The 112,861-nt window shown below is 62.8% G+C and carries 108 protein-coding genes, 1 tRNA gene and 1 other RNA gene (2 of these 110 running past the window's edge); 61 read left to right on the plus strand and 49 right to left on the minus strand.

The features are described 5' to 3' along the window. Positions 1-324, minus strand: partial view of an ABC transporter transmembrane domain-containing protein gene (locus IB262_RS18605; RefSeq protein ID WP_112976706.1) — the 5' end (the start) only. It extends 1,479 nt beyond the left edge of the window; the window shows 324 of its 1,803 coding nt (coding positions 1-324); it begins with the start codon at positions 322-324; the stop codon falls past the left edge of the window. A 206-nt stretch (positions 325-530) separates the two neighbouring features. Here IB262_RS18605 and rpmE point away from each other — a divergent pair, with 206 nt between their 5' ends. Next, positions 531-752 (plus strand): 50S ribosomal protein L31, encoded by a 222-nt coding sequence (rpmE, locus tag IB262_RS18610; RefSeq protein WP_034806140.1) that lies wholly within the window; start codon positions 531-533, stop codon positions 750-752. 420 nt (positions 753-1,172) lie between these two features. Here the strand turns inward: rpmE and IB262_RS18615 are convergent, their stop codons facing one another. The 4 genes from IB262_RS18615 to IB262_RS18630 form a co-directional block, all read right to left on the minus strand. Then, the gene (locus tag IB262_RS18615; RefSeq protein ID WP_034806141.1) at positions 1,173-1,691 is read right to left on the minus strand and encodes a DUF1465 family protein; all 519 of its coding nucleotides are present in this window, start codon (positions 1,689-1,691) and stop codon (positions 1,173-1,175) included. Positions 1,692-2,045: 354 nt separating this feature from the next. Then, complete coding sequence (locus IB262_RS18620; RefSeq protein ID WP_034806142.1) at positions 2,046-2,234, minus strand: DUF1192 domain-containing protein; 189 nt, start codon at positions 2,232-2,234, stop codon at positions 2,046-2,048. Continuing rightward, complete coding sequence (locus IB262_RS18625) at positions 2,221-3,522, minus strand: MFS transporter (protein WP_034806144.1); 1,302 nt, start codon at positions 3,520-3,522, stop codon at positions 2,221-2,223. The genes IB262_RS18620 and IB262_RS18625 overlap by 14 nt, the downstream gene beginning before the upstream one ends. Continuing rightward, a complete protein-coding gene (locus IB262_RS18630; protein ID WP_162728844.1) occupies positions 3,522-3,668 on the minus strand; it encodes a hypothetical protein in 147 nt (48 codons plus the stop codon). Before IB262_RS18630 ends, IB262_RS18625 begins: the two co-directional genes overlap by 1 nt. A gap of 147 nt (positions 3,669-3,815) precedes the next feature. Here IB262_RS18630 and IB262_RS18635 point away from each other — a divergent pair, with 147 nt between their 5' ends. Both IB262_RS18635 and IB262_RS18640 read left to right on the plus strand, forming a co-directional pair. After that, positions 3,816-3,971 carry a hypothetical protein gene (locus tag IB262_RS18635; protein ID WP_090299729.1) on the plus strand — a complete coding sequence of 52 codons (156 nt, stop codon included), beginning with the start codon at positions 3,816-3,818 and terminating at the stop codon, positions 3,969-3,971. Between the two features lie 168 nt (positions 3,972-4,139). Next, a complete protein-coding gene (locus tag IB262_RS18640) occupies positions 4,140-6,020 on the plus strand; it encodes a tetratricopeptide repeat protein (RefSeq protein ID WP_060581212.1) in 1,881 nt (626 codons plus the stop codon). Between the two features lie 42 nt (positions 6,021-6,062). Here the strand turns inward: IB262_RS18640 and IB262_RS18645 are convergent, their stop codons facing one another. Next, on the minus strand, positions 6,063-7,577 hold the full coding sequence (locus tag IB262_RS18645) for an MFS transporter (protein WP_112976704.1): 1,515 nt from the start codon (positions 7,575-7,577) through the stop codon (positions 6,063-6,065). A gap of 106 nt (positions 7,578-7,683) precedes the next feature. Between IB262_RS18645 and IB262_RS18650 the strand changes: the two genes are divergently transcribed. Beyond that, positions 7,684-8,235 (plus strand): TetR/AcrR family transcriptional regulator, encoded by a 552-nt coding sequence (locus IB262_RS18650; protein WP_034806147.1) that lies wholly within the window; start codon positions 7,684-7,686, stop codon positions 8,233-8,235. An 18-nt stretch (positions 8,236-8,253) separates the two neighbouring features. On the opposite strand, the gene IB262_RS18655 is transcribed toward IB262_RS18650, so the two are convergent. The 6 genes from IB262_RS18655 to tkt all read right to left on the minus strand — a co-directional run bounded on the left by IB262_RS18655 (position 8,254) and on the right by tkt (position 15,532). Next, positions 8,254-9,189, minus strand: a complete 936-nt coding sequence (locus tag IB262_RS18655; RefSeq protein ID WP_112976720.1) for a PhzF family phenazine biosynthesis protein — start codon at positions 9,187-9,189, stop codon at positions 8,254-8,256. Positions 9,190-9,401: 212 nt separating this feature from the next. Next, the gene (locus IB262_RS18660; RefSeq protein WP_034806152.1) at positions 9,402-10,427 is read right to left on the minus strand and encodes a class I fructose-bisphosphate aldolase; all 1,026 of its coding nucleotides are present in this window, start codon (positions 10,425-10,427) and stop codon (positions 9,402-9,404) included. 246 nt (positions 10,428-10,673) lie between these two features. Continuing rightward, complete coding sequence (locus IB262_RS18665; RefSeq protein ID WP_034806155.1) at positions 10,674-11,870, minus strand: phosphoglycerate kinase; 1,197 nt, start codon at positions 11,868-11,870, stop codon at positions 10,674-10,676. Continuing rightward, positions 11,870-12,460 (minus strand): putative glycolipid-binding domain-containing protein, encoded by a 591-nt coding sequence (locus IB262_RS18670; protein WP_060605923.1) that lies wholly within the window; start codon positions 12,458-12,460, stop codon positions 11,870-11,872. The genes IB262_RS18665 and IB262_RS18670 overlap by 1 nt, the downstream gene beginning before the upstream one ends. Positions 12,461-12,465: 5 nt before the next feature. Then, positions 12,466-13,476 carry a type I glyceraldehyde-3-phosphate dehydrogenase gene (gene gap, locus IB262_RS18675; protein WP_034806178.1) on the minus strand — a complete coding sequence of 337 codons (1,011 nt, stop codon included), beginning with the start codon at positions 13,474-13,476 and terminating at the stop codon, positions 12,466-12,468. Between the two features lie 73 nt (positions 13,477-13,549). Continuing rightward, complete coding sequence (gene tkt, locus IB262_RS18680) at positions 13,550-15,532, minus strand: transketolase (protein WP_060605920.1); 1,983 nt, start codon at positions 15,530-15,532, stop codon at positions 13,550-13,552. A 350-nt stretch (positions 15,533-15,882) separates the two neighbouring features. Here tkt and IB262_RS18685 point away from each other — a divergent pair, with 350 nt between their 5' ends. The 3 genes from IB262_RS18685 (at position 15,883) to ssrS (ending at position 16,755) form a co-directional block, all read left to right on the plus strand. Beyond that, positions 15,883-16,152: a DUF4164 domain-containing protein gene (locus tag IB262_RS18685; protein ID WP_034806184.1), complete on the plus strand. Its 270-nt coding sequence runs from the start codon at positions 15,883-15,885 to the stop codon at positions 16,150-16,152. Between the two features lie 11 nt (positions 16,153-16,163). Then, positions 16,164-16,541: a cell division protein ZapA gene (locus IB262_RS18690; protein WP_034806187.1), complete on the plus strand. Its 378-nt coding sequence runs from the start codon at positions 16,164-16,166 to the stop codon at positions 16,539-16,541. Between the two features lie 56 nt (positions 16,542-16,597). After that, positions 16,598-16,755: non-coding RNA, 6S RNA (gene ssrS / locus IB262_RS18695), on the plus strand. A gap of 23 nt (positions 16,756-16,778) precedes the next feature. Here ssrS and IB262_RS18700 read toward each other — a convergent pair. Further along, complete coding sequence (locus IB262_RS18700) at positions 16,779-17,660, minus strand: LysR family transcriptional regulator (RefSeq protein ID WP_234798711.1); 882 nt, start codon at positions 17,658-17,660, stop codon at positions 16,779-16,781. A 100-nt stretch (positions 17,661-17,760) separates the two neighbouring features. Here IB262_RS18700 and IB262_RS18705 point away from each other — a divergent pair, with 100 nt between their 5' ends. Next, entirely contained in the window at positions 17,761-17,979 is a 219-nt protein-coding gene (locus IB262_RS18705) for a hypothetical protein (protein WP_112976703.1), read from the plus strand. 19 nt (positions 17,980-17,998) lie between these two features. Here the strand turns inward: IB262_RS18705 and IB262_RS18710 are convergent, their stop codons facing one another. Continuing rightward, positions 17,999-18,196, minus strand: coding sequence for a transcriptional regulator (locus IB262_RS18710; RefSeq protein WP_234798710.1), 198 nt, complete (start codon positions 18,194-18,196; stop codon positions 17,999-18,001). 362 nt (positions 18,197-18,558) lie between these two features. On the opposite strand from IB262_RS18710, the gene IB262_RS18715 reads away from it, so the two are divergent. The 8 genes from IB262_RS18715 to IB262_RS18750 all read left to right on the plus strand — a co-directional run bounded on the left by IB262_RS18715 (position 18,559) and on the right by IB262_RS18750 (position 28,132). Further along, positions 18,559-19,131 carry a 5-formyltetrahydrofolate cyclo-ligase gene (locus tag IB262_RS18715; protein ID WP_034806194.1) on the plus strand — a complete coding sequence of 191 codons (573 nt, stop codon included), beginning with the start codon at positions 18,559-18,561 and terminating at the stop codon, positions 19,129-19,131. A gap of 212 nt (positions 19,132-19,343) precedes the next feature. After that, entirely contained in the window at positions 19,344-20,168 is an 825-nt protein-coding gene (locus IB262_RS18720; protein ID WP_034806196.1) for a YmdB family metallophosphoesterase, read from the plus strand. 482 nt (positions 20,169-20,650) lie between these two features. Further along, on the plus strand, positions 20,651-21,805 hold the full coding sequence (locus IB262_RS18725) for an efflux RND transporter periplasmic adaptor subunit (RefSeq protein ID WP_034806198.1): 1,155 nt from the start codon (positions 20,651-20,653) through the stop codon (positions 21,803-21,805). Further along, positions 21,802-24,978 carry a multidrug efflux RND transporter permease subunit gene (locus tag IB262_RS18730; RefSeq protein ID WP_112976702.1) on the plus strand — a complete coding sequence of 1,059 codons (3,177 nt, stop codon included), beginning with the start codon at positions 21,802-21,804 and terminating at the stop codon, positions 24,976-24,978. Before IB262_RS18725 ends, IB262_RS18730 begins: the two co-directional genes overlap by 4 nt. 283 nt (positions 24,979-25,261) lie before the next feature. Next, positions 25,262-26,098 (plus strand): MBL fold metallo-hydrolase, encoded by an 837-nt coding sequence (locus IB262_RS18735; protein WP_112976701.1) that lies wholly within the window; start codon positions 25,262-25,264, stop codon positions 26,096-26,098. 18 nt (positions 26,099-26,116) lie between these two features. After that, a complete protein-coding gene (locus IB262_RS18740; protein WP_112976700.1) occupies positions 26,117-26,599 on the plus strand; it encodes a hypothetical protein in 483 nt (160 codons plus the stop codon). An 85-nt stretch (positions 26,600-26,684) separates the two neighbouring features. Continuing rightward, entirely contained in the window at positions 26,685-27,431 is a 747-nt protein-coding gene (locus tag IB262_RS18745) for a YebC/PmpR family DNA-binding transcriptional regulator (RefSeq protein WP_043625539.1), read from the plus strand. A 71-nt stretch (positions 27,432-27,502) separates the two neighbouring features. After that, complete coding sequence (locus tag IB262_RS18750) at positions 27,503-28,132, plus strand: HAD hydrolase-like protein (protein ID WP_034806206.1); 630 nt, start codon at positions 27,503-27,505, stop codon at positions 28,130-28,132. A 10-nt stretch (positions 28,133-28,142) separates the two neighbouring features. On the opposite strand, the gene IB262_RS18755 is transcribed toward IB262_RS18750, so the two are convergent. Then, positions 28,143-29,144, minus strand: a complete 1,002-nt coding sequence (locus tag IB262_RS18755) for an LLM class flavin-dependent oxidoreductase (RefSeq protein ID WP_060518594.1) — start codon at positions 29,142-29,144, stop codon at positions 28,143-28,145. A 170-nt stretch (positions 29,145-29,314) separates the two neighbouring features. On the opposite strand from IB262_RS18755, the gene ruvC reads away from it, so the two are divergent. The 4 genes from ruvC to IB262_RS18775 all read left to right on the plus strand — a co-directional run bounded on the left by ruvC (position 29,315) and on the right by IB262_RS18775 (position 32,554). Then, positions 29,315-29,827: a crossover junction endodeoxyribonuclease RuvC gene (ruvC, locus tag IB262_RS18760; protein WP_034806209.1), complete on the plus strand. Its 513-nt coding sequence runs from the start codon at positions 29,315-29,317 to the stop codon at positions 29,825-29,827. A 66-nt stretch (positions 29,828-29,893) separates the two neighbouring features. After that, entirely contained in the window at positions 29,894-30,511 is a 618-nt protein-coding gene (ruvA, locus tag IB262_RS18765; protein ID WP_034806211.1) for a Holliday junction branch migration protein RuvA, read from the plus strand. Between the two features lie 96 nt (positions 30,512-30,607). Beyond that, the gene (ruvB, locus tag IB262_RS18770; protein ID WP_112976699.1) at positions 30,608-31,651 is read left to right on the plus strand and encodes a Holliday junction branch migration DNA helicase RuvB; all 1,044 of its coding nucleotides are present in this window, start codon (positions 30,608-30,610) and stop codon (positions 31,649-31,651) included. Continuing rightward, positions 31,652-32,554, plus strand: a complete 903-nt coding sequence (locus IB262_RS18775) for a metallophosphoesterase (RefSeq protein ID WP_034806217.1) — start codon at positions 31,652-31,654, stop codon at positions 32,552-32,554. A gap of 125 nt (positions 32,555-32,679) precedes the next feature. Here IB262_RS18775 and IB262_RS18780 read toward each other — a convergent pair whose 3' ends face one another. From IB262_RS18780 to IB262_RS18795, 4 genes are all read right to left on the minus strand, one after another. Then, positions 32,680-33,888: a hypothetical protein gene (locus tag IB262_RS18780; RefSeq protein WP_112976698.1), complete on the minus strand. Its 1,209-nt coding sequence runs from the start codon at positions 33,886-33,888 to the stop codon at positions 32,680-32,682. A 179-nt stretch (positions 33,889-34,067) separates the two neighbouring features. Beyond that, complete coding sequence (locus IB262_RS18785) at positions 34,068-34,958, minus strand: NAD(P)-dependent oxidoreductase (protein WP_112976697.1); 891 nt, start codon at positions 34,956-34,958, stop codon at positions 34,068-34,070. Further along, positions 34,955-35,815 (minus strand): glycosyltransferase, encoded by an 861-nt coding sequence (locus IB262_RS18790; RefSeq protein WP_112976696.1) that lies wholly within the window; start codon positions 35,813-35,815, stop codon positions 34,955-34,957. The genes IB262_RS18785 and IB262_RS18790 overlap by 4 nt, the downstream gene beginning before the upstream one ends. Continuing rightward, positions 35,812-37,032, minus strand: coding sequence for an NAD-dependent epimerase/dehydratase family protein (locus IB262_RS18795; protein WP_112976695.1), 1,221 nt, complete (start codon positions 37,030-37,032; stop codon positions 35,812-35,814). The genes IB262_RS18790 and IB262_RS18795 overlap by 4 nt, the downstream gene beginning before the upstream one ends. A 124-nt stretch (positions 37,033-37,156) precedes the next feature. Here IB262_RS18795 and ybgC point away from each other — a divergent pair, with 124 nt between their 5' ends. The 3 genes from ybgC to IB262_RS18810 all read left to right on the plus strand — a co-directional run bounded on the left by ybgC (position 37,157) and on the right by IB262_RS18810 (position 39,221). After that, positions 37,157-37,612, plus strand: a complete 456-nt coding sequence (gene ybgC / locus IB262_RS18800; protein ID WP_034806232.1) for a tol-pal system-associated acyl-CoA thioesterase — start codon at positions 37,157-37,159, stop codon at positions 37,610-37,612. Between the two features lie 126 nt (positions 37,613-37,738). Then, on the plus strand, positions 37,739-38,335 hold the full coding sequence (locus IB262_RS18805) for a TetR/AcrR family transcriptional regulator (protein ID WP_034806234.1): 597 nt from the start codon (positions 37,739-37,741) through the stop codon (positions 38,333-38,335). Beyond that, positions 38,328-39,221 (plus strand): haloalkane dehalogenase, encoded by an 894-nt coding sequence (locus tag IB262_RS18810; RefSeq protein WP_162728842.1) that lies wholly within the window; start codon positions 38,328-38,330, stop codon positions 39,219-39,221. Before IB262_RS18805 ends, IB262_RS18810 begins: the two co-directional genes overlap by 8 nt. On the opposite strand, the gene ligD is transcribed toward IB262_RS18810, so the two are convergent. Both ligD and IB262_RS18820 read right to left on the minus strand, forming a co-directional pair. Further along, on the minus strand, positions 39,218-40,843 hold the full coding sequence (ligD, locus tag IB262_RS18815) for a non-homologous end-joining DNA ligase (RefSeq protein WP_112976693.1): 1,626 nt from the start codon (positions 40,841-40,843) through the stop codon (positions 39,218-39,220). The genes IB262_RS18810 and ligD overlap by 4 nt on opposite strands. Continuing rightward, the gene (locus tag IB262_RS18820) at positions 40,843-41,154 is read right to left on the minus strand and encodes a hypothetical protein (RefSeq protein WP_112976692.1); all 312 of its coding nucleotides are present in this window, start codon (positions 41,152-41,154) and stop codon (positions 40,843-40,845) included. The genes ligD and IB262_RS18820 overlap by 1 nt, the downstream gene beginning before the upstream one ends. Before the next feature lie 294 nt (positions 41,155-41,448). Here IB262_RS18820 and tolQ point away from each other — a divergent pair, with 294 nt between their 5' ends. The 14 genes from tolQ (at position 41,449) to IB262_RS18890 (ending at position 58,309) form a co-directional block, all read left to right on the plus strand. Beyond that, positions 41,449-42,171, plus strand: a complete 723-nt coding sequence (tolQ, locus tag IB262_RS18825) for a protein TolQ (protein ID WP_034806243.1) — start codon at positions 41,449-41,451, stop codon at positions 42,169-42,171. A gap of 27 nt (positions 42,172-42,198) precedes the next feature. Further along, entirely contained in the window at positions 42,199-42,651 is a 453-nt protein-coding gene (gene tolR, locus IB262_RS18830; protein ID WP_034806246.1) for a protein TolR, read from the plus strand. Between the two features lie 9 nt (positions 42,652-42,660). Beyond that, a complete protein-coding gene (locus IB262_RS18835) occupies positions 42,661-43,740 on the plus strand; it encodes a hypothetical protein (RefSeq protein ID WP_034806249.1) in 1,080 nt (359 codons plus the stop codon). Between the two features lie 79 nt (positions 43,741-43,819). Then, positions 43,820-45,133 (plus strand): Tol-Pal system beta propeller repeat protein TolB, encoded by a 1,314-nt coding sequence (gene tolB, locus IB262_RS18840; RefSeq protein ID WP_034806253.1) that lies wholly within the window; start codon positions 43,820-43,822, stop codon positions 45,131-45,133. Positions 45,134-45,430: 297 nt separating this feature from the next. After that, positions 45,431-45,964 (plus strand): peptidoglycan-associated lipoprotein Pal, encoded by a 534-nt coding sequence (pal, locus tag IB262_RS18845; RefSeq protein ID WP_034806256.1) that lies wholly within the window; start codon positions 45,431-45,433, stop codon positions 45,962-45,964. A 263-nt stretch (positions 45,965-46,227) separates the two neighbouring features. After that, positions 46,228-47,256, plus strand: a complete 1,029-nt coding sequence (gene ybgF / locus IB262_RS18850; protein ID WP_112976691.1) for a tol-pal system protein YbgF — start codon at positions 46,228-46,230, stop codon at positions 47,254-47,256. Between the two features lie 64 nt (positions 47,257-47,320). Then, the gene (gene tilS / locus IB262_RS18855; protein ID WP_112976690.1) at positions 47,321-48,586 is read left to right on the plus strand and encodes a tRNA lysidine(34) synthetase TilS; all 1,266 of its coding nucleotides are present in this window, start codon (positions 47,321-47,323) and stop codon (positions 48,584-48,586) included. A 100-nt stretch (positions 48,587-48,686) separates the two neighbouring features. Next, the gene (gene ftsH, locus IB262_RS18860) at positions 48,687-50,627 is read left to right on the plus strand and encodes an ATP-dependent zinc metalloprotease FtsH (protein ID WP_034806263.1); all 1,941 of its coding nucleotides are present in this window, start codon (positions 48,687-48,689) and stop codon (positions 50,625-50,627) included. Between the two features lie 316 nt (positions 50,628-50,943). Further along, positions 50,944-52,296, plus strand: coding sequence for a phosphoglucosamine mutase (glmM, locus tag IB262_RS18865; RefSeq protein WP_060518576.1), 1,353 nt, complete (start codon positions 50,944-50,946; stop codon positions 52,294-52,296). A 380-nt stretch (positions 52,297-52,676) separates the two neighbouring features. Then, a complete protein-coding gene (locus IB262_RS18870; protein WP_060581121.1) occupies positions 52,677-53,501 on the plus strand; it encodes an outer membrane protein in 825 nt (274 codons plus the stop codon). A 188-nt stretch (positions 53,502-53,689) separates the two neighbouring features. Further along, on the plus strand, positions 53,690-54,523 hold the full coding sequence (locus IB262_RS18875; RefSeq protein ID WP_112976719.1) for an outer membrane protein: 834 nt from the start codon (positions 53,690-53,692) through the stop codon (positions 54,521-54,523). A gap of 252 nt (positions 54,524-54,775) precedes the next feature. Further along, a complete protein-coding gene (locus IB262_RS18880; protein WP_060518572.1) occupies positions 54,776-55,954 on the plus strand; it encodes a phosphoserine transaminase in 1,179 nt (392 codons plus the stop codon). A gap of 132 nt (positions 55,955-56,086) precedes the next feature. Beyond that, the gene (gene serA, locus IB262_RS18885; protein ID WP_112976688.1) at positions 56,087-57,682 is read left to right on the plus strand and encodes a phosphoglycerate dehydrogenase; all 1,596 of its coding nucleotides are present in this window, start codon (positions 56,087-56,089) and stop codon (positions 57,680-57,682) included. Between the two features lie 120 nt (positions 57,683-57,802). Then, positions 57,803-58,309 carry a GNAT family N-acetyltransferase gene (locus tag IB262_RS18890; protein ID WP_060581186.1) on the plus strand — a complete coding sequence of 169 codons (507 nt, stop codon included), beginning with the start codon at positions 57,803-57,805 and terminating at the stop codon, positions 58,307-58,309. 43 nt (positions 58,310-58,352) lie between these two features. On the opposite strand, the gene IB262_RS18895 is transcribed toward IB262_RS18890, so the two are convergent. Both IB262_RS18895 and IB262_RS18900 read right to left on the minus strand, forming a co-directional pair. Further along, complete coding sequence (locus IB262_RS18895; protein WP_034806432.1) at positions 58,353-60,167, minus strand: methyl-accepting chemotaxis protein; 1,815 nt, start codon at positions 60,165-60,167, stop codon at positions 58,353-58,355. 125 nt (positions 60,168-60,292) lie between these two features. Beyond that, positions 60,293-61,174, minus strand: coding sequence for a DMT family transporter (locus IB262_RS18900; protein WP_112976718.1), 882 nt, complete (start codon positions 61,172-61,174; stop codon positions 60,293-60,295). A 204-nt stretch (positions 61,175-61,378) separates the two neighbouring features. On the opposite strand from IB262_RS18900, the gene IB262_RS18905 reads away from it, so the two are divergent. Further along, positions 61,379-62,677 (plus strand): adenylosuccinate synthase, encoded by a 1,299-nt coding sequence (locus IB262_RS18905; protein ID WP_034806437.1) that lies wholly within the window; start codon positions 61,379-61,381, stop codon positions 62,675-62,677. 63 nt (positions 62,678-62,740) lie between these two features. Then, the gene (locus IB262_RS18910; protein WP_192493734.1) at positions 62,741-65,086 is read left to right on the plus strand and encodes a hypothetical protein; all 2,346 of its coding nucleotides are present in this window, start codon (positions 62,741-62,743) and stop codon (positions 65,084-65,086) included. 109 nt (positions 65,087-65,195) lie between these two features. On the opposite strand, the gene rpoH is transcribed toward IB262_RS18910, so the two are convergent. Both rpoH and IB262_RS18920 read right to left on the minus strand, forming a co-directional pair. Continuing rightward, positions 65,196-66,101 (minus strand): RNA polymerase sigma factor RpoH, encoded by a 906-nt coding sequence (gene rpoH, locus IB262_RS18915; RefSeq protein ID WP_034806441.1) that lies wholly within the window; start codon positions 66,099-66,101, stop codon positions 65,196-65,198. A 210-nt stretch (positions 66,102-66,311) separates the two neighbouring features. After that, complete coding sequence (locus IB262_RS18920; RefSeq protein WP_060518558.1) at positions 66,312-67,340, minus strand: RluA family pseudouridine synthase; 1,029 nt, start codon at positions 67,338-67,340, stop codon at positions 66,312-66,314. Between the two features lie 29 nt (positions 67,341-67,369). Here IB262_RS18920 and IB262_RS18925 point away from each other — a divergent pair, with 29 nt between their 5' ends. Both IB262_RS18925 and IB262_RS18930 read left to right on the plus strand, forming a co-directional pair. Further along, positions 67,370-67,753, plus strand: coding sequence for a hypothetical protein (locus IB262_RS18925; RefSeq protein ID WP_034806447.1), 384 nt, complete (start codon positions 67,370-67,372; stop codon positions 67,751-67,753). A 4-nt stretch (positions 67,754-67,757) separates the two neighbouring features. Continuing rightward, positions 67,758-68,594 carry an RNA methyltransferase gene (locus IB262_RS18930; protein ID WP_112976686.1) on the plus strand — a complete coding sequence of 279 codons (837 nt, stop codon included), beginning with the start codon at positions 67,758-67,760 and terminating at the stop codon, positions 68,592-68,594. 46 nt (positions 68,595-68,640) lie between these two features. Here IB262_RS18930 and IB262_RS18935 read toward each other — a convergent pair whose 3' ends face one another. Beyond that, the gene (locus tag IB262_RS18935; protein WP_112976685.1) at positions 68,641-69,804 is read right to left on the minus strand and encodes a hypothetical protein; all 1,164 of its coding nucleotides are present in this window, start codon (positions 69,802-69,804) and stop codon (positions 68,641-68,643) included. Positions 69,805-69,965: 161 nt separating this feature from the next. Next, positions 69,966-70,559, minus strand: coding sequence for an EipA family protein (locus IB262_RS18940; protein WP_082572792.1), 594 nt, complete (start codon positions 70,557-70,559; stop codon positions 69,966-69,968). A gap of 274 nt (positions 70,560-70,833) precedes the next feature. On the opposite strand from IB262_RS18940, the gene IB262_RS18945 reads away from it, so the two are divergent. Both IB262_RS18945 and IB262_RS18950 read left to right on the plus strand, forming a co-directional pair. Further along, complete coding sequence (locus tag IB262_RS18945) at positions 70,834-71,484, plus strand: histidine phosphotransferase family protein (protein WP_034806457.1); 651 nt, start codon at positions 70,834-70,836, stop codon at positions 71,482-71,484. A gap of 253 nt (positions 71,485-71,737) precedes the next feature. After that, on the plus strand, positions 71,738-72,100 hold the full coding sequence (locus tag IB262_RS18950) for a response regulator (RefSeq protein WP_034806707.1): 363 nt from the start codon (positions 71,738-71,740) through the stop codon (positions 72,098-72,100). A 275-nt stretch (positions 72,101-72,375) separates the two neighbouring features. Here the strand turns inward: IB262_RS18950 and ctrA are convergent, their stop codons facing one another. Next, a complete protein-coding gene (gene ctrA, locus IB262_RS18955) occupies positions 72,376-73,077 on the minus strand; it encodes a cell cycle two-component system response regulator CtrA (RefSeq protein WP_025424706.1) in 702 nt (233 codons plus the stop codon). Between the two features lie 441 nt (positions 73,078-73,518). On the opposite strand from ctrA, the gene IB262_RS18960 reads away from it, so the two are divergent. Continuing rightward, positions 73,519-73,869 (plus strand): flagellar export protein FliJ, encoded by a 351-nt coding sequence (locus IB262_RS18960; protein WP_034806460.1) that lies wholly within the window; start codon positions 73,519-73,521, stop codon positions 73,867-73,869. A 327-nt stretch (positions 73,870-74,196) separates the two neighbouring features. Here the strand turns inward: IB262_RS18960 and IB262_RS18965 are convergent, their stop codons facing one another. Both IB262_RS18965 and IB262_RS18970 read right to left on the minus strand, forming a co-directional pair. Next, positions 74,197-74,478, minus strand: coding sequence for a GNAT family N-acetyltransferase (locus tag IB262_RS18965; RefSeq protein ID WP_060581188.1), 282 nt, complete (start codon positions 74,476-74,478; stop codon positions 74,197-74,199). A gap of 206 nt (positions 74,479-74,684) precedes the next feature. Next, positions 74,685-74,960: a DUF1153 domain-containing protein gene (locus IB262_RS18970; RefSeq protein ID WP_003527546.1), complete on the minus strand. Its 276-nt coding sequence runs from the start codon at positions 74,958-74,960 to the stop codon at positions 74,685-74,687. A 478-nt stretch (positions 74,961-75,438) separates the two neighbouring features. Between IB262_RS18970 and IB262_RS18975 the strand changes: the two genes are divergently transcribed. The 4 genes from IB262_RS18975 to IB262_RS18990 all read left to right on the plus strand — a co-directional run bounded on the left by IB262_RS18975 (position 75,439) and on the right by IB262_RS18990 (position 78,657). Next, positions 75,439-76,188 carry a LuxR C-terminal-related transcriptional regulator gene (locus tag IB262_RS18975; RefSeq protein WP_034806462.1) on the plus strand — a complete coding sequence of 250 codons (750 nt, stop codon included), beginning with the start codon at positions 75,439-75,441 and terminating at the stop codon, positions 76,186-76,188. A 167-nt stretch (positions 76,189-76,355) separates the two neighbouring features. After that, positions 76,356-77,609: a tRNA 2-thiouridine(34) synthase MnmA gene (mnmA, locus tag IB262_RS18980; protein ID WP_162728841.1), complete on the plus strand. Its 1,254-nt coding sequence runs from the start codon at positions 76,356-76,358 to the stop codon at positions 77,607-77,609. Between the two features lie 135 nt (positions 77,610-77,744). Next, positions 77,745-77,821: transfer RNA gene (locus tag IB262_RS18985), tRNA-Met, on the plus strand. 335 nt (positions 77,822-78,156) lie between these two features. Continuing rightward, positions 78,157-78,657 (plus strand): hypothetical protein, encoded by a 501-nt coding sequence (locus IB262_RS18990; RefSeq protein ID WP_192493735.1) that lies wholly within the window; start codon positions 78,157-78,159, stop codon positions 78,655-78,657. A gap of 205 nt (positions 78,658-78,862) precedes the next feature. On the opposite strand, the gene IB262_RS18995 is transcribed toward IB262_RS18990, so the two are convergent. Then, positions 78,863-79,228, minus strand: coding sequence for a hypothetical protein (locus tag IB262_RS18995; RefSeq protein WP_034806483.1), 366 nt, complete (start codon positions 79,226-79,228; stop codon positions 78,863-78,865). Positions 79,229-79,444: 216 nt separating this feature from the next. Then, positions 79,445-79,603, minus strand: a complete 159-nt coding sequence (locus IB262_RS19000) for a hypothetical protein (RefSeq protein ID WP_156133954.1) — start codon at positions 79,601-79,603, stop codon at positions 79,445-79,447. 311 nt (positions 79,604-79,914) lie between these two features. Here IB262_RS19000 and IB262_RS19005 point away from each other — a divergent pair, with 311 nt between their 5' ends. After that, entirely contained in the window at positions 79,915-80,355 is a 441-nt protein-coding gene (locus IB262_RS19005; RefSeq protein WP_034806719.1) for an acetyltransferase, read from the plus strand. 21 nt (positions 80,356-80,376) lie between these two features. On the opposite strand, the gene IB262_RS19010 is transcribed toward IB262_RS19005, so the two are convergent. From IB262_RS19010 to hutF, 6 genes are all read right to left on the minus strand, one after another. Then, positions 80,377-80,958 carry a HutD family protein gene (locus IB262_RS19010; RefSeq protein ID WP_112976683.1) on the minus strand — a complete coding sequence of 194 codons (582 nt, stop codon included), beginning with the start codon at positions 80,956-80,958 and terminating at the stop codon, positions 80,377-80,379. Then, entirely contained in the window at positions 80,955-82,436 is a 1,482-nt protein-coding gene (gene hutH / locus IB262_RS19015) for a histidine ammonia-lyase (protein ID WP_112976682.1), read from the minus strand. Before hutH ends, IB262_RS19010 begins: the two co-directional genes overlap by 4 nt. Then, positions 82,429-83,256, minus strand: a complete 828-nt coding sequence (locus IB262_RS19020) for a betaine/proline/choline family ABC transporter ATP-binding protein (RefSeq protein WP_060518545.1) — start codon at positions 83,254-83,256, stop codon at positions 82,429-82,431. The genes hutH and IB262_RS19020 overlap by 8 nt, the downstream gene beginning before the upstream one ends. Further along, positions 83,249-84,106 carry a proline/glycine betaine ABC transporter permease gene (locus IB262_RS19025; protein ID WP_034806492.1) on the minus strand — a complete coding sequence of 286 codons (858 nt, stop codon included), beginning with the start codon at positions 84,104-84,106 and terminating at the stop codon, positions 83,249-83,251. Before IB262_RS19025 ends, IB262_RS19020 begins: the two co-directional genes overlap by 8 nt. A 143-nt stretch (positions 84,107-84,249) precedes the next feature. Next, complete coding sequence (locus IB262_RS19030) at positions 84,250-85,284, minus strand: ABC transporter substrate-binding protein (RefSeq protein WP_034806494.1); 1,035 nt, start codon at positions 85,282-85,284, stop codon at positions 84,250-84,252. Positions 85,285-85,320: 36 nt separating this feature from the next. After that, complete coding sequence (hutF, locus tag IB262_RS19035; RefSeq protein ID WP_112976680.1) at positions 85,321-86,697, minus strand: formimidoylglutamate deiminase; 1,377 nt, start codon at positions 86,695-86,697, stop codon at positions 85,321-85,323. 136 nt (positions 86,698-86,833) lie between these two features. Between hutF and hutC the strand changes: the two genes are divergently transcribed. After that, entirely contained in the window at positions 86,834-87,577 is a 744-nt protein-coding gene (gene hutC / locus IB262_RS19040; protein WP_192493736.1) for a histidine utilization repressor, read from the plus strand. A gap of 115 nt (positions 87,578-87,692) precedes the next feature. Continuing rightward, positions 87,693-90,617 carry an aminotransferase gene (locus IB262_RS19045; RefSeq protein WP_112976679.1) on the plus strand — a complete coding sequence of 975 codons (2,925 nt, stop codon included), beginning with the start codon at positions 87,693-87,695 and terminating at the stop codon, positions 90,615-90,617. Positions 90,618-90,716: 99 nt separating this feature from the next. On the opposite strand, the gene IB262_RS19050 is transcribed toward IB262_RS19045, so the two are convergent. Both IB262_RS19050 and IB262_RS19055 read right to left on the minus strand, forming a co-directional pair. Continuing rightward, positions 90,717-91,727 (minus strand): amino acid ABC transporter substrate-binding protein, encoded by a 1,011-nt coding sequence (locus IB262_RS19050; protein WP_082566314.1) that lies wholly within the window; start codon positions 91,725-91,727, stop codon positions 90,717-90,719. Between the two features lie 118 nt (positions 91,728-91,845). Then, positions 91,846-94,902 carry an aminotransferase class III-fold pyridoxal phosphate-dependent enzyme gene (locus IB262_RS19055; protein ID WP_192357159.1) on the minus strand — a complete coding sequence of 1,019 codons (3,057 nt, stop codon included), beginning with the start codon at positions 94,900-94,902 and terminating at the stop codon, positions 91,846-91,848. A 126-nt stretch (positions 94,903-95,028) separates the two neighbouring features. Between IB262_RS19055 and IB262_RS19060 the strand changes: the two genes are divergently transcribed. Beyond that, positions 95,029-95,463, plus strand: a complete 435-nt coding sequence (locus IB262_RS19060) for an Lrp/AsnC family transcriptional regulator (protein WP_043617453.1) — start codon at positions 95,029-95,031, stop codon at positions 95,461-95,463. Between the two features lie 30 nt (positions 95,464-95,493). Here IB262_RS19060 and IB262_RS19065 read toward each other — a convergent pair whose 3' ends face one another. Further along, positions 95,494-96,432, minus strand: coding sequence for an AraC family transcriptional regulator (locus IB262_RS19065; RefSeq protein WP_112977371.1), 939 nt, complete (start codon positions 96,430-96,432; stop codon positions 95,494-95,496). A gap of 217 nt (positions 96,433-96,649) precedes the next feature. Between IB262_RS19065 and IB262_RS19070 the strand changes: the two genes are divergently transcribed. Then, complete coding sequence (locus IB262_RS19070; protein ID WP_060518530.1) at positions 96,650-97,702, plus strand: NAD(P)-dependent alcohol dehydrogenase; 1,053 nt, start codon at positions 96,650-96,652, stop codon at positions 97,700-97,702. A 68-nt stretch (positions 97,703-97,770) separates the two neighbouring features. On the opposite strand, the gene IB262_RS19075 is transcribed toward IB262_RS19070, so the two are convergent. After that, positions 97,771-98,235: an Lrp/AsnC ligand binding domain-containing protein gene (locus IB262_RS19075; protein ID WP_034806518.1), complete on the minus strand. Its 465-nt coding sequence runs from the start codon at positions 98,233-98,235 to the stop codon at positions 97,771-97,773. A gap of 19 nt (positions 98,236-98,254) precedes the next feature. Continuing rightward, entirely contained in the window at positions 98,255-99,418 is a 1,164-nt protein-coding gene (locus tag IB262_RS19080) for a M20 aminoacylase family protein (RefSeq protein ID WP_034806520.1), read from the minus strand. 186 nt (positions 99,419-99,604) lie between these two features. Between IB262_RS19080 and IB262_RS19085 the strand changes: the two genes are divergently transcribed. After that, positions 99,605-100,690 (plus strand): D-alanyl-D-alanine carboxypeptidase family protein, encoded by a 1,086-nt coding sequence (locus tag IB262_RS19085; RefSeq protein WP_089044556.1) that lies wholly within the window; start codon positions 99,605-99,607, stop codon positions 100,688-100,690. 12 nt (positions 100,691-100,702) lie between these two features. Beyond that, positions 100,703-101,860, plus strand: a complete 1,158-nt coding sequence (locus IB262_RS19090; protein WP_112977372.1) for a GTP-binding protein — start codon at positions 100,703-100,705, stop codon at positions 101,858-101,860. 45 nt (positions 101,861-101,905) lie between these two features. Here the strand turns inward: IB262_RS19090 and IB262_RS19095 are convergent, their stop codons facing one another. The 5 genes from IB262_RS19095 to IB262_RS19115 form a co-directional block, all read right to left on the minus strand. Beyond that, positions 101,906-102,142, minus strand: coding sequence for a sulfurtransferase TusA family protein (locus IB262_RS19095; RefSeq protein WP_034806524.1), 237 nt, complete (start codon positions 102,140-102,142; stop codon positions 101,906-101,908). Further along, positions 102,142-103,584: a murein L,D-transpeptidase family protein gene (locus tag IB262_RS19100; RefSeq protein ID WP_192493737.1), complete on the minus strand. Its 1,443-nt coding sequence runs from the start codon at positions 103,582-103,584 to the stop codon at positions 102,142-102,144. The genes IB262_RS19095 and IB262_RS19100 overlap by 1 nt, the downstream gene beginning before the upstream one ends. Before the next feature lie 280 nt (positions 103,585-103,864). Next, a complete protein-coding gene (locus tag IB262_RS19105; protein ID WP_034806530.1) occupies positions 103,865-104,818 on the minus strand; it encodes an acetyl-CoA carboxylase carboxyltransferase subunit alpha in 954 nt (317 codons plus the stop codon). Between the two features lie 64 nt (positions 104,819-104,882). After that, a complete protein-coding gene (gene xerD / locus IB262_RS19110; RefSeq protein WP_060518526.1) occupies positions 104,883-105,839 on the minus strand; it encodes a site-specific tyrosine recombinase XerD in 957 nt (318 codons plus the stop codon). Beyond that, positions 105,836-105,985 carry a hypothetical protein gene (locus IB262_RS19115; protein ID WP_034806731.1) on the minus strand — a complete coding sequence of 50 codons (150 nt, stop codon included), beginning with the start codon at positions 105,983-105,985 and terminating at the stop codon, positions 105,836-105,838. Before IB262_RS19115 ends, xerD begins: the two co-directional genes overlap by 4 nt. 235 nt (positions 105,986-106,220) lie before the next feature. Between IB262_RS19115 and IB262_RS19120 the strand changes: the two genes are divergently transcribed. Genes IB262_RS19120 through IB262_RS19130 form a run of 3 tightly spaced genes read left to right on the plus strand, consistent with a single transcriptional unit; the run spans position 106,221 to position 109,241 of the window. After that, positions 106,221-106,811, plus strand: coding sequence for a shikimate kinase (locus IB262_RS19120; protein ID WP_034806536.1), 591 nt, complete (start codon positions 106,221-106,223; stop codon positions 106,809-106,811). Further along, complete coding sequence (gene aroB / locus IB262_RS19125) at positions 106,804-107,937, plus strand: 3-dehydroquinate synthase (RefSeq protein ID WP_034806539.1); 1,134 nt, start codon at positions 106,804-106,806, stop codon at positions 107,935-107,937. The genes IB262_RS19120 and aroB overlap by 8 nt, the downstream gene beginning before the upstream one ends. Further along, positions 107,934-109,241: an HlyC/CorC family transporter gene (locus tag IB262_RS19130; RefSeq protein WP_060518524.1), complete on the plus strand. Its 1,308-nt coding sequence runs from the start codon at positions 107,934-107,936 to the stop codon at positions 109,239-109,241. The genes aroB and IB262_RS19130 overlap by 4 nt, the downstream gene beginning before the upstream one ends. Before the next feature lie 15 nt (positions 109,242-109,256). On the opposite strand, the gene IB262_RS19135 is transcribed toward IB262_RS19130, so the two are convergent. After that, entirely contained in the window at positions 109,257-109,538 is a 282-nt protein-coding gene (locus IB262_RS19135) for a BolA family transcriptional regulator (RefSeq protein WP_060518522.1), read from the minus strand. A gap of 145 nt (positions 109,539-109,683) precedes the next feature. Here IB262_RS19135 and IB262_RS19140 point away from each other — a divergent pair, with 145 nt between their 5' ends. The 3 genes from IB262_RS19140 to cobT all read left to right on the plus strand — a co-directional run. Then, positions 109,684-110,319, plus strand: a complete 636-nt coding sequence (locus tag IB262_RS19140) for a J domain-containing protein (RefSeq protein WP_034806549.1) — start codon at positions 109,684-109,686, stop codon at positions 110,317-110,319. A gap of 74 nt (positions 110,320-110,393) precedes the next feature. Next, entirely contained in the window at positions 110,394-111,389 is a 996-nt protein-coding gene (cobS, locus tag IB262_RS19145) for a cobaltochelatase subunit CobS (RefSeq protein ID WP_034806552.1), read from the plus strand. Between the two features lie 105 nt (positions 111,390-111,494). Next, positions 111,495-112,861: the 5' portion of a cobaltochelatase subunit CobT gene (gene cobT, locus IB262_RS19150; protein ID WP_034806554.1), read on the plus strand. 529 nt of this gene lie beyond the right edge of the window; the window shows 1,367 of its 1,896 coding nt (coding positions 1-1,367); it begins with the start codon at positions 111,495-111,497; the stop codon falls past the right edge of the window.

Here is a 112,861-nt window from a genome sequence, read left to right on the forward strand (position 1 = left end):
GACATTGCGCCTCAAGTCGGCAACGATGCGCTCGCCGAGCGTGATGACGAAGTAGTAGCGCGCCGCACTCGCCAGCGCCAGCACGATGGCGAGCATCATCAGCATCGAGAAGTAGGTGTTGATGAAGCCGCTGTCGGGACTGGAAAAACCGTTGTCGACCATCCGCCTAACGGCGAGCGGCAGCGCGAGCGTGGTCACGGCAGCGAGGATCAGCGAAATGCCGGCGCCGACGACCAGATGGCGGTAGCGGGCGAGATAGGGGAGGAGCGTGGCGAGCGGGCGGATGGACTTGCGCGCAGGCGCCTGGTTTTCTCTTGACGACACTTGACCCCTTTCGCCAGACACGGAGGAAGGGATTGCCCATGAGTCTTCCGTGCGGCACTTGTTATCGCGCAGACCTTGATGTATAGGCACGGCATCGAATTGGGAAGCCGTGGCCGTTCAGCCGGTGCGCGGCTTCATTTACGTGTTCGGTCTCGAAGTCGCAATGCCTTGCGACAATTGGACCCTGGAACTCTAGGAAGATCGTTATGAAGGCAGACATCCATCCCGATTACCACGTCATCAAGGTAGTCATGACCGACGGCACCGAATACGAAACCCGCTCGACCTGGGGTTCTGAAGGCGCCACCATGAACCTGGAAATCGACCCCAAGTCGCACCCGGCCTGGACCGGCGGCAACCAGCAGCTCATGGACCGCGGCGGCCGCGTCTCCAAGTTCAAGAAGCGCTTCGAAGGCCTCGGCCTCTAATCGAGCGCCTCTTCGGCAGATTCAAGAAGCCCGGGTCATTTGGCCCGGGCTTTTTTCTGTCTTGGTTCTGGGGGATAGGCCGGGCGAGGCGGTGACATGGCGCCGTGCCATGGACGCGCTGTGGCCACTGGCGCTCCGTCGCTGTTCCAGGCAAGGAGCAGGATGACGGCGTTATGTCGCGGTTCCTGACCCGACCAGCCGGCGCTTTTCGCAAGCGGTAACGCCTCTTCCGTCAGGAGATCGAGATGCCCTTGTGTGGCGTCGATCGGATAGGCGCCCTCGGTGAGGTTTCTCCAGGAGTTTTCGCAGTCGAGGCCAAGGCGCGCCAGTGCCGCCATGTGCTGCCGGTCGCAACGAAAAACCCGCCGGCAAATGCTGTTGCGGCGGGTTTGATTTCTCAGGTCTATTTTCTGCGCGGCGTCAGTTGGTTCCGAAGGCCGTCTGCAGCAGCTTGATCTGCGCCTTGACGCCGTTCTGGTTGTCCGGGACGATCGCGGCCGCTTCGTTAGGGCGATAGATCTCGCGGTCGAGCAGGGCGACGCGGTTCTGCAGGCGCAGCGAGCGCTCGATCAGGTCGCGGAAGGATTCCGGCAGTTCGGCCCAGCCGGGAGCCGCCTTGTCGACGTTGAAGCTGTCGAGGCGAACCTTGCTCTTTTCCGACATCACCTGATCGCGGCTCATCTCGCCGTTGTTGACGGCGCGCTGCAGGAGCAGCCAGGAAGCCATCTGCATCAGGCGGGTGGTGAGCCGCATGGATTCGGCTGCATAGAGAACCGATGCCATGCGCGGCAGGACCTTGGAAGCGGCGCGGCCCGGTCCGTCGAGATAGGTGGCCGTTTCCTCGACCAGTCCCATGCCTTCCGAATAGAGGGTCTTGAATTGTGCCGAGGACGCCGCGTGTCCTGCGAAACTGACCGTATTCAATCCTCTCTCGGACATGACCTGTTTTCCCTGGTTCAAACGCATCACGACAGTCAGGTAGTGGACGGTTATGGGAAATAAATCCTTGCCCGTCTCTATGCTTGAAGAATGATCCGATAGCGCATTTCGCGCAAGGGCATTCTTAAGAAAGGGTTAATCTCCACAGTTCTTTGGATAAACCTATGCCAAAACAAAAAAAGAGCCGCGGAAAGCGGCTCTCAAGGTAAAACAGGGAGAAAAATCAGACCCATTCGCCAGTCGGTGAAATTGTCTGAAACCGGAAAGCTCCGGATGCCCTGACAATCGCAGATAATGCTTAATGCCGCGTTAAACGCGCTTCGTTTTGCTGCGGTGCGACCTTACGCCGCCGGATCAGCGAAACAGGTTCTCGGCGGCCGAGCGGCTGGCGGACTTGCGTGTCCGCTCCGCCTCCAGCCGCGCAATCTCCTCGGTCAGAAGGGTGATGCGTTGCGTCAACTCGTCAACCGACAGCAGCGCGAGATCGCTGCCAATTTCATGGGCCACCTTCTTTTGCGGCCGATCGTCGTCAAACAGGCTCATCGGACTGATCCTCCCATTCCGGACCTTTGTCTGGCTCGTTGCGTGTTTCGTCAAACGGGGCCGCGCGCGGCGAAAGCTGCAGGCTTTCCGGCGTCGTCGGCGTGCCGGCGTTGACCGGCGAGAAGGCGTCGCGGTCGGAGACCGGGACCGGCGCGCGCATCCGGCTGCGGATGATGGCGTAGGCCGTGATCAGGATATGGGCGCAGGCGGTGATCATGAACAGGCCGTAGGGGCCCGCCGCCGTCATGACCGGGCCGCCGATCGTCGGGCCGATGATGGTGCCGATGCCGTAGAGCAGCAGCAGGCCGCCGGAGACCTTGACGAAGTCCTCGGCCGTCGCGAAGTCGTTGGCGTGCGACACGGCGATCGGATAGAGCGCGTTGGCCGCCGCACCGTAGATCGCAATCAGCGTCAGCACGATCCAGACCTGGGTCGGCTCGACCAGGAAGATCAGCAAGCCTGCGAGAGCGCCGACCCCGGCAAGTGCTGCCAGGACGTAGCGCCGGTCGATCCGGTCGGACAGCCGCCCGGCCGGCAACTGCATGACGGCGCCGGCAAAGATCGCCACGCTCATCATGGCGGCGACGGTGCTGTCGGAAAGTCCCGCCTGGCGGCCAAAGACGGCGCCGAGCGTGCCGAACGCGCCGTTGGCAATACCGACGAGCAGGATGCCGAGAAAGGAAACCGGCGAGTTGCGGTAAAGGCCGCGCAGGTCGAGGCTCACCTTCTTCAGCGGTTGCGGCGAGGCAGCCTTGGACAGAAGCGTCGGCAGCATGGCGACGCAGTAGAGGATGCCGCAGATCATGAATAAGATGGTGGTGGAAGTATCGCCGAAGGGGATCATCATCTGGCCGCCGACGACGCCGAAGAGCGTGATGGCAATATAGAGCGAGAAGATGACGCCGCGGCTCTCGTTGGTGGCGCGCTCGTTCAGCCAGCTTTCGATGATCATCGAGGTGCCGGCAGTGGAGAAGCCTGTCAGCGCCCTGAGGATCAGCCACCAGGTCGGATCGATCAGGATGCCGGTCATTAGCGCGACGATGGCGATGAGCGAGGCAAAGACGCTGAAGGCGCGCACGTGGCCGATGCGCTTGACGACCGTGGGCGCAAAGAAGCAGCCGAGAACGAAGCCAGCAGCCCAGGATGTGCCGATCAGCCCGAGGATGGTGGTGGGATAACCTTCAGCGGTGCCGCGCACGGGAAGAAGAAGCCCCTGCAGACCATTGCCCAGAAAGAGAAACAGCGTGCCGAGCAGGAGGGCGGCGACCGGGAGCAGGTTCTTTCTCATCATTCATCCGAAATTCGTTCTGCCGTCAGCAAGTTAGGGCGGTGCCTGGTGAATTGCCAGCCGGTTTCTGATTGCAGCGTCTGGCGTTGCCGCAGGTTTTGTCCTTCGATGGGAGACGAATGACGCAACATGCGGCGGCCGGTCATTGCAAATCGCCCGCGGAAACACTAGCCCTTTTTGCCAACCGCAACGTATCGCTAGTCCTCGGGGGAGGCGGTGCTGCGTGCGACGAAGAGTGCCGGTGTTGCGAACGCTTCACCGGTTGAGGCAGCCTCCCGGTAGACGAGGGCAACATGCAGAAGGCGATCGCCCTTTTTCTGCTTCTGATCATGGCCATTCAGCTCCTCTGGCCGATCGGCATTCCGGGGCTGCGCCGCCGTCGCGATTTCTGGAAGATCGCGGTCTTCGCCATCGTGATGATGATGGTGACGGTGTTGATCCGTCCCTGACCCGGCCGCCGCGCCGCAACTCCCCGTTACCTTTGGAACTCCATCGCCTCCGGCTCGTCGCTACCTTGGTTGCGAAACCTGTCGTTTCAACCAGAAAAGGGCGCAGGACAGATGGGAAAGAAAGCGCTAAAGTGCGAACCTCATTCGGGAGATGACTTCGAGGGTTTCTTGGAACGCCGGCTTGCTGCCATTCTCGCTGCCGATGTCGTGGGGTACAGTCGCCTGATCGGCGCTGACGAAACCGGCACGCTGGCCGCCATGAAACGGCACAAGAGCGAACTCGTCGATCCGAAGATCACCCGTCACAAGGGACGCATCGTCAAGCTCACCGGCGACGGCATCCTGGTCGAGTTCGCAAGCGTCGTGCACGCGGTCGCCTGCGCCGTCGATATCCAGCGCGGCATGCTGCTGCGCAACGAAAGCGTGTCGCCGCTGAAGCGCATCGAGCTCAGGATCGGCGTGCACCTCGGCGACATCATCGTCGAGGATGGCGACATCTTCGGGGACGGCGTCAATGTCGCGGCGCGTCTCGAAGGCCTCGCAGAGCCGTCGGGCATCGCCGTCTCGGCTTCCGTGCGCGATCATGTAGGGTCACGCCTGGATGTCGGCTTCGTCGACAAGGGCGAACACACGCTGAAGAACATCGCCGCCGGCGTTCACGTCTATTCGGTGGCGCTCGGCGCCCCGACGAAGGTCGCGTCGGCACCGAACGGATCGTGCCCGGTGGTGCTCGACGATGGCTACGGGCTCTCGGTCGGCGTGCTTCCCTTCACCAATATGAGCCACGATCCGGAGCAGGAATACTTCTCCGACGGCATCACCGAAGACATCATCACCGATCTTTCGAAGATCTCGAAGCTGCACGTCGTCGCCCGCAACACCGTGTTCACCTACAAGGGTCGGTCGGTGAAGGTGAAGCAGGTGGCCCAGGAATTGGGCGTCCGCTACATCCTCGAGGGGAGCGTGCGCAAGGCGGGCGCGCGGGTGCGCATTACCGGCCAGTTGATCGATGCGCTGACCGGCACGCATCTCTGGGCCGACCGCTACGACCGGGACCTGACTGATATCTTCGCGATCCAGGACGAAATCACCCATGCGATCGTCGACCAGTTGAAGATCAAGCTGCTGCCGGCGGAGAGGCGGGCGATCGAAAGCGACCCGACGACAAGCGTCGAGGCCTATACCTACTATCTGCGTGGCCGGCAGTTTTCCCACGCCTGGACGCGCTCCTATCTCCTGCTCGCGCGGCGCATGTTCATGAAGGCGGTGGAGCTCGATCCGGATTTTGCCCGCGCCTATGCCGGCATTGCCGACTGCGAGTCGGCACTTCGCGACTGGCACGAGGGTGAATTTCCGCTGCAAGGCATCCTGTCCATGACTGACAAGGCGCTGGCGCTCGACCCAGACCTCGCGGAGGCCCATGCGTCTCGCGGTCTCGTGCTGCACCAGGACGGCCAATGCGACGAAGCCGTCGCCGCCTTCGAGCAGGCGCTTGCGCTGGATGCCGGGCTCTACGAGGCGAATTTCCACTATGGCCGCTTCCTGTTCATGCAGGGCGCGTTCGAAATGGCGATTCAGTTCTTCAAGCGTGCCGCCGATATCCGGCCGGACGACTACCTGTCACCGATCCACCTGATGAGCGCCTATCGCACGCTCGGCCGGGATACTGAACGCAAGCAGTGGGCGCGCATCGGCATCGCCCGGGCAGAGCGGGCGCTGGAGCTCAACCCGGAAAACTCGGGCCCGGCCCACCGCGGCGCGCTGGCGCTTGCCCATATGGGCGAGGCCGACCGTGCGCGCGAATGGGCAGCGCGGGCGCTGGCAATCGATCCCGATGACGTGGTCGCCCGCTACAACACGGCCTGCGTCTTTTGCATCCTTGGCGATATCGACGCGGCCCTCGATCTTCTCGAAACCTTGCTGCCGCAGAGCTCCTGCTACCAGTTGCTCTGGTTCAAGCAGGATTCCGACCTCGACGCGGTGCGCCACCATGTTCGCTTCCAGGCGATGGTCGAGGCGATCGCGAAATGCGAAGCCGGATTGCGCTGACCGCCGGACCGTCGTTTCCATCCGGCGGCTCGAAGCTTGCTGTTAGTGGTGGCCCGCCTGGCGGGATCCCTGAGGGGCGCTGACGCGCCCGGCCGTCAGCCACCAAATGGCCGCCCCGGTCACGAACAGCATTGCTGTTGCCACCATCACGACCGCGGTAAACGCTCCTTCGAAGGCGAGGCGGGCACGGCTCACCAGTTCGCTCGCCACATCCGCCGGCAGCTTCTCGGCGAGAAGCAGGGCTTCGTCGAGGCTGTCGCGCGCCATCGGCGGGATTGCAGCCCCCTCCGGCAGGACGAGGAAGGCGGTGTAGACGACCGACATGACGGTGCCGAGCACGGCAATGCCGATCGCGCCGCCAAGCTCGAACGAGACCTCCTCGATCGATGCTGCCATGCCGGCCCGTTCCGGCGGGGCGTTGAACATGATGGCGCTGGAGGCGGCGGTCATGGACGCACCGATGCCGAGGCCGAGGACGACGAGGGTGACGATCTGGGCGAGCGCGCCGGTTTCATGGACGAGCAGATAGCCGCCAAGACCGAGAGCCGCCAGGATGAGGCCCGAGCGCAGCACCACTTCGGCGCCCAGGCGCGGCAGCAGGGTGCCGGTCAGCGGGCCGGCGACGAAAGCCGCAAGGGGGATCGGCAGAATGAAGACACCGGCCTCGAGCGGCGAAAAGCCCTCGACCAGCTGCAGCTGCTGGCTCAGCACCAGTTCGATGCCGACGATCGAGGCGGATGCCACGAGCGCTGCGGCAACGCCGGAGGAAAACACCGCATTGCGGAAGAGGCTGAAGTTGATCAGCGGATGCGGGCTGCGGCGCTGGCGGCGCACGAAGAGAAAGAGCGCGATAGCGCCGATCACGGCGGCAGCGAGACCCGCTTCCAACGACGGCTCGCGCTTGCTCGTTTCCTTGACGGCATAGGCAAGGCCGATGAGGCCGACCATGATCTGCAGCGAACCGATCGCGTCCCAGGGGTGTTTCGGATTGCCGGCGTTGTTCGGCAGCACGACGAGGCCGAGCACGAGGGCCATCGCGACGACCGGCACGTTGATGAGGAAGACCGAGCCCCACCAGAAGTATTCGAGCAGGAAACCGCCGAGCACCGGGCCGATCGCGGCACCGCCCGAAGCGATCGCTGCCCAAACGCCGATCGCCAGCGCGCGTTCGCGTTCGTCGGTGAACGTGAGCCGGATGATCGACAGCGTCGCCGGCATCATGAGGGCAGCGCCGACGGCGAGCAGGACGCGACCACCGATCAGGATCGCCGGTGTCGGCGCATAGGCGGCGATCAGCGAGGCGATGCCGAAGACGGCAAGGCCGACGATGAAGGGCTTCTTGTGGCCGAGCCGGTCGCCGAGCGTGCCGAGGCCGGGTAGAAGACCAGCGACGACGAGAGCATAGGCGTTGACGATCCAGAGCTTCTCCGACGCGGTGGCGCCGAGATCATGGGTCAGGCGGGGCAGGGCGGTATAGAGCACCGTCATGTCGACGACGATCAGAAAGAGCGCGCTCGATACTATGGCCAGAATGAGCCAGCGATTTTGCGGAAGCATGGTACACCTCGGTGGCCGCCACTGGGAAATGGGGGCTGGGCCTTGTTTAAATCAGGGTCGTTGGTTATTTGAATACGTACGTATGGATTTGAAATAGGAAGTCAAGATGGGTCGGCGACGAACAATCGATCGGGACAAGGTTCTGGACGCGGCGGAGGCGGTGGTGAATTCCGTCGGCGCGGCCGGCCTGACGATCGATGCCGTCGCCAAGGCTTCCGGCATCACCAAGGGCGGCGTGCAATATTGCTTCGGCAACAAGGACGGACTGATCGACGCGATGATGCAGCGTTGGTTCGACGAGTTCGATACCGCGGTAGCGGCGGAGGGTGGCGACGATCCTGATCCGATCAAGGCGATGCGTGCCCATGCATCGGTGACCGCCCGGATGAACACGGCCGACAATGCCCGCACATCCGGCATGATGGCGGCGCTGCTGCAGCGGGAAGAGCACATGGCGAAGAATCGCGCCTGGTACCGCACCCGCCTCGATGGTCTCGACCTCTCGACGGAGGAGGGGCGTAGGGCGCGAATGGTGTTTCTCGCGACCGAAGGCGTCTTCCTGCTGCGCGGCTTCGGCTTCCTCGAGATGGACGACGCCGAATGGCAGGATATGTTTGCCGATATCTTGAAGCTTCTGCCGGAGCGTGACCGCGCCTGAGGGCGCAGGAAGGACGCTCTAGAGGTCGATCAGCCCGCGCATGGCGCTGACGCAATGGCCGGAAATGCTGACGCTCCGAACGACGCCACCCTGCTTTCGGACATGCGCGCCGATGAGGCTGCGGCGACCCATCTCCACACCCTGCTCGATGATGATCTCGACATCGATATCCTGCTCCTGGATGACCGAGACGAGATAGGCGGAAAGTGCTGCCGAGGCGCTGCCGGTTGCCGGGTCCTCGTTGACATTGTCGAGCGGCGCGAACATGCGCGCCCGGATCTGCCATGGCGCCTCTGCCGAGCGAGCGTAGAGGAACAGGCTGAAACTGTCTTCCTCGGGTTTGTAGCGCGCATTGGCCGCCTGGAAGGCGGTGACATTGGGTTGGGCGGACGACAGCGTTGCGACATCCTTGATTTCGGCGACGGCGAAGGGCAGCCCGACGGAAAGCCGGGTCGGCGCATGCACGCGTCTGCTGACGGCTTCAGGCGCGAGCGACGCGCAGGCGGCGATGGTGTCGGCGTCGATTTCGGGGCCGACGGTCAGGCTGCGCGGTACGACGATGGTGGCGCCCACCACTACACCGCCTTCCCGCAGCAATGTGGCCTCGACAAGGCCGGCCTTTTCCTCGAACCGCAGGATTTCACCGGGCGCGCGGCCGAAGATTTCCTTTTGCCCGCCGAGCACGAAGGCCGTGCCGACATTGGGATGACCGGCAAAGGGGATCTCCATCGTCGGCGTGAAGATCCGGACTTCCGCCGTGTTGGCGGGGTCGCGCGGCGGCAAAACGAAGGTGACTTCGGAATAGCCGAATTCGGTCGCGATCGCCTGCATCTGACGATCGCTCAAGCCGCGGGCGTCGGACATGACAGCCAACTGGTTGCCGGCGAAGCGCTCGTCGGTGAAGACGTCGACGGTGACATAGGCAACGGACTTCGGCGCAGTGTCAGAGGTCATGGTCCTGGCTTTCGCTGGTTGGGCGCCGTTGGCGCTCATCGTGTCGGCTCTGAAGCCAAGGCTTAAGGCAGCCGACACACCGCACAAAGACGCGAACTTGTCCGGGTGACAAGTTCCCCGACGCCGACGAAGCCGTGACCTCGCAGGCGCGCCAACCCTTTGGCAAAAAAAAGGGGCCGGCGGACGGCCCCTTCTCATCCGGTAGACCTGGCTTAGGCAGCCTTCTCGAGTTCCTTCTTCCACGTACCCTTGGCGGCAAGGCTGCACATCTCGGCGCGATGCGAGAAGGCGCGCTGGCCGGCGCCGATGTTGTCGGCCTTGCCGTGCCAAGCATTGAGCGCCTCCTGCTGCAGCGCGCGGCCATAGGAGAAGGTGAGCTTCCAGGGCAGGTCGTGGCTGGCATTCATTGCCGAGAGGTGGGCGGTCGCTTCCTCGGTCGACTGGCCGCCCGAGAGGAAGGCGATGCCCGGTACCGCCGAAGGCACCGTGCGCTTCAGCACCCGGATGGTGCGCTCGGCCACTTCGGCGACGGAGGCATTGCGGGCCTTCTTGCCGTCGATCACCATGCTCGGTTTCAGGATCATGCCTTCGAGCTTGACGCGCATGGCCGCCAATTCTTCGAAGGTTGTCCGCAGCGTCCACTCGGTCACCTGTTCGGAGCGATCGATCGAGTGATCGCCCGGCGCGCCGTCCATCAGCACTTCCGGCTCGACGATCGGCACGATGCCGGCGTCCTGGCAAAGGGCGGCGTAGCGGGCGAGCGCATGGGCATTGGCGCGAACCGCACCGGCGGTGGGCAGCGTATCGGAGATGGAGATCACGCCGCGCCACTTGGCAAAGCGTGCACCGGCCTCGTGATATCTCGCCAGCCGCTGGGCAAGGCCGTCGAGGCCTTCGGTGATTGTCTCGGCCGGGAAGTTCGTCATCGGCTTGGCGCCCGCATCGACCTTGATGCCGGGGATCGAGCCGGCCGCCCGGATGATGTCGACGAGCTGGGTGCCGTCGACCGCATGCTGGAACAGGGTTTCTTCGTAGAGGATGACGCCGGAGATGTATTTGCGCATCGCCTTTTCGGCGCGCAGCAGCATCTCGCGGTAATCGCGCCTGGAGGTTTCGGTGGATTCGAGACCGATCGTATCGAAGCGCTTCTTGATCGTTGCCGTGGACTCGTCAGCGGCAAGCAGTCCGCGGCCATTGGCGACCATGGCGACGGCGATGTCTTCCAGTTTTTCCGTCATGCTTTTTCTCTCCCTAGACAGCGCCGATCATCAGGATCAGGCGAACACTGAAACAGTTGCAGGGCCGACGGTGCACGGGGCAACCGCCACGCTCCCAACAGGAGCGCGAGTAACAGGTGAAATTGTCCAGGAAAATGGCGGGAAAATCGACTGAAACGATTTAAAATTTTTTAATTGTTTGAATAAATGAGGTTTTTTCTTGATGGCCGGCGCGTGAGAGTGCTTCCCACGCGCCGGTTGTATGACTTACTTCTGCTTCAGGATGTCGACACCCGGAAGCGGTTTGCCTTCCATCCACTCCAGGAATGCGCCGCCGGCGGTCGAGACGTAGCTGAAATCGTCGGCGACTTCGGCATGGTTCAGCGCCGCGACGGTATCACCACCGCCGGCAACCGAGACCAGCGAACCCTGACGGGTGCGGGCAGCCGCATGCTTGGCAACGGCAACGGTGGCCTTGTCGAAAGGCGCGATTTCGAAGGCGCCGAGCGGACCGTTCCAGACCAGCGTTTCGGCCTTGGAGATCCAGTCATTGACGGCCGCGATCGACTTCGGGCCGACGTCGAGAACCATGGCATCGGCGGGAATGGCGTTGATGTCGACGACTTCGTTGTCGGCCCCCGCCTTGAACTCGCGGGCGATCACGCCGTCTTCCGGCAGCACGATGGCGCAGCCGGCCTTGTCGGCAGCGGCGATGATCGCCTTGGCGGTGTCGGCGAGGTCATGCTCGCACAGCGACTTGCCGACATTGATGCCCTTGGCAGCGATGAAGGTGTTGGCCATGCCGCCGCCGATGACGAGCGCATCGACCTTGGTCACGAGGTTCTGCAACAGGTCGATCTTGGTCGAGACCTTGGCGCCGCCGACGATGGCGACGACCGGGCGCTTCGGCTGGCCGAGACCCTTTTCGAGCGCTTCGAGTTCGGCCTGCATGGTGCGGCCGGCATAGGCCGGCAGGTGATGGGCAAGACCTTCCGTCGAAGCATGGGCGCGGTGGGCGGCCGAGAAGGCGTCGTTGACGTAGATGTCGCCATTGGCGGCGAGCGCCTTGACGAATTCGGCCTCGTTCTTTTCCTCGCCCTTGTGGAAGCGGGTGTTTTCCAAGAGCAGCACGTCGCCGTCGCTCATTTCGGCGATCGCGTTCTTGGCCTTGTCGCCGATGCAGTCGGCGCCGAAATGAACGCGCTGGTCGAGCACGTCCTCGACGGCAGGAGCGATTGTCTTCAGCGACATGTCGGCGACCGGCTCACCCTTCGGACGGCCGAAATGGGCGAGCAGGATGACCTTGGCGCCCTTCTCGGACAATTCGCGGATGGTCGGCGCGACGCGCTCGATGCGGGTCGCGTCGGTGACCACGCCGTCCTTGACCGGCACGTTGAGATCGACGCGCACCAGAACGCGCTTGCCGGCGATGTCGGTCAGATCGTCGAGGGTCTTGAAAGTCATCAGATAGTCTCCGGTGATAGTCTTTGGAAAAGGGTGGGGTAGTCGATGACGAGGCCGTCCTCGTCTACGGGCAGTTCCGCGGCAAAACTGCGGTCCTCGGCCTCGTAGCGATAGAGCCTGAAATCATCGAGGCAGGTGTAGTGCTGGCCGTCCACAACAGGCTGAAACGTGTCGAACGGCACGTAGAGCATCTTCAGTCTGGCGGTGCCGGACTGGCTCACAAGGCCGAGGCGGCGGATCGGCAGCGTGTTGGTGAAGGGCGTTCCCGCGAGGTCGATATCGATACAGCCGTCGAATTCGGGGAGGGGCGTGCCGCGTGCCGTCGCCCATTCGCCCGGAACGTCCGAGCGCAGATGCAGGCTGCGGCCATCGGTGGTGTCGACCATCAATTTGCGAACGTGCCAGCTGTCGTCGCAGTCGATCCGGTAGCGCGCGCCATAGGGCGTGCCGCCGCGGCTGCCGATCAGAACGCCGACGGCGCGGATGACCGCGCCGTCGGTGGTGTCGATTTTTGTCAGCGTCAGGTGTTCGAGCCCTTCCCCTTCCAGCGGACGCCAGCGGACCGTCGTTGAGGAGAGGGCGCGAAACATCTGCCTTAGATGAGCTTGGCGAACGCGACCGCCGTGTCGGCCATGCGGTTCGAGAAGCCCCACTCGTTGTCGTACCAGGTGAGGATACGCACGAAGTTGCCTTCGACGACCTTGGTCTGGTCGATCGCGAAGATCGAGGAGTGGCTGTCATGGTTGAAGTCGCGCGAAACGAGCGGCTCTTCCGTGTAGCCCAGAACGCCCTTGAGCGCGCCATTGGAGGCGGCCTTGATGGCGTTGGTGATTTCCTCGACCGAGGTGTTGCGCTTGGCGACGAACTTGAAGTCGACGACGGAGACGTTCGGGGTCGGGACGCGGATCGACGTGCCGTCGAGCTTGCCCTTCAGTTCCGGCAGAACCAGGCCAACGGCCTTGGCGGCACCGGTCGAGGTCGGGATCATCGACAGAGCGGCAGCGCGGGCGCGGTACAGATCCTTGTGCATCTGGTCGAGCGACGGCTGGTCGTTGGTGTAGGAGTGGATCGTGGTCATGAAGCCGTGGCTGATGCCGATGGTATCGTTCAGGACCTTGACGACCGGAACCAGGCAGTTCGTCGTGCAGGATGCGTTGGAGATGACCAGGTGGTCCTTGGTCAGCTGGTCGTGGTTGACGCCGTAGACGACCGTCAGGTCGGCGCCGTCGGCCGGAGCCGAGACGATGACGCGCTTGGCGCCGGCGGTGAGGTGGGCTGCAGCCTTGTCGCGGGCGGTGAAGATGCCGGTGCACTCCATCGCGATGTCGATGCCGAGTTCCTTGTGCGGCAGCGTTGCCGGATCCTTGATCGCGGTCACCTTGATCGGCTTGCCGCCGTTGATGGTGATCGTGTCGCCTTCGACCTTGACCTCGGCCGGGAAGCGACCGTGGATCGAGTCATAGCGCAGCAGGTGAGCGTTGGTCTCAACGGGGCCAAGGTCGTTGATCGCAACGACTTCGATGTCGGTGCGGCCGGATTCGACGATCGCGCGGAGCACGTTGCGGCCGATGCGGCCAAAACCGTTGATGGCGACTTTCACTGTCATGGGTCTCTCCCTGTCTGACTGACGTGGTACGAAAAAAAGCGGGGCGCACCTTTCGGCGCGCCCCGCAGATTGATCAGGCGAGCTTCGTTTCCGCGGCGGCGACCACCGCCTCGGGCGTGATGCCGAAGTGCTTGTAAAGCTCCTTGTAGGGGCCGGAAGCGCCGAAGCTCGACATGCCGATGAAGGTGCCATCGCTGCCGATGAAGTGATCCCAGCCCTGACGGATGCCGGCTTCGACGGCGATCTTGACCGGCGAGTTGCCGATGATCGCCTGCTGGTAGTCTTCGCTCTGCTCGGCGAAAAGCTCGAAGCAGGGAACGGAGACGACACGGGTCGAGATGCCCTTGGCGGTCAGCGTCTGGCAGGCCTTGACGGCGATTTCGACTTCCGAGCCAGTGGCGAAGATCGTGACCTTGGCGTCGGCGGCCGAGATCAGGTCATAGGCGCCGCGGGCGCAGAGGTTTTCTTCCTCATACTCGGTGCGAACGGCCATCAGGTTCTGGCGCGTCAGCGCGATGCCGGACGGACGGTTGTGGCTTTCGAGCGCCAGCTGCCAGCACTCGGCCGTTTCCGTGGCGTCGGCCGGGCGGAACATCAGGAGGTTCGGGATGGCGCGCAGCGCTGCCATATGCTCGACAGGCTGGTGCGTCGGGCCGTCTTCGCCAAGGCCGATGGAATCGTGCGTCAGCACGTGGATGACGCGGATGCCCATCAGAGCGGCAAGGCGGATCGACGGACGGCAATAGTCCGAGAAGATCAGGAAGCCGCCGGAATAGGGGATGACGCCGCCATGCAGCGCCATGCCGTTCATGGCAGCGGCCATGCCGTGCTCGCGAACACCCCAATGGATGTAGCGGCCGGAGAAGTCGTCAGGGGTGATCGACTTGGTCTGGCTCGTCTTGGTGTTGTTCGAGCCGGTCAGGTCGGCCGAGCCGCCGATGGTTTCGGCCAGAACGCCGTTGATGACCTCGAGCGCGTCTTCGGAAGCCTTGCGGGTTGCCGGCGACGGCTTGGTTTCGGCGAGCTTCTTCTTGTAGTCGTCGATGGCGGAGGACAGACGGCCTTCGAGCTCGCCGGAGAAGCGGCGAACGAACTGGGCCTTCTTCTCGGCCTCGCTCTTTTCAAGACGGTCTTCCCACTCCTTGCGCGCCTTGGTCGAGCGCAGGCCGGCCAGACGCCAGGCGTCGAGAACGTCCGAAGGAACGACGAAAGCTTCGGCTTCCCAGCCGAGTGCCTTGCGGGTGGCGGCGATTTCCTCGGCGCCGAGCGGCGAGCCGTGAACCTTGTGGGTGCCGGCCTTGTTCGGTGCGCCGAAACCGATCGTCGTCTTGCAGGCGATCATCGTCGGCTTGTCGGACTTCTGAGCCTGGTCGATCGCAGCGGCGATCGCTTCCGGATCATGGCCGTCGACGGCAATGGTGTTCCAGTTGCTGGCGCGGAAGCGGGCGTGCTGGTCGGTCGAGTCGGCGATCGAGATCGGGCCGTCGATCGAGATGTTGTTGTCGTCCCAGAAGACGATCAGCTTGTTGAGCTTCAGGTGGCCGGCGAGCGAAATCGCTTCCTGGCTGATGCCTTCCATGAGGCAGCCGTCACCGGCGAGCACGTAGGTATAGTGCTCCATCAGGTCGGAGCCGAATTCGTCGCGCAGCTTGCGCTCGGCGATCGCCATGCCGACGGCATTGGCAATGCCCTGGCCGAGCGGACCGGTGGTCGTCTCGATGCCGGCGGCGTGGCCGTATTCCGGGTGGCCGGCGGTGCGGGCGCCAAGCTGGCGGAAGTTCTTGATCTCGTCGATGGAGATGTCTTCGTAGCCCGTCAAATAGAGCAGCGAATAGAGCAGCATCGAGCCGTGGCCGGCCGACAGCACGAAGCGGTCGCGGTTCGGCCAGGAGGGGTTCTTGGGGTCAAAGCTCAGATAGCGCGTGAAGAGGACTGTCGCTATGTCGGCTGCACCCATGGGCAGGCCAGGGTGGCCGGAATTTGCCTTCTCGACGGCATCCATGGAGAGGAAACGGATCGCATTTGCCATCCGGTCGTGTTTTTCGCGAGAGATCATGACTGTTCCGTTTGCGTTCGGTGGTCAGGGAACGGTCTCTATCCTCCAAAGACCGCGCAAGAAGCGGCTGACACATAGCAGGTGCGCCGTGCGAGTCAATAAATACGGGGCTTCCGCGGCCATTTGACGGCAGCTTGCTTCGGTCCCTGCCCGAGTGCTTGTTCCGCAATGCAATAAGCCTGCTGCACTGCCGTTGAAGAAAGCCGGCTACGCAATCCATCCACAGCTTCCGCTGTTGTTTGCTGTACTTGGCATTGTTGAGACTTACGTAATAGGTTTAAAAAAGATCGAGCCGAAGCGGCGGACGGGATTCGGGCGATTCGGCCTCATGGGCGAGGTATTCGGAACACATGCCGGCAAAGACTGTCAAAGCGGCGATCGACGAACTGCGAAACGCAGTGCAATCCCTGGAGAATGCGATCGACGGTCGGTTTGACAGGGAGCGGGACTTCAGCGAGTTCGAGGGCGAGGTGCGACGCGTCAACACCGACCGGTCGCGGCTGGCGCAGGAACTCGATCAGTCGCAGTTCCGGGCAAACCGGCTCGAGGAGGTCAACCGTGAGGTTTCCCGTCGCCTCGTGACGGCGATGGAAACCATTCGGGCGGTGCTCGACCGCTAGGAACAAGCGACATGGCGCAGGTGACAGTTTCGATCGATGGCAAGGCCTATCGCATGGCCTGCGAGGAAGGGCAGGAAGATCATCTGATCGAGCTTGCCACCAATTTCGATCAGTATGTCGGACACCTCAAGACCCAGTTTGGCGAGATCGGCGATCTGCGCCTGACCGTCATGGCCGGCATCATGGTCATGGACGAGCTCAGCGAGGTCAATCGCCGGCTGAAGAACCTCGAAGCCGAGGTCGGCAACCTGACCAACGGGCGCGACGCCGCGCTTTCGGATCAGCTGAAGAACGAGGAGGCGCTGGCCTCGGCGCTCAGCGAAGTGACCCAGCAGATCCACGGTATCGCCGCCAAGCTGAACGGCCGCCCCACGACGCCGTCGAGCTGACAAGGTTTCGTCGGCGAGCCACTGGCGCGAAGCACCGAGACACTTTATATATCGAATGCGGTCTGCGCTCCCCGACAGGAACCACAATCCCCGGGGCCATACTCGATCCTAAGGGAGCTGTCCCTGTCCGGACCCGTGGGTTCGGACACATGGCGCCCACCTACTTTGTAGGCACCCGGGATCGTAAAATATCCATCGGTTGTGTGGATCGCACTTCTCCCTCTTTCCGTTGCTCATTCACTCCCCGGCAAAGGCCCGGCGGATGGCGTCGGCCATGGCCTCGACGATCCGGTCCTTGCCGTTTCCGGCCTTTGAAATCCGCAGCACGACATTCGAGTGATCGATGACGGTGTAGCCGTCATCGGCGGTCAGTTCGCGGCAGCCGGCCGGAATGCTGCTGCGGGCAAGCGGCGCGATGGCGAGGCCGGATACCACCGCCGCCATCAGGCCGCCGCTGGTGCGGCTGACATAGGCGACGCGGTTGTCGATGCGGCATTTCCTCAAGTTGCGCTGGGCGAGGTCGTCGCACCAACCGCCTTCGAGATAGGTATAGGTCGCGATCGGTACCGGGCGGCGCTCGTCGGTCCGGTGCTGCTCCGACGTCACCCAGACGGTCGGATCCATCATTAGCACCTCGTTCCTCGTCTTTCCGCCGGGCTCGAAGACGACGGCAAGGTCGATCTCGCCCGCTTCCAGCGCTGCGACATTGGTCATCGACGCGCCCTGCTGCACGGTCACTTCGACGCCCGGGTGGATGGCGGCGAAACTGCCGAGCGCCTTCGGCAAGGTCGAGTTGATGTATTCCTCCGGCAATCCGATCCGGACCGCGCCGTCGAGCGCGGGTTGGCGGAGCGCGGCGGCCGTGTCGTCGAGCAGGGTAACGATGCGCCTGGCATTGTCGACGAGCCGCAGTCCCTGCGGCGTCAGCACCACACCGCGCGAATGGCGCTCGAACAGGGCGTCGCCGAGCACATCCTCGAGCTTCCTGATCTGCATGCTGACCGCCGACTGGGTGCGCCCAACGATGTCTGCCGCGCGCGTGACGCTGCTGGTATCGACAACCGCGAGAAAGGTTCTGAGCAGATCGCTATCGAGGGGAAGGGGCATGGCTTCAACCATCAGATTTTCTGATGACAGTCATGCTTGCAATTCGTTTGTCAGATGTCAATGCGAGGACGAAGATCGACCCGTCAGATCATCTTGCGCCCGAGTCCTTTCCATGAGCGTGCTTGCCGTTCTCGCCTTTTCCGAAACGTTCGTTACCGCCCGACGCAGGGCAAGGCAATGGACTGTCGATTTGCTGTTTGTCGAGGCGTCCGTCGAGGTGCCGGCAGACAAGCCGTTGCTGCTGCGCGACGTCGGGATCTCGGCAGGCGACCCCGACCTTCGCCAGCGGATCTTGGGGCAGGCGGTCTATCGGTCGCACTGGATGCTCTAGGCCGTGCCCGCGCCAATCCTTACGAGATGAGATCGAGCCTTGCGGCACGAAAGACGGCTTCGGCCAGATTGCCGGCCTGCAGCTTGCGCATGGCGTCTTCCAGCGCGCGGTCGATCCGGTCGAGCGGAATGTCGGTTTCGCGCATCATGTCCTGGCGCGTGCGGCCGCGGGCTGCAAGCGTCAGGCAACGCAGTTCCAACGGTTCGAGTTCTTTCATCTGGTCCTTCATGGACGTCGGCTTTTCCACTGCTGCCTGCAGGAGCGCGTCCATACATCGAACGCGGGCATTAGTTCCTGCTAATTATTTGAAATCGCGTCTTTATTTGCATGCGGTCGCCAATGCGCGAAAGCGGAACCGTCGTCCATGATGAACGGAACGCTAATGCTGTGCCGAACCGGGAAGGCGCTGGCAGTGCTGTCGCAAACCGCGGCAAAAGCGGCGATGCGGGTGAATGTGCACGGGCGACATCGGGTATATAGGCTGGTGATTGAGCCGGGAATCGGCGAGAAAGTGACGGGTTGTGCCATTTCGGGAGGAGAATTCGTCCGCGACGATGGCATGAGGCAGGAGAGGGCACGATGTCACCGAAAGACCTGAAGGCGGCGCTGCGCAACGAGCGGCTGGCATTGCGCGATGCGATGCCCGCGGAGATACGCATCGAGGCGAGCCTGACCATGGCCGACCATGCCGGCGACGTCATTGCGCTCGATCCGGGCCACATCGTTTCCGGCTTCTGGCCCATCCGCTCCGAGGTCGATATCCGGCCGCTGATGGCGCGGCTGAAGAGTCGCGGCGCCCGGCTCTGCCTGCCTGTGATCATGGACAAGAAGACGATCGTCTTTCGCGAACTGCTCGATGGCGTCGACATCATCTCAACCGGCTTCGGCACGACGGGGCCTGGCCCGGATGCGCCGGTGCTCGACCCGGATATCATGCTCGTGCCGCTTTCTGCCTTTGACGCGACCGGTCACCGGATCGGCTACGGTGCCGGTTATTACGACCGGGCCATCGACCGGTTGCGCAACAAGGGGCATCTGCCGAAACTGATCGGCATCGCGTTCGACTGCCAGGAGGTGGCTGCCGTGCCGGCCGAACCGCACGATGTGGCGCTGGATGCCGTTCTCACCGAGAGCGGATTCCGGCATTTCTAGGTCATTGACGAAGCTGAGCGACGGCCCGGCGCTTTGAAATCGCGCGGGCCGAGGCGGAAGATTGGTTCGCGATCCCACGCGGAATCGATCTTGGGCGTTTCCTGTCGGCCCAGGATCGTGTAGACGCTCTACCTCTTTGTTTTACGCAGGTCCGGCCGCCACAACCGCTGACGCGCTTCCGCCGGAACTGCCCTGGTGGGATTTGAGCGAGCATGAGGCTTCTGTTTCTGGGAGATATGGTGGGCAAGACGGGCCGCACGGCGGTCTGGGAGCGGCTTCCGGGACTGATCGGCGACCTCAAGCTCGATTTCGTCATCGTCAACGGCGAGAACGCCGCGGGCGGCTTCGGGATCACCGAAGACATCTTCCTCGAGACGATCAACGCCGGCGCCGACGTGGTGACCACCGGCAACCACGTCTGGGATCAGAAGGAAGCGGTGGTCTTCTGCGAGCGGCACGACCAGTTCCTGCGCCCGGCCAACTATCCGGCCGGCACGCCCGGCCGCGGATCCAACCTGTTCTTTGCCCGCAATGGCGCGCGCGTGCTGGTCGCCAACGTCATGGGCCGCGTCTTCATGCACCCCGAACTCGACGACCCCTTCAAGTCGGCCGAGGCCATCCTCGATGCCTGCCCGCTCGGCGAGCAGGCGGATGCGATCGTGTTCGACTTCCATGCGGAGGCGACCAGCGAGAAGCAGTGCTTCGGCCATTTCGTCGACGGTCGCGCCAGCCTCGTCGTCGGCACGCATACGCACGTGCCGACTGCCGATCACCAGATCCTCAACGGCGGCACCGCCTATATGAGCGATGCCGGCATGTGCGGCGACTACGATTCCTCGCTCGGCATGGACAAGGAGGAGCCGCTCAACCGCTTCATCTCGAAGATGCCGAAGGGGCGCTTCGAGGCGGCCTCGGGTCCGGCCACCATCTGCGGTCTCGGGGTCGAGATCTCCGATCGCACCGGGCTCGCCGAGAAGATCGCGCCGCTGCGACTTGGGCCGAGACTGGCGGAAACGATCCCGGATTTCTGGTCTTAAGGCCAAGTCAGGCGGCATTCTGAACGCAGCGCGAAGCTGCGCGCGGGCACCTTTGGTTGTCCCGTATCGCCTTATTGGAATTGATTTTTTTCAAGGTGACAACCCCATCAAATGATGGCAGGTTATCGCGAAATCATGCCGGGCCGGGGCGTGATGTATTCGTGGGTTTTTGCAGAATGAATGGTGTGCGCAGTCCTGGATTGCGGGCATGTGCTGTTGTCGCTGCGCCACGGGCAATTGCTCGCTGCCCGGCGAATTTGACCTGACAGCGTTCGCGGGCCGAAGGGCGCAAGGCCGCTGTATCATTTGATTGCTTGTGTGACTTTGCCTCTCGGATCGCTGCCGATCCGAGGATTTATGCGGAGCGGGACGGGTAATGCGGCTGTTTTGCGCACGGGCCCCGCTCTGAAATGTTCAAAGCGATTGCGGTGGTTTGGTCGATTGGCTGCCCCTCGTGATCCAAGTGCATTCGGAGGGCATGCATGTTGTCTCAGTGGCATTTGCCGATGATCGTCGGCGCTTCTCTTTCCCTTCTATCCGCAATCGGTGCCCAGGCGCAGGACGCGCAACTGCCCGTGGTGACCGTCGCCAAGCCAGTCGTGCGGGACGTCATCGACAGCGACGAGTTCATCGGCCGTTTCGAGCCCGTCGACGAGGTGCAGGTTCGCGCCCGCATCGGCGGCTATCTCGACGAGGTCAATTTCACCGATGGTGCCCTGGTGAAGAAGGGCGACAAGCTCTTCGTCATCGACCAGCGGCCCTATCGTACGGCTCTCTCCCAGGCCGAATCGACGCTGGAATCGGCGCGCTCGTCGCTGGAATTCGCCGAGGCACAGTTCAAGCGGACGCAATCGCTGACGGGCACCGGCACGCTTTCGGTCTCGACGCTCGACGATCACCGCCGCGAACTCCTGTCGGCGCAGGCGCTGGTGCGCGGCGCGGAAGCGGCGGTCGAGCGTGCCAAGCTCGACCTTGACTACACCACCATCACCGCGCCGCTCAGCGGCCGCGTCGACCGGCGCCTGCTGTCGACGGGCAATCTCGTCCAGGCTGACCAGACGGTGCTGACGACGATCGTGTCGCTCGACCCGATCGATTTCTACTTCGACGTCGACGAACGGCGGCTGCTTTCCTATGCACGGGTCGCGCGCGAGCGCGGCAGCGCGCTGCAGGAAGGCGGCGGCTCGCTCGAAGTGCTGGTCACCATCGCCGACTCGCAAGAGGAGCCGTTCAAGGGCAAGCTCGACTTCGCCGAAAACCGCGTGGATCCGCAGAGCGGCACGATGCGCGTGCGCGCCCGTCTCGATAACCCGAGCCTCGTGCTGCAGCCCGGTCTCTTCGGCCGTGTGCAGATCGAAGGCTCGAACACCTACAAGGCCGTCCTCATTCCGGACGAAGCGATCGGCGCCGACCAGAACGAGCGCATCGTCTATGAGGTGACCGGGGATGGAACGGTGGTGACCAAGCCCGTGCGTCTCGGCCCGAAGCTGCATGGCTACCGCGTCATCCGCTCCGGCATGACCGGTGACGAGACCATTGTCGTCAACGGTCTGATGCGGGCGCGGCCCGGCACCAAGGTGAAGCCTGAGACGGTCCAGCTTCCTCCTGAAGCGCAAGCAGCGGGGGCGGCGCAATGAGGTTTGCTCACTTCTTCGTCGACCGGCCGATCTTCGCGTCGGTGCTGTCGATCGTGCTGCTGATCGTCGGCAGTATCGCCTATTTTCAGCTTCCCGTGGCGCAGTACCCGGAAATCGCCCCGCCGACCATCGTCGTTCGCGCCGCCTATCCGGGTGCTGACGCCGATACCGTTGCCAACACCGTCGCGACGCCGCTCGAACAGGAAATCAACGGCGTCGAGAACATGCTCTACATGTCCTCCTATTCGACCGCCGACGGCTCGATGGCGCTGACGATCACCTTCAAGCTCGGCACCGACCTCGACCAGGCACAAGTGCTGGTACAGAACCGCGTGTCGATCGCGGAGCCCCGGCTGCCGGAAGAAGTCCGGCGTATCGGCATCACCACGGCCAAGAGTTCGCCCGACCTGATGATGGTCGTGCATCTCCTGTCGCCGACCGAACGCTATGACCAGCTCTACGTCTCGAACTATGCGCGGACCCGCATTCGCGACCTGCTCGTCCGGCTCGATGGCGTCGGCGACGTCATCCTGTTCGGCGAGCGCGAATATGCGCTGCGTGTCTGGCTCGATCCGGAGAAGCTGTCGGCCTATGGTATGACGGCCGGTGACGTGGTGCAGGCTTTGCGCGAGCAGAACGTGCAGGTCTCCGGCGGTTCGATCGGTGGTCCGCCGGCGCCGGGCGACAGCGCGTTCCAATACACGGTCACGACGGACGGCCGCTTCAGCGACGCGCGGCAGTTCCGCTATGTCATCGTCAAGGCGACGGAAAGCGGTCGCCTCGTGCAGCTGCAGGACGTCGCGCGTGTCGAGCTCGGTGCTCGCGAATACGTCAACAACAGCTATCTCGACGGCAGCCCGGCGGTGGCGCTCGGCATCTTCTCGCGGCCGGGCACCAATGCGCTCGACGCCGCCGAGCAGATCCAGAAGGTGATGACCGACGTTTCCAAGGACTTCCCCGACGGGCTCGAATACCGCATCGTCTACAACCCGACAGAGTTCATCTCGGAATCGATCAACGAGGTCTACAAGACGATCGCCGAGGCGGCCATTCTCGTTGCCATCGTCGTTCTCGTCTTCCTGCAATCGTGGCGCACAGCGATCATCCCGATCGTCGCCATCCCCGTGTCACTCGTCGGCACCTTCGCCTTCCTCTATGCCTTCGGTTTCTCGCTGAACATGCTGACGCTGTTCGGCCTGGTGCTGGCGATCGGTATCGTCGTCGACGATGCGATCGTGGTGGTCGAGAATGTCGAGCGAAATCTCGCGCGAGGGATGACCCCGCGCGAGGCGTCGCATGTGACCATGGACGAGGTGGGGGCGGCCGTCATCGCGATCTCGCTGGTGTTGACCGCGGTGTTCGTGCCGACGGCCTTCATCCCCGGCATCGCCGGCCAGTTCTACCTGCAGTTCGCCGTGACGATCTCGGTCGCAACGGTGATTTCCGCCTTCAACTCGCTGACACTCTCACCGGCGCTGGCGGCCATCCTGTTGAAGCCGCACGAGAACGGCCATCATGAAAGCCGCAATCCGCTGACGCGCTTCGGCAAGGCCTTGGCGAACGGCTTCAACAACGGTTTCGACCGGATGGCGTCGGGCTATGCATGGGTCGTGCGCAAGCTCGTCTCGACGAAGGTGGCGCTGGCCGCGGCCCTTCTCGTCTTCGTCGGGCTGCTGGGGGCCACCTGGTACATGGCGCAGATCGTGCCACGCGGCTTCGTGCCAACCATGGACCAGGGCTATGCGATCGTCGTCATCCAGCTGCCGGACGGCGCCTCGCTCGACCGGGCGGACGCCGTCGTCAAGCGGGCCTCGAAGATCATCCAGGACGTGCCGGGCGTGAAAAGTGCTGTCGCCTTTGCCGGCTTCAACGGTGCGACCTTTACCAACGCGTCCAATTCGGGCGTGGTCTTCGCCTCCTTCGAAAGCTTCGAAGAGCGGCTGAAGAACGGGCAGGGGGCCAACCAGATCATCGGCCAGCTCTATGGCAGCCTGCAGAGCATCCAGGAAGCCTTCATCATCGCCGTGCCGCCGCCCTCGGTGCGCGGCATCGGCAACTCCGGCGGCTTCAAGATGCAGATCATGGACCGGCAGAGCTCCGACATGCGCCGCGCGCTCGGGCTTGCCTACCAGATGATGGGCGCTGCCAACCAGACGGACGGGTTGACCGGGGTCTTCACCACCTTCTCGGCCTCCAGTCCGCAATACTTCCTGGCGATCGACCGCGACAAGGCGCGCACACTCAACGTGCCGATTCCCAACATCTTCGAGGCGCTGTCGATCAACCTCGGTACGTCCTACGTCAACGACTTCAACGCCTTCGGCCGCGTCTACCAGGTGCGGGCGCAGGCCGACCAGCAGTACCGCGTCGAGCGCGACAACATCCTGGCGCTGAAGGTGCGCTCGGCAACCGGTGCGCTGGTGCCGATGGGTACGCTCGTCGAGATCCAGGATACGGCCGGTCCGACGCTGGTGCAGCGCTACAACATGTACGTCTCGGTGCCGATCCAGGGTAACCCTGCGGTCGGTGTCTCGACCGGTACGGCTCTCGACAAGATGGAGGCGCTCGCCGCCCAGATCCTGCCGCAGGGCACGACCTTCGAGTGGACGGAACTCGCCTACCAGGAGCGCCAGACAGGCAACACCGCGGTGTTCATCTTCGCACTGTCGGTCGTCTTCGTGTTCCTGGCGCTGTCGGCCCAGTACGAAAGCTGGGTTCTGCCGCTGGCGATCATCCTGATCGTGCCGCTCGGCGTGCTGGCCGCATTGGTCGGGGTGTTCATCCGCGGGCTCGACAACAACGTACTGACCCAGATCGGGCTCATCGTTCTGATCGGTCTTGCAGCCAAGAACGCGATCCTGATCGTCGAGTTCGCGCGGCAGGGCGAAGACGAGGGCAAGACGCCGATCGAGGCGGCGGTGGAGGCGAGCCAGCTTCGCCTGCGTCCGATCCTGATGACCGCCTTTGCCTTCATCCTCGGCGTGGTGCCGCTGATGATCGCGACCGGCCCGGGTGCCGAAATGCGCCAGTCGCTCGGCACGGCGGTGTTTTCGGGCATGCTCGGGGTAACGTTCCTCGGCCTGTTCCTGACGCCGGTGTTCTACGTCGCGCTCCGGTCGTTCCGGCGACGCAAGGCGGCGGTGAGCGAACCGGCGCCGCACCCGGCCGAATAGGGCAGGCCGGACGATAACCTGACGAATGCCCCGGCAGCAATGCCGGGGCATTTGGCTTTGACGAGGCTATCGTCGCCTTATCGGCCTCAGGGCCGGTGACGTAAACGTGAGCACCGCCTGCCGTTTGTAACTGGACGTGGCCGGGCCCTTGAACAATTCTTTCCGCGCCCCGTGACGCCACCGTTCGGTCGAGCGAAGGCAAAGGCTTCCATTCGCTGTTCAATACCTGCCTGCCGCGTGCCCCCAAGGCCCGAGGTCAGGCGGCAAGTGAGAGAGGTGAAGGCTGATGCTCCGGTACTTTGTCTACACATTCGCCGCCATATGGTTCATCCACGCGTTCTGGCCATCGGTCGCCCATGCGCAGCAACAGCCGCGCCCTGTCAGCCAATGCCAGGCGATCGCCGAAACGCTCCCCCAGGCAACCTTTGCCAGTTTCACGCCCGCGGCTGCCACCAAGGGGCAGACGACGGCCGGCGAGGTGACGATCAGCTATCTCGGCCATTCCACCTTCCTGATCGAGACGCCCGGCGGCGTCTCGATCGCAACCGACTATAGCGGCTGGTATGCACCGTCGATGCCGCCGATGGTCGCGACCATGAACAAGGCGCATTCGAGCCACTACACGCTGACGCCGGATCCGGCGATCAAGACCGTGCTGCATGGCTGGAGCGATAGCGGCCAACCGGCGCGCCACGATCTCGTGGTCGGCGACGCCCACATCCGCAACGTGACGACCGACATCCGCGCCGGCGGCGGCGCCATGGAGCACGACGGGAACTCGATCTTCATCTTCGAGGTGGCGGATCTCTGCATCGGCCATCTGGGCCATCTGCACCATGAACTCGACGACAGCCACTACAGCCAGATTGGCCGGCTGGACGTGCTCATGGTGCCTGTCGATGGCGGCCTGACCATGGGTGCCGAGAGCATGAGCCGGGTGGTCAGCCGGCTGCGCGCCACGCTGATCCTGCCGATGCACCGCCGTGGCCCGCCGATCGACGCCTTTCTGGACATGTTCGGCGACGACTACGACAAGCGTTACGCCGACAGCGCCAGTATCAAAGTATCCCTGCGTTCCTTGCCAAGCAAACCACTGATTTATATCCTCAAGGGCGTTTGAACATCCTGGGATCGCCCGATGAAGTTGCTCGTGGTTGGCGTATCGTTCTTTCTCTCCTTCTCGACTCTTGCCGAGGCCGGTGGCGCGCCGCCGCCGCGCATGCCGTCTCCCGAGGGGCAACAGCCGCAAAGCCAGCCGGAGACCACGGTCCGACCGGCGGGTGAGCCGGAGATCTTCGCGATGCCCTCGGGCAATATCGGCTGTATCTACACGCCGGCCGGCGGCACGTCCGTCTATCAGCCCGCCGATGGCGGTCCGGAGCTGGCCTGCGATATCGTCGCGCCGCGTTATGTCAGGGCGACCCTTGGCCGGGCGGGAGCCGCCACGCTCAATCACGCCGTCGGCGATCCGAGCTGCTGCTCGACTGAGACTGTGCTCGACTATGGGCAAAGCTGGTCGCGAGGGCCGTTCTCCTGCGTGTCGGAACGCACTGGCCTTTCCTGCCGCCGTGACGACGGACACAGCTTCCTCTTGAGCCGCGCGCAGGTCTCGGCCAACTGAAAAACCGCCCCCCGGCTGGACGGAAAGCGGCAATAAAACTATAAGGCGCCCCATTCCATTCAAATTAATGCATGCAGAGGGTGCCATGGCTGGCCATTCACAGTTCAAGAACATCATGCACCGCAAGGGCCGTCAGGATGCGGTGCGCTCCAAAATGTTTTCCAAGCTCGCGCGCGAAATCACGGTTGCCGCCAAGTCGGGCATGCCCGATCCCGCGATGAACGCGCGCCTGCGCCTGGCGATCCAGAACGCCAAGGCGCAGTCGATGCCGAAGGACAACATCGAACGGGCGATCAAGAAGGCCTCCGGCGGCGACGCGGAGAACTACGAAGAAGTCCGCTACGAGGGGTATGGCCCGGGCGGCGTTGCCGTCATCGTCGAAGCCTTGACCGACAACCGCAACCGCACCGCCTCGAACGTGCGCTCGACCTTCACCAAGGCCGGCGGCGCGCTCGGCGAAACCGGCTCGGTTTCCTTCTCCTTCGATCGCGTCGGCGAGATCACCTACAAGCTCTCCGTCGGTGACGCCGACAAGGTGATGGATGCGGCGATCGAAGCGGGTGCCGACGACGTCACCACCGACGAGGACGGCCACACGATCATCTGCGGTTTTGAGGCGATCGGCGAAGTGTCCAAGGCGCTCGAAGACACGCTCGGCGAAGCCGAAACGGTGAAGGCGATCTGGAAGGCACAGAACACCGTTCCGGTCGATGAAGAAAAGGCGCAGTCGCTGATGAAGCTCATCGACATCCTTGAAGACGACGACGACGTCCAGAACGTCTATTCGAACTTCGAAGTCTCGGACGAGATCCTGGCGAAGCTGTCGGCCTGATTGGGACGACCGTCGCTCGCAGAATTTTCACCCGCGTCCGAAAGGCCGCGGGTTTTTCTTTGGATGGCCCGATGACCTATGAATTCGCGATCTTCGATTTCGACGGCACGCTTGCCGATACGGCGGCGAGTTTCATGACGGCGTGCAACGCGGCTGCACGGCGCTACGGCTTCCGCGAACTCTCGGTCGAGGAGTTCCAGTCGTTGCGCACCATGGGCAGCCGCGAGATCATCGCGCATCTCGGCGTGCCCGTTTGGAAACTGCCGCAGATCGCCACCTTCATGCGCCGTGCTATGGCGACTGAAGCGGCAAGCGTCCGGCTGTTTCCGGGCGCCGCTGAGCTTCTCTGGAAATTGAAGGCGGCGGGCATCGGCATTGCGATCGTGAGTTCGAACGCGGAGCAGGGTATTCGCGCCGCACTCGGCGAAGCGGCAGCGACGATTGATCTCTTCGAATGCGGTGCCGCGCTTTTCGGCAAGGCACAGCACTTCAAGCGTGCGATCCGGCACTCCGGCCTCGATGCGGCTCGCATCCTGGCGATCGGCGACGAGGCGCGCGATATCGATGCGGCGCGAAAGGCGGGCGTGGCGGCCGGTGCGGTTGCCTGGGGCTATGCCGACCCGGTCTTCCTGCAAGGGCTCGGGCCGGATCGGTTCTTTGCCAATCTGGAAGAGATCGCACCCGCTTTCGGGGCGATCTGATCGGCCGGCTTTACGCCGCCTTGGCGAGATCGCGCTGGGCGTCGGCGAAGAGGCGAAGCGAATTCAGCCGCGCCTGCATGTCGAAGATCGGCATGGAGATGATCAGTTCGTCGGCCTTTGTCTGCTCGAGGAACGCCCCGATCTTGCGCCGGATCGTCTCTGGCCCTCCGACCACCGCATACATCATCGAATGGTCGACGAAGATCTTCTCGTCATAGCTCCAAAGCCCATCCATCGACTGGACCGGCGGCGGAAACTGCCCGCGCGCGTTGCGGCGCAGGGCCACGAAGGATTGCTGCATGGAGGTGAAGAGGTAGTTCGCCTCCTCGTCCGTATCGGCGGCAACCCCCATGACGCCGACCATCACCTGCGGCTTGGCAAGGGTCTCGGAGGGGGTAAAGCGCTCGCGGTAGATCTCCAGCGCCGAGAGCAGCATGTCCGGCGCGAAATGCGAGGCGAAGGCGAAGGGCAGGCCGAGCATGCCGGCGAGATGGGCGCTGAAATGGCTTGAGCCGAGCAGCCAGATCGGCACATTGGTGTCGGCGCCGGGCACGGCGATGATCTTCTGGTCCTCGGCGACGGGGCCGAGCAGTGCCTGCAGTTCGACGACGTCGTTCGGGAAGTTGTTGCCGCTCGCCTCCATGTTGCGTCGGAGGGCCTGGGCGGTGCGCATGTCGGTTCCGGGCGCACGGCCGAGGCCGAGGTCGATGCGGCCGGGGTAGAGGGCGGCGAGCGTTCCGAACTGTTCGGCGATGACAAGCGGCGAGTGGTTCGGCAGCATGATGCCGCCGGAGCCGACACGGATCGTCTTCGTCGCTGCCGCCACGTGCGAGATCACGATCGAGGTCGCCGCACTGGCGATGCCCTTCATGCCGTGATGTTCGGCCAGCCAGAAGCGGGTGTAGCCGTTCTCCTCGGCCGCCTGGGCCAGACGGCGCGAATTCTCCAGCGATTGGGCGACGCTGCCGCCTTCAGTGATCGGGGAAAGATCGAGGACGGAGAAAGTCGCCATGGCAAAGGCCTTTATTGAGAGAAATTGATGCAAGGCTATGTAAGCTCAATTTTCCTCAATCCAAGGGCGGTGCCGAAGAAAACCTGAGGCCGCGCCTCAACTGTGCGTATGTTTTTGTTTTGTTCACTTTTTGCTGGCAGCGTCCGGACTGACATCATAGGGTGAAATTCATGCAGACCACGATTCGCATCATCGGCATCGATCCGGGGCTCCGTCGTACCGGCTGGGGCATCATCGAGACGCTCGGCAATTCGTTGCGTTTCGTCGCCTCGGGCACGGTGACGTCGGATGGTGACATGGACCTCGCCTCCAGACTTTGCCAGCTGCATGACGGCCTTGCCGAGGTGGTGCACAGCTATCAGCCACACGAGGCGGCGGTGGAGCAGACCTTCGTCAACAAGGACGCGACAGCGACGCTGAAACTCGGCCAGGCGCGCGGCATCGCCATGCTGGTGCCGGCACGCGCAGGCCTCAGGGTCGCCGAATATGCGCCGAACGCGGTCAAGAAGGCGGTGATCGGTGTCGGCCATGGCGAGAAGCAGCAGATCCACATGATGCTGAAGGTTCTGATGCCGAAGGCCGAGTTCAAGGGCAACGATGCGGCGGACGCACTGGCGATCGCTATCTGCCATGCCCACAACCGGCAATCGGTGACGAGCCGGCTTGCCGCATTGATGGCGTAGTTGCGCCCGACACGATAATTTCCGATGGTCCGATGACCATCCAGAACCCACCGCGAGAGACGCCACATGATCGGCAAATTGAAGGGTACCATCGACGAGATCGCCGAGGATCACGTCGTGCTCGATGTGCATGGCGTCGGCTACGTTGCCTTTTGTTCGGCGCGCACGCTGTCCAGGCTCGGATCGGCGGGCGAGGCGGCGGTGCTCTTCATCGAGACGTATGTGCGCGAAGACCAGTTGAAGCTGTTCGGCTTCCTGACGGCGCTGGAGCGGGAATGGTTCCGGCTGTTGCAGAGCGTGCAGGGGGTCGGCTCGAAAGTGGCGCTGGCCGTGCTTTCCACCCTGACGCCGGGGGAATTGGCCAATGCGATCGCGCTGCAGGACAAGACCTCCGTCTCCCGTGCGCCCGGTGTCGGGCCCAAGGTGGCGGTGCGCATCGTCACGGAACTGAAGAACAAGGCGCCGTCCTTCGCCGGCGAGATGTCGGCCTCGATCGGCCTCAAGCAGGAGCTTGGCGAAGGCGTCGCCTCCGCGCCGGTTTCCGATGCGGTTTCGGCGCTCACCAATCTCGGCTACTCGCGCGACCAGGCGGCCAATGCCGTTGCGGCGGCCTTGAAGAACGGCGGCGAAGGCGGCGACAGCGCCAAGCTCATTCGCCTTGGCCTGAAAGAACTGGCGCGATGAACGCTTGCCTTGGCTGGGCACAGAAGGCAGAACGCATCGTGCCCGGCATGATGACGGGTTGCAGCGCTGAGCTGCCCGACCGAATGGAACGAACGCATGACTGACGCCGCACGCCTGATAACGCCGGAAAAGCGCGGTGAAGACCTCGATGCGACCATGCGCCCGCAGACGCTGGATGACTTTACCGGCCAGGCGGAAGCGCGCGCCAACCTGAAGATCTTCATCGAGGCGGCGAAAAACCGCGGCGAGGCGCTGGACCACGTGCTCTTCGTCGGCCCTCCCGGGCTCGGCAAGACGACGCTGGCGCAGATCATGGCCAAGGAGCTCGGCGTCAATTTCCGCTCGACTTCCGGCCCTGTGATCGCCAAGGCCGGCGATCTCGCGGCCCTGCTCACCAATCTCGAAGAGCGCGACGTGCTCTTCATCGACGAAATCCACCGGCTCAATCCGGCCGTCGAGGAAATCCTCTATCCTGCGATGGAGGACTTCCAGCTCGACCTCATCATCGGCGAAGGCCCGGCGGCGCGGTCGGTGAAGATCGACCTGTCGAAGTTCACGCTGGTGGCGGCAACCACCCGCCTCGGGCTTCTGACGACGCCGCTTCGCGACCGTTTCGGCATTCCGGTGCGGCTCAATTTCTACACGGTCGAAGAGCTGGAATCGATCGTCCGGCGTGGCGCCCGGCTGATGGGCCTCGGCATGACCGACGACGGCGCCCGCGAGATCGCCCGCCGCGCCCGCGGTACGCCGCGCATCGCTGGCCGGCTGTTGCGCCGGGTGCGCGACTTCGCCGAAGTGGCGCGTGCCGAAGCCGTGACCAAGGAGCTCGCGGACGAGGCGCTGACGCGGCTGCTCGTCGACAATATGGGCCTCGACCAGCTCGACCGGCGCTACCTCTTCATGATCGCGCAGAACTTTGGCGGCGGTCCCGTCGGCATCGAGACCATCGCTGCGGGCCTTTCGGAGCCGCGTGATGCGATCGAAGACATCATCGAGCCCTATCTGATCCAGCAGGGCTTCATCCAACGCACGCCGCGCGGCCGTATTTTGACCGCCAATGCCTGGAAACATATCGGCCTTAATCCCCCCAGGGAGATGGAGGCGACCCAGTTTCGCCTGACATTAGAGGACGACGACTAGATGATCAGCCGCCGCGGATTGTTGAAACTGATCGGCGGCGGTATCGTCAGCATGGCGGCACTGGGCGGCTACGCCTTTGCCGTCGAACCTCTGGCCCGGCTGAACGTCACCCGATACAAACTGACGCCACCCAATTGGACACCAGGCCTCAAGCTGCGCGCCGTCGTGCTCACCGACATCCACGCGTGCGAGCCCTGGATGCCGGCAAGCCGTATCGCTTCGATCTGCCGGCAGGCCAACAGCCTTGGCGGCGATATCACGCTGCTGCTCGGCGACTATGTGGCCGGCATGAACCTCGTCACCAGCTATGTGCATTCCAGCGAATGGTCGAAGGCGCTGGCCACACTCGAGGCGCCGCTCGGCGTCCACGCGGTCATGGGCAATCATGACTGGTGGGAAGACCGGACCGCGCAGAAGAACGGCGGCGGGCCGACCTTCGGGCACAAGGCGCTGCAGGACGTCGGCATCAACGTCTATAGCAACCGGGCGGTGAGACTGGAGAAGGAGGGGCAGGGCTTCTGGATCGCTGGCCTCGAAGATCAGCTTGCCTTGGTGCCCGGCAAGAAGTGGCAACGCAAGCGCATGAGCGGTCTCGACGATCTCGACGGTACGCTCGCCCAGGTGAGCGATACGGATCCGGTCATCCTCATGGCGCATGAGCCGGATGTCTTCCCGCGTGTTCCGTCGCGTGTCGCGCTGACGCTGTCGGGCCATACCCATGGCGGCCAGGTGCGGTTTCTCGGCTATGCGCCGGTCGTGCCCTCGCGTTTCGGCGAGCGTTACGCCTATGGCCATGTGACCGAGAACGATTGCAATCTGATCGTTTCCGGCGGTCTCGGCTGCTCGCTTGCGCCGGTTCGCTTCGGCATGCCGCCGGAGATCGTGGTGATCGATCTCGGCTGAGCGACAAATTCCGGGTTCGTCCGGTCTTGCGCTGAAAGAGCCTGGCATCAAGACGACGCCAGGCCTGTTTGCTTCCGCCCGCCCGCTCTGTTGAGGCGAGCAGGGCGCCCGTTTGTCACGGCGCGTCAGGCGGCCCTGATGGCTCCGCTTCGCACTGCGCTCCGCAGGCCGGACGCCACCTCATAGGTGTCGGTGACCAGCAGCAGGCCGTCCGCGCACTGGTACCATTCCCCCTCGCTCATGCTCTTTACCGACGCACTGAGTGTTGCCAGTTCAACAGAGCCGGGCGGTGTGCTGATGATCCGTTCGGCGACCCAGCTATCGAGCCAGGCCTGGTTTGCCGGCGAAACGGCCTCGAGCGCGATTTGCGGGTGCTGGTCGAAGTAGGTCTGGACGGCCAGGTTGGTTGGCGCGATGACGATCTGGTCAAGATTGCTGTCGCCGAGCGCATCGATCACACGAGAGTTTTCCAGCGCTGCCAGGAAGGTGTCGGTCTTGCCGTCCCGACCGGTCGAAGAGGCGAGGGAGCGCAATGTCTCCAGTATCGTCGGCAGCGGCGGAATAACCTCGATGTCGCTGGTGCCCGTCCTGGTAAGGGACTGGTAGACGAGATCGATCTCGGGCGTGAACGACCGCTTGCGAATGCCGCGCGTCCAATTGAACTCGAAGTCCACTTCGAAGCGCCCTTTGAAGTTGGGTGTCGCGCCTTGCGGGACCTCGATGATCGCGGCCGCATTCCAGATGTAACCGGCATAGGACGGGCGACCGGGATTTGCCGGCACTCCCGCCGAAACCCAGCCGACATGGGGCAATCTCGCCTGCCACTCGATCGATTGCGTTGCGGGGCGTGCCGCAAACGAAACCTCGGAGGCCGTGAAGCTGACACCGACATTGGCGCTGAGCGAGGCGCCGCCCTTCGGGCCTTCCTTGCTGTATTCGGCGCTGAGCTCGCCGCCGATCGAGAAACTGATCGTCGCTTGCTCGACGGTGCTGTTCGGCCCGAACGTTACGAGCCGCGCCTGCTGCGAGTTCGTCTCGAGGCGCAGCTTCATGTGATTGGCGTAAAAGCCGACCGATACCCAGTTGGACGACGGAGTGGATGGCGAACCCTGGATGCCGTGATAGACATCCCCGACGACGAGGTAGTAGTCGCGCGTCAGATTCTGGTTGCCGCGCATCAGTTTGTAGACCGAAAGCAAGGCGTTTGCAGTCAAGGTTTGCGATGAGGTCTTGACCGTGCCCCAGCCGAAATCCTTGCCGCCATTCGTTTTCCATTCACCGTTCAAAGTGCCGACAAGCTTCCAGACTTCAGGATTCAACGTCTCGATAGGCATGATTGATTTCCTTCGAAGCGCCGTCGATCGACGGGAGGGTTGAGCTTTTTGCACGGACCGGAACCGTTCCGCGCAGCCAACATAGCTCGGATTTTCGGCGGCAACCTGGGGTATTAAATTGTAAATTAATACTCCTTAAAGGAGTCCTTTATCGACACAGAACGGCTCTACGCAGGGTCTCAGCCGAGCAGCTTTTCGATCGTCTCGTGCAGCCGCGGGAGCCCGCCCGGCGTCCAGCCGAGCGCGCGCAGACGGCCACAGTCCATCGCGTTGAATTCGGTCAATGCGGCCGGTTCGGGCAGGTCGTTCATACAACCGGTGATTTGGCGAACGATTTCCAGAATGATGCTGTTGTCGACGAGGATATCGGAGACGTTGAAGACCGAAACCGGCAAGCGGCGCGTTTCCGCTTCGAGCACGAGGCGCACGGCGGTTGCGACATCGTCGCCATGCACTTCCGTGCCGGCCCGCGGTGCAACCGGGCGGCCCTGCAGATAGTCGTCGAACAGGGCCTGCCATTTGTGCGACGCCCCGTTGCCCGGTGCTCCGTAGACGCCGGTGACGCGTAGGCTTGCTGTCCTGAAGTCGTCCGTGCCCAGCAGTTCTAATTGCCGCTCCGCCGCAAGCTTGAGCGCGCCATAGAGGCTCTCGGGATGGCAGGTCGATCCCTCCGACAGCACGGCGCCTGCTGGGTGCGTTCCGTAGACCGCGCGGCTCGAAAGGAAGATGCAGCGACCTACGCCCTGTTCGCGTGCCGTTTCGAAAAGCCGGACCGAACCATCGAGATTGGCGCGGCGGAAGCTCTCGGGATCATCGCCTTCGCCGCCTCGATATCGGCCAGGGATGTGCTGGAAGGCGGCATGGACGAAACACTGGACATTGCCGAAGGCCGCGCTGTGATCGATCGTCGGATCGAGCGACAGGGGCACGAAACCAACAGGCCCGCTGAAGAAGGTGTTTGGGGCCCGCGTGCGACCGCCGATCACAACCTCGTACCCCGCCTGCAGCAGATGCTCGACGATGAAGCGGCCGACGAAGCCCGTGCCGCCGGAGACAAGCACCCGGGTCATCGGCGGACCGGGTTGGTGAGCGATGCGATGTCCGGAATATCCTCTCCTGTCAGGTAGCCATGCCAGAGATCGATAAGCGGCTGCAGGGCCTCCCGGCGCGGATGATCCGTCTCCCAGGGCTTTTCATACTGGTAGTGCAGCACGCCGATTGAGCCCCAGTCCCAGAGTTCGGGCAGGTTGAACCAGACATATTGCAGCATGTTCATCGTCACTGGCAGACCGTGCCAGTCCGGGAAGAAGGTTTGCAGGAAGGTCTGGTCGGTGCGCGGCCAGAAGGCGTCCGGCGCATCAAGCTGGGTGATCATCCTGTCGAAGGTCGCCATTGACGGTTCGGCGACGAAGACGCCGGAATTCAGCCGATGAAAGTCCGCAAGGCTTTCGTAGACATTGGGGGCAGCGGAGAATTCCGGATAGGCAAACAGCCGGTCGATGTTCCGGAGCACGACCGCATCGGCGTCGATGAAGACGCAGCGCCGATATTCGGTAAGCTGCCAGAGCCGGAGCTTGCAGAAGTTGTCGAGCGGCGAGTGGAAGTCGGGCTTTCGGCCTTTCGTGAAGGGCGCCTTATCATGCACGTTCCGGCGCTGGTGGCGCGCGTTGAAGGCGTCGGAAAGCGGCAGAAGGTCGGTCTCCACCAGCCGGCAGCCGAATTCGGCAAGCGGCGCCACTACATCGACAGAAACGCCGCCCGTGTGCAGCACGACGATATCGGCCCTCGTGCCCGTGCGTGTTATGGAGCGCGCCAGTGCGCGGGCGCCAAGCGCATAATCGGCATTGGTGACGAGCGTCACATAGGCATGGTCGGCTTGGGGAGGCGAGGAAGGGCGGAGCCCCTCCGAAGGATCGTTCGATGTCATGAAACGGATTTCAGCCGCTTGCCCTCTGGGTCGTGGTTGATCAGCGGCGCGATGTCCTTGGTCCAGGCGGAGACGGCGGGCACGCGCGTTCTGTCGACACGATAGGCGAATTTCTTGGCGACATCGACGATTTCCGAAAGCAATCCGTCCTGCAGCCGCGTCGGGTTGAGACCGAGGCTCAGGAATTTCTCATTGTGCACGACGAGTTCGTTCTCGGCAGCTTCCTTGCGCGGGTTCGGCAACCACGCGATCTCAGCCCCCGATATCGAGGCGATCATTTCGGCGAGATCGCGCACCCGGTGGGTCTCGGTCATCTGGTTGAAGATCTCGACACGGCTGCCGCGCGCCGGTGGGTTCGTGAGCGCCAGCTCGATGCATCGCACCGAATCCTGGATGTGAATGAAGGCGCGGGTCTGGCCGCCGGTGCCGTGCACGGTCAGCGGATAACCGATTGCCGCCTGGATGAGGAAACGATTGAGCACGGTGCCATAGTCGCCGTCATAGTCGAAGCGGTTGATGAGCTGGGCGTGGCGGCGCGTCTGCTCGGTATGCGTACCCCAGACGATGCCCTGATGCAGGTCGGTGATCCGAAGCCCGTCGTTCTTGGCATAGAACTGAAAGAGCAACTGATCCAGGCACTTGGTCATGTGGTAGATCGACCCGGGATTGGAGGGGTAGAGGATCTCCTGGCTGACGGTCTCGCCGCCCATCGTTTCGATGGCGACAGGCAGATAGCCCTCGGGGATCGCCGCGCCGATGGTGGAGTAGCCGTAGACGCCCATGGTGCCGAGATGCACGAGGTGGGCGTCGAGGCTGAGTTCGACGAGCGCGTTCAGAAGATTGTGCGTGGCGTTGACGTTGTTGTTGACCGTGTAGTTCTTGTGGCGGTCGCTCTTCATCGAATAGGGCGCGGCACGCTGTTCGGCAAAATGCACGATGGCGTCAGGGCGATGGTCGGCGAGCCAGTTCTTCAGGAGTTCGTAGTCGCGGGCGAGATCGATCAGGTTGAAATGGATGCGCCGGCCGGTTTCGGCATGCCAGATACGCGTGCGTTCCTGGATCGAATCCATCGGCGTCAGCGATTGTACGCCTAGTTCCGTATCGATCCATCGGCGGGAGAGATTGTCGAGGATATGAACGTCGTGACCGGCATCGGACAAATGAAGGGCCGTGGGCCAACCGACGAAACCGTCGCCGCCGAGAATCGCAATCTTCATGCACGTTCTCCTGATCGCAAAGGAAGTCCGTCACGTGATAGGATAGGATTGTGACAAGGCTGCAATGCTTGCAAACGGCTTTTTGTTCCTGCACAGGAAACGGGAAATTCTTTCGGAGAAAAGTATGTCCCTGATTTCGCTCGCAGGCGAACTGACCGAAAACGGCCATCAGCTGATCCAGCGCGTCTATTACGAAGACACCGACTTTTCCGGCGTCGTCTATCACGCCCGCTACCTGCATTTCATGGAGCGCGCCCGCACCGATTTCCTGCGGCTGCTCGGCGTCGAGCAGGCAACGCTGGCGATCGAGGGCGACAGCGAAGGCCTCGTCTTCGTCGTCCATCGCATGGAGATCGACTTCAAGCTGCCGGCACGCATGGATGACATCCTGACGATTACCACCGTCACCGAGAAGGCCGGCGGCGCCAAGATGGTGCTGCAGCAGGAGATCCGCCGCGGCGAGCAGTTGCTGATCGCCGCCAAGGTGATCATCGCCGTGATCAACGGCCAGGGCCGGCCACGTCGGCTGCCCGAGGCGCTCGCCTACAAATTCCATCATGCGAAGGAGAGCGCGGGCTAGAGCTCTCCTTCAGTCGAACGGAGACACGGCGCCCCTTCCAGGGGCGTTTTTCGTTGGTGGACGCGCGTTTTCACTGCATTCGATTCAGTGCATTGACAATAATACGTACGTACGTATTATTTCGCCATGTCCAGAAAATCGATACGCGAAAATCTTCTGAAGGCGGGCGATCAGCTCGTATGGAACACAGGCTACGCCGGGACCGGCGTACGCGACATCGTCGAGGCTGCGGGCGCCCGTCCGGGGTCCTTCACCAATCACTTCACGTCCAAGGAAGACTTCGTCATCGAGGTGCTCGATCGCTACTTCGCCTATGTCTCGGGCCTCGTGGAAGAGGCGCTTGGCGACAGAAGCGTGCGCTCCGTCGACCGGTTGCGTCGCTACATCGACCTCATCACCGGCAAGCTGGCTGACGCCGACTACAGCCGCGGCTGCATGATCGGCAATCTCAGCCTCGAAGCCTCCTTCGACAATGAACGGCTCAGGGCACATCTGTCGAAACTCTTTGCGACCTGGCGCGGTCCCTTCGAGGCCTGCATCGCCGAAGGGCTGGAGAAGGGCGAAATCGCTCCGCTCGGCTCGGCGGCCGAGCTTGCCGACTTCCTGCTCAGCGCCTGGCAGGGGGCCATGCTGCGCATGAAGGTCGATCGCAGCCCGGCGCCGCTTGCAACGTTCAGGACGATCGTTTTTTCAACCGTGTTTGATGGAGGGAAGCATGCGTGAAGAGGCATTCGCAGCGGGCAAGTCATTCGTCGACATTTTCGGATCGTCGATGGCCTATATCGAAAAAGGCACGGGACCGACGGTCCTGTTTCTCCACGGCAACCCGACGTCGTCCTATATCTGGCGGAACATCTTGCCGCATGTGACACCGGTCGGGCGCTGCGTTGCACCGGATCTGATCGGCTATGGCCATTCCGACAAGCCCGATATCGACTATTCCTTCCTCGACCAGTTCCGCTATCTCGAAGCCTTCATCGAAAAGGTCGCCCCCGGTCCACTTTTCCTGGTCGCGCAGGATTGGGGAACGGCGCTTGCCTTCCACTTTGCCGCACTCAATCGGGAGAAGGTTCTCGGCCTCGCCTTCATGGAATATATCCGGCCGGCTGAAACTTATGAGGCGTTTCATCAAAAGCCTCAGGCCCGCGAACTGTTCAGGGCGTTCCGAACTGAAGGCGTCGGCGAGCGGCTGATCCTGGAGGAAAACGTCTTCATCGAACGGGTCGTACCGAACGCGATCCTGCGTCAACTGAACGACGAGGAAATGGCTGCTTATCGGGCACCGTTTCCGGATCCATCTTCCCGCCGCCCCATGCTGCGCCTGCCGCGCGAACTGCCGATCGAGGGCGCGCCTTCTGAGTTCTGCGCTATCAGTACGGCAGATCACGCCACGCTTCGCGCCTCAGGATATCCCAAGCTATTGTTCTCGGGTGACCCTGGTGCGCTCATTTCGCCGGCGGAGGCGGAAGCTTATGCCGACGAGCTTGCGAATTGCCGCCTGGTGAAACTCGGCGCGGGCGCGCACTACCTGCAGGAGGATCATCCGCACGCGATCGGGACGGCATTACGCTCGTGGATCGAGGGATTGCGCGGGGCGTCGGCGGCCTAGTCCGCCTCGTTCACGCCGATCTTGCCCAGGATCGTCTTGGTCAGGGATTGCCTGATCTTGGACACATCCTGCCAGGGGTCTGCGCCATTTTCGATCCGCTCGAGGATGTCCGGGATGTGGAAGCTGTTGGCCGACTTGAGATCGGCAAGTTCATCCCAGTTGATGGGCGTCGCCACCGGTCCGTCAGCGCGCGCCCGGGTCGAGTAGGGGGCAATGGCGGTCGCGCCGCGCTCATTCCTCAGCCAGTCGATGAAGATGCGTCCTTTGCGCTTTTCCTTCGACATGGTGGCGATGAACCGGTCCGGTTCGCGATCGGCGAAACCTTGAGCAAAGGTCTTGGCGAAGGCCTTGGCTTCCGGCCAGCTGGCGCGGGCCGTCAGCGGCACGATGACATGGACGCCCTTGCCCCCCGTGACCATCGGAGCCGATTTCAGCCCGATCTCGTCGAGCGCATCGCGCAAGGCCACGGCCGCACCCTTGACCATCTCGAAGTCGAGACCCTCGTCAGGATCAAGGTCGAAGACCAGTCGATCGGGGATCTCCAGCTTGTCGACATGCGATCCCCAGATATGGAACTCCAGCGTGCCCATCTGGACCGCAGCGACCAGCCCCTTGGCGTCGCGCACATACATGTAGTTTTCCGTTTCGCCGGAGCTTTCCTCGACGGGGACTTCCTTGATCTCGTCGGGAAAACCGTCGCTCGCATGTTTCTGGTAGAAGCGCGGACCCCTCACGCCCTGCGGCGCACGCACGAGCGAGAGGAGACGCTCGGCCGCATGGGGCAATATGCGATCGGCGACGACGGCGTAGTAGCGGGCGAGATCGAGCTTGCTGATGCCCTGGTCGGCAAACAGGACGCGATCCGGATGGGTGATGCGCACTCCAAGCACGGTTTCGTCCGAGATGGCTTGCTTCGCCTTTGCCGGCTTTGCTGCTTTGTCCTTGGGCTTCGTTGCGGCTTTGGATGTTTTGACTGTCACGGCCTTCGCCTCCTTGTCCTCCCCCTTGGAGGTCCAGACATGCTTCTTGCGTTCGCCCTTCCCATCGGCAATCTCGGCCATGGTGCGGCCGGTGCTGACGCTCGTCAGATGGTCCTCCAGCAGAACGTTGCCATCCTCGGCTGAAATTTCGTCACCCTCCTTGATCAGCAGCCAGTTCTCGCGCTTTTCGCCGGGGCGTGACCGCATCCGCACCAATGCCCACCCGCCTTGCATCCGCTGACCGTGAAGATGGAATGTCAGCTTGCCCTCGCGCAAGCCCTCGTCCGGATCGTTTTCCGGCTCCCACCAGCCGCTGTCCCACAACATGACGGTGCCGCCGCCATATTGCTTTTCGGGGATTGTGCCTTCGAAATCGCCATAGGCCAGCGGATGATCCTCGGTTCTGACAGCTAGTCGCTTGTCTTCCGGATTGAGGCTTGGTCCGCGGGTGACCGCCCAGCTCTTCAAGACACCGTCCCATTCCAGCCGCAAGTCGTAGTGGAGCCGGGTGGCGTCATGCTTCTGCACGAGAAAGCGCATGCGGCCGGACCGGCCGCGACCAAGCTTGCCCTTTGGTTCGCGCGTCACGCCGAAGTTGCGGCGTTTGTTGTATTCGGCAAGCGGGCTGCGAAGGGACGCCATCACCCGCCTCCACGGAGACCCTGGACGGTCGGCGCGTCCTTAGCCAGAATTGCGGACCGGGCCGCATCGCGGGCGAGGACCCGTTCGATGCGAACAATGTCCTCCTCGGTCACCACGGGAACCGGATCGGAGATGATGGCCTGGAGGATTTCCAGCGATACGACGCCGTGGGCGAGTGCGTCCTCCAGGGCGGCGCGGGTTTCCCGCTCGGCCTTGAGCTCGGCGTAAAGGGCGAGGATCAATCGGTCCCGGGGATCAAGATCCGGTGAGGACTCTCCTTCGCTTCGTTGTCTTGTCGTTCGGTGGGCCATCCCCAGGAACGTACTCGGCAACGCTAAGTTCCGACCGCCGGGTGATACTGCAAAGACACACAACGGTAACGGTCTCTTAACCATAATGGTGTCTTAATCATCGCATCAGGATTTGTGCAGTGCACGTCATCCTTTGACCAAAATTGACGGCAAGAAGGCAACCTAAAGCTAATTAAGGTCGCGATGGTGCGATCTGCGGCGGTGCCGGGCACTCTTGCAAACAGGACGTTTGGGCTACCCGGTCACGAGCATGAACCGCTCTTGCCGGGTGTTTGGATTCGGGGACTGAAGACGATGGAACAGGTTGGATTGGCCGCGGCAACACACGATGTGAGCCTTTGGTCGCTATTCATGCAAGCGGGCTTCGTCGTGAAGCTGGTCATGCTGGGGCTGGTCGCAGCCTCCGTCTGGACCTGGGCGATCGTCGTCGACAAGACGCTGAACTACGGCCGCGTCCGCCGCCAGCTCGACAGCTTCGAGCAGGTGTTCTGGTCCGGCCAGTCGCTGGAAGAACTCTACCGCACGCTCGCCGACCGCCAGACGGCCGGCATGGGTGCGATCTTCGTGTCCGCCATGCGCGAATGGAAGAAGAGCTTCGAGCGCGGCGCCCGTTCGCCGATCGGCCTGCAGATGCGTATCGACCGCGCCATGGACGTGACGCTCGCCCGGGAATCGGAATCGCTGGAAGCCCGTCTCGGCTCGCTCGCGACCATCGGTTCGGCCGCCCCGTTCATCGGCCTTTTCGGTACGGTCGTCGGTATCATGACCTCGTTCCAGGCGATCGCCGGTTCGAAGTCGACCAACCTTGCGGTCGTGGCGCCCGGTATCGCCGAAGCACTGCTCGCCACCGCGATCGGCCTGCTCGCCGCTATCCCCGCGGTTATCGCCTACAACAAGTTCTCGGCCGACGCCGGCAAGCTGTCGGCACGCATGGAAGCTTTCGCCGACGAATTCTCCGCCATCCTGTCGCGGCAGATCGACGAGAAGCTGCAGAACCCGCGCCAGGCCGCGCAGTAATCGCCAGAGAGTACGGAGACCACGCTGATGGGTATGTCGGTTGGCGGAGCCAAGGGTTCGGGTGGCGGACGTCGTCGCCGCGGCGGCAAGAAAGCCATGATGAGCGAGATCAACGTGACGCCGTTCGTCGACGTCATGCTCGTGCTCCTGATCATCTTCATGGTGGCAGCACCGATGATGACGGTCGGCGTGCCGATCGATCTACCGGAAACGCAGGCAAAGGCGCTCAATTCCGATACGCAGCCGATCACTGTCTCGGTCAACCCGGCAGGCGAGATCTACCTGCAGGAAACCGCGATCGCCATCGACGAAGTGGTGCCGAAGCTCGAGGCGATCGCCACCACCGGCTACAACGAGCGCATCTATGTGCGCGGTGACACCAATGCCGACTACGGCACGGTCATGAAGGTCATGGCCCGCATCTCGGCCGCCGGTTTCAAGAACCTCGGCCTCGTCACGCTGCAAGAACAGGAAAAGTGATCGTCCACGATGAAGGGCAGTCTCGCTACATCTGCTGTCCTCCACGCCATGGTCTTGACCTGGGCGCTGGTGTCGCTTGGCAGCCCGGCTGACTTCCAGGTCGCCGACGTCGAGGCTTTGCCTGTCGACATCGTTCCCTATTCGGAGATGACGCAGGTTCAGCAGGGCGACAAGAAGGCGCCGAAGAAGGAGACCTCGTCGCCGGTTCCGACCAAGCGGCCGGAGACCAACCAGCCTGCCGAAAACATCGGCGACAACGATACCGACCTGAAGACGCCGCCGACGCCGAACGCCAAGCCGTCGAAGAGCGAAGCCACGGCCTCTCCGGAAAAGAACGAGAAGCCCGAGCCGACGCCCGATCCGGTCGAGCAAGAGATCAAGAAGGTCGAGGAATCCAAGCCCGCCTCCGAACCTGCGACCGAAGTTGCCGCCCTGCCCGAACCGAAGCAGGAAGTGAAGCCGGAGACGAAGCCGGAGCCGGCACCCGCCGAGGAAAAGCCGGCCGAGAACCCGGAAGCCGAAGCGCTGCCTGAGAAGGTGCCGACGCCGGCGGCAAAGCCGAAGGTCGAAAAGCCCGCCCAGAGCGCCAAGACGCCAGACCGCAAGAACGAGGCGACGCCGAAGGAACAGAAGAAAGCTGCCTCCACCGAGGAAAGCAAGTTCAACGCCGACGAGATCGCCGCCCTTCTCAACCGGCAGGATCCCTCCGCCGGTGGTGCCAAGCGCTCGACACAGGAAGCGGCGCTCGGCGGCAAGAAAACCATTGGTGTGGGCTTGAGCGCCAACGAGATCGATGGCGTCAAGGGCCAGATCCAGGGCAACTGGTCACTGACGCCAGGCCTGACCGGCGTCGAGGAAGTCCGTGTCACGGTGCGCGTGCAGCTGGATCCGGCCGGCAATATCGTCGGCACACCCGAGGTTACCGCAACCGGCGGTCCGGAAGGTACGCGCCGTGCCGTTGAAAGCAGCACCTTGCGCGCGATCCGCCGTTCGGCCCCGCTACAGAACCTCCCGCCTGAAAAATATGAGGGCGAAAAAGGATGGAATACCCTCGTGCTGAATTTCGACCCCTCGGAATTCGCACTCTAGAGCTGCCGGGATTGGAACCCATGCCGGATAGCAAACCACCCCTGCAAACCCTTCGTACGAAGCTGAAAGGCTTGTCCCTATGATCAAGGTCTCTCTTTTCCGCGCCCTGATGGTGGCCGCGGGCATGTTAGCCGCCGTCGTGGCGGCGGTGACACCGGCAAATGCTGAAGTTGAAATCAACATCAACAAGGGCAACGTCGAACCGCTGCCGATCGCTGTCACGGACTTTCTCCAGGGCGAACTCGGCCAGAAGATTTCGGACGTGGTTGCGGCGGACCTGAAGCGTTCGGGCCTGTTCGCGCCGATCAACAAGGGCGCCTTCATCGAGAAGATCAGCAATCCGGATGCGACGCCGCGTTTCGAGGACTGGAAGGTGATCAACGCGCAGGCGCTCGTCACCGGCCGCGTGACGCAGGAAGGCGACGGCAGGCTGAAGGCCGAGTTCCGCCTGTGGGATACGTTCGGTAACAAGCAGATGACCGGCCAGCAGTTCTTCACCCAGCCGGAAAACTGGCGCCGCGTGGCCCACATCATCGCCGACGCCATCTATCAGAGCGTCACCGGCGAAAAGGGCTATTTCGACACCCGCATTGTCTATGTCGCCGAGAGCGGCCCGAAGACGGCACGCAAGCGTCAGCTCGCCATCATGGACCAGGACGGCTTCAACGCCCGTGCGCTCACCAATTCCAACGACATCGTTCTGACGCCGCGCTTCTCGCCGAACCGGCAGGAAGTCACCTACATGTCGTTCGAAAACCAGCAGCCGCGCGTCTACCTGCTGCAGCTGGAAACCGGACAGCGCGAGGTCGTCGGCAACTTCCCCGGGATGACCTTCTCGCCGCGCTTCTCGCCGGATGGCCAGCGGGTCATCATGAGCCTGCAGCAGGACGGCAACGCCAACATCTACACAATGGACCTGCGCTCGCGCACCACGACGCGCCTGACCAACACCGCCGCGATCGATACCGCCCCGTCCTATTCGCCGGATGGCAGCCAGATCGCCTTTGAAAGCGACCGCGGTGGCCGCCAGCAGATCTACGTCATGGGTGCCGACGGCTCCGGCCAGCGCCGCATCTCCTTCGGCGACGGCTCCTATTCGACGCCGGTCTGGTCTCCGCGTGGCGACCTCATCGCCTTCACCAAGCAGTCGGGCGGCAAGTTCTCGATCGGCGTGATGAAGACCGACGGTTCGGGCGAACGTATCCTGACCACCGGCTTCCACAACGAAGGCCCGACCTGGGCGCCGAACGGCCGTGTCCTGATGTTCTTCCGCCAGGGTGCCGGTTCCGGCGGACCGCAGCTTTATTCGATCGATCTGTCGGGTTACAACGAGCAACTGATCCAGACGCAGGGCTTCGCATCCGACCCGGCCTGGTCGCCGCTGCTCGAGTAGTTCACGTGGCTTTGGGTCGCCCGATCCAAAGCCAGTAACGTGATCGCCCTCTCGTCCGCTTAAGGGCGGGAGGCCGGCGGAAAGCCGCCTCCTTTTTTCCTGATCCCGCTGCAGGCTGATCCGATTTGCGGCGGGAAAATGTGGCAATGATGCCGCTTTCTCGCCGCAAAGTGCTGGTCTAGCAGGGCCCGAGCCGAAATTATCGATTTGTTAACCATAACTGTTGAATAGCGATTAACCGCTTCCGGTTACAGTCTGGCAACCGTGAATTCAGACACTTCTCAAGGAGACCGGCGTATGAGCCGAATTGACACCCCGGCCGCAGGCCGCATGCAGACCATCGCTCGCAACCCGGTCATGATCGCCCTGGTCATGACGCTTGCCCTGGCTGGCTGTGCATCGAAGAAGAACCTGCCGGGCAGCGCTGGCGAACTCGGTCTCGGTGGCGCCGGTTCGGCAACGCCGGGCTCGCAGCAGGACTTCACCGTCAATGTCGGCGACCGCATCTTCTTTGACACCGACTCCACCTCGATCCGCGCCGACGCGCAGCAGACGCTCGCTCGTCAGGCCCAGTGGCTTGCCAAGTACCCGAACTACGCGATCACCATCGAAGGCCATGCCGACGAACGCGGCACGCGCGAGTACAACCTGGCGCTCGGCGCCCGCCGTGCGGCCTCGACCCGCGACTACCTGATCAGCCAGGGCGTTCCGTCGAACCGCATGAAGACGATCTCCTACGGCAAGGAAAAGCCGGTCGCCGTTTGCGACGACATTTCCTGCTGGTCGCAGAACCGCCGCGCCGTTACCGTTCTCGGTGGCGCCGGCATGTAATGATGCCGCGGCCGCGCGCATTGTGTGGCCCGCAATCACGACTTGATCCCAGGAGGCGTTGCGTGTTCCGGAGATCACAGATCGCTAAATTAAAAGGGCGGCCCTTGGCCGCCCTTTGCTTTTTTACCACACTTTGGCCGAACTCCGTTGCTTTTTCAGGGCAATTGGAAAACTGTGCGGCAATCACCCAGATGACTCGGCGAGATGTATTGCGGGCCCCTGGTCAAGGGTGGGACAACCGGTATTCGAACAGGACAAATGAAATGAAGAAATTTGTCGTGGCGGGCCTGATCGGTCTTGCGACCCTTGCGGGTCTCGGCCAGACGGCGAACGCCATGCCTCTTTCAGGGCTGCTGGCCCGAACGACTGAGACCAACAGCGGCGCGCAGAACCTGCCCGTCGTAAAGGTGCAGTCGGCCGAAACCGCACGGATTGGCCAGCTCGAAGAACAGATCCGCTCGCTTAACGGGCGTATCGAGGAAATGAGCTTCCAGCTCTTGCAGATGCAGGAGCAGATCCGGAAGTTCCAGGAGGACAACGAGTTCCGCTTCCAGGATCTGGAAAGCGGCAAGGCCTCCCCCAAGAAGAGCGGCGCTCTGCAGACGCCGAAAACCAGCGATCAGGCGTCCGTCACCCCGGGGGTGACGGATAGCCAGACCATGGCGCCCGCAGCCGGCGGCAACGACATGGCGTCTTCGGGCGTTTCGCCCGGAGGAAGCCTGGGCGGCACCGGCGCGGCCCCGCCGTCGACACTCGGACAGATCGTGTTCGACGAGAACGGCAATCCGGTCGCAGCGACGACGGATGGGCGGCCGGGCGCAAACGCCACGCTTCCCGGCGTCGATTCCGGCGCACCGGCCGACGGCGGCTTGAACAGCAATCCCGGCAGCCAGCAGACTGCATCGCTCGACAATCCCGGCGACCTCTACCAGTCGGCCTACGGTCATGTCCTTTCGGGCGACTACAGCACTGCCGAGCAGGAATTCGGCGACTACCTGGCCGCGTTTCCGAAGGGCGACAAGGCAGCCGATGCCAGCTTCTGGCTGGGTGAAGCCCAATATTCGCAAGGCAAATACAGCGACGCCGCCAAGACCTTCCTGAACGCGCATCAGGCCCACGGCAAATCGCCGAAGGCGCCCGAAATGCTCTTGAAGCTCGGCATGTCGCTCGGTGCGCTCGACAACAAGGAAACCGCCTGCGCGACGCTGGGCGAGGTCAACAAGCGCTATCCCAAGGCCTCGCCTGCGGTGAAGGCGAAGGTGACGAGCGAGCAGAGCCGCTTTGGCTGCTGAGGCTCCAGCGCCGACAGCCGTTGTCGAAACGGCAAAACGATTTCTCGCCTCCTGTCTTCGCCCGATGCGTATCCTCGTTGCCGTCTCCGGCGGGAGCGATTCCAAGGGCTTGCTTCTCGCCCTGAACGAGGCGATCGAGGCAAGCGACCCCAACAGATTTTCCCTGGCCGCATGTACGGTCGATCACGCCCTGCGGCCGGAATCGGCTGCGGAAGCGCAAGGCGTTGCCGCCTTCTGCGCAAGCATCGGCGTTCCGCACCTCATCAAGCGTTGGGATGGCCCCAAACCGCTGACCGGCATTCAGGCGGCGGCGCGCGAGGCGCGCTATCGGCTACTGGCGGATGCCGCCGAGCGGCTTGAGGCCGGCTGCATCGTCACCGGCCACACCAGCGACGACCAGCGCGAAACGATCCTGATGCGGATGCAAAGGGCGCAGGGGCCGGGCGCTTCCGGCATGGCGAGTGCCACCCTTTATGACCGCCGGATCTGGGTGCTGCGGCCGTTCCTCGACCTAGACCGAGCGTCGATCCGCGCCTATCTCGCGACGCGCGACGTGACCTGGTTCGATGATCCGAGCAATGCCAACCCGACCTTCGAGCGGGTCCGCGTCCGGGCCGAACTGGCGCAATCACCGCGGGCAGAAGAGGGGGTATGGGATGCTGGAGCCAGGGCCCGGTCGTCGGCAAGGGCTGCCGCCTTCATCACCCGCCATGTGCGCGTGCATGCAGGCCTGGTGGTGGAGATCCCGCTTGCTCTCGACGACCATCGCGACAACGTCGATTGGCAGCGGGCGCTGCTCGCGCTGGTGGCCGTGGTCGGCGGCCGCGCGCATATCCCCGCCGCAGATACGGTGAAGCGGGTGGCGGCGTTTCTGCGAGAGACAACGCTCGGTAGGATGACGGCCGGAAGATGCGTGTTCGACCGCCGCGCAAGCGGGCTCTACCTCTATCGCGAGGCGCGGGGCCTGACGACTTTGACGCTTGCAGGCGGCGAGACCGCAACATGGGATGGCCGCTTCCATGTGCGAAATGGCGGAAGCGCGCCCATCTCCGTCGCGGCAGAGGGCCGAGGCGGGACACAACAGCAGAGACTTATTGCCGCAGGCTTGCCACCGGGCGTTGCCGGTCGTGCATCGCTTACGGCGCCGAGGGTCCGGTCTGAGAACGGCGAAAGTGTCGCATCCATCACAATCGAGCCGCGGATCGGGCTCTACGACACCTTTTTGCCGGGTTTCGACCGGATCATGGCCGATCGGATCGCCGGATTGTTCGGACGAGAGCCTTATCCTCCGCCGCCGGTTCACGATCTATTGACAGAAATGGAACGGTAGCCGGCGGTTTGCCTTGGCAATACGTCACCAGAACCCTATGTTAGGGAGCAAGACAGCGGCTCGCGAAATGCGCGGGTCGTGACAGGTTCCGGGGAGTTCGATGAACCCTAATTTTCGTAATCTTGCCCTTTGGGCAATCATAGCGCTTCTGCTGATCGCGCTGTTCAGCATGTTCCAACAGCCGACGGAGCGCACCGGCTCGCGCGAGATTCCGTTCTCGCAATTCCTCAAGGACGTGGATGCGAGCCGCGTCAAGGAAGTCGTGATCACCGGCTCGAAAGTGATCGGCAGCTATTCCGAAAGCGGCGCAACCTTCCAGACCTACGCGCCTTCAGTCGATACGGCGCTGACCGAGCGCCTCGAAGCCAAGGACGTGACGGTCACGGTTCGCCCGGAAACCGACGGTTCGTCCGGGTTCCTCAGCTATATCGGTACCCTGCTTCCGATGCTTCTGATCCTCGGCGTCTGGCTGTTTTTCATGCGCCAGATGCAGGGCGGCTCGCGTGGGGCGATGGGTTTTGGCAAGTCCAAGGCCAAGCTTCTGACCGAAGCGCATGGCCGTGTCACCTTTGACGACGTCGCCGGCGTCGACGAAGCCAAGCAGGACCTGGAAGAAATCGTCGAATTCCTGCGCGACCCGCAGAAGTTCCAGCGCCTCGGCGGTCGCATTCCGCGCGGCGTGCTGCTCGTCGGTCCTCCCGGTACCGGTAAGACGCTGCTGGCCCGCTCGGTTGCCGGCGAAGCCAACGTGCCGTTCTTCACGATCTCCGGTTCGGACTTCGTTGAAATGTTCGTCGGCGTCGGCGCCAGCCGTGTGCGCGACATGTTCGAACAGGCCAAGAAGAATGCGCCCTGCATCATCTTCATCGACGAAATCGACGCTGTCGGTCGTCATCGCGGCGCCGGTCTCGGCGGCGGCAACGACGAGCGCGAACAGACGCTCAACCAGCTGCTGGTCGAGATGGACGGCTTTGAAGCCAACGAAGGCATCATCCTGATCGCCGCGACCAACCGTCCTGACGTTCTCGACCCGGCCCTTCTGCGTCCGGGCCGCTTCGACCGCCAGGTCGTCGTGCCGAACCCGGATATCAACGGCCGCGAACGCATCCTCAAGGTGCATGTGCGCAACGTGCCGCTGGCGCCAAACGTCGACCTCAAGGTGCTCGCCCGTGGTACGCCCGGCTTCTCCGGTGCCGACCTCATGAACCTCGTCAACGAGGCCGCCCTGATGGCCGCCCGTCGCAACAAGCGTCTTGTCACCATGCTCGAGTTCGAGGATGCCAAGGACAAGATCATGATGGGCGCGGAGCGGCGTTCGTCGGCGATGACCGAGGCCGAGAAGAAGCTGACCGCCTATCACGAAGCCGGTCACGCGATCCTCGCGCTCAACGTTCCCTCGGCCGATCCGCTGCACAAGGCGACGATCATCCCGCGCGGTCGCGCGCTCGGCATGGTCATGCAGCTGCCGGAAGGCGACCGCTACTCGATGAGCTACAAGTGGATGGTCTCGCGTCTTGCCATCATGATGGGTGGACGCGTCGCCGAAGAACTGACCTTCGGCAAGGAGAACATCACTTCGGGCGCATCCTCGGATATCGAGCAGGCCACCAAGCTTGCCCGTGCGATGGTGACGCAATGGGGCTTCTCCGACCAGCTCGGCCAGGTTTCCTATGGCGAGAACCAGCAGGAAGTCTTCCTCGGCCACTCCGTTGCTCAGCAGAAGAACGTGTCGGAGGCGACCGCCCAGAAGATCGACAACGAAATCCGTCGTCTGATCGATGAGGCCTACGAGACCGCGCGCAAAATCCTGACGGAGAAGAACCACGAGTTCGTGGCGCTTGCCGAAGGGTTGCTCGAATACGAAACGCTGACCGGCGAAGAAATCAAGGCGCTGATCCGCGGGGAGAAGCCGGCACGTGATCTCGGCGACGACACGCCGCCGCATCGTGGCTCGGCCGTTCCCTCGGCCGGTGCCAAGAAGGAAGGCTCGGCGGGCAAGGGCGAAGAGTCCGAAGGCGGGTTCGAGCCGCAGCCGCAATAACCGACAGCTGTCGGCCATGTATTGAAGCCGCCGTTCCTTGAGTGGAGCGGCGGTTTTTCGTTGGCGATTTTGCACCTGGCATTTGGTAACGGGATGTAATGATTTCTGATGCTAGGCTCGCTGCCGTTTGCTGCGCTTTTGTGTCAAAGAAGACTCATGTGTTGCGATCGCATGGCCATTGGCGGGCACGACGATCCGAGGCGTACGGCAACCGCCGATATGAAATGAGGTCCGGTCAATGAAACCCAGTCGCGCACCCCGCAGACAGGCGAAACTGGCAAAGCCAGCGCTGACCCGGCAGAACGATGGAGCTCTTATGAAGCGCAAGTATTTCGGCACCGACGGTATTCGCGGCCAGTCCAATATGTTTCCGATGACACCGGATCTGGCGATGCGGGTCGGCATCGCCGTCGGTACGATCTTTCGCAATGGCGCCCATCGCCACCGGGTGGTGATTGGCAAGGACACGCGTCTTTCCGGCTACATGCTCGAAAACGCGATGGTGGCGGGCTTCACCGCGGCCGGTCTCGACGTCTTCCTGCTCGGGCCAATCCCGACGCCGGGTGTGGCCATGCTCACCCGCTCGCTGCGCGCCGATATCGGCGTGATGATTTCGGCGTCCCACAATCCCTTCCAGGACAACGGCATCAAGCTGTTCGGCCCCGATGGCTACAAGCTCTCCGACGACATCGAACAGAAGATCGAGGCGTTGCTCGACCAGGATCTCTCGGGCCAGCTGGCGAAGTCGGAAGACATCGGCCGCGCGAAGCGCGTCGATGGCGACATCTATCGCTATCTCGAACATGCCAAGCGCACGCTGCCGCGCGATGTCACGCTGCAGGGCCTGAGGATCGCCGTCGATTGCGCCAATGGCGCGGCCTACAAGGTGGCGCCGACCGCCCTTTGGGAACTGGGTGCCGAAGTCGTTACCATCGGTACGGAGCCGAACGGCCTCAACATCAACCTCGACTGCGGCTCGACGCATCCGGCTGCTCTTTCCAAGAAGGTCCATGAAGTGCGCGCCGATATCGGCATCGCGCTCGACGGCGACGCCGACCGCGTGCTGATCGTCGACGAGAACGGTACCGTCATCGATGGCGATCAACTGATGGCCGTCATTGCCGACAGCTGGGCCGAGGACGGCATGCTGCGCGGCGGTGCCGTTGCGGCGACCGTGATGTCCAATCTCGGTCTCGAGCGTTACCTTAAGGGGCGCGGCATCGACCTGCGCCGCACCAAGGTCGGCGACCGCTATGTCGTCGAGCAGATGCGCCAGGACGGACTGAACGTCGGCGGCGAACAGTCGGGGCATATCGTGCTTTCCGATTTCGGCACCACCGGCGACGGTCTTGTTGCGGCCTTGCAGATCCTTGCGGTGATCAAGCGTCAGGGCAAGACGGTGAGCGAGGTCTGCCACCGCTTCGAGCCAGTGCCGCAGGTGCTGAAGAACGTGCGCATTTCCGCCGGCAAGCCGCTTGAAGATGCGACCGTGCGCCAGGCGATTGCGGACGCGGAAGCGGAGCTTGCGAAATCCGGTCGTCTGCTGATCCGCCCGTCCGGCACGGAGCCGCTTATCCGCGTGATGGCGGAAGGCGACGATCGCGGCCAGGTCGAGCGCATCGTCGACGAACTGGTCAATGTCATCGGCAGCGTGCGCAACGCCGCCTAAGCCGGTACCAATCGACTTCCCTCCAGGCCGGTGCGAAGCGCCGGCCTCTTTTTTTCCCGTTGCCTGTTGCTTTTGCCCGGTAGCGTCGCCGCGGTCCGGGCCATTTTCCCGTTAGAACTCCGCTGGGGAACAGAACCTGCAACCATCACGACAAAAGAGAGCGTTGTTCTGCCGTTCTATTTAGCTCTACCTTATGTGATCTCGGGCAGCAGGCAGTAAACTGCACGACAACTACAAGAATATGCCGATTCCTTAACAAACGCGGTAAACGTTTGTAGTTAATCGGAACTTAACCTTTGCTCCTCATTATCCACAACAACAACGGGATTTGGGCACCGCTTTCACGGTGATCCAAGCAACGGAATCTATTGGAGTGGGCCATGAAGAGAATTTTGAGTGGCGTTGTTGCGATCTTGCTCAGCGGCACGGCAGCTCTTGCTGCGGATGTCTATCAACCGCCTATCGAGCCGGTGCCGGAACAGCCGGTCGAAGTCATCCAGACCAGCGGCTGGTATCTGCGCGGCGATGTCGGTTACGCCTGGAACAATCTGCGCGGCGCGAACTACTACCAAGGGGGGCCTGGCGGCTCCATCACCAGTTTCGAAACGGCCGATATCGATGATTCCTGGGTCGCCGGCGTTGGTGTCGGTTACCAGTTCAACAACTACCTGCGCGCCGACATCACGGCCGACTACTGGGGTGGCGCCGACTTCACTGGCTCGACTTTGGGCAACTGCGGCAGCGTGGTCGGTCCTTGCCGGTCGCGTGACGTCACCTCCGTTTCCGCCTGGAGCCTGATGGCCAATGCCTATGTCGACATCGGCACCTACGGCGCCTTCACGCCTTACGTCGGTGCCGGTATCGGTGCCACCCACGTCAAGTGGGACAAGCTGCGCAACACCAGCTGCAGCATCGCCGATCCCAGCCAATGCGACCCGACGACCGGTCATGACGGCGAGAGCAAGTGGCGCTTCACCTATGCGCTGATGGCCGGTACTGCCATCGACCTCACCTGCAATCTCAAAGCCGACGTCGGCTACCGCTTCCGCCAGGTCGACGATGGCGACATGTTCGGCTACGCCAACGGTGGCGGTCCGGGCTCCGACGAAGGCTTCTACATCCACGAGGCGCGCGCTGGTCTGCGCTACTCGTTCGGCAGTGTCTGCGAAGTGCCCTACGAGCCGGAGCCGATCGTCTACAAGTGATCGGCCAGACCAGATGATACAAAAGGCCACCTTCGGGTGGCCTTTTTCGTTGCCGCCATTCTTTGCTTGTTTCCTAACAGGCATGGTTAACCGGGGGTTAACCAGTCGCTGCCAATAGTTAACGCTGAACGAAGCGGTGACGGCAGCGCGCCATCCCGCACCGATAGCAGTGGTGAAAGGGCATGGGCATGGATTGGCGAAACGGGTTCTGCGGGGCCGCTTTTGGTGCCGGCCTGCTCCTTTCCGGCGCGGCATTCGCTGCCGATGAGGATCTCCTGAATGCGCCGGAGATCACCATCGAAAAAGAATCGGCTGGCGCGAGTGCGATCTATCTGCGCGGCGATATCGGCTATGCGCCTTGGCGTAGCGAAGGCGATCCCTATTACCGGACCTTCGATGCGGGCACGTCGACCTACGACAGCACCACCTTCGACAACGCTCGTTTCGACAAGCCGTTTTCCGGGTCGCTTGGCGTCGGCTACCAGTTTACCGACACGTTCCGCGCTGACCTGACGGCGGAGTATTTCGAGGGCCGGTTCAACGGTTCATCCTCATCGGCAAGCCCGTGCGCGGGGCAAGGGGCGGGAACATCCTGCGCGTTTTCGACCGGGGCCGACTATTCCGCTCTCGGCCTGATGGCGAATGCCTATGTCGATTTCGGCACGCTTGCCGGCTTCACGCCTTATGTCGGCGCTGGTCTCGGCGCGACGCGTCTCAACTGGGATACGGCGGTTGAAAAGGCGACCTGCGTTGCCGGTGGCGGCGCCTGCGCCGGAGCGGCCGGCTCCATCTCTTACGAGGGGCGCGACAGTTGGCGGTTCACCTATGCGCTGATGGCCGGCGTTTCCTACGACCTCAGCGATCAGCTGAAGCTCGATGTCGGCTACCGCTACTCCCATATCGCCGACGGCGAGATGTTCGGCTTCGGCACTGAGGCGCTTGCGGGCGCACGTGGCGGCAAGGGCTTTGACGATGGTCTTTCCCGTCACGAAATCCGAGCGGGCCTGCGCTTCTCGTTCTAGCGCCATCGGCCGCGGGAAAGTCGAGCAGGTTCGCTGCGTTCTTTCCCCAAGTGATTCAACCTGTTGCCCACATGAAGGCGTTGTCTGGCAACAATCGTTCGGCGGTGGCCGCCTGTCTTTTCATATGTTGCCCGCTACGCCATTAATTTTGTCGATTGCGACAAAGCGCTTGACTTCCGATCCCGCCGCCAATATCGACGACGGCGGGACACCCTTCCCCAACGAAGGGCTATCTATCTGGAAGGATAGCACATGGCAAAGCCTGCACAGCCGGACCTCCGTCCGAACAATACCCATTTCTCTTCTGGCCCTTGCTCGAAGCGCCCCGGTTGGACGCTCGACGCTCTCTCCGATGCTCCGCTCGGTCGTTCGCACCGCGCCAAGATCGGCAAGACGAAGCTGAAGCAGGCCATCGATCTTACCCGTGACATTCTTGAAGTGCCGGCCGACTACCGTATCGGTATCGTGCCCGCTTCCGACACCGGCGCCGTCGAAATGGCGCTCTGGTCGCTGCTCGGTCCGCGCGGCGTCGACATGGTCGCCTGGGAAAGCTTTGGCGCCGGCTGGGTGACCGACGTGGTCAAGCAGCTGAAGCTCGCCGACGTACGCAAGTTCGAAGCCGGTTACGGCGAGCTTCCCGACCTTTCGAAGGTCGATTTCGACCGCGACGTGGTCTTCACCTGGAACGGCACGACCTCGGGCGTGCGTGTGCCCAACGGCGACTTCATCCCGGCTGACCGCAAGGGCCTGACGATCTGCGATGCGACCTCTGCCGCGTTTGCGCAGAACCTCGATTTCGCCAAGCTCGACGTCGTCACTTTCTCCTGGCAGAAGGTTCTTGGCGGCGAGGGCGCCCATGGCGTCATCATCCTGTCGCCGCGCGCCGTCGAACGGCTGCTGACCTACGTGCCGGCCTGGCCGCTGCCGAAGATCTTCCGCATGACCTCGGGCGGAAAGCTGATTGAAGGCATCTTTACCGGCGAAACCATCAACACGCCGTCGATGCTTTGCGTCGAAGATTACATCGATGCGCTGCTTTGGGCACAGCAGGTCGGCGGGCTCAAGGGCCTGATGGCCCGGGCTGATGCCAATGCGCAGGCAATCTTCGATTTCGTCGCCGCCAACGATTGGATCGCAAACCTGGCGGTCAAGGACGAGACCCGCTCCAACACCTCGGTCTGCTTGAAGATCGTCGACAAGGACGTGCTCGCGCTCGACGCCGACGGACAGGCGGCCTTTGCCAAGGGCGTGGTTGCGCTCCTCGAAAAGGAAGGCGTCGCCTTCGACATCGGCCATTACCGCGATGCCCCGTCCGGTCTTCGCATCTGGGCCGGCGCCACGATCGAGGCCGCCGACATGAAGGCGCTGATGCCATGGCTGACCTGGGCTTTCGAGACCCAGAAGGCAACGCTGGCACAGGCCGCGGCCTGATTGGACAAAGGGTGAGGACAATGAACTTCGCCCGCATCTCACACTGATTTGAGTGATCCGCTTCGCTCCCGATGGGAGCGAGGCCTGGCTACCCGCATTCCCATTCAGACCTGATCTTTAAGGAGGCCTCCCATGGCACCTCGTGTTCTCGTATCCGACGAACTGTCGGAAACCGCCGTCCAGATCTTCCGCGACCGCGGCGTCGAAGTCGATTTCCAGCCGAAGCTCGGCAAGGACAAGGACAAGCTCGCCGAAATCATCGGTAAGTATGACGGTCTTGCCATCCGTTCCGCCACCAAGGCGACGGAAAAGCTGATCGCCGCTGCGACCAACCTCAAGGTCATCGGCCGCGCCGGCATCGGCGTCGACAATGTCGACATCCCGGCCGCTTCGCGCCGCGGTATCATCGTGATGAACACGCCCTTCGGCAACTCGATCACGACCGCCGAACATGCGATTGCGCTGCTCTTTGCCGTTGCCCGCCAGCTTCCGGCCGCCGACACCTCGACGCAGGCCGGCAAGTGGGAGAAGTCCCGCTTCATGGGTGTCGAAATCACCGGCAAGACGCTCGGCGTCATCGGCGCCGGCAACATCGGCTCGATCGTCTGCTCGCGCGCCATCGGCCTGAAGATGCATGTGCTTGCCTACGACCCGTTCCTCTCCAAGGAGCGCGCCGAGGAAATGGGCGTCACCAAGGTCGAACTCGACGAACTGCTCGCCCAGGCTGACTTCATCACCCTGCACGTGCCGCTGACCGACAAGACCCGCAACATCCTGAGCGCCGAAGCGCTTGCCAAGACCAAGCCCGGCGTGCGCATCGTCAACTGCGCCCGTGGTGGTCTCGTCGACGAGAAGGCGCTTGCCGAAGCGATCAAGTCGGGCCATGTCGCCGGCGCCGGTTTCGACGTTTTCGAGGTCGAACCCGCAACCGAAAGCCCGCTTTTCGGCCTGCCGAACGTCGTCTGCACGCCGCATCTCGGCGCTTCGACCACGGAAGCCCAGGAGAACGTCGCGCTGCAGGTGGCCGAACAGATGTCGGACTATCTGGTCAAGGGTGCGGTCTCCAACGCCATCAACATGCCGTCGATCACCGCTGAGGAAGCACCGATCCTGAAGCCGTTCATCCGGCTTGCCGATGTTCTCGGCGCCTTCGTCGGTCAGGTGACCGAAAGCGCGATCAAGGAAATCGAGATCCTCTATGACGGCTCGACCGCCGGCATGAACACCAAGGCGCTGACGAGTGCCGTGCTTGCCGGTCTGATCCGGCCGCAGGTCGCCGACGTCAACATGGTTTCGGCGCCGGTCATGATCAAGGAAAAGGGCATCATCCTGTCCGAGGTCAAGCGTGACAAGACCGGCGTCTTCGACGGCTACATCAAGCTGACGGTGAAGACGGCGAACCAGACGCGTTCGGTCGCCGGCACGGTGTTCTCGGACGGCAAGCCGCGTTTCATCCAGATCAAGGGCATCAACCTCGATGCGGATGTCGGCAACCACATGGTCTACATCACCAACACCGACGTTCCCGGCATGATCGGCTTCATCGGCATGACGCTCGGCGATGCGGGCGTCAACATCGCGAACTTCCAGCTCGGCCGCGAGAAGGAAGCCGGTGACGCGATCGCGCTGCTCTACGTCGATGGCGCTGTTTCCGAGGCCGTGCTTGACAAGCTGCGTGCCAATCCGGCAATTCGCCAGGCAAAGCCGCTGGTCTTCAACATCGATTGATGCCAGCCACAGCACGGGGCAGCACGGTCTGCCACTTTGCCGACCCACTCACGGGACATATCGAGGACGCACCGGCCGACCGCCGGTGCGTTTTCCTGTTTCGAACGCATATGACGAGAAATGACCGAAATGACATTCCGCTGGCGTGAGGCAAGCCTGCCCGACCTCGCATCCGTATCGGAGATCCAGCTCGTGGTTCACCAGGCCTTTCCCGAGGATGACGCCGTGCTCGCCGACCGCATCGCGCTCAGCCCTGCCGGTTGTTTCATGCTGGACTCAAAGGGCCTGTCGCGCGGCTATGTGTTGAGCCACCCCTGGCTTCGCGGTGCGCCGCCGTCGCTGAACAGCATGCTTGGCGAAATCCCTGAGACTGCCGATACCTGGTACATCCATGACCTCGCCCTTCTGCCCGAAATGCGTGGCTCCGGGGCAGGGGGCGGCGTGTTGCCGATGCTTGCCGATGTTGCACGGACGGAAGGGTTCCGGTCGATGTCGCTCGTTTCCGTCAACGGATCCCGCCGCTTCTGGGAGCGACAGGGCTTCGAGGTTCGCATGGACGAACGGCTGGTGCAGAAGCTCTCAAGTTATGGCGATGATGCGCTCTATATGGAGCGGCATCTCGTCTGAATGAAAATGGCGCCGATTGGCGCCATTTTCGTCTCGGGATGGATCAAGCTGCGCGCTGCGCAGCGGACCGCCATACCTTCTCCTCGACGGTAAACTGGGCGAGCCGACCGGATAGCACGTTGCTTTCGCCGGCGAGCGCCTGGCTTGCGGCCGAGGTCTGCTCGACCATGGCGGCGTTCTGCTGGGTCATCTGGTCCATCTGGTTGACGGCGGTGTTGATCTCCCGCAGCCCGACCGACTGTTCGCGGGCGGCCGTCGCAATGGCGACGATGCGGTCGTTGATCTCGTTGACCCGCCGCTCGATGTCGCCGAGCGCCGAGCCGGTCGCCTCGACCAGACGCACGCCGGCCGAAACCTCGACACCTGACGCGGTAATGAGCCCCTTGATCTCCTTGGCCGCCGTTGCCGAACGCTGCGCCAGTTCCCGCACCTCCTGCGCGACAACGGCAAAGCCCTTGCCGGCATCACCGGCGCGTGCCGCCTCGACGCCGGCGTTCAGCGCCAGGAGGTTCGTCTGGAAGGCGATGTCGTCGATGACGCCGATGATCTCGCCGATCTTCGAAGACGAGTTTTCGATGCGGCCCATGGCGGTGATCGCGTCGCGAACGACCTCGCTCGAGGTGGCCGCACCCTTGCGGGCCTCCGCGACCATGCGGGTCGCCTCCTCGGCGCGGTTGGTGGAGTTCTGAACTGCTGAGGTGATCTCGTCGAGGGCGGCTGCGGTTTCTTCGAGCGACGCTGCCTGCTGCTCGGTGCGCTGCGACAGGTCGTTGGCTGCCCTGCTGATCTCATTGGCATTGCCGGTGACAACTGAGGTGGAATCGGCGATCGCGCTCACCGTCGAGCGAAGGGCCGCAACGGCAGTGTTGAAGTCCTGGCGCAGCTTTTCGTAGTCTGCGCCGAGATCCGGCACATGGGTCGTCAGGTCGCCGCTCGCCAGCCGCTCGAGCGCACCGCCGATCGTGCTGACGACATGGGCCTGCACGCGGGCGGTCGCCTGCTGCATTTCCTCGTTGGCGCTGCGCTCGCCGTCGAGCGCCACCTGCTGTTCGCGCTGGCGAACTTCGAGCGCGTTGCGCTCGATCACCGAGGCGCGCAGCACGACGAGGGCATCGGCCATGTGGCCGATCTCGTCGCGGCGGTCGGTATCCGGAACTTCCGAACGTGTGTCGTTGTTCGATACTTCGAGCATCACGTCTTTCAGCCGGTTGATCGGCCGGCTGATTGAGCGGCCGATCGCCATGGCGGCAGCAAGCGTCGCGATCGCGGCGATCGCCGTGGTGATGATCGTCATCAGCAGAGATGCATTGTACTTGGCGGCGAGATCGTCGGCATAGACGCCGGTGCCGACGCCCCAACCCCAGGGCTTGAAGCCCTGAATGTAGGAGTACTTCTCGACCGGCTCCTCATGGCCGGGCTTGTCCCAATAGTAGTTGACGATGCCGCTGCCGGGGTTCTGCGCCAACGCGATGAGCTCGACGTTAAAGGCTTTGCCGTTGGTATCCTTGAGGCCGCGCACGTCGGTGCCGACGAGCTTCTTGGCGAGCGGGTGGGCGATCATCATGCCGTCGAAGCCGTTGATGAAGAAGTAGCCGTCCTGGCCGAAGCGCATGGCCATAACGGCAGAAATAGCGCGGCTCTGGGCTTCCTCATGCGAGAGCGTGCCATTGCGCTCCTGCTCCTCGAAGCTTGCGATCGTCGAGATCGCCGCTTCGGTGACGTTGCGCAGCATCTGCCGGCGCTCGTCGCTGACTTCCGAGTTGGCGACTTGAGTCTTGTAGGCCATGGCGGCTGCCATGAAGACCAGCGCCATCGCCGTCAATAAGTAGATACGTGTCGAAATTCTAATATTTTTCACTGCCTTAGCCCCAAGGAAAATCCTGGCGGCGACAGAAACACCCATCTGCTAATCAAGCCTTAAGTCGCCTCCCGAGTTCTAGCGATTGCATCGCCCGAAACTTGCCCGGCAGGCGCGAGACTTCTCTAGCGCGGGCGACCTTTTTCGGCGATCGCGATCCCGCCGAGCACCAAGAGCAGGGCGACGAGGTGGAAGAGGTGGAAGGTCTCGCCGATCAGCATCACCGACAGCAGCGTGCCGAAAACGGGAATGGCGTTGATGAACAGGCCGGCGCGGTTGGCGCCGATCATCTCGACACCGCGCACATAAAGCACCTGCGACATCAGCGACGGGAAGATTGCGGCATAGAGAACGATGACCCAGCCGGTGCTATCGGGCACGATGGCCGTGCCTGTGCCGATCTCCCAGAACAACAGCGGGATGGCGCTCAACAGCGCGCCGAAGGCGGGGGCGGCGATGAAGCTCTGCCAGTGCATGGTCGGCTTGTAGCGCAGCGCCACGGTGTAGCCGGCATAAACGATGCAGGCCGCGATCATCAGCGCATCGCCGAAGTTGAATTCGAGCGACAGCAGGCTGGTGACGTCGCCATGGGCCGCCGTCACCAGTACGCCGACGAGGGTGACGGTAAAGCCGATCACTTGGGCGATCGACGCCTTGGTGCGGAAGAGCACGAAGTTGAAGAGAAAGATCAGCATCGGGATGCCGGCCTGCAGAATGACGGCATTGATGGCGCTCGTATATTTGAGCGCCGAGTAGAGCAGGGCATTGAAGGTGGTGAAGCCGATCGCGCCATAGGCAAGAAGTTGCAGCCAGTGCTTGCGGATCTTGTCCCAGTCGCGGCGGATCTGCGGCGTCATCAGCACCAGGATGACGATGAGCGCGAAGACCCAGCGCAGGGTCGTCAGCATCATTGGGCTCACATGGCCAACGGCCATCTTTCCGGCGACGGAGTTGCCGCCCCAGAAGAGAGCGGTGATGCACAGATAGAAGTAGGCCCTGGAATTCACGATGGTCAGACCTGCATGGGGATGGCGACCGGCTGTCGCGGTGGCGGGAGAGCGGAAGATATAGGCTCTATATCCCGGCCTTGTCATGCAAAAAGGGCGGAACGCCCGACATAACGGGGTCGCTTTCCAGATGACAACACAGTATAGATGCGCGGGTTTGAGAACAGCGCAGCCTCGGTTGCGCGCCTGAACAGGAAGAGAATTATGACGAATGTCGTAGTGGTCGGCTCCCAATGGGGTGACGAAGGCAAAGGCAAGATTGTGGATTGGCTCTCCGAGCGCGCGGATATCGTCGTGCGCTTTCAGGGCGGTCACAATGCCGGCCATACCCTGGTGATCGACGGCGTCAGCTACAAGCTGTCGCTCCTGCCCTCCGGCGTCGTGCGTCCCGGCAAGCTTGCCGTCATCGGCAACGGCGTCGTGATCGATCCGCACGCGCTGATCGCCGAAATCGACAAGCTCGGCAAGCAGGGCATTGCGATCACGCCGGACAATCTGCGCATCGCCGACAATGCCACCCTGATCCTGTCGCTGCACCGCGAGCTCGACGGCATCCGCGAGGACGCCGCCTCCAACAGCGGTACGAAGATCGGCACCACGCGCCGTGGCATCGGTCCGGCTTACGAAGACAAGGTCGGCCGTCGCGCCATCCGCGTCATGGATCTTGCCGACCTTGACACGCTGCCGGCCAAGGTCGATCGCCTGCTGACGCACCACAACGCGCTGCGCCGCGGCCTCGGCGAAGCCGAGATCAGCCATGACGCGATCATGCAGGAGCTTTCGTCGGTCGCCGCCAAGGTGCTGCCGTTCATGGACACCGTCTGGGTGCTGCTCGACAAGGCTCGCCGCAAGGGCGCCCGCATCCTGTTCGAAGGCGCGCAGGGCACGCTGCTCGACATCGACCACGGCACCTATCCGTTCGTCACCTCGTCGAACACGGTCGCCGGCCAGGCTGCCGCCGGCTCGGGCATGGGTCCCGGTTCGCTCGGCTATATCCTCGGCATCACCAAGGCCTATACGACGCGTGTCGGCGAAGGTCCGTTCCCGACCGAGCTTACCGATGAAATCGGCCAGTTCCTCGGCGAGAAGGGGCATGAGTTCGGCACGGTCACGGGTCGCAAGCGTCGCTGCGGCTGGTTCGATGCGGCTCTGGTGCGTCAGTCGGTCGCCGCCAACGGCATCACCGGCATCGCGCTTACCAAGCTCGACGTTCTCGATGGTCTCGACGAACTGAAGATCTGCATCGGCTATACTCTGGATGGGCAGCAGATCGACCATCTGCCGGCAAGCCAGGCGCAGCAAGCTTCGGCAAAGCCAGTGTATGTTACCCTTGAAGGATGGAAAGAATCGACGGTTGGCGCGCGCAGCTGGGCAGATCTTCCGGCGCAAGCGATCAAGTATGTCCGCCAGGTGGAAGAACTGATCGGTGCACCGGTTGCTCTTCTTTCGACCAGCCCGGAGCGGGACGACACAATACTTGTGACGGACCCCTTTGAGGACTAGTGTCGGCGAACTGACATTGCGTCGTGATCGCAAAGACATACCTGGGCGTATGAGAAAGTACTAATGGCGGACTTTGTTGCAGTTATTCGCAGGACCGTTGACGGCCTGTCGGAAAACACACCTGAAATGCGGGACAGGGTATACGAGAAGGCGCGCGCGGCCGTGCGCCGCCAACTCGAAAACATGAACCCGCGTCCGTCGGACGACATGATCAATCGCCAGCTGGCGAAGCTCGAAAATGCAATCGCCGAGGTCGACAGCGAACATGCCGAGGCCCTGCCGGCGCTCGACGAGCCGGAGGTAGCCGAGGCGGAGACCGTCGAACCGGTTGCCTCGGACGCTGCAGTAGACGAGCCCGTTCCGGAACCGGAACCGGAACCGGAACCGGAACCGGAACCGGAACCGGAACCGGAACCGGAAGCTCAGTCTGCGCCGGTTGCCGAAAGCGAACCGGTGGCCGTTGCCGAACAGGTCGAACAGCCGGCCGCGGAACCGGAAAGTGCCGCCGAGCCCTACCACCATGCCGAGGCTTATGAGGAACCGACGCATGTCGTCGAGCCTCATGCTGAACTGGCCGAGGAAACTCCGGTCGAGCCGGTAGAATACGAACCGGTCGTTGAGCCTGCCGAAGCCGTTGCGGCGCCGCTGGACGAAAGTCCCGTCGTGGCTCAGCCGCACGAAGACGCGCCAGCCTACGAAGCGCCCGAGTATTCGGAGCCGGTGGCAGAAACGCAGGACACATCGGAGCCTTCCCCGTCGGTCGAGGCGCAGCACCATGCCGCGCATGAGCCGGCCTGGGAGGAAGCGCCGGCGGCAAACGCCGAGCAGAAGCCGGCACTCTCGGAGTGGGACCTGCCCGAGTGGGAGACCGTTGGTCCGACTTCGACCGTCGCTCCGGTTGCCGAACACCTCAGCGACGAGCGTGCCGCCGAGGCCCACGAACCGGATAACGCGCCCGAGCTCCTGGGGATGCATCCGGTCGCCGAGCCGGACCAACATGCGCCTGAGGCGACGCCCAAGGCGGACCCGGTGCGCGGCTGGTCGTTCGACGACAATGACCCCTTCGCGGCGATCGAAGAGCGGCGGGCCGAGAAGACTTCCGAACCGGAGATCAGCGACTGGTCATGGCCGGTCGAAAAGCCAGTTCAGGCTACTGCCGCACCGGCGGCACAGAACCAGCAGGAACGCGCTGGTACCGCTTGGGATCATATCGACGACCTGCTCGGTTTCGAGGACGCGGCCAATACTGCTGCGGTGGGAGCCGGAGCTGCGGCCGCAGCACGCGAGCCGGAACGGGCTGGCGAAGCAACCCCGGCGGCGCCGAGGCCGACATCTTACCGGGCCACGCCGAAGCCGTCGCGCTTCAGCATTAAGCGTCTCGCGATTGCGGGCGTCGCCCTGCTGGCGCTTGGCGGCGGCGGGTTTGCCTACTGGCAGAACCGAGAGGCCGGCAATGCCTGGATCTCCGGCATGGTGGCGTCGATAACCTCGGTGGTGTCAAACATCGGCGGAGCGCCGGCAGAACAAAGCACGCCGCCGCAGCCCGCTGGCGAAACCGCCACGCAGGAACCGGCTGCGCACGACGATACCGTCGCTCCGGACAACAGCTCGACCAAGTTCACGCAGCGCCTGATGGCGGACGGATCGGAAACCGACGACGGTCCGGCCAACCCAACCGGCGAGAGCGCGGCGCAGGAAGGCAAGTCCGTGGCGCCGCAGACGGAGGCAGGCAAGCCTGTCGAAGCGGCCGCCGGGCAGGGCGGCACGGCCGGCCAGGCCGGAGCGCCGGCGAAAGGCCAGCCGGCGGGCCAGCCGAACCAGCCTGAAGTCGCGCTTGCGACCGGCGAGAAGATGTTCCTCTACGAGGAGCGTCTTGGCCAGTCTTCGCCCACGGCCGTTCCGGGAACCGTGGCATGGACGGTGAAGGAGGAGTCGCCTGGCGGCGACGCCAAGCCCGAACCGGCAATCCAGGCCCAGATCACCGTTCCCGACCGTGGTCTCACCGCGCTGATGACGATCAAGCGGAATGCGGATCCGTCGCTGCCGGCAAGTCACGTCATCGAATTCGTGTTCTCGCTGCCGTCGAACTTCGAAGGCGGCGCTATCGACAGCGTCCAGCGCGTATCGATGAAGCGGACCGAGCAGGACCGGGGAGACGCCTTGATCGCGGTTCCGGCCAAGATCACCGACGATTTCCACATGATCGCGCTGAACGATGCGACGGACGCCATCGGCAACAACACCGAACTGCTGCGTAGCCGCAGCTGGATCGATATTCCGCTCACCTATCGCAACGGCCGCCGCGCGCTGCTGACGCTTGAAAAGGGGCAGAGCGGTACGGATGCCTTCAATCAGGCGATGCGCGCCTGGTCGACGACGGGAACGGCTGCCGAAAGCAACAGCCAGTAAGCTCGATAAGAGCGGTAGATACAGAAAACCCGGCGGAAGCAACCGCCGGGTTTTTTTATTGGATTTCGCGTTCTTGAAGCAGAACCTTCGCTGAAGTGCTGCAGTCGCCTCAGGCGCCTTCGACGACGCGCAGGGAATTGGCGCGCTCCAGCGCTGCCTTGCGCACGGCATCCTGAACCTTTTCGAAGGCGCGAACTTCGATCTGTCGGACGCGCTCGCGGCTGATGTCGAACTCGGCCGAAAGATCTTCGAGCGTCAGCGGATCTTCGGTCAGACGGCGTGCTTCGAAGATGCGACGCTCACGGTCGTTGAGCACCTTCATCGCGTTTGCCAGCAGCGCCCTGCGGCTTTCGAGCTCGTCCTGCTCGATCAGGATTTCTTCCTGGTTGTCGTGATCGTCGACGAGCCAGTCCTGCCATTGGCCGGAATCGCCCTCGCTCGCCTTGATCGGCGCATTGAGCGAGGCGTCGCCGGACAGGCGGCGGTTCATCGACACGACTTCGTCCTCGCTCACCTTGAGCGTGGTGGCGATTTCCTTGACCTGCTCCGGCTTCAGGTCACCCTCATCGAGTGCCTGGATCTTGCCCTTGAGGCGGCGCAGGTTGAAGAACAGCCGCTTCTGGTTGGCGGTCGTGCCCATCTTGACCAGCGACCACGAGCGCAGGATGTACTCCTGGATCGCGGCCTTGATCCACCACATTGCGTAGGTGGCGAGACGGAAGCCGCGATCGGGTTCGAACTTCTTCACGGCCTGCATCAGGCCGACGTTGCCCTCCGACACGACTTCGCCGATCGGCAGGCCGTAGCCGCGATAACCCATCGCGATCTTGGCGACGAGGCGAAGGTGGCTGGTGACGAGCTTGTGTGCCGCTTTGCGGTCGTCATGTTCCTGGTACCGCTTGGCGAGCATGTACTCTTCCTGCGGCTCCAGCATCGGGAACTTGCGAATTTCGTCGAGGTAACGATTGAGGCCGCCTTCTCCAGCGGCAATGGATGGCAAATTGTTTCGGGCCATATGAAGCACCCCCCTTTTTAGTCTCCGGCCTCCGGTCGGCAAGCCGGGCATGTGGGTCTTCGTCAAGACCCCACGAACGTAGAAAATAAGTACGGCGAAAGCATGATTCAAGGAGTCCGGTTCACAAGCATGTGACGCCGGAGCGACGGAAATGTCACGAATAGAGGCTCGCCTTAGATCGGAATTCTTTCGCCGGATTTCAAGGGGCGGTCACTCCCCGCTGCGCAGCGCGTCGATCAGCGCTGCCATGTCGGCCGGCATCGGTGCTTCGAAATGCATGGTCTCGCCGGTCGAGGGGTGTTCGAACTGCAGCATGAAGGCATGCAGCGCCTGGCGGTGAAACTGGTTGACGACGGTCTTGGCGGCCTCCGGCAGAAGGTTCGCCTTGGTTCTGAAGGCGGCGCCGTATTCGGGATCGCCGATCAGCGGGTGGCCGATATGAGCCATATGCACGCGGATCTGGTGGGTCCGGCCCGTTTCCAGGTGGCATTCGATGGTCGAGGCGAGCGAGGTGCCGTCGGGCTTTTCGAGATAGCGCTCGACCACCTCGTAATGGGTAATCGCCTCGCGGGCGTCGTCGCTGTCCTCGCGTTTGACCGCGCGCTTCGTCCGGTCGCCGGCGCGGCCGAGCGGCGCGTCGATCGTACCCTTCAGTTGCCGTGGCCGCCCCCAGACGACCGCCCGGTAGGCGCGCTCGAGCGGGCCGGTGCGACCGTGGTCGGCAAACTGGTCCGAGAGATGGCGATGGGCCGCATCGTTCTTGGCGACGACCATGACGCCGCTCGTCTCCTTGTCGAGGCGATGGACGATGCCGGGGCGCTTGACGCCGCCGATGCCCGACAGGCTGCTGCCGCAATGGTGGATCAGGGCGTTGACCAGTGTGCCGGTCCAGTTGCCGGCGCCCGGATGCACGACAAGGCCGGCCGGCTTGCACAGCACGATCAGGTCGCTGTCCTCATAGAGCACGTCGAGGGGGATGTTCTCGCCCTTCGGCTCGGGATCTTCCGGCTCGGGCAGGTCGATCTCGAAAACGTCGCCCGGTTGTACCTTCTTTTTCGGTTCGCTCACCGGCTTGCCGTTGACCGACACCGCACCCTGTTCGATCAGGGCCTTGATGCGGTTGCGGGAGAATTCACCCGAAAGTGCGTCCGTCAGGAAGGAATCGAGCCGCCCTGCGGCATCCTCGCCCGCCGTCAGGACTTTCCTATTGGCCGTTGCTTGTTTAAAGGGGTCGTTCATTCCGCTAAAAATCCGAAAAAAGGCCAGCCATGACCGCAATCGAGCCCGACGACCAGGAAGACAAGCCGCTAGATCCGGCGATGGAAAATGTCCGCCGCAAGATGGTGAAGCTGCAGCTCGTCTCGGCCGGCGTCATGTTGGTCATGCTTATGGCTGTCCTTGGAACGATTGTCTACAAGCTGACACGCACGGATGAGAAAGCGCCGGCCCAGACGTCCGCTGCCGTCGTCCCGAGCGAGGCACCGCTCAACGCCGTTGCCGCGCTGCCCGCAGGCTTCACCGTGACGAATGTCGCGCTTTCGGGCTCGCAGGTGCTGTTCTACGGCAACCTGCCCGGCGCCGAGCCGCGCGCCATCGTCTTCGACATCGGCACCGGCCGCATCGTTGCGGATATTACCGTTCGGACGAACTGACGGCATGCCAGGCGCCCTCCCGCCCGTCTTGCGCATCGACGATCCCGCCGATCCCCGGATCGCCGGTTTCGTCTCGATCAAGGAACGCGATCTGACGGGGCGGCAGGGTCGCTTCATCGCCGAAGGCACCGTGGTGCTGCGCATGCTGGCTGCCGCGCACGGGGCCGGCCGTGGCTTTGCGGCGGAGGCCCTCCTGCTTCTGGAAAACCGTCTGGAGGGCGTTGGCGACATTCTTCGGCGTTTCCCGCCTGACGTGCCGGTCTATGTGGCGAATGCGCAGGTGTTCGACGCGATCGCCGGCTTCAACATGCATCGCGGCGTGCTGGCACTCGGGCGCCGCGAAGGCGAGCCGGATCGCGACGCGCTGATCGCGTCGCTACCCGCGTCGAGCCTGGTGCTGGCGGCCTGCGGCATCTCCAACCACGACAATATGGGTGCGCTTTTCCGAAACGCCGCGGCCTTCGGCGTCGATGCGGTGCTGATGGACGAGACGAGCTGCGATCCGATGTACCGCAAGGCGATCCGCGTTTCCGTCGGTTCCGTGCTGACGGTGCCTTTTGCCCGCGAAGGGTCCGTTGCCGTCATGCTGCAGCAGTTGCAGGATGCGGGCTTTGCAATCTGGGGCCTGTCGCCGGTGGGAACGACCGACATCGGGGCGATCCCGGCGGCACAGCGCACGGCGCTTCTGATGGGGACCGAGGGCGAGGGGCTGCCGCAATCGGTGATGACGGCGATCCAGACGGCGCGCATCCGCCAGCGTCCTGGGCTCGACAGCCTCAATGTGTCGACCGCGGCGGGCATCGCATTGCACCAGGTGGCATTGATCAACGGCCGGATCTGACGGTTCGCACTGGTGGAAGGGCAGATGATTCCGACGGCTGCGTGCACTACTCGCGCGGCAGGATGTCCTTGACGCGCTTTGCCAGGCTTTTCCTGTTACCGGTGCCTTCATCCTCGCCCGAGAGCAGGCCGAGGATGGGGGAGGCGGCGCCTTCGTTCGTCGCCGTCAGTGCGACCATGCCCGCGGCGATTGCTGCGACTTCATCACGAAGCGCCTCGTCATGGGCTGCGGACTTGGAGTTGGTCAGGCGCTCCGAAAGGGCGGTGGCGCGATTGCGCAGGTCGTCGGCGGCGACGATGGAGCCGGGCTCCCCTCCTGCGGATTGGGCCGGTTCCGCGGCGCCGTTGGCGGCCGGTTCGGATGCCGGCTTGCGGTCGCGGCGCAGGGGAAAGGCGACGCCCGCGGCGCGGAGAGCCTTGGCGGCGTCACGCATTTCCTGGTTGGTGTCCTTGACCTTGGCTTTCAATCTCTCGATTTCCCCGGCGCGCCTTTCGAGCGCGCTCTCGCGATCGGCGCTGGTCGCCATTTCGCGCGCAAGCTTGTCTTCCAACCGGTGCAGGCGGGTCCCGTCGCGCGACAGGCGGAGCTCCATTTCCTTTGCATGGGTGGTCTCGGTCTTCAAGTCGCTGCGCAGGGCTTCGCGCTCGTCGCGCAGCGTGGCAATCCGGCTCTTCAGATGCTCGACCTCGGTCTCGCGCGCAGCCAGATCGATCCGCAGATTGTCGGTCTGGGCCGCATCCTGGGCGAGCTGGGCGTCGCGCTTTCTGATCTCGTCAGCCTTGCCGGCGTTGTCCCGCTCGACGCTGTCGAGGGTCGCCTTCATGCGTTCCAGCCGCTGTTCGAACTGGCGGATGGCCGAGCGCATGTCTGCCGCCTCAACGTTCATGTCGGCCAGCTGGGCGTGCAGATCGGCGTTTTCGCCACTGAGGCGACGGGCTTCCTGCAGGCTCTTCTCGTTGGTCAGCATCAGCGACACGCCCTTGTCCCGTTCGCGCTTCAGGGCCTGAAGCGTGCGGGCATTCTCGGCGGCAAAGGCGGCGCGGGCAGCATCCTTTTGCGCGCGCACCTCCTGAGGGCTAAGCGGCATCGTCGCTTTCAGCCGGTCCTCGGCGAAACGCACGATACGGCGGTGGATCGCCGGTGCGACCAGGAGACCGATGATGATCGCCGTCAGAAAGCCCAGGGCAAAGAGAAGCGAGAATTGGATCACGAGCTGGCCGTTTCGAAACTGGACCGGAAACCGAACCGCCTGCCCGGCCACAAAGGGCGCGGCAGGCGCTCCATCTTCCGCTTCCTTGCACTAAACATGACGTTTCGTGCGCTGCAAGTCTATGGTGCCGGATTTTGCGACAGGCAGGTCCGGCAACGGTCTTAGAAGGGATTCCAGGTGGGGGTCTGGGTCATCTTGAGGTAGCCGACATTGACGCCGAGGCGCGCGCCGATGCCGGTGCGGATCGGCACCACGACGATGTTCTCGTCGGTCAGCACCGTCATGCCGACGCCGGCAACCACATAGGCCGAGCCGGAGACGCCGCCGAAGCGCTTGTAGAGCGCCGGCACGCTCGGCAGATTGTAGACGAGCATCATCGCGCGGCTGCCCTGGCCACCCCAGTCGATGCCGAGCGACGGACCCTGCCAGAAGACGCTGTGCTGTCCGGCATTCTTGGTGTTGAGCTCGCCTTCGCCATAGGTGAGGCCGGCGATGAACGCGCCTGAGCCTTCCTGCCCGAGAATGTAGCCGTTCGGCAGGCCGTAGCGTTCAAAGGCACGTTCGACGACCTTGGCAAGGCCGCCCGAGGTTTCGCCGAAGAAGCCGTGACCGGCATCGACGATTTCCTGCATTGTGTATTGGCTGTTGTTGTTCGCCGACTGGGCGTGCGCAGCGGACAGGGCGCCGGCGACCAGAAACATCGTGGCCAGGACAACACGGCCAGCCGATGTGGCTGCCTTCATGATCTGATGCATCATATCCTCCGTCAGGCGCGAAAATTGCTCGCTTGCGGGTTTGCAGTGGCCGACAGTCAGATCACCGCTCGGCCAGTTGGGGTCTGGACCAATGCCATGCAATTTGAACTGATGGTCTTAACAATCGGTTTACCAAATGTGGTGTCATTATGTTCCACTGATGAACGGCTGCGCCGGGCAGCTCATGACTTGCGTCTTCACGCGTGAGGGTTTACCGGCGTGACCACGGCGCGTGCTCCAGGCGACGGCCGATGGCACCAAACAAGGAACTAAGATGGCAACGAATCCGAACCTGACATTGACGGGACCCGATCTGGCCGCGCTTCTGTGCAGCCGGGTTTGCCACGACATCATTTCCCCGGTCGGCGCCATCAACAACGGCCTGGAACTGCTCGACGAGGGCGGCGCCGATGCCGATGCGATGGACCTCATCCGCACGAGCGCGCTCAACGCCTCTGTCCGGCTGAAGTTTGCGCGCCTTGCCTTCGGTGCCTCGGGTTCGGTCGGCGCGTCGATCGACACCGGCGAAGCGGAAAAGGCCGCCAAGGATTTTGCCGCTGCCGAGAAGAAGACCGAGGTCAATTGGCACGGCCCGCGGGCGATCATCGCCAAGAACCGGGTCAAGCTGCTTCTAAACCTGTTCCTGATTGCCTACGGCGCAATTCCGCGCGGCGGCTCGATCGACGTGACGCTCGAGAATCCGGAATTCGACGCCGCGTTCACGCTCGTTGCGAAGGGCCGGATGATGCGGGTACCGCCGAGGCTGGTGGAACTCCTGTCCGGCACGCCGGAAGAGGCGGTCGATGCCCATTCGATCCAGCCCTATTACACCGTGCTTCTCGGCGAGGAGGCGCGCATGGAAATCGCCGTTACCTCGACCGGCGAGGAAATCATCTTTACGGCCAAAATGCAGCCTGAGGTTTAATTCGACGGCGCCAGGAATTCCGATTTCTTGACTTCTCGACAGCCGCCGGGTGCCATCGCATCCGGCGGAAACGTATCTGCCATATGCGTTTCGATCTCGCTCGCATTCTGGAAAATTTAATGTTTTCAGAGTGTTGATCCCGCATGAAAAAGCTTCGTTAAGCAAACTCCGTAACGAAATCTTTCCCAAATTTGTATAGAGTTGTTTCAGGAATGCCGATACGCGTATAGGTAAGTGGCGAAGGGAGTTGGACATGCGACGTTTGATGATTGCCGACGGCTCGGATGTCGTGCGGAAAGTTGGAAAACGTATCCTCTCCGGCATGGGCTTCATGGTTTACGAGGCGTCGAACAGCCTCGAGGCGCTTGTGCGCTGCGAAGCGGAACTCCCGAACATCCTGATCATCGACGCGGGTCTCGAAGGCGCGCTCGAGCTCATCGGCAATATTCGCCGGTTGCCGAACGGCCCTTCGGTGCGGATCTATTACTGCGTCGTCGAGGCAGACCTGAAGAAGATGATGGCCGGCAAGCGCGCTGGCGCGGACGACTTCCTGCTAAAACCTTTCGACCGCAAGATCCTGACCAGCGTTTTCGCGAGCCAGTCGATGGCGGCCTGAGCCGCCTTATCCTGATCTGTTTGCAGCAAAATCAAGCCGTGGCGTTTGCCGCGGCTTTTTGTTGTGTAAGGAGCGGGCGAGCGGATCAGATTTTCGAGCGTCGGGGAAGGGGAGGGTGCAGGCGCCCGCAACCCTGGCATCCGCCGGGCATTGCAGGACCGGCAAGCGTGGTTGTTTGCGCGCAAAACAAAACCCGCCTCATAAGGCGGGTTTTGCGAAACTCTTGAATGTCGGGCCCGCATCATGCGGGGATCGGTGCAAGCCCTGGCGGGGAATCAGGCAGTTTCGGCGTATTCGGCACCATCCGGCTCGCGCAGCACATAGCCGCGGCCCCAGACGGTTTCGATGTAGTTGGCGCCGCCGGCGGCGTTTGCAAGCTTCTTGCGCAGCTTGCAGATGAAGACGTCGATGATCTTCAGTTCCGGCTCGTCCATGCCGCCGTAGAGGTGGTTCAGGAACATTTCCTTGGTGAGCGTCGTGCCCTTGCGCAGCGAGAGCAGCTCGAGCATCTGGTATTCCTTGCCGGTCAGGTGGACGCGCTGTCCGCCGACTTCAACCGTCTTGGCATCCAGGTTGACGATGAGCTCGCCGGTGGAGATGACCGACTGGGCGTGGCCCTTGGAGCGGCGGACGATCGCATGAATGCGAGCGACCAGTTCGTCCTTGTGGAACGGCTTGGTCATGTAGTCGTCTGCGCCGAAGCCCAGGCCGCGAACCTTGTCTTCGATGCCGGCCATACCCGAAAGAATCAGGATGGGTGTCTTCACCTTGGAAAGACGCAGCGTTCTCAAGACTTCGTAGCCGGACATGTCCGGCAGATTGAGGTCGAGAAGGATGATGTCATAGTCATAAAGTTTGCCGAGATCGACGCCTTCTTCACCGAGATCGGTGGTGTAGACGTTGAAACTCTCGGACTTGAGCATCAGCTCAATGCTCTGAGCCGTTGCACTGTCGTCTTCAATTAATAGAACCCGCATATTCTTCCCCTTTTCCGCCGCCCAAGGTTGTCGTGGCACCCTTACGCGATACGGATCCAGTCGTTGCCTGATTTGGAGGCTGCCACCAAATGGTTAACAAATTCTGATTCCCTCTGGCAAGGTGTATCGAGTTTGTTAAATATTTTTAGCAGTCTCCTGATTTCAAACGTGAATCCAGAACGGCTAATCTCATGTGAAACATGAGGAAATGCCGTTATCTGACTCTTCTGACTCGTTAATGCCGGGGCGGTCACATTTCGTGCCTCAGCATTTACGGAGCCTTAAATCATCACGCCTATGATTAACGATGCCCGTAAACGAAAGGTTACCAGCGGTAGGCTTTTGTTAATATCGCTGAAGATTTTTCGTTTCCGGCCCTGTTCGGGCCGGCTCGCGGGCAAATCAGTAACCGGGGTCTCGTTATCCACGGGAGTATTGCGTATGAAAGCACGTGAGAGCCTTGTCCGCCTGAAGGAATTTCAGGTCCGGGAGAAGCAGCGTCAGCTGAACCAGCTTCAGATGATGATGGCTGAGTTCGAACGGATGACCAAGGATCTGGAAAATCAGATTATTTTCGAGGAGAAGAAGTCGGGTATCTCCGATCCCCAGCACTTCGCCTATCCCACCTTTGCCAAGGCCGCACGTCAAAGAGCCGACAATCTTCAGGTTTCCATTCGCGAACTGAAGACGCAGCAGGATGCTGCCGAACTCGCGCTCGAAGAAGTGCAGGCCGAATACGCGAAGGCGGCGGCCCTCGAAGAGCGGGACACGTCGACCCGCCTGCGGGCATAGCTGCGGCTCCTGCGCCATAATCCGGCGCAGCGGGCCGTAACGCCTTGTTCCAAAGGGTGATTTGAACCCCGAGCCGGATCTGGCAAGGGGGATTTGTCCGTTGGACGGGCCGATAGCCCGTTTCGGAGCAGATGGTTCCATCCTTGACGGATCATGCGGCTGGCACGATCCGATCCGGCACGATCGTGACAAGACAAAAAGACCCGCCCGATGCCTCGGCATCCGGGCGGGTCTTCTCATTTTGGGACCGACAGCGCCGCGCGTCTTGAAAGACGCGCCAAGGTCGCGATTTCGATTTAAGATTATGCCGTGGCTGCCGCGGGTGTCTCAACCCTGGATGACATCCTGCCATTCGGGATGCCGCATCGCCTGGGCCTTCATGAAAGGGCAGAGCGGAATGATCTTCCAGCCGCCCTTGCGGGCTTCCTCGATCGCATGCTTGGCCAGCGCCTGGCCGACACCCTTGCCGCGCAGAGCATCCGGAACGAGCGTATGATCGACGATGATCAGTTGAGGCGAGGTGCGCGAATAGGTCATTTCACCGGTATGGCCTTCGACTGATGTCGAGTAGCGGCCGTGCGATCCGGTTTCCTCGTGCATAATTTCCATGGCAGCCTTCCTTGATGAACGGGTTTGTCTGCGTGGAAGCTAGCGCAGTTTTCCGCAAATCGGAATCGCCTGCCCCGCCATCGTCGGTGCACAGAGCGTTCGTTAAACGCAACCAATGCCGGTGCGCGCGGGACCTGGAAAAACGACGGCGGCGGCCCCGGGAAACCCGGAGCCGCCGCGCGACCTATGGCCCTGTGATGGGCGAATTAGTGGCGATACTGCTGGATGCGAGTGGTGCGCAGGCCGGCGAGACCGTGATCGTTGATCGAGGACTGCCAGGACAGGAACTCCTCGACGGTAAGGGTATAGCGTTCGCACGCCTCTTCCAGGCTCAACAGGCCACCGCGCACGGCGGCAACAACCTCAGCCTTCCTGCGGATCACCCAGCGCCGGGTATTAGCCGGCGGCAGATCCGCAATCGTCAGAGGGCTGCCATCGGGGCCGATGACATATTTCACGCGTGGTCGCATCATTTCGGTCATGGGACTCTCTACACAAACTCAAGACCATATGACCGTGACCTTAGCCTGCCACATTTAACATTTGCCTAAGCGTCAAGTAACAATTTGCTCATAATTTGAGACACTTCCGGCGGGCTTTTGCCCGTGTGCGGCGCCCCTTAGATCTTGGGGCAATATTTCCCCGACTTGTGGAAACGCTTGAGAACAATCCGGATTCTCGCGGAATTGACATGGGAGCCATGCAAATACCACATTTCACTTTAACTAAAATTTTTGGTAACGAAGCCCCGAAATAAGGATGAGCGTCGTATGTACGCTCCCGCATTCATTCTTGGTGCATCGTCATAGTTTTCACAGCCGGGCGCGTTTCTTTCGCGGGCAGGCCGGGAGCGGCAGTTTTATTTCGCCTGTCGGGTGAATTTCATGCTCCTGAAGATGTGGGGCGTTGTTTGTATTTCTCTCGACCGGTGCGGTGGCGCCGGGGATGTGGTGATCGCAGATGAAGGAATCGCATGAACCGGCCTTGCTGCGCGAGGCTGAAACGGTGGAGATGTTTTCGGACATCGATACGGCCACCGTCCGCACCGAGTACGAACTTCTGCATCTCATGCGGCGGTTGATCGCGCGCTATGGCTTCGGCCATTTCATGATCGCGCGCATGCCGCTGGCCGAACAGCAGCGCTTTTCCGAGCGGCTGGTGCTCAGCAACTGGCCGTCCGAACTGGTGCGCCAGTACGACGCCTGCGAGACTTTCCAGTCGAGCGGGCTGGTCGAAAAGTTGCGGTTCACCAAGCTGCCGGTGACCGGCGGGGCCGAGCTGCTCGATGTTGCGGCCAAGCCCGCGGACGAGGCCATGGTGCACCGCCTGCTGGCCCATCCGGAGATGGCGCGCCATTTCGCGGTGCTGCTGCACACGAGTGGCGGCGATCCCTTCATCGCCATGCTTTCGGGCCGCCGCGAGGCACCTGCCGGCGTCGAGCGGGCGACGCTGTATCTCACGCTGGTCCAGCTTTTCGAATGCCTGGAGCGCACCTTCGACACCGGCAATACGGCACGTGAAAAACTCTCGAGTCGCGAGTTGGAATGTCTGCGCTGGGCGGCTGCCGGCAAGAGCAGCGACGAGATCGGCATCATCCTGGGGATCTCGACCTACACGGTCAGCAGCTACTTCAAGAGCGCGACCCGCAAGCTCGATGCCGTCAACCGCATGCAGGCGATTGCCCGCGCCATGCGATTGAAGCTGATCTGACGCCTTTAAGGCCGGGCAGCGGCAGCTGCCGGCCTTGCCGCCGGACGGACAAGTTTCTATATGTCGCGGAACTGAAAGTACTGCGACGCGCTCTATGCATCCGATTGATGCCGGCCGCCGCGGAGCCGAAGATGCCGTGGGCCGAGAGTTCCTCGGCAAAGCATCGCATGAAGCGTGAAACAGGGCAGGCGCAAGGTTGCCGCCCGAAGGCCGGATTGGATCCCGTGAACAGTCTCGATTTTGACCGCAAGCCCGAAGATACGCGTGTCGTCGTTGCCATGTCCGGCGGCGTCGATAGTTCCGTCGTTGCCGGCCTGCTCAAACGCGAGGGCTACGACGTTCTCGGCATCACGCTGCAGCTCTACGATCACGGCGCCGCCGTGCACCGTGCCGGCTCCTGCTGTGCCGGCCAGGACATCGACGATGCACGCCGCGTCTGCGAAACCCTCGGCATTCCCCACTACGTGCTCGACTACGAAGCGCGCTTCCGCGAAACGGTGATCAATCCCTTCGCCGAAAGCTATATCGCCGGCGAAACGCCGATCCCTTGCGTTGCCTGCAACCAGACGGTCAAGTTTGCCGACCTGCTTTTGACCGCCAAGGAGCTTGGCGCCGATGCGCTGGCGACCGGCCACTACATCCGCTCGCGCCCGAGCCCAAAACCGCGCTATGCCGGCCAGCGGGCGCTCTACCGGCCGACGGATGCCGATCGCGACCAGAGCTACTTCCTCTTTGCAACGACGCAGGAGCAGATCGACTATCTGCGCTTCCCCTTGGGGCATCTCTCCAAGGCCGAGACCCGCAAGCTCGCCGAGGAGATGGGCCTCGTCGTCGCCCAGAAGGCAGACAGCCAGGACATCTGTTTCGTGCCCCAGGGCAAGTACAGTGACATCGTGTCGAAGCTGAAGCCGAATGCAGCGCTTTCCGGCGAGATCGTGCATCTCGACGGCCGCTTGCTCGGCACGCATGAGGGCATCCTGCACTACACGATCGGCCAGCGCCGCGGCATCGGCGTTGCGACCGGCGAGCCGCTCTACGTCGTCTATCTCGACGCCCGCTCGCGCCGCGTCATCGTCGGCCCCAAGGAGGCGCTGGAAACGCGCCGCGTCTACCTGCGCGACGTCAACTGGCTGGGTGATGAGGACGTCGAAGTGGCCGCTGCGCGGGGCTTTGAATGTTTCGCCAAGGTGCGCTCCACCCGCCAGCCGGCGCCTGCCGTGCTCGCGATGGACGAAGAGGGCATCTATGTGGAGCTTGCGGAAGGCGAAGCCGGTATTGCACCCGGCCAGGCCTGCGCGCTCTATTCCGGCGTCGGCGAGGACGCGCGCGTCTATGGCGGCGGATTTATTCGTAAATCGGAACGCGAAGCCGGCGCAGAAGCCGCGCTGAAGGCGCTGCTTTCGGCGCAGGCAGCCGCCTGAAGCCCTTGATTTCCAGGCTGTTGTGAAAACTTCACATTTTCCCGGAGACTTGGGTTGACAGTGGGCGGAAGCGGGCCGTATAAGCCGCCCGTCCAGTCAAGACGGCTTCCACTTCGAAGCCCTGACGCGGTACCCGGCGGAGTAGCTCAGTAGGTTAGAGCAGAGGAATCATAATCCTTGTGTCGGGGGTTCGAATCCCTCCTCCGCTACCATTTGTTCCCGAGTGAATCGATAATAGTTTGCTTGTGCGGCATGCGTTACCACCTCGTGGCGAATGAGGTGGTCGATTCATTACGCGCGCTGAATAAGTTGCTGAAAAGGCGCCAAGCGGGCACTCTGTTCGAATGCTCTTAGCCATCCGCAGTGTGCAAATGTACACGTGCTGCCGTGTTCGCAGGAAATCGATGACGGGTACCCTCAGCCTAAAATCAATCGGTCTTTCCGTACCGTCTTCATATTGTGCGTTTACAATGATCTCAGCGATCGTTGTAGTGCTAAGACCCCCAATGAGTTCGATGAAGTCTTCAACTTCTTCCTGGAAGAGCAGTTGGAAGTCGAAGATATCTGGACGACCTTGTCTGTCTATCCAGCCTTCTACGCCAGGCACTGTGTTGAGCCATCCTGCCGCATTGATCCCGCAGTCGTTGACGACTCCGCCGGGCGTGAATTGGTCCTCAGACCAGCGAAACTTGATCGGCATGGGAATTGCGACATCCGCGCACCGGATCCTGATCCGGTGAATGGCGAGGGTACGCCTGTTCCAATTGATGAAGCGCAGAACCGCACGTGTGTGGTCGAAAGCGTACACGTGGACCTGAAAGACGGGATCGCCATCTCCGAGCGCGAATGCAGTTTGTCGCCTTTGTTCCGCCAATTGGTGATAAACGAAGTATGCGCCGACTGCGGCTGCGAGAAATCCCACCCAGCCGGCCGTCGCTGCCAGCCAATCCTGTACGGTGCATCTCGACGCTTCGCAGAGCTCCCAGTTCGTCACATCTGGAAAGAAGCGAATAAGCAGTACAAAGGCGGCCAAGGTCAGCGCGCTTAGAACCGGAATGTAGAAGCCTCTGTCGTTCATAGGCATATCCCCCATCCTACGCATGGTAAGCGGGGACGGTTCCATTCCGCAATCTGGAGATGACTGCTCGTGGCTGGCCCGGTTACGGCATCAATCTCTAACGATTTTAAGATTGCAATGATTGATGAGGTAGATCTGACGCGAAAGCGCTCGTCTGAGGCACGCACAATCGCCGTCAATGGTGCGGCGGCTTCAAGGGCAATGTCAGCGCCGGTCCGCTCTTGACCCCGAACTGTCTGCGGAATTGCCTTGATGCGCTGCCGTCAAAGAGCGATTGCGGCAGCGGGGCGCCGATGGCCCATTTGTATTTGGCGTCCTGATCGTTGCTCAGCGCCTGATGCGCCACGGCGCTCAGGGGCAGGACGTATTCCGGCTTGCGCAGGCCTCTTTCGGAATTGCCGAGCCAGGTCAGTACCACCAGGATTTCGCCGCCGAGTTCCAACGCATCGAGTGCGAGCGGTTTTCCGCCGACGGAGGCGCGGACGGCCTGCTCGTGGAACTTGAACGCGCTGAGTTTCAGTTCGTTTTGCGGATCCGTCATTTCGGGCCTTCCTGGATATGCTGCCAACGCTGTCTTGAGCGGCGATTCGTTCAGTCAGCGTTCCCTATCATAATCCCTTTGGCCATACATGGAGCCGATGATCGATGCAAAAGGCGCCGCCATCATCGATGGCAGCGCCTGCAGATGCGGCTTGAGAGGGTGTGCGTAGAAACCAGTCAGGCATGCTGCCCGGCTGCCGCCGCGGGGTAGGTCGCCTCAGCGATGAATCGACGAAGTGATCGTCGTGTAGTCCGGCAGGTCGATGTTGGCGATTTCGGCTGCGCGATATTGGGACAGGGCGAAGTGCATGATGGCGATCACGGTGATCGAGAAGACCAGTACGGTGACGTTGACGCCGAAAGCGGTTTTGATCATGTCCTTGTCCTCCAGTCCCTGCGTTCGTTGATGTGTGGCTAAGAACCGTGACATGGAGACTATCGTGTGGCGTCAATCGTGCTGTTCCCCGGGGAACATGGAATATGGTTGCTGAATTCTTAACCGGCGTGGCCTGAAAACCGCAGGTGCGGAGATCGCTTGCGATCGTCGGGGCTGCGGATAAGGTGCGCGGTCCGGGACCGGATCAGGACCGGACATCTTCACAGGCTGGCGCCTTCGCAAAACTGCGTTGGCCACAGTCGGACGCACGGCACGCCTCGCGCCGCCGCATTTTCAGAAGCGATTGCATCATGACCATCTCCATCCGCCCCTCCCGTCCATCCGATTTTCCGCGCACCTTCGAGATCTGGCGCAGCGCCGTTGTCGCCACCCATGATTTCCTGACGCCGGAGGATTTTGCTGCGATCGAGGTGCTGGTGCGCGACCAGTATCTGCCGGCCGCCGAGTTCTGGATCGCCGCGGATGAAAATGACCTGGCGCTCGGTTTAATGGGCATGAGTGGGGCGCAGATCGACTCGCTCTTCGTCCAGGCCGAGGCGCGCGGCGCTGGCGTCGGTCGGCGGCTTGTCGAGCATGCGATGAGCCTGCATCCGGTGCTGACGGTTGACGTCAACGAGCAGAATGTGTCCGGCGCCGGTTTCTATCGGCGAATGGGTTTTGAGGTGGTCGGGCGTTCGCCTGTCGACGATGCAGGCCGGCCCTATCCCCTGCTGCATCTGAGGCGCGGCTGAACGACGCGAGACGGCGCCCGATCAGGCGGCCGGCTTGTCGATGGTGATCAGGAAGAGGACGGCAGAGGCCGCCGGTTCGATGGTTAAGGAGGCTGCACCCGTCAGCACGGCCGTGTCGCCCGCTGCCAGTTCGGCCGTGGCGTCACTTGCAGTCAACCGCACGGCGCCGCCGTGGCAAAGCACGAGGGTCGTGCCCCCCAGGCTTTCTGCCCTGTGCGGATGATCGAGTGCCAGTCGCTGAACCGAGTGCGTGAGCCTGCCGCGCCGTGTCATGACGTTGAGGTCGACGATCGGACCGTCGACGAGGGTCGCTGATGTCGCGACGTCGGCCGGGAAGGGGAGCGGCGCCGTCTCGCCGGTCAACAAAGCGGGCTTGCGACCCTCGATCATCAGCCGCATACCCTTGCCCTGAAGGATCGACAGTGTGCGGTCGATACCGGGGAAGCTGGAGAAGGGGCCATCGGTGGCGACGGTCGCCATGCTGACGCGCCAGTCGAAATCGGCAAGCGACGCGTTCTCGGGGATAATGGCGATCTCCACCGTCTCACCGCCGCCGTTCTTCCAGGGCATGCGCTTGTAGTCTTTCGCGCGAAGCACCTTCATGGCGTGCCTCCTTCGATCAGTGTGCGCATGCGGGCGAAGTCGCCGTTGAGCGGCCGGTCGTCGGCATAGGTGGGGATTTCCGAGCGAATGCGCCGGTAAAGCGCGTCGGTGCGTGCGGCGCGGCCACGCGGCTGCAGGTCATAGGCCTGCGACGCCGCAAGCAGTTCGATCGAAAGGATCGTTTCGAGGTTGTCGGCGATGGCAAGTGCCTTCCAAGCGGCCGGCGTCGCATGGGTCAGGATGTCCTCCTGCAGCGCCGAGGTGATTCCGCCATCGAGGCTGGCGGGGGCGGCCAGGCGTCGGTTTTCAGCGGCAAGTGAGGCGGCGGTGTACTGGGCGATCATGAAGCCGGAGGCAACACCGCTATCGCCGGCGAGGAAGGCCGGCAGGCGGCTCACCAGCGGATTGACGAGCCGGTCGATGCGGCGCTCGGAGATGGCAGCGACTTCGGCAACGGCGACGGCCAGGCTGTCCATGGCAAGGCCGAGTGCAGCGCCCACCGCATGGGCCTGCGAATGCACCTCCGGCGCTTCGGGCGTGCCCGACACGGCCGGGTTGTCGGTGAGGCTTGCAAGCTCGCGGTCAACGACTTCGGCGACGTGGGCCAGTGCATCGCGGGCAGCGCCATGCACATGCGGCACGGCACGAAGGCTTAAAGGATCCTGCGTGCGGGTGCCGGCGGTCTCGGCGAGCATCGGGCTGCCGGCGAGAAAATCGCGCAGGGATGCTCCGACCTCATCCAGCCCCTTGGAGCGGCGAAGCGCCAATGGACCGGCGGCAAAGGCATTCGCCTGGCTGCCGAGGTTTTCATAGGTCATCGCGGCGGCGGCATCCGCCCAGTCGAAGAGGTGCGTAGCGCGCGACAGTGCCAATGCCGCAAGGCCGGTGGCGCAGGGCGTGCCGTTGACAAGGCTCAGGCCCTCCTTGGCTTCGAGCCTGAGCGGCTTGAGGCCGATCCGCGCGAGCGCCTCGACGCCGCTGATCTTGCCCTTGCCGTTATCGACGGTGCCGTGGCCGATCAGCACGAGGCCGATCGCGGCCGCATGGGTGAGATAGCCGACCGAGCCGCGCGAGGGGATGTCGGGGATGAGGTTGGCGTTGAGCAGTGCCAGCAGCGCCTCGACCGTCTCAATGCGCACGCCGGAATAGCCGTGGGCGAAGTTGGCGATCTGGGCGGCCATCACCGCCCGGGCTTCGGGCCGGGCGAGCGGTTCGCCAACGCCGCAGGAATGGCTGAGGATGATGTTGCGCGACAGCGCCTGCTGGTTCTCGCGGTCGATGACGACGTCGCAGAGCGCGCCGACACCGGTGTTGATGCCGTAGCCGCGGATGCCGCGCTCGACCAGAGCGTCGACGACCCGGCGAGCGTGGACGATGCGCTGGCGTGCTGCATCGGAAAGCGCGAGCGGTGCGCCATTGGCGACCGCTGCGATTTGCTTCCAGGTCAGTGGTGCATCGAGGACTACATTCTCACTCATGGGCTTCCGGTCGTCCCTGTCGGCGTTGCACGAAGCGGGCAACGTAATCGTTGGCCGGCCGTTCCAGAATATCGTCCGGCGTGCCGACCTGCACCACCTGGCCGTCCTTGAGGATGGCGATTTCCGAACCGATGCGCAGCGCCTCGTCGAGATCATGGGTGATGAAGACGATGGTCTTTGAAAGGTTCTGCTGCAACTGCAGCAACTGGTCCTGCATGTCGGCGCGGATCAAGGGGTCGAGTGCCGAGAAGGCCTCGTCCATCAGGATCACATCGGTATCGGCGGCCAGCGCCCTAGCCAAGCCGACGCGCTGCTTCATGCCGCCGGAAAGCTGATGCGGGTACTTGGCGTCGTAGCCGGCAAGGCCGACGGTCTCGATCCATTTCATGCCGATGTCGCGGGCCTCGGCCTTGGGCAGGCCGCGCACGCGCTGGCCGTAGACGACGTTCTGCAGCACGGTGCGATGCGGCATCAGCGCGAAACTCTGGAACACCATGCTGACGCGGTGCATGCGGAAGGTGCGCAGCGCTTTGGCGTCGAGGTCCAGGATGTTGCTGCCGTCGAACGCCACTTCGCCGCTGGTCGGCTCGATCAGCCGGTTGATGTGGCGCACCAGCGTCGACTTGCCGGAGCCAGAAAGCCCCATGATTACGAAAATCTTGCCGGCGCCGATCGTCAGGCTGACATTGTTGAGGCCGACGCTGCAGCCGGAGCGGGCGAGGATTTCGGACTTGTTGAGCCCTTCCTTGGCCATGGCGAGCGCGGCTTTCGCGTCCTGCCCGAAGATCTTGTAGACGTTGCGGATCTCGATATCAGCCATTGCGGGGATCCTCCGTCCGGCTCTTGCCGAAGCCTTGCGTGATGCGGTCGAGAACGATCGCGAGAATGACGATGCCGATACCGGCTTCCAGCCCCTTGCCGACGTCGAGCGTCTGGATGCCGTTCAGCACCTGCTCGCCGAGGCCGCGGGCGCCGATCATCGAGGCGACGACCACCATCGACAGCGCCATCATGATCGTCTGGTTGAGGCCGGCCATGATTGTCGGCGTGGCGAGTGGCAGCTCGACACCGAAGAGGATCTGGTTGGGGCTGCCGCCGAAAGCGGTCGCTGCTTCCACCACTTCATGGTCGACCTGGCGGATGCCAAGATCGGTAAGGCGAATGAGTGGCGGCACGGCATAGATGATGGTGGCGAGGATCGCCGGGACCTTGCCGAGGCCGAAGAGCATCAAGGCCGGGATCAGGTAGACGAAGCTCGGCATGGTCTGCATTACGTCGAGCACCGGCAGGGTGATGCTGCGCACGGTCCGGCTCTTGGCGACGAAGATGCCCATCGGCACACCGATGACGACGGAGACGATCGTTGCCATCAGCATCAGGGCGAGCGTCTGCATCGTCAGGTCCCAGAGGCCGAGCACGCCGACGAAGAACAGCAGCACGCCGACGGCGACCGTCAGGGTCCAGCGCTTCGAGCTTTGCCAGGCGAGCGCCATGAAGATCAGGATGACGACCCACCAGGGCAGGCCGCGCAGGATCCATTCGATGAATAGAACGGCTTTCAGAATTACGGCGCTGATCGCCTTGAAGACCCAGCCATAACCGCTGACCAGCGCCTGGATGAAATCGTTCACCGGCCCGCGAATGGAGAGATTGAGAGAATCCGGAAACATCGGATGCGTTCCTTGCTCGGGCTGCCAGCGGACACAGATCGGCCGCCGGCGGCACTTGCCACGGGTATGTGGCCGGCCGCCGGATCAGGCTTCATCGCCGCGCTAGACGCGGCGATGAAGCCTGATCCGGCGGCTGGTCGCGATTACTTGAGGCTGGCTTCGATCTTGCCGCGGGCTTCGTCCGAAACCCACTTGCCCCAGACATCGGCCTTGGTTTTCAGGAACTCGGCGGCCGCTGCCGTCGCGTCGACCTTGTTGTCGGCCATGTAGGCGAGGCTGCCGTTGACGGCGTCGAGCGGGAAAGTCGCCTTTTCGAGAATGGCGATGATTTCAGGGGCTTCCTGCGCGAAGGTGCTGTTGACGCCGTAGGAGACGTCGACCGACGGGAAGGCGCAGCCCTGCTCGCGCTTGCCGTTGGCGCTCGAAAGCTCCTTCCAGCACTCTTCGCTATAGGCCGGCTCTTCGAGTTGCACGAGCTTGAACTTGCCCATGATCGCCGTCGGCGACCAATAGTAAAAGAGGATCGGTTCGCCCTGGAGGTAAGCGGACGTGATGGCGGAATCGAGCGCCGTGCCGGTGCCCGGGCGGAAGTTCACATAGGTTTCGCCGAGCTTGTAGGCTTCGAGCTTGGCGGAGCTGACGCCCTCGCAGGTCCAACCCGAAGGGCAGTTGAGGAAGCGGCCCTTGCTGGGCTCTTCCGGATCGGCGAAGAGCTCGACGATCTTCGGATCGGAGAGCTGCGACACGCTCTTCAGGTCCGGCGCCTTGGCTTCAAGGCTGCGCGACGCATCGCCCTTGATGACGTATTCCGGCACGAACCAGCCTTCGCTGGCGCCGACGAAGGTCTTGCCGACGGCGACGACCTTCTTTTCCTCGACCGCCTTGTTCCAGACGTCCGAACGGCCGAGCCATTCCTCGGCGAAGATCTGGACGTCGTTATTGGCGGTTGCCTGTTCCAGCGTCACCGAGTTGCCGGGGATCGAATCCACCTGGCAGTCGTAGCCCTTGGCAAGAATGGTCTTCATCACTTCGGTGATGAAGGCGCCGCTTTCCCAATCGATGCCGGCGAACATGACGGTCTTGCCGTCGCCGCAATACGAAGCGCTGGCGCTGCCGGTGGAGGCCGCGAGCACGAGGCCGGTTGCGGCCAGGGTGAGTTTCAATTTGTTGATCGACATTAAGCTGTTCCCTGATTTGATTTTTGGCTTTGACGATTACTTCAGTTTCATCAGCACCCGCGCAAAGGCGCGGTCGATATCGTCCTCCCGGTCGTGGCGTCCGTTCCGGATCTTCCACGCGCCCGCGACCATGACGTCGCGGACAGTCTCGCCGCCGAGTGCAAAGAGCCAGCGGTCGAGGATCTGGTTGTCGGTGGCGGCGGCGATGTAGGGATTGCTGCCGTCAAGCACGACGAAATCTGCGCGCGCGCCGACGGTGATGCCGGCCGCCTTCTGACCGGCGGCCTGGGCGCCGCCCTTGAGCGCCGCGTCGAAGATGGTTCGGCCGATCGAGGCGCCCGGCCCGGTGGCCAGCCGGTTGCGGCGGCGGTCGCGCAGGCGCTGGCCGTATTCGAGCAGCCGCAACTCCTCGGCGACGCTGGTCGCCACGTGGCTGTCGGTGCCGACGCCGATGACGCCGCCTTCGGCCATGAAATCGACCGCCGGGAAAATGCCGTCGCCGAGATTGGCCTCGGTCGCCGGGCAGAGGCCGGCAACGGCGCCCGAACGCGCCAGACGCTGCCGTTCGCTTTCCGTCAGATGCGTTGCGTGGATTGCGCACCAGCGTGCGTCGACGGGCATTTCATCGAGCAGCCACTCGACCGGGCGGCGGCCGCTCCAGGCGAGGCTGTCGTCGACTTCCTTGGTCTGCTCGGCCACATGGATGTGGATCGGACCGGCAACGGGTGCGGCATCGAGGATGATGCGCATCTCCTCGGGCGTTGCGGCGCGCAGCGAATGGATGGCGTAGCCGAGCGTATGGCCGGCGTCGCGGCAGAGCGGCGCGAGCCGCTCAAGCAGTGCGAGGAAATGATCAGGATCGTGCAGGAACGGCCGCTGGCCGGGATTGGGCGCGACGCCGCCGAAATTGGCGTGGGCGTAGAAGACAGGCAAATGCGTGAGGCCGATGCCGGTCGTGCGGGCGGCAGCGAGAATGCGCAGCGACATTTCGGCCGGGTCGGCATAGGGGGTGCCGTCGGCCTGGTGGTGCAGATAGTGAAACTCGGCGACGTGGCCGAAACCGCCCTTCAGCATTTCCATATAGAGCTTGGCGGCGATCGCCTCGACGTCGTCAGGGTTTACCAGCCCGACGGTGCGATACATTTCCTCGCGCCAGGTCCAGAAGCTGTCGTCGCCGCTGCCCGCCACTTCGGCAAGGCCGGCCATGGCGCGCTGGAAGGCGTGGGAGTGAAGGTTGGCGATCGCCGGGATCAGCGGCCCGGCCGTGCGCTCGTCGCTGCTAGCGGCGGTGCTGCCGGTTTCGATCGCTGCGATGCGACCGGAAGCGTCGAGCGAAATCGCGACGTTTTCGGCCCAGCCGCCGGGCAGGAGAGCCCGTTCTGCAAAGATCCGGTTGACGGGAAAACTAGCCATGTGCATTTTCCTGTACGTAGTTGTATATGGAACTATAGATATTTTACGCTGGCGCGCAAGCGTGAAATGAACGAAAAGATTCGAGGGCGAATGCGCATGATTTGTTCGGCGGCGCGGAAAGGCGGGGCTTGAGTTGATGACGGCACTGGGAAAACGGAACGAGACAATCGCTTTCGAAGACGGCCCGATGCCGCGCTACGAGGCGGTCAAGCAGTTCATCCGCAGCCGTATCGAGAGCGGTGAATGGCCCGCCCATCATCGCATCCCCTCGGAAAACGAGATCGTTGCCGACCTCGGCGTCAGCCGCATGACCGCCAACCGGGCGCTGAGGGAACTGGCAACCGAAGGCGCGATCACGCGGGTGCAGGGCGTCGGTTCTTTCGTCGCCGCGCACAAGGGCAGCACCGCGCTGCTCGAAGTCCGCAACATCGCCGACGAGATCCATGAACGTGGCCACGCCCATACGTCGTTGATGACGCTGCTCAAGGAAGAGGTCGCGACGCCTGACATCGGCTATGCACTCGGGCTTGCCACCGGCGCCCGCGTCTTCCATTCGATCATGGTGCACTCGGAAAACGGCCTGCCGATCCAGATCGAGGATCGTTTCGTCAATCCGGCGATCTGCCCGCGCTATCTGGAGCAGGATTTCCAGGCGATGACGCCGAACGCCTATCTGACGGCGATGGCGCCGATCACCCGCACCGAGCAGATCGTCGAAGCGGTCGCACCGCAGCTCTGGGAATGCAAATTGCTCGGCATCGACCGCAACGAACCGTGCCTGATGATCCGGCGCCGCACGTGGTCGGACGCAGGCAATGTGACGACAGCGCGGCTGCTTTATCCCGGCACGCGCTATCGGCTCGAAGGCATCTCGCAGTAGGTTGCGGGTGGGTGTAATCGGGAAACCGCACATCTTTTCCTTGATCCCGCTCTATTCTCGACAACATTCCGGTCGATTCGGAGGATCGACCGCCTAAGGGGAGGATGACGAGATCATGGTTGAGGATCCGCTGAAGCTTCGCACCGAGCTCCCGAGACCCGATGTCGGCGCCGAGGAGGCGCGTTCGCTGCTCGCCGAACACTATGGCCTGTCGGGCACGATCAGCGAACTCGGCAGCCAGCAGGACCGCAACTACCGTCTCGACACCGGCGAGCGGCGCTATGTGCTGAAGATCTGCCGGGCGGAATACGAGCCGCTGGAACTGGAAGCGCAGAATGCGGCCTTGCGGCACCTTGGCAAACGTCTGCCGACGGCACGCGTTGCGGAGGTCGTGCCCTCTCTCAAGGGCGAGGCGATCGAGAGCGTTGCCGTCCGCGGCGCGGATTATCGCATCCGCTTGCTCACCTATCTCGAAGGCGAACCGCTCACCCGGCGCAAACATCTTTCGCGCGAAGCCGTGGCTGCCCTCGGCGGCCTGGCGGGTCAGCTCGCGTCGGCATTGGAGGACTTCGAGCATCCGGGGCTCGAGCGGGAACTGCAATGGGATCTGAGGCGCGCCGGCCCCGTCGTCCTGCATCTGCTTACCGATATGGCGGACCAGCAGCGCAAGAAGCGCATCGCTGAAGTGATGGTCGGCGCCATGCGGCGGTTGCAGCCGCTTACCCCTGAACTCAGAACCCAGGCGATCCACCATGACGTCACCGACGACAATGTGGTCAGCCGGCTCGACGCCGCCGGCCGGGCGATGCCGGACGGCGTCATCGATTTCGGCGATATCCTCAATGGCTGGCTGGCTGCAGAACTCGCCGTTACCTGCGCCTCGCTGCTGCATCATGCGGATGGAGACCCGTGGTTCATCCTACCCGCGGTCAAGGCGTTTCATGCGGCATGCCCGTTGACCGAGGTGGAACTGAAGGCGCTTTGGCCGCTGATCGTTGCGCGCGCTGCGGTGCTGGTCGCAAGCTCCGAACACCAACTCTCCCGCGAGCCCGACAATGCTTACGTCGAGGGCAATGCCGCGCATGAGCGGGAGATCTTCGAGGTCGCGTCGTCGGTGCCTTCGGCATTGATGGAGCACGCCATTCTTTCGGCCGTCGGCTTTGCGCCGGACTCGGCCCGAGTGACCGGTGAGAGCCTCATCCAGGGGCTCGGCCCCACTGACGTGCGCCAGATCGACCTCTCGATCCTGAGCCCGCTGTTGCCAGAGGAGCGCTGGCAGCACCAGGGATTGCCGATCTCGCTGCTGCAACACGCCGCCCATGCAATCGGCATCGCGACGACGCGCTATGGCGAATACCGGATGACGGAGACCCAGCTGCGGTCACCGAAGCCCGATGCCACCTTCGCACTGCATGTCGACATCTGCCTGGAGGCCGGTCGCGAGATTGTCGCTCCCTTTGCCGCCCGTATCGTCCGGCAGGACGGGCTGCTGGTGCTCGAAGGGGCCGAAGCCAGCCTGTTTCTCGAGGGCGTGGAAGCCGGTGCCGACCTCGAGGAGACGATCGTTGCTGGTGCCGTGCTGGGCGTCGTCTCCGGCGAGCAGCACTCCTACGGCCTGATCCGCGTCCAGCTTTGCCGCGAGCATGGTCTCGTGCCTCCGCTTTTCGTCGTGCCGCGTCAGGCGGCGGCGTGGAAGCACCTGTGCCCGTCGCCGGCCGGCGTCCTCGGCTTCGAATGCGATGGGCCGGAGCCGCACAGCGAAACACTGCTTGCCCGCCGCCAGCAGCACTTCGCCAGGCCGCAGAAGAACTACTACCTGAAACCACCGCAGATCGAGCGCGGCTGGAAGGACCATTTGTTCGACATCGAGGGCCGCAGCTATCTCGACATGGTCAACAACGTGACCATTCTCGGCCATGGGCATCCGCGGCTTGCAGCCGCGGTGGGGCGGCAATGGTCGCTGCTCAACACCAATTCGCGTTTTCACTATGCCTCCGTCGCCGAACTCTCGACGCGGCTTGCAGCGCTCGCGCCGGATGGGCTCGACACGGTGTTTCTGGTCAACAGCGGCTCGGAGGCGAACGATCTGGCACTGCGGCTCGCCTGGGCCTATTCCGGAGCGCGCAACATCGTGAGCCTGCTCGAGGCCTATCACGGCTGGACGGTCGCGAGCGACGCAGTGTCGACCTCGATCGCCGACAATCCGCAGGCGCTCGAAACCCGCCCGGCCTGGGTGCATCCGGTCACCGCGCCCAACACCTATCGCGGCGAGTTCCGCGGCGCCGACACGACCGACAGCTATGTGCGCTCCGTCGTCAAGAAACTGACCGAGCTGGACGCGGCGGACGAGAAGCTCGCGGGCTTCATCTGCGAACCGGTCTACGGCAATGCCGGCGGTATTCCGCTGCCGAAGGGCTATCTCGACGCGGTCTATGCCATGGTGCGGGCCCGCGGCGGCGTCTGCATCGCCGACGAGGTGCAGGTCGGTTATGGTCGCCTCGGAGACTATTTTTGGGGCTTCGAGGAGCAGGGCGTCGTGCCCGATATCATTACCGTCGCCAAGGGCATGGGTAACGGCCATCCGCTCGGCGCCGTCATCACCCGCCGCGAGATCGCCGATGCGCTGGAGAAGGAGGGGTACTTCTTCTCGTCCTCGGGCGGCAGCCCGGTGAGCTCCGTCGTCGGGCAGGTGGTCCTGGATATCCTGACCGAAGAACGGTTGCCGGAAAACGCACAGGTGGTCGGCGGCTATCTGAAGGCGCGGCTCGAAGCGCTAGGGCAGCACTTCCCGCTGATCGGCGCGGTGCATGGCATGGGACTCTATCTCGGCGTCGAATTCGTGCGCGATCGGGAGACCCTGTCGCCGGCGACCGAGGAGACGGCGGCGATCTGCGACCGCCTGCTCGATCTCGGCGTCATCATGCAGCCGACCGGCGACCACCTGAACGTGCTGAAGATCAAGCCGCCGCTCTGCCTATCCCGCGAGAGCGCCGACTTTTTCGCCGACATGCTGGGCCGGGTGCTGGAGGAAGGCTGGTAAAGGCGAAAACGCCGCGGGGAGGGCCGCGGCGTCTCGTTGGCGCTTTTCCTTGGATGAGCAATTCCAAACGGGAGACTTTGCCGGAACTGCTCCTGGGGATCAGCGTGCCGGCGGGGCGTACATCAGGCCGCCCTGGCTCCAGAGTTTGTTGAGACCGCGATCGATCTTCAGCGGGCTGTCCTTGCCGAGATGGCGTTCGAAGACTTCGCCATAGTTGCCGACGGCGGAAACCACCTGGTAGGCCCACTTCGGATCGAGCCCCAGCGACTTGCCGGCTTCGTTCTCGATGCCGAGGAAGCGTTTCTGGGCGTTCGTGCCGCTTTCGAGAAGCTTTGCGGCATTGTCCTTGGTGATGCCGAGTTCTTCGGCTTCGGTCAGCGCGAACAGCGTCCAGCGCACGATCTTGAACCACTGATCGTCACCCTGGCGGACGGCTGGACCGAGCGGCTCCTTGGAGATGACTTCCGGCAGCACGACGAAACGATCGGGGTCGTTCAGCGTCAGGCGCTGGGCATAGAGCGCAGAAGCGTCGGTCGAATAGACGTCGCAGCGGGCGGTGTTGAAGGCCTGGATCGTTTGGTCGGCCTTTTCGAAGGCGACGACCTGGTACTGGATGTTGTTAGCGCCGAAATAGTCGGCCATGTTCTGTTCGGTCGTCGTGCCGGTCTCGGTGCAGACGGAGGCGCCCGAGAGTTCCTTGACGCTCTTCACACCGAGGTCGTTGCGCACCATGAAGGCCTGGCCGTCATAGTAGTTGACGCCGACGAAGCTCATGCCGAGATCGGTGTCGCGCGACAGCGTCCAGGTGGTCTGGCGCGACAGAAGGTCGGCCTCGCCCGACTGAAGGGCGGTGAAGCGCTCCTTGGTCGACAGCGGTACGTATTTCACCTTGTCGGGATTGCCGAGCGCTGCGGCAGCCACAGCGCGGCAGAAATCGATGTCGAAACCGGTCCATTCGCCCTTGTCGTTGGGCGCGGAAAAGCCGAGCACGCCCTGGCTGACACCGCAGCGAAGTTCGCCGCGTTCCTTGATGACGTCGAGCATGCCGGCGTTGGCGGCGGTGCCGGCAAGAAACGCCGTGCTCGCCAGTGCCAGAACTCCAAATTTCACTCCAAGTTTCATTGTCCTGTTCTCCTCATTGATGTTTTTAGGGCATGCGTCTTCGTGCCGGGATACGTGTCGGGCACCCCGGTCATTGCGTTTGGTTTTTCTGCTGTTCGACCCGGCCTTAACCGAGCGTCCTTGCGACGTCCGCAAAAGTCTCTTCGAGCACGGCGATCAGATGATCGGCATCGCGCTTCGAGAAGATCATCGGCGGGCGCATCTTCAAGATGTTGTCATGCGGACCTTCGGTGCCCATCAGCACGCCGCGGCGGCGGGCGCCGTTGGAGACGGCGCGGGCGAATTCGGTTGCCGGTGCTTTGGTCTTGCGGTCGGTGACAAGTTCGATGCCGAGGAAGAGACCCATGCCGCGCACATCGCCGATCACCTCGTAGCGGGCCTGCATGGCGCGGAAGGCATCTATCAGATAGTTGCCGACCGAAAGCGCATTGCCGCGCAGATCCTGCCCTTCGATCACGTCGAGCACCGCGAGACCGACGGCGCAGGAGACCGGGTTGCCGCCGAAGGTATTGAAATACTCCATGCCGTTGTTGAAGCTGTCGGTCACCTCGCGGGTGGTGACGACGGCTGCGAGCGGATGGCCGTCGCCGATCGGTTTGCCCATGGTGACGATGTCAGGCACGACGCCTTGGGTCTCGAAGGCCCACCAATGGCTGCCGACGCGGCCGAAACCGACCTGTACTTCGTCTGCGATGCAGACGCCGCCGGCCTCGCGTACGAGGCGATAGACTTCCTTCAGGTAGCCCTCCGGCAGGAACACCTGGCCGGCGACGCTCGGGATCGATTCCGCGATGAAGAAGCCCGGGCCTTCGCCCTTGGCCTTCATGGCCTGGATCAGTTCGGCGACGCTTTCGGCAAAACGCTTGCCGTGTTCCTCGGCCGGCCAGTCGGCCGGCGCATGGTAGCTGTCGGGAATGGTTGCCACATGCACATGCGGCTTCGGACCCTTGCCGCCCTTGCGACGGAACTTGTAGGGGCTGATGTCGATCAGCTCCTGCGTCGTGCCGTGATAGGACCAGTCGAGCGTGATCGCATTCTCGCGGCCCGTATGGACGCGCATCAACCTCAGCGCCAGGCTGTTGGCCTCGGAACCGCTGTTGACGAAGCCGGCGACCGTCAATTCCTTCGGCAGCGTTGCCGTCAGCCGCTCGGCATAGGCGACGATGTTGTCGTGCAGGTAGCGGGTGTTGGTGTTGAGGATCGCCGCTTGCTTTGCCATCGCCTCGACCACTGCCGGATGGGCGTGACCGATGTGGCAGACGTTGTTGAAGCAATCGAGATAGGCGCGGCCGCTGTCGTCGATCAGCCAGACGCCTTCGCCGCGCACGAACTTGATCGGCTTGTCGTAGGAGATCGAAAGGTTCGGCAGGAGCAATTCCTTGCGGCGCTTGACGATCTCGTCGTGCGAGCGGCCTTTCTTCTCGTAGAACTCCTCGGCGATCCCGGCGAAGGTGCGCGCATCGGGGAAGAGTTCGGCCCAGACGTCGAGGAACTGCGGCTCGCCGACGCCGAGGATTTCGGTCGCCGACAGAGCGATGTCGGTCGAAAGCTGCAGGTGCAGATGCGGCGCCCAGCCGCCATTTTCCTTCGGCGCTCCCATCTCGCCGACAAGCGCGCCGGCCGCAAGCTGGTCGCCGGCCTTGATGCGTCCCATGGCTTCGTGCGCCATATGACCCCAGAGCGTGACGAAGGGCGGGCATCCCTCGGGCTCATGGCGAAGTGCTATCAGGCAGCCATAACCGAGCGGGTCCTTCTCGATCTCGACGCTGACGACGGTTGCGGCAAGCGGGGTGTAGAGCCTGGTGCCGGCGGCCATGAACAGGTCGAGCCCGAGATGGCGATTGCGGCGGGTGTGGTCGATGAAGCGCGATACGAACATCTCGCCGGCATAGACGGTGCGTTCCTCGCCAAAAGGTCCGATGCCGAGTTCGACGCCATGCGCGCGACAATAGTCTTCCCAGATCGCCTGGGCTTCATCCGGCTGTTCGCCAGCGGATTTTACCGTCATCGGGTGGGTGGGGTCGCCATAGGGGACGAGCGCTGCCGGATAGGTGGCGGCGGGGCGTTCGAGCAGTGGCTTCAGCGACTTGCGGTTCGCGTTGATCCAGGCGGCAACCTTGCGGGCGCCGGATGTTGCCTCGAAGCCGCAGGCATGCCGCAGGATGGCGGTGGCGAAACGCGGATTCATCCGGTCGAGCTTGCGCAAAAGCGTCCAGGCCGGCCGTTCGCTGATGGCGAGATAGGGATTGTCGTCGGTATGGGCGCGGCGGGACGCCGAGATCGTGACCGACGTGACGAGGCGCATGGCGATGAGATCGAAGAGCAGATCGACCTCTTCTTCCGCCAGCGGATACTCCGCATGGAAGCCACGGGCGATTGCCGCAGCGGCGCCGATCGGATCGGGATGGTCGAGCCCGGCATAGGCGGCGGCGATCGCCACCTCTGCAATCACGGGCGCATGCAGGGCGTCGCCGAAATCGATGAGGCCGGAAATGGTATCGTGATCGACTTTATCGACCAGCACGTTCCAATCGTTGGCGTCGTTGTGAATGACGGCGGCACGAAGGGTTGCAAGTCGTGGCGCCACGGTCTTTTCGAAGCGGACAAGGAAGCGTTCGAGCAAAGCACGGTCTTCGGCCGAGGTGACGTGGTGCAGCCGGTCGGCCGAGCGGCCGGCATGGCGGATATCCCAGTCGAGATCGCGCAGCGCGCCCGGATGCATGAAGCCCTTGAGCGAGGCATCGAAGCGGCCGAGCATCCGTCCGAGCGACTGTAGCGCCGCATCGTTGCGCCCGGTTTCGGCAAGCGGCAGGCCCTCGACCCAGCTGACGAGCCGTAGCCGATGGGTGACGCCGCGCGTGCTCGTGGTCGAAGCAAGGCTCGCGCCTGACAGCGTCGGGCGGATATGCGGCACCGGCAGGTCGGCGGCATGGGCGCCGACGTGGCTGAGCAGTGCGGTCTGGAAATCGCTTTCGACCTCGGGCTCGGCACCATTGATGATCTTCAGAATGGAGATGCTGCCGTCCTCAGCCTCGACCTTGAAGTTCTGATCGCGTTCGCTGGCAAGCAGCGAGAGTGCGCCGGAGAGGCCGTAATGCTCCTTCAGCAAGGCGGCTGCCGCTTCGGTCGAAAAGTCGGGCGTGGTCTTCAGCATATCGTTCATGGGGATCCTCATCTCGATGACGAGATTTGCATGGGCTGTGCTCCGATGCATCCGGCAATATGCCGGTTGCACCGGCACTATGTTTATAATAACCGTCATCTTGTCGGCGGGCACGGAGGAGGGGACATGCAGGACATCGACGCGATCGACCGCACCATCCTCAGCATTCTGTCGCAGGAGGCGCGGATCCCGATGAAGTCGCTGGCGGGCCGGATCGGGCTTTCCAGAAGTGCGACGACCGAGAGGGTCACGCGACTGGAAAAGGCCGGCGTCATTCGCGGCTATCGCGCCGATATCGGCCAGCTGGACGAGGGCACGATTCAGGCCTTTCTGCTGGTGACGCTGAAGCGCACGCCATCGATCGGCGTGCTCGACCGGCTTGCCGGTTTCTCTACGGTCCGCAAGGTGTCCTCCGTCAGCGGCCAGCTGGATCTCGTCGTTGAGGTCGAGGTCGGCTCGATCAATGCGCTCAACGAGCTGCGCAACGAGGTGGCGACGATGGACAATGTCGAGGATCTGACCACCTCGATCGTGCTTAGGCGGGATATCGAGCGAAGCTGATACGCCGCCAGCGGAACCGAGGGCGCCTCATCAGCCCTCGCTCAGCATCTCCGCCTGCGGAGCAAGCCGTTCGAGCAGCGAGCGGCGCACGCGGCCGATGTCGCGCATCGGTGGCTCGCCGAAATGGCGGGCATATTCGCGACTGAACTGCGACTGGCTTTCATAACCCACCTGATGGCCGGCATCGCCGGCGTCGAGACTCTCCTCCAGCATCAGCCGCCGGGCCTCCTGCAACCGAAGCTGTTTCTGGTATTGCAGGGGGCTCATCGCGGTGATCGCCTTGAAGTGATGGTGTAGCGACGAGACGCTCATGGAAACACGGTTGGCGAGATCGTCGATCCGCAAGGGCCGCGAATAGTGTTCCTTCAGCCAGGCGACTGCGCGGCCGACCTGATGCGGCTGGCTGTCGGTCGTCGCCATCTGTCTGAGGCGATGGCCGTGCGGCCCGGTCAAAAGCCGGTAGAGGATTTCCTGCTCGATCAGTGGCAGCAGCGCAGGGATATCGTCCGGCCGCTCGAGCAGACGCAGCAAGCGAAGTGCGGCATCTTCGAGTTCGACAGTGATCTTGCTAACGCTCATGCCGCGCACGGAGGCGGCGGGTGCCGGCAGCTGCGACAGGGACGCAAGCAGCGCCTGGATCTTACCCGGATCGAGCGTGAAGGCCATGCTGAGATAGGGCTCGTCTGCAGAGGCCTGGCAGACTTGGGACAGAACCGGCAGGTCGATCGACGTCAGCAGATAATCCGAGGCGCCGTAGATCAGCGTCTCTTCGCCGAGAACCACGCGCTTTGCTCCTTGCACGATGATCGCCAAACTCGGCCTGTAGGCGGAGCAGTTAACCGGGGCATCGCCGCCGTGGCGGTGCAGGCTCAGGCCGGCAATCTGCGTCATGTGATCACCGTCGGTTTTGGCAAACCGGGCAATGACGTCGATCATCTCGGGACGGGCAGTCTGTCGCGTGGCTGTCATAATCTCAGGTCTTTCCAGCGGCTTAGCGTTGTGTGAGGCAACGCTCAGATAGGGTCTCGACGTGCCATCTCCAGGATGTCGCTGTCAATCTTGTAGGATCGTGCAAAAACTTTGCAGGATCGCTCTAACGCTTGCAGCGTGCGCACCCTCATAGTCCTGATGCGTCAGGCCGGGCTCCCTCCGGACCTGCACCCTTTCCCAAAATGAGGACAGACTGATGGCCATTGCAAGAGGATATGCGGCGACCGATGCGTCGAAGCCGCTGACGCCCTTCACCTTCGAACGCCGCGAACCGCGCGACGACGACGTGGTGATCGAGATCAAATATTGCGGCGTCTGCCACTCGGACATCCACCAGGCCCGCAACGAATGGGGCAACTCGGCGTTCCCGATGGTTCCGGGCCACGAGATCGTCGGCATCGTCACGGCGGTCGGCTCCAAGGTGACCAAGTTCAAGGTCGGCGACCGCGCCGGCGTCGGCTGCTTCGTCGATTCCTGCACCACCTGCGCTACCCGCGATCTGGATCTGGAACACTACATGCCCGGCCTGGTCGTGACCTACAACGGCGTCGAAGCCGACGGCAAGACACCGACCCAGGGCGGCTACTCCGACAGCATCGTCGTCAAGGAAGGCTACGTTCTGTCGATCCCCGAGAACCTGCCGCTCGACGCTGCGGCACCGCTGCTTTGCGCCGGCATCACGCTCTATTCGCCGCTGCGCCACTGGAAGGCCGGTCCCGGCAAGAAGGTCGCTATCGTCGGCATGGGCGGTCTCGGACATATGGGCGTCAAGCTGGCGCATGCCATGGGCGCAGACGTGACCGTTCTCAGCCAGACGCTTTCCAAAAAGGAAGACGGGCTGAAGCTCGGCGCCGATCACTACTATGCCACCAACGACCCCGAGACCTTCACGGCGCTGGCGGGCACGTTTGACCTGATCATCTGCACGGTTGCAGCCGAGATCGACTGGAACGCCTACCTCAACCTGCTCAAGGTCGATGGCGATCTCGTGCTGGTCGGCATTCCGGAGAACGCCGTGCCGGTGCATGCCTTCTCGCTGGTGCCGGCGCGCCGCAGCATTTCCGGCTCGATGATCGGCTCGATCAAGGAGACCCAGGAAATGCTCGACTTCTGCGGCGAACACGACATCGTCTCGGAAATCGAAACGATCCGCATCCAAGAGATCAATGAAGCCTATGAACGCGTCGTCAAGAGCGACGTGCGTTATCGATTTGTCATCGACATGGCATCGCTGCAGGACGCCGCCTAAGCTGAAAGCAGACGGCCCGGGATCTGTGTAGATCCCGGGCCGTTCTTTTATTTTTCTGCGACAGAGGCTCACACCAGCGGCAGCGGCCCGTCGTTCTTGATCTCTTCCATGACAGCATAGGTGCGGGTCTCCTTGACGCCCGGGAGCGTCCAGAGAACCTGGCCGAGGAAGTTGCGGTAGGCCGCCATGTCCTCGAACCGCGTCTTGACCAGATAGTCGAAGCCGCCTGCCACCATGTGACATTCGAGCACGGCCGGCGCCTGTTTGACGGCGGCGGCGAACTGGTCGAAGACGTCGGGCGTCGTCTTGTCGAGCATGACCTCGATGAAGACCAGCAGCCCAAAGCCGAGCTTCTGCGGGTCCAATCGCGCGCCGAAGCCCGAGACGTATCCCTCCTTCAACAGCCGGCGCAGGCGTTCGCTGGTCGCGGTCGGCGACAGGCCGATGCGATCGGCAAGCTCCAGATTGGTGATGCGGCCGTCCGCCTGGAGAATGTTGAGAATTCGTCGGTCAATCTTGTCGATCTGATGCATCGTGCCTCCCAACCGTGCCTCAGGCGGCAAGTCGCGTTTCCGCGAGCTTCACCCAGTAGGAAATGCCGTGCGGGATCGCCTCGTCGTTGAAGTCATAGGCCGGGTGATGCAGCCCGGCGGTGTCACCGTTGCCCATGAAGATAAAGGCGCCGGGGCGGGCAAGCAGCATGTAGGAGAAATCCTCACCGCCCATCATCGGATCGAGCGACGGCTGGACATTGCCGGCACCGGCAATCTCGGCTGCCGCCTGCAAGGCATAACCGGTCTCGTCGGCATGGTTCACCGTTACCGGATAGTTGCGGTTGTAGGAGACCTGGACGGTCGCGCCGTAGATCTGGGCAACACCCTCGGCAATCGTGCGGATGCGGCTTTCGCCGATCTCGCGCACCTCAGGCATGAGGGTGCGCACGGTGCCGCCAAGCACGGCTTCCTGCGGAATGACGTTGTGGGCGAAACCGGCATTGAACTTGGTGACGGAGACGACGACGGAGGCGAGCGGGTCGACTGTCCGCGACGCAATCGTCTGCAAGGCGGTCACGATCTGCGTTCCGACGATGATCGGGTCGATCGTCTTGTGCGGCTGGGCCGCATGGCCGCCGCGGCCCTTGATGGTGATGGTGAACTCGTCGGTCGAGGCCATGATCGGGCCGACGCGGCTGCCGAACTGGCCGACGGGCATGCCCGGCATGTTGTGCATGCCGTAGACTTCGGCAATGGCGAAGCGCTCCATCATGCCGTCCTTGACCATCTCGTTGCCGCCGCCGCCGCCTTCTTCTGCAGGCTGGAAGATCACCGCGACTTGGCCGGCGAAGTTGCGGGTCTCGGCGAGATACTTCGCCGCCCCGAGAAGCATGGCCGTGTGGCCGTCGTGGCCGCAGGCATGCATCTTGCCGGATGTCTCAGAGGCCCAGTCCTTGCCGCTCGTCTCGGTGATCGGCAGCGCGTCCATGTCGGCGCGCAGACCGATGGTGCGGCCCGCGCCGAGATTGCCGCGGATGAGGCCGACGACGCCGGTGCGGCCAAGCCCCGTCACGATTTCGTCAACGCCGAACTCCTTCAGTTTCTTTTCGACGAAGGCTGCCGTATTTTCGACCGCGAACAGGAGCTCCGGATTCCTGTGCAGGTGGCGCCGCCATTCGGTGACTTCATTCTGGAGCTCGGCGGCACGGTTAAGTATCGGCATCGTTTCGTCCTGTCGGTCTGTTCGATCACTAATTGTATCTGCGTATCGGTGTGGATTGGCACGACTGCCCGTGAATGGGCTTTGCCATCTCCTCGCCATATAGGCTAAATAGCCGGACGAGACGAGGCAACAGCGGATTTTCGAGGTCCTATCGTGGTGACAGCAGGATTTTTCTCGCGTGGCAAGATGAAGGCGCTCGGAGTGACGGCGGCGACATGCGCCACGCTTCTTGCGGCGCTGCCGGCTGCGGCCAATCCAAGGCTGGTCGTCGACGTCAATTCGCTGAAGGTTTACGAGCACCAGGATATCTTCCAGAAATGGTATCCGGCGTCGCTGACCAAGCTGATGACGGCCTACACGGCCTTCCGCGCCATCAAGTCCGGTCAGCTCACGCTCGAGAGCCCGGTCATCATGACCAAGAACGCCGCCGCCGAGCCGCCGAGCAAGATGTTCTACAAGCCCGGCCAGGCGATGACGCTGGACAGCGCGCTGAAGATGATGCTGGTGAAGTCGGCAAACGATGTTGCGGTCGCGATCGCCGAAACGGTCGCCGGTTCGGAGCCCGCCTTCATCGAGCGGATGAATGCCGAGGCCCGCCGCATCGGCATGACCTCCTCGAACTTCATCAATCCCAACGGTCTGCCTGGTCCCGGCCAGTACACGACCGCCCGCGACCTTGCGGTACTCGCGATCACGCTCAAGCGCGAGTTTCCGCAATACGCCTCCTATTTCTCGCTGGAAGGTTTCACCACCGGCAAGAAGGATTATCCGAACTACAACATGCTGATCGGCCGCTTCGAAGGGGCTGACGGCATGAAAACCGGCTTCATCTGCGCCTCCGGCTTCAACCAGGTTTCATCCGCCACCCGCGAGGGGCGCAGCGTCGTCTCGGTCGTGCTCGGCGAGGACAGCCTCGGTGCGCGTGCGGATGAGTCCGCACGGCTCCTGCAGATGGCACTGACGACGAACGGCAACGGCAAGCCGTCGCTGGTGCAGATCCCGGCCTATGGCGAGACGCGCGACATGGTGGCCGATGTCAGCAAGCAGATCTGCTCGAAGGCGGCCGCGAAGGTTCGCAGCGAGGGCCGCGACGAAGCCGGCCGCCAGAAGCTGCTCTCGCCCTATATCCACGAAATCAACCGGCCGCTGAAGCTTGCCTTCGCCGGGCTGATCGCCGGCAGCGGCGAAAAAGCGCCGAAGCTTGCCGGCGACCCGGCCGGCCAGGGCGATGTCGCCAATGTGCCGATCCCGGTGCCGCGGCCGACCTTCTGATCGGAGTGCATGATGGTTAGTCCCTTGTCGGCGGTGCCGGTCTCGATCCTTACCGGCTTCCTCGGTGCGGGCAAGACGACGCTGCTCAACCGGCTGCTGAAGGATCCCGATCTCTCGGATACGGCCGTTATCATCAACGAGTTCGGCGACGTGTCGATCGATCATCTGCTGGTGGAAGCCTCCAGCGACGGGGTCATCGAGCTTTCCGACGGCTGCCTCTGCTGCACCGTGCGTGGCGAACTGGTCGATACGCTTGCCGATCTCATGGACCGCATGCAGACCGGCAAGATCAGGCCGCTGAAGCGCGTCGTTATCGAAACCACCGGCCTTGCCGACCCGGCGCCAGTGCTGCAATCGGTGATCGGCAATCCGATCATTGCGCAGAACTTCCGGCTAGATGGCGTGGTCACCGTCGTTGACGCCGTCAACGGCCTGCAGACGATCGCCAACCACGAAGAAGCGCTGAAGCAGATTGCCGTTGCCGATCGCATCGTCATCAGCAAGACAGGCCTTGCCGAAACGTCGGAGCGTGATGCGCTGACGGCGCGGATCCGTGCGCTCAATCCGCGCGCGCCGCTGATCGATGGCGACAGCGCCGAAGCAGGGCGCGCAGAGCTGTTCGATTGTGGCCTCTACGACCCGTCGTCGAAGATCGCTGATGTCGGCCGCTGGCTGCAGGACGAGGCGCACCACGACCACCATCATCATGACCACGGTCACGATCATCACGACCACGATCACCACCATGATCATGGGCACGATCATCATCACCATCACGATGTGACGCGACATGGCGGCGACATCCGCTCCTTCAGCATCGTGCACGACCGGCCGATCGAGCCTATGGCGCTCGACATGTTCATCGATCTCCTGCGCTCGGCGCATGGCGAGAAGCTGCTCCGGATGAAGGCGATCGTCGCGGTTGCCGACAGGCCGGACCGGCCGCTGGTGCTGCATGGCGTGCAGAACGTCTTCCACACGCCGGAGCGGCTCGCCGTCTGGCCGGACCCGAACGACCGCCGCACGCGCATGGTGCTGATCACCAAGGGGTTGGAAGAGGCCTTCGTCCGCGACCTCTTCGACGCCTTCACCGGCAAGCCGCGCATCGACCGGCCAGACGCCCAAGCGTTGTCCGACAATCCGCTCGCCGTGCCAGGCATGCGGTTCTAAATCACCTCAGTAATCGAAGCGTTGCCGCACGGCAGACGTGGCGTCTTACGCGCCCTTGCGGATGAGGAACCGGTGGCCGCCGTCGGCGGGTGCGGCCTCTACAAGCTTGTGGCCGTCCTCGTTGCAGAAATGCGGAATGTCGATCACCGCCAGCGGATCGGTGGTCTCAATCTCCAGCAAAGCGCCCGGCGCCAGCGAAGTCATGCGTTTACGCGTCTTCAAAACGGGAAGGGGGCATTTAAGCCCCCTCAGGTCATAGACGATCTTCTGTTCGTCCGGCATCAATTGCCCCAGATCTTCCAGAACGGCCGCTTCTTCGGCGGCTCTTCCGTCATAACAGGCGCTTCGGCGGCCGCATCGGCTGACGGTGTCGTTGCCGTGGTCACGGCAGCGGCCTGCTGCTGGGCGGCAGGGGCCGGCGCCTTCGCCTGCTTTGCCGTCGTTGCCGGGGCGGCTTGCGTCAGCGGTGCGGCAGTAGCCTGCTGTTCAGGCGTGATGACGACCGGGGCCGGCATCTGCAATTCCGGCTCGCTCTTGGAGAACAGGCTCCAGAAGGATTTCTTCGGCTGCTCGACGGCCGCCTGAATCACTGGCTGCGGAATGGGATTGGCGGCCGGGACCGGGACGTGCTTGCCGCCATCGGTCGCCTTTTCGAGTTCCTTCTTCTGGATCTCGACGGCCTGCTTGGTTTCTTCCGCTTCCTTCTGCAAGGCTATCTTCTTTTCGAGATCGCTCGCCTTCATCATCTTGCCGGCGTCAAGCGAGTTGCCGGTCGGCGCATAGGCGAGTTCGCGGCCGACGCGCTGCTTGGCGACGATCGCCTTGCGCTCGGCTTCGCTCGGTTCGTACCAGACCATGCCGTCATACTTCTTCATCGCCTTGTCGTAGTCGGTCTGGTAGCTCTTTTCGAAGCTCGCCATCGCCACCTGCAGGGCCGGCGGCGTCGACATGGCGGGGCACTGGCCACCCGGATTGAACGGGCCGGAGGCCTGCTGGTTGAAGACGTACTTCTTCTCGCAGACATTGACTTCCGGCGGACGCTTGGTGACTTCGAACTGGTCGTAGCCGACCTTCAGCATCTTCCAGAAGTCGATATTCGGATTGTCGCGGTGCCGCGCCATGTTCTCCGCGGTCATGCGGAAGGGGAAGGCCTGCAGCTGAACACTTTCCTGGCCGCCCTTGAAGCTATCGCGGGCGAGCGCAAAGATCTCGATCATCTGCTCGTCGGTCATCGAGTAGCAGCCCGACGACGAGCAGGCGCCGTGGATCATCAGGTGTGTGCCCTGGCGACCGTTCGCCTTGTCGTAGGCGTTGGGATAGCCGGTGTTGATCGCCAGATAGTAGTTGGAATTGGGGTTCATCTGGCGCGGGAAGAGCGGGTAGAAGCCTTCCGGCGCCTGCCGGTCGCCTTCCTTCACCTTGGGCCCAAGCTTGCCGGACCAGGCGCAGATCTTGTAGGTCTTCAAAAGCTGGAAGCGGTTGGCGGTATTGGCCTTCCAGACCTCGAGCGTGCCTTCTTCCTTGAAGATGCGCAGTGCGATCGGGGCTTGCTTCTGCATCCCGAGCTCGCTCATCTTTTTGACCATCGGGGCAGAGACCTGATACTCGGTCTTGTTCCTGACGGACTTGATATCGACCGATGTCGTCGCATCCAGCGTTTCGTTGGTGCAGCCGGCAAGCGCGGCGACAATGGCGGCGGAAGCTAAAAGGTTCCAGAAACGCATCAGCAGAGGCCCGTTCAAACCCAAACTCGACTAGGAAAGCCCAAGTCCGCGAGGGTGGGCCTTTTAGAGAATCACTAAGCGATTATACTTCACGAATTCTTAACCCTGCAGGGTGGCCCTGCCGATGCGCTGTTCATGACCTCATGAATATGGCCAAGATTTGGCCACACTCCGCTTTGCAGTTGCGAAATCCGCTTCCGCAATCGCGGGCCATCAGATCGGGCGAGGGGAAGGTCGTGGGATTTCCGCCCCGCTCCCGCTTAAGGACTGCCGATCCGGCTTAGAGGTTACGGCCGATATTCAGATATTTTTGTCGGCGATCGGTGCGCAACTGGTCGCCATCGCGTCCGGAAAGTTCCTTGAGCGCGTCGGCGATCACGGTTCCGGTGCGGCCGATGACCGCGTTCGGGTCGCGGTGCGCGCCGCCGACCGGTTCCTGAATGATGCCGTCGATGACGCCGAGCGCTTTCAGATCCTCGGACGTGATCTTCATGTTGCTGGCCGCTTCCTTGGCGCGGGTGGAATCGCGCCACAGGATAGAGGCTGCACCTTCCGGCGAGATGACGCTGTAGATCGCATGCTCGAGCATGTAGACGCGGTTGCCGGTGGCAATCGCAATCGCACCGCCGGAGCCGCCTTCGCCGATGACGACGGTGACGATCGGCACGCGAACGTTGAGGCACATCTCGGTGGAGCGGGCAATCGCTTCCGCCTGGCCGCGCTCTTCGGCGTTAACGCCAGGGTAGGCGCCTGCGGTATCGACCAGCGTGATCAGCGGCAGGCCGAAGCGGTCAGCCATTTCCATGACGCGGATCGCCTTGCGGTAGCCTTCCGGACGGGGGCTGCCGAAATTGTGCTTGATGCGCGACTTGGTGTCGTTGCCCTTTTCCTGGCCGAGAACGGCGACCGGCATGCCGCGGAAGCGCGCAAGGCCGGCCTGGATGGCGTCGTCGTTGGCGAAGTTGCGGTCGCCGGCAAGCGGCGTGAACTCGGTGAAGAGCTCGGCGGCATAATCCAGGAAGTGCGGGCGCGAGGGGTGGCGGGCGACCTGGGTCTTCTGCCACGGCGTCAGCTTGGAATAGATCTCGACCATCGCGTCGCGGACGCGCGTCTCCAGGCGTTCGATCTCATCCGAAGTGTTCACACTCTCGTCTTCGCCGGCAAGCTTCTTCAATTCGAGAATCTTGCCTTCGAGGTCGGAGATGGGTTTTTCGAAATCGAGATAGTTGTGCATGAGATGCGTTTCCGATCATTTTGCGACAAGGGTCTGCGGGCCGAAACCAGCCTGCCCGGCGGTCCTAATCCTGTTTTTTCGCCTGTTTGGCAAGAGGGTGATGGTTTTGCACCAGGTTGTGCAGCCGTTCTTCCAGAACATGTGTATAGATTTGTGTCGTTGAAATGTCCGAGTGACCGAGCAGTTCCTGCACCGCGCGAAGGTCGGCGCCATTGGCCAGCAGGTGGCTGGCGAAGGCATGTCTAAGCACGTGCGGGGAGATCGTGGCGACGCGAATGCTGGCGCGCGCGGCCAGCGATTTCAGATCGCGGGCAAAAACCTGGCGCGGCAGGAACCCCTGCTTGCCCGAGGAGGGGAAGAGCCACGGGCTCTCTCGGTTGCCACTTTCCTCGCGCGCAATCTCCTCGGCGAGCGCCTCGCCATAGGCCCGCATGGCCCGGATCGCTGCCTGTGATAGCGGAACGAGGCGGTCCTTGTTGCCCTTGCCGCGGATGACGAGGAAGCGGCCGTTCTGGGCGAGCACGCTTGCGGGCAGCGACACGAGTTCGCTGACGCGCATGCCGGTCGCATAGAGCAGTTCGATCAGCGCATGCATGCGCAATTTGGCGAGGTGGTCGGTACCGCCGGCTGCCGCCTCGGTCTCCGCCTGGCCGATCAGGCGCGAGACGTCGTCGACGCTCAGCGTCTTCGGCAGGCTACGTCCCTTCTTCGGCGCGTCGAGGATCCCGGTCGGGTCGTCGCCGCGCATGCCTTCGGCGTAGAGGAATTTGTAGAACTGCCTGAGCGCCGAAAGCCGCCGCGCTTGCGAGGAGGCCTTGAAGCCCTGACCGGCGAGATGGGCGAGATACCCGCGAAGGTCATCTGGTGTCGCCCCGGTCAGCCCGGTTCCGAGCGTGCGCAGATGCGAGGAGGCATCTTCGAGGTCACGCTCGTAGGATTGCAGCGTATTGACCGCTGCACCCCGCTCGGCGCTCATCATTTCGAGGAAAGCCTCGACATGGGCGGCGGAAAGATCGCTCATTGGGTCTTGTTCACCCGTTCGGACGGGATCTTCACGGTGACGTCGCGCTCCGTCGGCTCGACGAAGGTGACGAGAGAGATCATCGTGCCGTACACTATCCCGGCAATTACGGCGCAGAAGAACAGGAACCGGAAGAGGGTCGGCATTTCAATCTCCTCTGCATGTGCCTTTCGATCGAAGCGGACGTAAGGATACATGCAGGCGTTCAAACGGCCAGTGCGTTTCAGGCGCTCGGAATGAGCGCGCGACGCTGTGGCGGGTGCCAGACCTATATGAACGCCGCTTCCGCCGAGTTCAAGAACCGTGAGCGGACGCGAGCGACGACTTGACGCTACACCCCGATTTGTCGATACCGAAAGGGAATGGGGAATAAGAAGTCCAATGAACGACGTGATCGAACCGGTTTCCGCAACGCTTGCCGAGCGGGCGAAGCTTGTACTCGGTAAACGTAATCTCGTGTTCATCGGCCTGATGGGCGCCGGCAAATCGGCAATCGGTCGTTTGACGGCTCAGGCGCTTGGCATTCCCTTCGTCGATTCCGACCATGAGATCGAGCGCGTCTCGCGCATGACGATCAGCGATCTCTTTGCCCGCTATGGCGAAGACGAGTTCCGGGCGCTTGAAACGCGGGTGCTGAAGCGGCTCTTGCGCAGCGGTCCGCGCGTGGTCTCGACCGGCGGCGGCGCCTATATCAACGAGCGCTCGCGCCGCCAGATCAAGAAGGGTGGCCTGACGGTCTGGCTGAACGCCGAGCTCGACGTGCTCTGGGAGCGGGTCAACAAGCGCGACACCCGGCCGCTGCTGAAGACCGAGAACCCGAAGCAGACGCTCGAAAACCTGATGAATGCGCGTTACCCGATCTACGCCGAAGCGGACCTGACGGTGCTGTCGCGCGATGTGAAGAAAGAGACGATGGTCGAGGATGTCCTCACCGCCGTCATCGAGTACCAGGACAAGAAGACCCATGAATAGCCATGCGATGCCTGCAGCCGAACGCAAGGTCCGTGTCGACCTCGGTGACCGTTCTTACGACATCCTGATCGGTCCCGGGCTGATTGCGGCGGCCGGTGAGGAAATCGCCGCCCGCCTCAAGGGGCGCAAGATGGCCGTCATCACCGATGAGAACGTCGCACCGCGCTACCTTGAGCCGCTCATGGCGAGCCTTGGGGAGTGCGACATCGACGCCGTGTCGCTGGTGCTTCCCGCCGGCGAAAAGACCAAGAGCTTCGAACATCTGATTCCGGTCTGCGAAACGGTGCTTGGCGCCCGGATCGAGCGCAACGATGCGGTGATCGCGCTTGGCGGTGGCGTCATCGGTGACCTCACCGGCTTTGCCGCCGGCATCGTGCGCCGCGGCTCGCGCTTCATCCAGATACCGACCTCGCTCTTGGCGCAGGTGGATTCCTCCGTCGGCGGCAAGACCGGCATCAATTCGCCGCACGGCAAGAACCTGATCGGTGTCTTCCACCAGCCGGATCTGGTGCTGGCGGACACCGACGTGCTCGACACCTTGAGCGAGCGCGAATTCCGCGCCGGTTATGCCGAGGTCGCGAAATACGGGCTGATCGACAAGCCGGACTTCTTTGCCTGGCTCGAAAACAACTGGCAGGCGGTCTTTGCGGGGGGTAGCGCCCGCATTGAGGCGATCGCAGTCAGCTGCCAGGCCAAGGCGGACGTCGTGGCGGCGGACGAACGCGAAAATGGCCTGCGCGCGCTGCTCAATCTCGGCCACACCTTCGGCCATGCACTGGAGGCGGCGACCGAATACGACAGCGCCCGGCTGGTGCACGGTGAGGGCGTTTCGATCGGCATGGTGCTGGCGCATCAGTTCTCGACGCGCATGAACCTTGCGAGCGCCGACGATGCAACCCGTGTCGAGGCGCATCTGAGGGCCGTCGGCCTGCCGACGCGCATGTCGGAAATTCCCGGTACACTGCCTCCGGCAGAACGGCTGATGGACGCGATTGCCCAGGACAAGAAGGTCAAGGGCGGCAAGCTCACCTTCATCCTGACGAAGGGTATTGGCCAGTCCTTCGTCGCTGATGACGTCCCATCCTCCGAGGTTCTGAGCTTCCTGAGGGAAAAGCACCCGCAATGACCGGCGAAGCCTTCATTGCCTTTCTGGCGGAGTACTGGCTGTCGATCCTGTCAGTCTTCTGCCTGCTTGTGCTTTCGGGCTTCTTTTCGGGTTCGGAGACGGCGCTGACCGCCGCGTCGCGCTCGCGTATGCATACGCTGGAAAACAACGGCGAAGAGCGCGCCGGCATCGTCAACCGGCTGATCGAGCGTCGCGACCGGCTGATCGGCGCGCTGCTGATCGGCAACAATCTCGTCAACATTCTTGCCTCGTCACTGACGACGAGCCTGCTGATCGGTCTCTTCGGCGACAGCGGCGTGGCGATCGCCACACTCGCCATGACCGTGCTGCTCGTCATCTTCTCGGAAGTACTGCCGAAGAGCTGGGCGATTGCCTCGCCGGATCGTTTCGCGATTGCAGTGGCACCGCTCGTCCGTCTCTTCGTCGCCGTCGTCGGCCCGGTTTCGAGCCTCGTCAACGGCATCGTCCGGCGCCTGCTCAACATCTTCGGCATTAACCTGGCCTCCGACATGTCTATGCTGTCGGCGCATGAGGAACTGCGCGGCGCCGTGGACCTGCTGCACCGCGAGGGCTCGGTGATCAAGGCCGACCGTGATCGGCTCGGCGGAGTGCTCGATCTTGGCGAGCTTGAAATCTCCGATATTATGATCCACCGCACCAGCATGCGGGCGATCAATGCCGACGAGCCGCCGGAAACCTGCGTCCGCGATATTCTCGAAAGCCCGTTCACGCGGCTGCCGCTCTGGCGCGGGTCGACCGACAACATCATCGGCGTCGTGCATTCCAAGGATCTGCTGAGGGCGCTGGCCGAACCCAATGTCGAGCCGGAAAACCTCGATATCGTCAAGATCGCGCAAAAACCCTGGTTCGTGCCGGACACGACCAACCTCAAGGATCAGCTCAATGCGTTCCTGCGTCGCAAGCTGCATCTGGCGATCGTCGTCGACGAGTATGGTCAGGTTCAGGGTCTGGTGACGCTGGAGGACATTCTGGAGGAGATCGTCGGCGATATCGCCGATGAGCACGACCTCGACATTCAGGGCGTGCGCCAGGAAGCCGATGGCTCGATCGTCGTCGATGGCTCGGTGCCGATCCGCGATCTCAACCGCGCGCTCGACTGGTCGCTGCCGGACGAGGAGGCGACGACGGTGGCCGGTCTGGTCATCCACGAGTCCAAGAGCATTCCGGAGGAACGCCAGGCCTTCACCTTCCACGGCAAACGCTTCATCGTGATGAAGCGGGTGAAGAACCGCATTACCAAGCTGCGCATCCGCCCGGCGGAAGAGGGCGCTCCGCTGGCCTGATGGCCGCGATTGCCTCTACCAGCGGGTCGGCTCGCCGGGGGCTGCCGGCTCGACGGCGAGCGCATGCAGGCCGGCGTCGAGTTCTGGCTTCAGGAGATCATTGATGGCGCGGTGGCGGGCGACACGGCTCATGCCGGCAAAGGCGCTAGAAACGATACGCACGCGCATGTGGGACTCGCCGGTACCATCGAAGCCCGGCTGATGGCCGGCATGCTGATGGCTCTCGTTGATGACCTCGAGCCGTTCAGGGTGGAAGGCCTCGATCAGCTTCTTTTCGATGGTCTCGGTGAGCGACATTCTTCCGTCCCATTTTGCTGTTTGCTTGGCGCCCCCTCGCAGTTAAGAACCCGGTAATCGCTGGCACGGCGGCGCAAAATGCCCGCACAAAGCCAGCAACATTCCGCTTTGTCAATTCTTGTTGTGACTCCCGCCAAACCCCATAATGAGCGCCATGAGACTCGATTCAAAATACTTCGATCGCATTCGAACCCGGCGCAAGGTCGAGCCGCAGGCAGAGCCGGCGGCTCCCGTCTGTCAGTGGGACGGCTGCGATCAGAAGGGTGTGCACCGGGCGCCCGTCGGTCGCAACGCCGAGGGGCAGTACTTCATGTTCTGCTTCGAGCACGTGAAGGAATACAACAAGGGCTACAACTTCTTCTCCGGCCTCTCCGACAGCGAGGTCGCCCGCTACCAGAAGGAAGCGATCACCGGTCATCGGCCCACCTGGACCGTCGGCGTCAACAAGAACGCGAAGAACGGCCCGACCCAGTCGCAGACGCGGTCTGGCTCTGCCGGCGCCCAGGCCCGCATGCGCGATCCCTTCGGCTTTGTCAGCGAGGCACGGGCGCGATCCGGTCGTCCCGAGCCACGTCAGCGCAAGCTGAAGACGCTCGAGGCGAAGGCCTTCGAAACGCTTGGTCTCGGAGCCTCGGCGACCACTGCCGACATCAAGGCGGCATACAAGGACCTCGTCAAGAAGCATCACCCCGATGCCAATGGCGGAGATAGAGGATCGGAAGAGCGTTTTCGCGCGGTTATTCAGGCCTACCAATTGTTAAAACAGGCTGGTTTCTGCTAACAACCCGGATTAATACAGAAGCACTTTTGCAGGCGAATGCGCGGGTGCCGTCCGGTGGCCGCTCTGGAGACATGATGAGCAAGATTGACCTCGACATTTCCAACCTCCCCGACACCACGATTTCCGTCCGGGAGGTTTTCGGCATTGATACGGATTTGCGCGTTCCTGCCTATTCGAAGGGCGACGCCTATGTCCCGGATCTGGATCCGGACTACCTCTTCGACCGCGAAACGACGCTCGCCATTCTCGCAGGCTTCGCCCACAACCGACGCGTGATGGTGTCGGGCTATCACGGCACCGGCAAGTCCACCCATATCGAGCAGGTCGCCGCGCGCCTCAACTGGCCGTGCGTGCGTGTCAACCTCGATAGCCATGTCAGCCGTATCGACCTCGTCGGCAAGGACGCGATCGTCGTCAAGGACGGCCTGCAGGTCACCGAATTCAAGGACGGCATCCTGCCCTGGGCCTACCAGCACAATGTCGCGCTCGTCTTCGACGAATACGATGCCGGCCGCCCGGACGTCATGTTCGTCATCCAGCGCGTGCTGGAATCCTCCGGCCGCCTGACGCTGCTCGACCAGAGCCGTGTCATCCGTCCGCACCCGGCCTTCCGCCTGTTTGCGACCGCCAACACCGTCGGCCTCGGCGACACGACCGGCCTCTATCACGGCACGCAGCAGATCAACCAGGCGCAGATGGACCGCTGGTCGATCGTCACCACGCTGAACTACCTGCCGCACGACAAGGAAGTCGACATCGTCGCCGCCAAGGTCAAGGGCTTCACTGCCGACAAGGGCCGCGAGACCGTCTCCAAGATGGTACGTGTCGCGGACCTCACGCGCGCAGCCTTCATCAATGGTGATCTCTCGACGGTCATGAGCCCGCGTACGGTCATCACCTGGGCCGAGAACGCCCACATCTTCGGCGACATCGCTTTCGCCTTCCGCGTGACCTTCCTCAACAAGTGCGACGAGCTGGAGCGGGCGCTGGTCGCCGAGCACTACCAGCGCGCCTTCGGCATCGAGCTGAAGGAAAGCGCTGCCAACATCGTGCTCGAAGCCACCGCCTGATCCCACGGCCTGCCGTCCCCTTTGGGAGGGCGGGTCATGACGCTGTGGCAAACCGGATGACGCCCCACTGGGGCGCCGTCGCCTCTGGCTGAAGAAGGAACTGTCGTGAGCTCGAATTCGAAGGCAAAGCCAACCACGCGCGAGAATGCTGCGGAACCGTTCAAGCGGGCGCTTTCCGGCTGCATCCGATCGATCGCGGGCGATGCCGAGGTGGAAGTCGCCTTCGCCAACGAGCGGCCGGGCATGACCGGCGAACGCATCCGTCTGCCGGAACTTTCCAAGCGCCCGACCCTGCAGGAACTTGCCGTGACCCGCGGGCTCGGTGACAGCATGGCGCTGCGCAAGGCCTGTCACGATGCGCGGATCCACGCGACCATGTCGCCGCAAGGGGCGGACGCCCGCGCGATCTTCGATGCGGTGGAGCAGGCTCGTGTCGAGGCGATCGGGTCGTTGCGCATGGCGGGTGTCGCCAAGAACCTCAACGTCATGCTCGAAGAGAAATACGCCAAGGCGAATTTCGCAACGATCGAGCGCCAGGCGGACGCGCCGCTCGGCGAGGCCGTAGCGCTGCTGGTGCGCGAGAAGCTGACGGGCCAGAAGCCGCCGGCGTCTGCCGGCAAGGTGCTCGACCTCTGGCGCGAGTTCATCGAGGGCAAGGCTGCCGGCGACATTGAGCACCTGTCGTCGACGATCAACAACCAGCAGGCCTTTGCCCGGGTCGTTCGCGACATGCTGACCTCGATGGAAGTTGCCGAGAAATACGGTGACGACGACAACGAGCCGGACGAGCAGGAAAGCGAGACCGACGAAGACCAGCCGCGCAGCCAGGAGCAGGACGAGAACGCCAGCGACGAGGAAGCCGGCGACGATGCCGCACCCGCCGACGAGAACCAGGCTGCCGAAGAGCAGATGGAAGAAGGCGAGATGGACGGCGCGGAGATCTCCGACGACGATCTCCAGGACGAAGGCGACGAGGACAGCGAAACGCCCGGCGAGGTCAAGCGTCCGAACCAGCCCTTCGCCGACTTCAACGAGAAGGTCGACTACGCCGTCTTCACCCGCGAGTTCGACGAGACCATCGCCTCGGAAGAGCTTTGCGACGAGGCCGAGCTCGACCGGCTGCGCGCCTTCCTCGACAAGCAGCTTGCCCATCTGCAGGGTGCGGTCGGCCGGCTTGCCAATCGGCTGCAGCGCCGCCTGATGGCGCAGCAGAACCGCTCCTGGGAGTTCGATCTCGAAGAGGGCTATCTCGACTCGGCGCGACTTCAGCGCATCATCATCGATCCGATGCAGCCGCTCTCCTTCAAGCGCGAAAAGGACACTAACTTCCGCGATACCGTCGTGACGCTGCTGATCGACAATTCCGGCTCGATGCGAGGCCGCCCGATCACGGTTGCCGCCACTTGCGCCGATATCCTGGCGCGCACGCTCGAGCGCTGCGGCGTCAAGGTCGAGATCCTCGGTTTTACCAC

Origin of the sequence: Ensifer sp. ENS02, assembly GCF_014851885.1 — a bacterium.
GTDB lineage: Bacteria > Pseudomonadota > Alphaproteobacteria > Rhizobiales > Rhizobiaceae > Ensifer > Ensifer adhaerens.

Bases quoted from the DNA above. Each gene is read 5' to 3' on its own strand.
- rpmE (WP_034806140.1), top strand. From the start codon at position 531: ATGAAGGCAGACATCCATCCCGATTACCACGTCATCAAGGTAGTCATG.
- IB262_RS18615 (WP_034806141.1), bottom strand. From the start codon at position 1,691: ATGTCCGAGAGAGGATTGAATACGGTCAGTTTCGCAGGACACGCGGCG.
- IB262_RS18620 (WP_034806142.1), bottom strand. From the start codon at position 2,234: ATGAGCCTGTTTGACGACGATCGGCCGCAAAAGAAGGTGGCCCATGAA.
- IB262_RS18625 (WP_034806144.1), bottom strand. From the start codon at position 3,522: ATGAGAAAGAACCTGCTCCCGGTCGCCGCCCTCCTGCTCGGCACGCTG.
- IB262_RS18630 (WP_162728844.1), bottom strand. From the start codon at position 3,668: ATGACCGGCCGCCGCATGTTGCGTCATTCGTCTCCCATCGAAGGACAA.
- IB262_RS18635 (WP_090299729.1), top strand. From the start codon at position 3,816: ATGCAGAAGGCGATCGCCCTTTTTCTGCTTCTGATCATGGCCATTCAG.
- IB262_RS18645 (WP_112976704.1), bottom strand. From the start codon at position 7,577: ATGCTTCCGCAAAATCGCTGGCTCATTCTGGCCATAGTATCGAGCGCG.
- IB262_RS18650 (WP_034806147.1), top strand. From the start codon at position 7,684: ATGGGTCGGCGACGAACAATCGATCGGGACAAGGTTCTGGACGCGGCG.
- IB262_RS18655 (WP_112976720.1), bottom strand. From the start codon at position 9,189: ATGACCTCTGACACTGCGCCGAAGTCCGTTGCCTATGTCACCGTCGAC.
- IB262_RS18660 (WP_034806152.1), bottom strand. From the start codon at position 10,427: ATGACGGAAAAACTGGAAGACATCGCCGTCGCCATGGTCGCCAATGGC.
- IB262_RS18665 (WP_034806155.1), bottom strand. From the start codon at position 11,870: ATGACTTTCAAGACCCTCGACGATCTGACCGACATCGCCGGCAAGCGC.
- IB262_RS18670 (WP_060605923.1), bottom strand. From the start codon at position 12,460: ATGTTTCGCGCCCTCTCCTCAACGACGGTCCGCTGGCGTCCGCTGGAA.
- gap (WP_034806178.1), bottom strand. From the start codon at position 13,476: ATGACAGTGAAAGTCGCCATCAACGGTTTTGGCCGCATCGGCCGCAAC.
- tkt (WP_060605920.1), bottom strand. From the start codon at position 15,532: ATGATCTCTCGCGAAAAACACGACCGGATGGCAAATGCGATCCGTTTC.
- IB262_RS18685 (WP_034806184.1), top strand. From the start codon at position 15,883: ATGCCGGCAAAGACTGTCAAAGCGGCGATCGACGAACTGCGAAACGCA.
- IB262_RS18690 (WP_034806187.1), top strand. From the start codon at position 16,164: ATGGCGCAGGTGACAGTTTCGATCGATGGCAAGGCCTATCGCATGGCC.
- IB262_RS18700 (WP_234798711.1), bottom strand. From the start codon at position 17,660: ATGGTTGAAGCCATGCCCCTTCCCCTCGATAGCGATCTGCTCAGAACC.
- IB262_RS18705 (WP_112976703.1), top strand. From the start codon at position 17,761: ATGAGCGTGCTTGCCGTTCTCGCCTTTTCCGAAACGTTCGTTACCGCC.
- IB262_RS18710 (WP_234798710.1), bottom strand. From the start codon at position 18,196: ATGAAAGAACTCGAACCGTTGGAACTGCGTTGCCTGACGCTTGCAGCC.
- IB262_RS18715 (WP_034806194.1), top strand. From the start codon at position 18,559: ATGTCACCGAAAGACCTGAAGGCGGCGCTGCGCAACGAGCGGCTGGCA.
- IB262_RS18720 (WP_034806196.1), top strand. From the start codon at position 19,344: ATGAGGCTTCTGTTTCTGGGAGATATGGTGGGCAAGACGGGCCGCACG.
- IB262_RS18725 (WP_034806198.1), top strand. From the start codon at position 20,651: ATGTTGTCTCAGTGGCATTTGCCGATGATCGTCGGCGCTTCTCTTTCC.
- IB262_RS18730 (WP_112976702.1), top strand. From the start codon at position 21,802: ATGAGGTTTGCTCACTTCTTCGTCGACCGGCCGATCTTCGCGTCGGTG.
- IB262_RS18740 (WP_112976700.1), top strand. From the start codon at position 26,117: ATGAAGTTGCTCGTGGTTGGCGTATCGTTCTTTCTCTCCTTCTCGACT.
- IB262_RS18745 (WP_043625539.1), top strand. From the start codon at position 26,685: ATGGCTGGCCATTCACAGTTCAAGAACATCATGCACCGCAAGGGCCGT.
- IB262_RS18750 (WP_034806206.1), top strand. From the start codon at position 27,503: ATGACCTATGAATTCGCGATCTTCGATTTCGACGGCACGCTTGCCGAT.
- IB262_RS18755 (WP_060518594.1), bottom strand. From the start codon at position 29,144: ATGGCGACTTTCTCCGTCCTCGATCTTTCCCCGATCACTGAAGGCGGC.
- ruvC (WP_034806209.1), top strand. From the start codon at position 29,315: ATGCAGACCACGATTCGCATCATCGGCATCGATCCGGGGCTCCGTCGT.
- ruvA (WP_034806211.1), top strand. From the start codon at position 29,894: ATGATCGGCAAATTGAAGGGTACCATCGACGAGATCGCCGAGGATCAC.
- ruvB (WP_112976699.1), top strand. From the start codon at position 30,608: ATGACTGACGCCGCACGCCTGATAACGCCGGAAAAGCGCGGTGAAGAC.
- IB262_RS18775 (WP_034806217.1), top strand. From the start codon at position 31,652: ATGATCAGCCGCCGCGGATTGTTGAAACTGATCGGCGGCGGTATCGTC.
- IB262_RS18780 (WP_112976698.1), bottom strand. From the start codon at position 33,888: ATGCCTATCGAGACGTTGAATCCTGAAGTCTGGAAGCTTGTCGGCACT.
- IB262_RS18785 (WP_112976697.1), bottom strand. From the start codon at position 34,958: ATGACCCGGGTGCTTGTCTCCGGCGGCACGGGCTTCGTCGGCCGCTTC.
- IB262_RS18790 (WP_112976696.1), bottom strand. From the start codon at position 35,815: ATGACATCGAACGATCCTTCGGAGGGGCTCCGCCCTTCCTCGCCTCCC.
- IB262_RS18795 (WP_112976695.1), bottom strand. From the start codon at position 37,032: ATGAAGATTGCGATTCTCGGCGGCGACGGTTTCGTCGGTTGGCCCACG.
- ybgC (WP_034806232.1), top strand. From the start codon at position 37,157: ATGTCCCTGATTTCGCTCGCAGGCGAACTGACCGAAAACGGCCATCAG.
- IB262_RS18805 (WP_034806234.1), top strand. From the start codon at position 37,739: ATGTCCAGAAAATCGATACGCGAAAATCTTCTGAAGGCGGGCGATCAG.
- IB262_RS18810 (WP_162728842.1), top strand. From the start codon at position 38,328: ATGCGTGAAGAGGCATTCGCAGCGGGCAAGTCATTCGTCGACATTTTC.
- ligD (WP_112976693.1), bottom strand. From the start codon at position 40,843: ATGGCGTCCCTTCGCAGCCCGCTTGCCGAATACAACAAACGCCGCAAC.
- IB262_RS18820 (WP_112976692.1), bottom strand. From the start codon at position 41,154: ATGGCCCACCGAACGACAAGACAACGAAGCGAAGGAGAGTCCTCACCG.
- tolQ (WP_034806243.1), top strand. From the start codon at position 41,449: ATGGAACAGGTTGGATTGGCCGCGGCAACACACGATGTGAGCCTTTGG.
- tolR (WP_034806246.1), top strand. From the start codon at position 42,199: ATGGGTATGTCGGTTGGCGGAGCCAAGGGTTCGGGTGGCGGACGTCGT.
- IB262_RS18835 (WP_034806249.1), top strand. From the start codon at position 42,661: ATGAAGGGCAGTCTCGCTACATCTGCTGTCCTCCACGCCATGGTCTTG.
- tolB (WP_034806253.1), top strand. From the start codon at position 43,820: ATGATCAAGGTCTCTCTTTTCCGCGCCCTGATGGTGGCCGCGGGCATG.
- pal (WP_034806256.1), top strand. From the start codon at position 45,431: ATGAGCCGAATTGACACCCCGGCCGCAGGCCGCATGCAGACCATCGCT.
- ybgF (WP_112976691.1), top strand. From the start codon at position 46,228: ATGAAGAAATTTGTCGTGGCGGGCCTGATCGGTCTTGCGACCCTTGCG.
- tilS (WP_112976690.1), top strand. From the start codon at position 47,321: ATGCGTATCCTCGTTGCCGTCTCCGGCGGGAGCGATTCCAAGGGCTTG.
- ftsH (WP_034806263.1), top strand. From the start codon at position 48,687: ATGAACCCTAATTTTCGTAATCTTGCCCTTTGGGCAATCATAGCGCTT.
- glmM (WP_060518576.1), top strand. From the start codon at position 50,944: ATGAAGCGCAAGTATTTCGGCACCGACGGTATTCGCGGCCAGTCCAAT.
- IB262_RS18870 (WP_060581121.1), top strand. From the start codon at position 52,677: ATGAAGAGAATTTTGAGTGGCGTTGTTGCGATCTTGCTCAGCGGCACG.
- IB262_RS18875 (WP_112976719.1), top strand. From the start codon at position 53,690: ATGGATTGGCGAAACGGGTTCTGCGGGGCCGCTTTTGGTGCCGGCCTG.
- IB262_RS18880 (WP_060518572.1), top strand. From the start codon at position 54,776: ATGGCAAAGCCTGCACAGCCGGACCTCCGTCCGAACAATACCCATTTC.
- serA (WP_112976688.1), top strand. From the start codon at position 56,087: ATGGCACCTCGTGTTCTCGTATCCGACGAACTGTCGGAAACCGCCGTC.
- IB262_RS18890 (WP_060581186.1), top strand. From the start codon at position 57,803: ATGACCGAAATGACATTCCGCTGGCGTGAGGCAAGCCTGCCCGACCTC.
- IB262_RS18905 (WP_034806437.1), top strand. From the start codon at position 61,379: ATGACGAATGTCGTAGTGGTCGGCTCCCAATGGGGTGACGAAGGCAAA.
- IB262_RS18910 (WP_192493734.1), top strand. From the start codon at position 62,741: ATGGCGGACTTTGTTGCAGTTATTCGCAGGACCGTTGACGGCCTGTCG.
- rpoH (WP_034806441.1), bottom strand. From the start codon at position 66,101: ATGGCCCGAAACAATTTGCCATCCATTGCCGCTGGAGAAGGCGGCCTC.
- IB262_RS18920 (WP_060518558.1), bottom strand. From the start codon at position 67,340: ATGAACGACCCCTTTAAACAAGCAACGGCCAATAGGAAAGTCCTGACG.
- IB262_RS18925 (WP_034806447.1), top strand. From the start codon at position 67,370: ATGACCGCAATCGAGCCCGACGACCAGGAAGACAAGCCGCTAGATCCG.
- IB262_RS18930 (WP_112976686.1), top strand. From the start codon at position 67,758: ATGCCAGGCGCCCTCCCGCCCGTCTTGCGCATCGACGATCCCGCCGAT.
- IB262_RS18940 (WP_082572792.1), bottom strand. From the start codon at position 70,559: ATGCATCAGATCATGAAGGCAGCCACATCGGCTGGCCGTGTTGTCCTG.
- IB262_RS18945 (WP_034806457.1), top strand. From the start codon at position 70,834: ATGGCAACGAATCCGAACCTGACATTGACGGGACCCGATCTGGCCGCG.
- IB262_RS18950 (WP_034806707.1), top strand. From the start codon at position 71,738: ATGCGACGTTTGATGATTGCCGACGGCTCGGATGTCGTGCGGAAAGTT.
- ctrA (WP_025424706.1), bottom strand. From the start codon at position 73,077: ATGCGGGTTCTATTAATTGAAGACGACAGTGCAACGGCTCAGAGCATT.
- IB262_RS18960 (WP_034806460.1), top strand. From the start codon at position 73,519: ATGAAAGCACGTGAGAGCCTTGTCCGCCTGAAGGAATTTCAGGTCCGG.
- IB262_RS18965 (WP_060581188.1), bottom strand. From the start codon at position 74,478: ATGGAAATTATGCACGAGGAAACCGGATCGCACGGCCGCTACTCGACA.
- IB262_RS18970 (WP_003527546.1), bottom strand. From the start codon at position 74,960: ATGACCGAAATGATGCGACCACGCGTGAAATATGTCATCGGCCCCGAT.
- IB262_RS18975 (WP_034806462.1), top strand. From the start codon at position 75,439: ATGAAGGAATCGCATGAACCGGCCTTGCTGCGCGAGGCTGAAACGGTG.
- mnmA (WP_162728841.1), top strand. From the start codon at position 76,356: ATGAAGCGTGAAACAGGGCAGGCGCAAGGTTGCCGCCCGAAGGCCGGA.
- IB262_RS18995 (WP_034806483.1), bottom strand. From the start codon at position 79,228: ATGACGGATCCGCAAAACGAACTGAAACTCAGCGCGTTCAAGTTCCAC.
- IB262_RS19000 (WP_156133954.1), bottom strand. From the start codon at position 79,603: ATGATCAAAACCGCTTTCGGCGTCAACGTCACCGTACTGGTCTTCTCG.
- IB262_RS19005 (WP_034806719.1), top strand. From the start codon at position 79,915: ATGACCATCTCCATCCGCCCCTCCCGTCCATCCGATTTTCCGCGCACC.
- IB262_RS19010 (WP_112976683.1), bottom strand. From the start codon at position 80,958: ATGAAGGTGCTTCGCGCGAAAGACTACAAGCGCATGCCCTGGAAGAAC.
- hutH (WP_112976682.1), bottom strand. From the start codon at position 82,436: ATGAGTGAGAATGTAGTCCTCGATGCACCACTGACCTGGAAGCAAATC.
- IB262_RS19020 (WP_060518545.1), bottom strand. From the start codon at position 83,256: ATGGCTGATATCGAGATCCGCAACGTCTACAAGATCTTCGGGCAGGAC.
- IB262_RS19025 (WP_034806492.1), bottom strand. From the start codon at position 84,106: ATGTTTCCGGATTCTCTCAATCTCTCCATTCGCGGGCCGGTGAACGAT.
- IB262_RS19030 (WP_034806494.1), bottom strand. From the start codon at position 85,284: ATGTCGATCAACAAATTGAAACTCACCCTGGCCGCAACCGGCCTCGTG.
- hutF (WP_112976680.1), bottom strand. From the start codon at position 86,697: ATGGCTAGTTTTCCCGTCAACCGGATCTTTGCAGAACGGGCTCTCCTG.
- hutC (WP_192493736.1), top strand. From the start codon at position 86,834: ATGACGGCACTGGGAAAACGGAACGAGACAATCGCTTTCGAAGACGGC.
- IB262_RS19045 (WP_112976679.1), top strand. From the start codon at position 87,693: ATGGTTGAGGATCCGCTGAAGCTTCGCACCGAGCTCCCGAGACCCGAT.
- IB262_RS19055 (WP_192357159.1), bottom strand. From the start codon at position 94,902: ATGAACGATATGCTGAAGACCACGCCCGACTTTTCGACCGAAGCGGCA.
- IB262_RS19060 (WP_043617453.1), top strand. From the start codon at position 95,029: ATGCAGGACATCGACGCGATCGACCGCACCATCCTCAGCATTCTGTCG.
- IB262_RS19065 (WP_112977371.1), bottom strand. From the start codon at position 96,432: ATGACAGCCACGCGACAGACTGCCCGTCCCGAGATGATCGACGTCATT.
- IB262_RS19070 (WP_060518530.1), top strand. From the start codon at position 96,650: ATGGCCATTGCAAGAGGATATGCGGCGACCGATGCGTCGAAGCCGCTG.
- IB262_RS19075 (WP_034806518.1), bottom strand. From the start codon at position 98,235: ATGCATCAGATCGACAAGATTGACCGACGAATTCTCAACATTCTCCAG.
- IB262_RS19080 (WP_034806520.1), bottom strand. From the start codon at position 99,418: ATGCCGATACTTAACCGTGCCGCCGAGCTCCAGAATGAAGTCACCGAA.
- IB262_RS19085 (WP_089044556.1), top strand. From the start codon at position 99,605: ATGAAGGCGCTCGGAGTGACGGCGGCGACATGCGCCACGCTTCTTGCG.
- IB262_RS19090 (WP_112977372.1), top strand. From the start codon at position 100,703: ATGGTTAGTCCCTTGTCGGCGGTGCCGGTCTCGATCCTTACCGGCTTC.
- IB262_RS19095 (WP_034806524.1), bottom strand. From the start codon at position 102,142: ATGCCGGACGAACAGAAGATCGTCTATGACCTGAGGGGGCTTAAATGC.
- IB262_RS19100 (WP_192493737.1), bottom strand. From the start codon at position 103,584: ATGCGTTTCTGGAACCTTTTAGCTTCCGCCGCCATTGTCGCCGCGCTT.
- IB262_RS19105 (WP_034806530.1), bottom strand. From the start codon at position 104,818: ATGCACAACTATCTCGATTTCGAAAAACCCATCTCCGACCTCGAAGGC.
- xerD (WP_060518526.1), bottom strand. From the start codon at position 105,839: ATGAGCGATCTTTCCGCCGCCCATGTCGAGGCTTTCCTCGAAATGATG.
- IB262_RS19115 (WP_034806731.1), bottom strand. From the start codon at position 105,985: ATGCCGACCCTCTTCCGGTTCCTGTTCTTCTGCGCCGTAATTGCCGGG.
- IB262_RS19120 (WP_034806536.1), top strand. From the start codon at position 106,221: ATGAACGACGTGATCGAACCGGTTTCCGCAACGCTTGCCGAGCGGGCG.
- aroB (WP_034806539.1), top strand. From the start codon at position 106,804: ATGAATAGCCATGCGATGCCTGCAGCCGAACGCAAGGTCCGTGTCGAC.
- IB262_RS19130 (WP_060518524.1), top strand. From the start codon at position 107,934: ATGACCGGCGAAGCCTTCATTGCCTTTCTGGCGGAGTACTGGCTGTCG.
- IB262_RS19135 (WP_060518522.1), bottom strand. From the start codon at position 109,538: ATGTCGCTCACCGAGACCATCGAAAAGAAGCTGATCGAGGCCTTCCAC.
- IB262_RS19140 (WP_034806549.1), top strand. From the start codon at position 109,684: ATGAGCGCCATGAGACTCGATTCAAAATACTTCGATCGCATTCGAACC.
- cobS (WP_034806552.1), top strand. From the start codon at position 110,394: ATGAGCAAGATTGACCTCGACATTTCCAACCTCCCCGACACCACGATT.